Raw genomic sequence first — 114,322 nt, forward strand, 5'->3', positions numbered from 1 at the left:
TGCGTAGCAGGCCCATTTTTGAGGCCGCTGCGCGGCCTATCGGGAGCAAGTCGAATCGTCGCACCGCCCCTCCCACAGTGACAGCGTTAAGTCTTAACTGACAGGTATTAGGGAAAGCCCCCACATTTTTATATTCCGGGCATAAAAAAACGCCGCGTATCTTGCGATGCGCGGCGTCCTTTACATCAACATACCGTTAAGCTTGAACTACCGGAATGTTGGCGCTTGCTGCGATCTTGCGGAACTCGGCGATCTGGTCGAAGTTCAGGTAGCGATATACGTCACTGGCCATGGTGTCCAGTTTCGCTGCGTAACCCATGTACTCTTCGACGGTCGGCAGGCGACCCAGGGTGGAAGCCACTGCCGCCAGCTCAGCCGAAGCCAGGTAGACGTTCGCGCCGTCACCCAGACGGTTCGGGAAGTTACGGGTCGAGGTCGACACCACGGTCGAGTTCGGCTCTACGCGTGCCTGGTTACCCATGCACAGCGAGCAGCCTGGCATTTCCATACGTGCGCCAGCCTTGCCGTAGATGCCGTAGTAGCCTTCTTCGGTCAGTTGGTGAGCGTCCATCTTGGTCGGCGGCGACAGCCACAGACGGGTTGGCAGCTGACCCTTGACCTGTTCCAGCAGCTTACCGGCAGCGCGGAAGTGACCGATGTTGGTCATGCACGAACCGATGAACACTTCGTCGATCTTCTCGCCGGCAACGCTCGACAGCAGACGGGCATCGTCCGGGTCGTTCGGTGCACAGAGGATAGGCTCGTTGATGTCGTTCAGGTCGATCTCGATGACTTCGGCGTATTCCGCGTCGGCATCGGCTTCCATCAGTTCAGGGTTGGCGACCCAGGCTTCCATCGCTTGGGCGCGACGTTCCAGGGTGCGCGCATCGCCGTAGCCTTCGCCGATCATCCAACGCAGCAGGGTGATGTTGGAGTTCAGGTACTCGGTGATGGACTCTTTCGACAGCTTGATGGTGCAACCGGCAGCCGAACGTTCGGCCGAGGCGTCGGACAGCTCGAAAGCCTGTTCCAGCGTCAGGTCGTTCAGGCCTTCGATCTCCAGGATGCGGCCGGAGAAGGCGTTCTTCTTGCCTTTCTTCTCGACGGTCAGCAGGCCGGACTGGATGGCGTAGTAAGGAATGGCATGAACCAGGTCACGCAGGGTGATGCCAGGTTTCATTTTGCCTTTGAAGCGCACCAGGATCGATTCCGGCATGTCCAGCGGCATGACGCCGGTGGCGGCGGCGAACGCAACCAGGCCGGAACCGGCCGGGAACGAGATGCCCATCGGGAAGCGGGTGTGGGAGTCACCACCGGTACCGACGGTATCCGGCAGCAGCATGCGGTTCAGCCAGCTGTGGATGATGCCGTCGCCAGGGCGCAGCGATACGCCGCCACGGGTCATGATGAAGTCAGGCAGGGTGTGGTGGGTGGTCACGTCGATCGGCTTTGGATAGGCCGCGGTGTGGCAGAAGGACTGCATCACCAGATCGGTCGAGAAGCCCAGGCACGCCAGGTCTTTGAGTTCGTCACGGGTCATTGGACCGGTGGTGTCCTGGGAACCCACGGTGGTCATCTTCGGCTCGCAGTAGGTGCCTGGACGAACGCCTTTGCCTTCCGGCAGGCCGCAGGCCTTGCCGACCATCTTCTGTGCCAGGGTGTAGCCTTTGCCGGTATCGACAGGCGCTTCAGGCAGCTTGAACAGGTCGGTAGGGCCGAGGCCCAGTTCGGCACGGGCCTTTTCAGTGAGGCCACGACCGATGATCAGCGGGATACGGCCGCCGGCGCGGACTTCGTCCAGCAGCACCGGGGTCTTCATTTCGAAGGTGGCCAGGACTTCGTCGGTACCGTGCTTGCAGACTTTGCCGGCATGCGGGTACAGGTCGATCACGTCGCCCATGTTCAGGTTGGACACGTCGAACTCGATCGGCAATGCGCCAGCATCTTCCATGGTGTTGTAGAAGATCGGGGCGATCTTGCTGCCGAAGCAGAAGCCGCCGGCACGCTTGTTCGGTACGTAAGGCACGTCGTCGCCGAAGAACCACAGTACGGAGTTGGTTGCCGATTTACGCGACGAACCGGTGCCGACCACGTCGCCCACGTAGGCGATCGGGAAGCCTTGGCCGCGCATTTCTTCGATCTGCTTCATCGGGCCGGTCTTGCCTTGCTCGTCCGGTACGATGCCTTCGCGGGCCATTTTCAGCATGGCCAGGGCGTGCAGCGGGATATCAGGGCGGGACCAGGCATCCGGGGCAGGGGACAGGTCGTCGGTGTTGGTTTCGCCGGTGACCTTGAACACGCGCAGGCTGATCTTGTCGGCCAGGGTCGGACGGTTCTTGAACCATTCGCCGTCGGCCCAGGACTGGATCACGGCCTTGGCATGCACGTTGCCGTTCTTGGCTTTTTCGGACACGTCGTGGAACGCATCGAACATCAGCAGGGTGTGCTTGAGCTGGTCGGCCGCGACAGGTGCCAGGGTGGCATCGTCCAGCAGTTCGACCAGGGTCACGATGTTGTAGCCGCCTTGCATGGTGCCCAGCAGTTCAACAGCGCGTTGCTTGCTGATCAGGGGGGAAGTGGCTTCGCCCTTGGCCAGGGCAGACAGGAAACCGGCCTTGACGTAGGCAGCTTCGTCAACGCCTGGTGGAATGCGGTTGGTGATCAGGTCAACGAGGAATTCTTCTTCGCCAGCCGGAGGATTTTTCAGCAGCTCGACCAGGCCTGCGGTTTGTTCGGCGTTAAGCGGCTGGGGAACGATACCCAGTGCTGCGCGCTCTTCGATATGTTTGCGGTAGGCTTCAAGCACAGTTATTACCCTCATCAGTGGTCCCACGGGACGCTCATCCAGAAATGAACGGCACGCATGCGCTCAGGGGCTTTTTGGGCCGCAAAGCCAGCGCTGCCGGCATTCCTCACAGAAGCTGCTTTCAAAGTTTTACGCCTGCAGAACGGAGCTGATGAGGGTTGGCGCGGGCTTTGACCTACCGGGTCATAACACGCGCCAACACCGTTCTGAAGGAACGACTGTGCTCGTGACGCTTTGAAAACAGCTTCCAGCGGATATTATTGGCGCCTTACAAGGCCGGATGATTCTACGGCAAAAAAAATCTAAAGGTAAGTTGCCTGACCAAGTTTGCAGGGTGATCAACCTTAGACAAAGGGCTAACATGGCCCATTGTTCCGCTGAGCCGGGTGCCGTTGCCCATGTCCAATTCAACCATCAAGACCCCGTGCGTCGGCCTGTGCTCCACGGTTTACGGCGATCTCGTGTGCCGTGGCTGCAAGCGCTTCCACCATGAAGTGGTGCAGTGGAATGGCTATGACGAAGAGGCAAAACGTGCGGTCTGGCTGCGGCTGGAGCAGTTGTTGGTGCAGGTCATGGCCGGCAAGCTGGAAGTGTTCGACCCCAAGACGCTGCGCAGCCAACTGGAGCGGCGCAAGATTCGCTTCGTGCCGCACCAGTCCGAGTATTGCTGGGCCTACCAGTTGATTGCCCGGGGTGCGCGGGTGATTTCCAACCTGGAGGCTTACGGCATGGTGCTGCTGCCGGAATTCCGCGATTGGACGTTGCCGCAGCTGCGCGATGCCATTGATCGTGAGTTTTTCATCCTGTCCGAAGCCCACTACCAGCGCTACATCGCCCCGGATTTCCTGAGGGATGAGTCACTACATCTGTGAGAGGGGGCTTGCTCCCGATGGCGCCGGGTCAGTCAGCTCATAGGTAACTGAACCACCGCTATCGGGAGCAAGCCCCCTCCCACAATTGCACTTGATTGACTGGGGGAGCAGGTCAGGCTTTGTTGGCCAGTTCTTCCAACTGATCCATCAGGGTGCCGGGCTTGAGCACCAGCACATCGCTTTCCACGGCGTCGAGTATCACTTCCGCCGTGTTGCCGATCAGCGCTCCGGAAATCCCGGTGCGCGCCACGGTGCCGATGATCGTCACCGCCGCTTGCAACTTATGCGCCTCGAAGGGGATCAGCACATCCGCCGGCCCTTCTTCGATATGCAGGTGGGCATCGTCCACATCGAACTCGGCCTGAAACGCCTTGCATTGTTCGCGATAACGCGCCTCGATGGTTTCCTTGAGCTGAAATGTCGGGTCCGCCGCCGACAACATCGGCGACGGATGGGCGCTGATCACATGCAACTGCGCCTTGGCCAGGCTGGCGATATCAAAGCCGTGGTCGATGATCGTATTGTGCAGGGCGCGGTGCTCGCCGTCGTTATTGCCCACGTCGATGGCAGCCAGAATCACCCGCCCGGCCCACGGGGTTGCAGTCTTGACCAGCAGCACCGGCGTCGGGCAATAACGCAGCAGCTTCCAGTCGGCCGGGGTGAGCAAGGCTTTTTTCAGCGGGCTGTCGGGGAAATGTTGCTTGATCACCAGGCCGCAGCCTTCGGCCTGCTGCACGTCGATGATGGTTTCATGCAGGCTGTCATTCCACGCCTGCTCGGTGGTCACGCTATAGCCGTCTTCCTGTAAACCGGATTTGAGCAGGCTCAGCAGCGCCGAGTGCTCGTGTTTCTTGTCGCACACCAGTAAATGCAGGTGCGCGCCGGTGACCCCGGCGATCAGCTTGGCGCGCTTGAGGGCCAGGCTTTCCGAATGTTCGGGTTCGATGACCACCAAAATGCTGCGGATGGCTTGCATAATCGGGATCTCCAGTAAGAGGGGGCATGTAACCACTATAGTTGCTGCCCGTCAGGCGGTATGTTGATACACATCAAGGCCCGTGACTGGTGGTCTGCGGCGTGGTCGGTATAATCGGCGGCCTTTTGTGATCCTTTTGCCCGTGAGCCCGATGAACCTGCCCGAAATCCACGAATTCCTCGGCTGCCGCACCCCCGACGCCTGGGTCCAGGCCGCATTGGCCGATCAGGAAACCCTGCTGATCGACCACAAGAACTGCGAGTTCAAAGCCGCCAGTACCGCCTTGAGCCTGATCGCCAAGTACCACGGCCATGTGGACTTGATCAATATGATGTCGCGCCTGGCCCGCGAAGAGCTGGTGCATCACGAACAAGTCATGCGCCTGATGAAAAAGCGCAAGGTCGAACTGCGCCAACTGCACGCCGGCCGTTATGCCTCGGCGTTGCGTAAAGTGGTGCGCAGCCACGAGCCGGTCAAACTGGTGGACACCCTGGTGGTCGGTGCCTTTATCGAAGCGCGCAGTTGCGAGCGTTTCGAAGCACTGGTGCCGCATTTGGACGAAGAACTCGGCAAGTTCTACTTCGGCTTGCTGAAAAGCGAAGCTCGGCACTTTCAAGGTTATTTGAAGCTGGCGTATCAGTATGGCGACGCCAAGGATATTGCCCAGGTGATCGAACGGGTGAGGGCAGCCGAGCAGGAACTGATCGAGTCACCCGACGTCGAGTTCCGCTTTCACAGTGGCGTGCCAGCCTGAAGCGACCGCCGTGCCGATCAGCGCGGCGACGCCCGCCAACAGCAGGATCACCGTTTGCGTGCCCCAGGGCGCGGCCAGTAGCGCAATCGCCAGGCCCGCCAAGGGTTGCGCCAGATTGTTGAGCAGTGTGATCACGCCGACTGTCTTGCCGAAATCCTGGACCGGAATGACCCGCTGACGGGTGCTGCGCAGGTAGACGTTGAACATCTTGTCGAAACCGGTGACCAGCAGAAAGCCCACGGCGTACAGCCATACGCTTGGGCTGACGGCCATGATCATTGCCCCGATGCCGATCATCGAATACGACAGACCGCCCAGTACCCTAAACGGCAGGTCGGCCCGCGCCAGGTAAAACAGAATGCCGATCGTCACCAACGCCCCGAATGCTTGCAGCAACGCATACGCATCCTTGCCGGCGTCGAACTGGCCGGTGACCAGCGCCGCCGAGGTGGCGAGCGTCACGCCGATGATCAGGTTCACGCCCACCGCCAGGGTAATGATCCGCCTTAATTCCACCCGGTTGCGGATATGCCCGAACGCGATGCGCAACGGTTGCAGCCAGATATCCGGATGTTGCTCGAAGGTTTGCAGGTCTACCGCGCTGGTGCGCCGCCAGATCCGCATGGCCAGGTCCGCCAGCCAGAACAACCCGGCAACCCCCAGCACCACCCAATGCCAGGCCCAGATTTCCAGGAGCAGCGCGGCCGCCAATGGGCCCAGCACCAGGCCGCTCTGGTCGGCGATCTGTGAATAGGAGAGGGTCTTGGCGTAGGTGTAGTGTTTGAAAATATGCGGCATCAGCACTTCCCGCGCCATGATGCCCTGGGTGGTCAATACCCCGCATAACGCCGACAGCAGCACGATCCAGTAGATACCGTCGAATAACGCGTACAGCCCTACTGTGACGGCACAGGCCAGCGCCCGGTAGACCTGGCTGATATGCAGGATGCGCACGGCAGGGAACTTGTCGCACAGGGCACCGCATACCGGGAAGGCCAGGTAACGCGGTAACGATTCGACAAAAAATGCAAAGCCCGCCCAGGCCACGCTCTGGGTGGTCTGAAATACGATCAGGGGCACGATGAACAATAGAATCTGGTCTGCCAGCCGCGACAGGAACAGCGAAACGAAGAACGCCAGGTAATCCTTGCGCATACAACTCCCTGTGGATGGCGTTAAAGATTGCAGGCTATTTGTTAAAAACTCTTAAAAGCATGAAGCTTCGTTGGGGCGTCATGGCCAGATGCTTCAGTCGAACAGCTTGCCACCTATAATGGCTGCACTTCAATCGGCGTTTGTACACTGAGAATTTATGGAAAACCTGGGGCTGGGCAAAGTTCTGCTCGTTGAGGACGATGAAAAACTGGCGGGGCTGATTGCGCATTTTCTGGCGCAGCACGGTTTCGAGGTGCGGGTGGTGCACCGGGGCGATAAAGCCCTGGCGGCGTTCCTGGACTTCAAGCCGAAGATCGTCGTGCTCGACCTGATGCTGCCGGGCCAGAGCGGCCTGTATGTGTGTCGTGAGATTCGTAACGTGTCTGACACGCCGATCGTGATCCTCACCGCCAAGGAAGATGACCTGGACCACATCCTGGGCCTGGAGTCCGGCGCTGATGACTATGTGATCAAGCCGATCAAGCCGCCGGTTTTGCTCGCACGCCTGCGTGCCCTGCAACGCCGACAAGTGCCCGAGCCCACCGTTCGCGGCTCCCTCGAATTCGGCCACCTGTCGATTGACCGTAGTTGCCGGGTGGTCAGCCTGGGAGGGGAAACCATCGACCTGACGACCATGGAGTTCGAATTGCTGTGGTTGCTGGCCAGCAATTCGGGAAAGATCCTCTCGCGCGATGACATCCTCAACCGCATGCGCGGTATTGCCTTCGACGGCCTCAACCGCAGCGTCGACGTCTACATCAGTAAATTACGCAGCAAACTCAACGATAACCCCCGTGAACCGGTGTGCATCAAGACCATCTGGGGCAAAGGCTACCTGTTCAATCCTTTCGCGTGGGAGGTTTAGATGCTGCGGCTGTTTCTGCGCCTGTATGTGATCCTGGCGCTGGGTCTGGCGGGGGCGATCTGGCTGGTCAACTACACCTTCGATGAGTTGACGCCTGAAACCAACGAAGTCTACAACCGCGAAGCGTTGCGCGGCCCGGCTTATGCCTTGGTGGAGCAACTGCGCACGCTGCAAGGGCCGGCGCGCGAAGCTCGGCTGGCCGAGTTGCAACCGCATTACGGTTTGCGGCTCAAGCTGGTCCAGAGCGACACACTGGCGTTGAACGAGCGCGAAAAAAATCTGCTGCGCGCCGGCCAGCTGGTGGTTCGCGGCGACTTCATGGAGTTCATCTCCAGCATCGACGGTGGCCCGCAGCTGTTGGAAATCAAGCTGCCGGAAGAACCCAAGTGGCTGTACCTGTGGGCCTACGGTTTTCTTGGCCTGTGCCTGGCCGTGGTGCTGTATTTCTGGGTGCGCCCGCACTGGCGTGACCTGGAGCATATCCGCTTGGCCGCGCAACGCTTTGGCGATAACGAGCTTGGCTCGCGCATCCTGCTGCCGCGCCGGTCCACCGTGCGCGAACTGGCCGGGCACTTCAACCAGATGGCCGAGCGTATCGAAAGCCTGATCGCCAACCAGCGCGAACTGACCAACGCCGTGTCCCACGAGTTGCGTACGCCGATTGCGCGCTTATCGTTCGAGCTCGATCAACTCAAGCAACAGGCCGACCCGCGCCAGAGCCGTGAGTTGATCAATGACATGTACGCCGACCTGGGCGAGTTGGAGGAGATGGTCTCCGAATTGCTCACCTACGCCAGCCTGGAGCGTGGCGCTACGCAGGTCACCCGGGAAAGCATCGAGGCCCATAGCTGGCTCGACAGTGTCATCGGCAGCGTGGCCCTCGAAGCGGAAGCGGCCGGTGTGCAGCTGTCGTTGCGTACCTGTGAAGTCGACGTTATCCAGATCGAACCGCGCTTCATGGCGCGGGCGGTGATCAACCTGCTGCGCAACGCCATCCGTTATGCCGAGCGCCGCGTGGAGGTGTCGCTGGTCAAGTTCGGCACGGGTTACGAAGTACGGGTCAGCGATGACGGGCCCGGCGTACCGCTGGAGGGCCGGGCGAAGATCTTCGAACCCTTCATGCGCCTGGACTCCAGCCGCGACCGCCGCACCGGTGGCTTCGGCCTCGGCCTGGCGTTGGTGCAGCGGGTCAGCCAATGGCATGGCGGCCAGGTCGAAGTGCTGGACTCGGAGTGGGGCGGGGCGTTGTTTCGGATGACGTGGGCGTATGCCGAGTAGCAGTCTCTTGTAGGAGCGAGCAAGCTCGCTCCTGCGTTCTAATTGTATGGTCGGATCAGAAGGTGTATTCCACCATCCCCATCACCGACGTCTGCAACCGTCGCTCCACAATCGGGCTCTTGCCCGCCTCATCCGCCAGGTACTGCACGTCCAGCAAGGTCGAGAACCGGGTGTTTTCGCTGATCGGCAGGCTCCACGCCAGGTTCATGCCATTGCTGATGTTGCCGGCTCCGGCCTTGTATTCCTTGAAGCGGCTTTGCGCCGCCTGACCCGTGGTCACACCGTACCAGGTCTGCAGGTAGTTACGGTCACCAAAGTGGCTGCTCAGGGTGGCGTCGACGGAACCAAAGCGGCCTTTGTAGAGATTGGTGCCCAAGCTCAACTCCAGGTGGGTGAAGGCCTTGCCGGTATCCTTGTGGTCATTTTCCTTGAGGGCGTGTTCCAGCGTCGCGCCGACAATCACGCCGCCGAGTTTATAGCTGGCGCTCACCCCCAGTTGCGGGCGTGACTTGATCTCGCCCATGCCTTTGAGGCGTTTGGAGCCGGCATGCAGGGTTTCATTTTTGTCCTTGCGTGAACCGCTGGCACCGACATATGCGCTGAAGCTTGCCGCGTCGCCTTCGTAGCGCCATCCCAGGCCCTTGCCGGTGTCGAGGAAAATCCCCCAGGGGCTGACAATTTTGCCGCCCAGTTCCGGCCCGGTCCGGCGTTCGTCACTCCCGCTGTAGCGGGGCGCGTTGCTGACGCCGAGCTTGAGGCTGTATTGCCAGTCTTCGGCAATGGCGCTGTCGGCGGCGGCGAACAGGCATACCGAGGTGAGGGACAGGCAAAGGTGATTTGAGCGCATTGAGGCGTTCTTCCTTGGTTAGAGATTCAGAGGTTTGTGTGGTGCTTGGGTGCGTTTGAAGGAGTAACCCGAAGCGCTGAGGCCATTGACCTGACGGCTGACGGTGTCGCCCAGGCCATAGCCATTACCGGCCAGTACCGCGTGGGCGTTGTCGACGGGCAATAGGATGTAGTCGGTCAGCGGCTCGCCATGCAGTTGGCCGCGCAATACCAGGAAACCTTCTTCCAGGCGTACGCTGATGCCGCTCAGCGGCGCGTTCGGCTCATGGGTGTTGAGCACGTGATAGGTGCCGATGGTGTCGGCCCAGGCCAGGGGCAGCGGCGGCGGGTCGACGCGCTCACCGATGGCGATGCGTTGGCCATGGCTGCGGGCAGTGAGCATCTGGCGGCCTTGTACGGTCACCACATCCAGCTGCACGCGGCCCAATTCGCCGAGATCCTTGAGCCAGAACCCGAGGACTTTTTTCTGTGCGCGCAACCAGCCGTGCTCGTCACGTACCAATTCAAAGTCAAAACCGGCCAGTTCGCCGGACAGCCGATTTTTATCGTCCTTGAGGCGCAGCACGCCCCAGGCCGTCGCATAAAACCCGGCCAGGCGTTTACGGTCCACGGCCGCCGGCACCTGGCGCAGCTTCAACCCGTGGCTGGGGGGCTGGCAGTCGCCGCTGCACACTGGCGTGCCGGTTTGTGCCTGGAGCATCAAGCGCAGCGCGTCGGTGGACAGCGACACCACCATGTCCTCGGCATTGCTGTCATTGGCCATGATGATCACCGCCAACTGCTGATCAGGCAGCACGCTCAATTGGGCGGCAAAATCATCGCCACCGCCGCTGTGCTGATAGGTCCGAATGCCGGGGCCGACCGGCTCATCCCCACAAGGCGCCAGAAACCAGCCCAGGCCCATCTGGCAATCGAAGTCCAGGGCGTTGCCGGTGTTTTGCTGGGTGAACATCGCCTCGATGGACGCGTTACTCAGCACTTGTCTGCCTTTATAGGTGCCTTGGGCGAACAGCATCTGCACGTAGTGGCTGAGGTCTTTCGGGCTGGCCCACAGCCCGGTGGCCGCGAGGTCACGCACCTGCGCATCGGTGCTGGCCTGGCCGTCTTCGTAGCCCATGGCGCGATAACCCAGCTGTGCGCCGGTGCCGACGAAGCTGGACTGGTCCATCGCCAACGGCTTGAGCAGGCTGCTTTGTAGCTGAGCCTCGAAGCTTTTGCCGGTGCTGCGCTCAATGGCCGCGCCGACCAAGGCGTAGCCGAGGTTGGAATAGGCCACCTGAGAGCCCGGCGGGCTGCTCAGCCACACACCCGACACACGCATGGGCATCTGGCCCATCGCATAGGTACTGCGCAGGTCGCGCAGGTGCTCGCTGGGCAGGCCGGACTGGTGGCTGAGCAAGCGACGCAAGGTGATATCGCGGTCAGCCGCAGTCTGGTCGGTATGAAAACGCGAACGCACGTAAAACTCGCGCAGGGTTTGCTGGATCGGCGCATCCAGCGCCAGACGTTGCTGCTCCACCAATTGCAACGCCGCCGTGGTGGTCAGCAGTTTGGAGATGCCCCCGGCGCGAAATGCCGTGTTACGTGTAACCGGTACGCCGCGCGCCTTGTCCGCCATGCCGAAGCCACGGGTCCAGAGCAATTCCTGGCCATTGACCAACGCAATCGACAATCCCGCCACGTTATCTCGGGCCATGTCCTGGGGAATTCGGGTTTGCAGGTAACGGATGATTGCACCGTAATCACCCTTTTGAATCGGCGGCGGAGCAGGGGGTTGCCCATGGCAACCGATACTGCTCAGCAGGCAACCCAGCAGAGGAATACTGCGCAATGTGCGAAACATGAAGAACACCCGAATGGTGGTTTGGATGCTCAAATGCTAGGGCGGTGGCGGCCGATAATCTTTGACAGCTTTGTCGAGAAACTGTCAAAGACTGTTAAAGATCAGGCGCCAGGAAATCTCAAGGCAGAATCAGGGAAGCCCCTTGCTGAAAAAGGGAAGTTTTCCGGCATTTCCAGAGGATATTCAGACTTTAATCTCAGCGCTCTTGTGAAATCAGGAGCGACACCCGCCATGGACGCTACACGCTGGAGCCACCCGTTCAAGGATCAAAGCCACCCGTTGTCGCAGTTGACCCAACTGGCCCATGCCGGCGCGGGTTATTACCCCATAGGACGCAATGCCCTGTGGCATGGCGGCGTGCATTTTGACAGCGGCACCGCAGCCCTGCTGGACCAGTCGGCGGTCTACTGTCTGGCAGACGGTGAGGTCGTGGCTTACCGCATCGATGAGCATTCACCCAGTACTACTTACGTGGATGACGACCAGTGCGTGGCAAAACCGTTCTCGCGCAACTTTGTGCTGGTGCGCCATCGTCTTGCGCCGCCGACCATCGCAGGTCACTCACAGACGCCTCCCAGACTGACCTTCTACAGCCTGTATATGCACCTGCAGGAGGGGATGTTCTATCGCGACGGCTCAACGCACGCTCGACCCGCCTTCTGGCCTGAAGAGGCAACGGATGGCGCGGTTGTGCTGCAAGCGCCTGTCGCAATCAAGGCCGCCGATCTGGTCGGGCACATCGGGCTGTATCACTGCGCGGATACAAAGCGCCCGGAAAGCAAACTGCATCTGGAAGTGTTCAGTGGTGATGACGTCGAAGGCTTTATCGACGCCAGCCGGGCTTGGGCGCAACAGTTGCCTGCCGACGAACAGACTTGGCTCAAGCTGGTGGCAGGCACTGTCGTCGTCCCCCATCAAGAGGGCTTTGGCGTTGCGCAATGCCCCGTTCCCGGTACTGCCGGCGTGGCCAGTGGTGCTGACTTGCTACTGCCCAAAGTGTTGCTCGACAGCTTGCCGCCCGAGAGCAAAATCAGCAGCGCCCTGGGTAGGAAATGCACATGGTATCGCCTGGATGGGTTGCTCATGGATGCCGACAACCATCCGCTTGATGGCTGGGTCTGCGAAGAGGTGGGGGTGACACCCTGGGTCAGTCCGTGGTCGTGGGAGGGCTACTCCATTGTCTACAGCCTCGACTCTTCCCTTGGCACGCTTGCCGCGCTGTGGCGTGACCTGGGACGGTTCAGCGAGGCTCAACTTGCGCGGTTTGCTCGCGTGGCGGACGAGGGCAACAGAAGCCGCATAAAAAGCCGTCTCTACGACATCATCGACCGCAATCGCGATGGACGGGTCACCGCTGCCGAGCTGCAGGCAGCCATTTGCCGGCCGGCTCACGCACAGTCGATTTCACGGTTGATCATTCATACCGAAAGCGAATGGTCCCGGCCGAACAAGTGGGATGGGTTGGACGAGTTGCTAGGCCACAGTGGCGCAACACCGCACTTGAACTGGTTGGCGGAGAAACAACGGATCAATGCGCTGTGTTGGTGGGAAGAGGTGGCGCCGAAGCTTGGCCTGCCTGCGAATGGGGCGGTGTTTCACTTTCATCCGGTGGGGTTGGTGGGGCAGTTCTGCGCGGCTAATCCATTGGCAATTACTCCGGCACAACTAAAGCAAATATTTCCCTTGGCCGACGATGCCGATATTGAGGTAGTACTCAATGAAATAAACGGTCGATTGGCCGAGTTCAAGTTGGACACCCGGCTTAGGCAACGGCACTTTTTCGCCCAGATCAAGGGCGAGGTGGGGGCGTCTATGAAAGGGGTGACCGAAAGCTGGGAGTATTCTCCGGCGGTGCTTAAATCATTTAGTGCCTATTATCGAGCGCATCCTTTGGAGGCAGAGCAGGATGGGCATTTGAAGGGCGCGAGTGGGCGAATTGTCCGCAGGGCGAATCAGAAAGAAATAGGTCGCAAGCACTTTCAACGATTGAATGGGAACAGGATAGGGCATCCAAGTGATGGGTATGATTTTCGTGGAAGGGGGCTTATACAAATCACCGGTTATGAAAAATATAAGGGTTATATGCGTGATTTTAATAAATATTGGTCTGGTGATTCGCCTGATACAGTTCGGTGTCCGGAACTTATTAATTCGACGTTAAACTCAATCAGAAGCGCAGTGTGGTTTTGGCTCTACAAGGCTCCTTACTCCGAGATCCACGGGCGTGGAGTTCTCGATGTGAATGATGTCACTCGCATTGTAAATGGCGGGGCAACGGGGTTGACGGAGAGAAAGTCTGCTTACATTTTGGCTGAAAGGGTGCTCAATTGAATACTAGAATCGGTGTAAGTGGATTTTTACTTTGCCTTTTGTATTGTCCGTCGCCGGTTCAAGGCGAGGAAAATAGCTTGTGTGCATTAGCTGAAACGAAGATTGCGTCATGTGAAACGACAAAAGGAAAGCTTGTGTCGATTTGCTCCGGGAACAACAAGGTTGACGTTTATTATCGATTTGGTGAGCTTTTGGGAACGGAGTTGGAGGTTAAATTCAGGCAGGGGAGGAAGTTGTACAGGTGGCTGGACTTAAATACATATATTACTTTTTTTGGTTTTGAGAATGGTGGTTATTTGTATGTTTTTGGTGTTCCGCAAGAAACCCTTGGTGCGCGAGCTTTTTTGAACGTGCGGATGGCAGGAAGTGCTTTTACGTATGAAGATACGTTTACATGTAACTCTAATTCTTTTGGTGATAAAACGCTCGCGAGTCAGGTGATAACTGATGTTGCAGACGATGTGGTTAGGACGAAAGAAGGGCTCTTATTTCCGCCTCATTAAAGTGGCCTACGATTGGGCGAGCCACTACAACCCCAACCGCTCATGCCACTGAGCAATCGACTCCTCAGGATACTCATCAAACTGCAAATCCCCCTTGCGCACCGTTACCTCCACCCACGGTGCCTTGGACCCCAGCATCAAGTGCGTATGTTCCGGCGGCACTGGCAGTGGTGTGTCGATGGCTGACGCGAACGGGTGGATCAGCTCTGGCCATTCCGGGCTGAACAGCCATAGGGCGCTGCCGCATTGCGAACAGAAATGCCGCTCGGCGGTGCTGGCGTGGGCACGGCTGGCGCCTTCTGGTTTGAGCTTGGCGTGGTAGATCGAAATCTGCTTGCGCCCCTGTACCTTGAGACTCTTGGCGTCGCCACCGAGGTTGATCGCGTAGCCACCGCCGCCCTGGGTCTTGCGGCAGATCGAGCAATAGCAACGCTGGTAGGGGTAAGGGTGGGCGCTGTTCAAACTGAAGGTGACAGCGCCGCAATGGCAGGATCCTTCTAGCTGCATGGGAGTCTCCTTGGCAAGGTGACTGTTCAGCTTAGGCGGTTTTCGGCATCAAGGTAGCGATCAATGCGCGAATGGTCCCAGGCAACGCGTCCAGTTCCCGCACCAGGATACTGCGCTCGCGAATGGCCCACGGCTCCTGGAGCTTGACCGCCACCAGTTGCATGGTGCGGCTGTGCCGCACGGCGGCGGATTCGGGGATGATGCCAATGCCCACGCCGGCCTCGACCATTCGGCAGATCGCCTCGAAGCTCGAGACCTGAATACGCAGCGACAGCTGTTTGCCGAGCCGGTCGACGTGTTCGCGCAGAAAGCTCAGCAACGTGCTGCCCTCATGCAAGCCAATGTGCTGATAGGCGAGGGTCTGTTCCAGCGTCACTGACGCTTGACCGGCTAACGGGTGATCGACGGGTACCATCAACACCAGTTCATCGGTGCTGAAATGCAATACCTGCAAGCCTGCCGCTTCCACGGGGCCGGCAATGATGCCCATATCGCTGGTGCCATCCAGCACGCCGCGCACGATATCCCGGGACAGGCGCTCTTGCAGGTCGACCGTGACGCCGGGGCGCTGCGACAGGAACCCCGCCAGCACCTCCGGCAGAAACTCGGTGACCGCCGTGGTATTGGCGAAGATGCGGATATGCCCGGCCGAATCCGCGCCGTATTGGGTGAATTCGCTTTTCAGGTAGTCCACCTGGCGCATGATCAGCCGCGCATGGTGCAGCAGGCGTGCGCCCGCCGGGGTGATTTCCACGCCACGGCTGTCGCGGTACAGCAGGCGCGTGTCGAGCTGGCTTTCCAGGGCCTTGATCCGCGCACTGGCAGCGGCCGGCGAGAGGAACGCACGCTTGGCGCCCTGGGTCAGGCTGGGGGATTCAGCGATATGGATAAACAGGCGCAGGTCGGCCAGGTCGAAGTGCATGCAAAACTCCGGGAGCAGAATGGCGGCGTTCAGCATAACCGAACGCTGGTTTATTGAAATGCAAATTCTCAGAACGGATGAGGGCTTGCATGATCCGGGGCAGACACCCACTGCCCGAGGACCTGGACCCCATGAGTGCCACTGATTGGATCGGCCGAAGTGAAACCACGCACGACCTCCTGAGCCACAACCTGCTCAAGCGTATTGCCGCGACGTTCGGTGAAGAGGTGCCGAGCGATGGCGAAGCGATTGCGCCGTTGTGGCAGTGGTGCTTTTTTCAGGATCCACTGCCGGAAGCGGCACTGGGCACTGATGGCCACCCGGCCCGTGGCGGGTTCCTGCCGCCGGCGGATAACCGCAATCGCATGTGGGCCGGTGGCCGCATTGAATTTGTGCAGGCGTTGCGGGCCGGTGCGGCAGCCACTCGCGTGTCCACGATCACTGCCGTAGAAGAGAAGGCCGGCCGCACCGGCTCGCTGCTGTTTGTCACCGTGCGTCATGACTATTCCCAGGACGGTCGCCTGGCGATCCGCGAAGAACAGGACATCGTCTACCGCGAACCCACGCCACCCAAGCAGGGCGGCGGTGAGGCACTGCCCCTCAGCGAGTGGCGTGAAGCCGTCGAGCCGACCCCCACTTTGTTGTTTCGCTACAGCGCCGTGACCTTCAACGGCCACCGCATTCACTACGACTACCCCTATGTCACCGGCACCGAGGGTTATCCGGGGTTGGTGGTGCATGGGCCATTGATCGCCACCCTGAGCCTGCGTGCCTTTTGTCGTGCCCACCCTGAAGCCCGGTTGCGCCGTTTTGCCTACCGTGGCGTGCGCCCGTTGATTGCACCGCAACCGTTTGAAGTGGGCGGTCGTATCACCTCGGACGGTGTTGCCGAACTGTGGGCCGGTAACGCCGGTGGCCTGGCGCAACAAGCCCAAGTGCACTTCGAATAACCCCAGAACAACAGGCGGAGAGCCGTTACATGACCCCTAATGACCTTGAAGAACTCAACGCTATCCGCGACGGCGTGCGTGCGTTGTGCGCTGAATTCGATGCCGCTTACTGGCGCAAGATCGACGAAGAAAAAGGCTTTCCCGAGGCGTTCGTCAAGGCCCTGACCGATGCCGGCTGGTTGTCGGCGATGATCCCGCAGGAGTACGGCGGCTCCGGCCTGGGCCTGGCCGAAGCCTCGGTGATCCTGGAGGAAGTGAACCGTTGCGGCGGCAATTCCGGCACGGTGCACGGCCAGATGTACAACATGTTCACCTTGTTGCGTCACGGCAGCGAGGCGCAGAAGCGTTTCTACCTGCCCAAGCTCGCCAGTGGCGAATTGCGCTTGCAGTCCATGGGCGTCACCGAGCCCAGTACCGGCACCGACACCACCAAGATCAAGACCACCGCGATCAAACGCGGCGACAAGTACGTGATCAACGGCCAGAAGGTGTGGATCTCGCGTATCCAGCATTCCGACCTGATGATCCTGCTGGCGCGCACCACGCCACTGGCCGAGGTGACGAAAAAATCCGAAGGCATGTCGATCTTCCTGGTGGACCTGCGCGAAGCGATCGGCAATGGCCTGACCGTGCAGCCCATCGCCAATATGGTCAACCACGAAACCAATGAGCTGTTCTTCGACAACCTGGAACTGCCGCTCGACAGCCTGATCGGCGAGGAGGGCAAGGGTTTCAAATACATTCTCGATGGCCTGAATGCCGAGCGCACGTTGATTGCCGCCGAGTGCATTGGTGACGGCCGCTGGTTTATCGAAAAAGCCAGCGCCTATGCCCGCGACCGCGTGGTATTTGGCCGACCCATCGGGCAGAACCAGGGCGTGCAATTCCCGATTGCCGAAGCCCATATCGAAATCGAAGCCGCTGACTTGATGCGCTGGCGCGCCTGCGAGGAATACGACCGCGGCGCCAATGCCGGGGCCAGCGCGAACATGGCCAAGTACCTGGCGGCCAAGGCGTCCTGGGAAGCTGCCAACGCGTGCCTGCAAACCCACGGCGGTTTTGGTTTTGCCTGCGAATACGACGTGGAGCGCAAATTCCGCGAGACCCGCCTGTACCAGGTGGCGCCGATCTCCACCAACCTGATCCTGTCCTACGTGGCCGAGCATCTGCTCGAACTGCCCCGCAGCTTCTGAGGCTTTTGACCATGAGCCATACCCTAGCCTTGTGTCGGTTCCTTGCGCAGCTGGATTACGAGCAGCTGCCGGAAACGCTGCTGGCGCGCACCGAAGAGCTTTATCTGGATTGGCTGGGCTCGGCCCTGGCCAGCCAGGGCATGCATCCGATCCCGTTGTTTGAACGCTATGCACAAAAGATGGGGCCCGGCAGCGGCCCGGCGCAGGTGATCGTCAATGGTGGCAGCAGCAGTGCGTACTTTGCCGCCCTGGTCAACGCCGCCGCCTCGCACCTGGTCGAGCAGGATGACCTGCACAACAGCTCGGTGCTGCATCCGGCCACCGTTGTGTTTCCGGCTGCCCTGGCCGCCGCGCAGGACCTCGGTAAATCCGGGCGTGAGCTGCTGCTGGCGTCGGTCGCCGGTTACGAGGCCGGGATCCGCATCGGCGAATTCATGGGCCGTTCCCACTACCGAATCTTTCATACCACGGCCACCGTCGGCACGCTCGCCGCTGCGGTGGCGGTGGGCAAATTGCTGGGTTTCAACCAGGAGCAGTTCGTCAACCTGCTCGGCAGTGCCGGCACCCAGGCCGCCGGTTTGTGGGAGTTCCTGCGCGATGCCGCAGACTCAAAGCAACTGCATACGGCCAAGGCCGCGGCGGATGGTTTGCTCGCCGCTTACCTGACAGCGGATGGGTTGACCGGCGCGCGCAATATCCTGGAAGGCGATCAGGGCTTGGCGGCCGGCATGTCCCAGGATGCGCAGCCGAGCCGCTTGTCGGCCGGCCTCGGGAACCGCTGGGCGTTGCTGGAGACGTCGTTCAAGTTCCACGCGTCGTGCCGTCACACCCATCCTGCCGCAGACGCGTTGTTGCACCTGATGCAGCGTGAGGGTTTGAGCGCCGCCGATATGGCCCACGTGCAAACCCGTGTCCATCAAGGCGCAATTGACGTACTGGGGCGCGTGAAAGTGCCTGCCACCGTGCATCAGGCCAAGTTTTCCATGGGCACGGTACTGGGCCTGATCGCGGTGCATGGCAAGGCCGGGCTGACCGAGTTCCACGAACTGGCGTTGAGCGATCCGGCGGTGGCCAGCGTGCACGACAAGGTCAGCATGACCCTCGACCCCGAGGTCGACGACGCCTACCCGCAACGCTGGCTGGGCCGCGTTACGGTCACCACCACCGATGGCCGCACCCTGCACGGCGCGATTGACGAGCCCAAAGGCGACCCGGGCAACACCTTGAGCCGCGTCGAACTGGCCGACAAATTCCGCCGGCTCTGTCAATTCAGCGGCGCACGCACACCGGCACAGGCCGATGCCCTGATCGAAAAAGTCTGGAACCTGCGCAGCGCAGCGTCCATGGCCCACTGGCTCTGAGGAACTGCCATGACTCATCAACGACCGCTGGACGGCATCACCGTCGTCAGCCTGGAACACGCGATTGCCGCCCCGTTTTGTACCCGTCAGTTGGCCGACCTGGGCGCTCGGGTGATCAAGATCGAGCGCCCCGGCGCCGGTGACTTTGCCCGTGGCTATGACGAGCGGGTGCGCGGCCTGGCCTCGCACTTCGTGTGGACCAACCGCTCCAAGGAAAGCCTGACCCTGGACCTCAAGCAGGATGAGGCAGGATCTATCCTCGAAACCTTGCTGGCCGATGCCGATGTGCTGGTGCAGAACCTGGCACCCGGCGCGGCGGCACGCATGGGCTTGTCGTTCGAGGCGCTGCATGAGCGTTTTCCGCGGCTGATCGTCTGCGATATTTCCGGTTATGGCGAAGGCGGGCCTTACGAAAAGAAGAAGGCTTATGACCTGCTGATCCAGAGCGAAGGCGGCTTTCTGTCGGTGACCGGTGGCCCGGGTGACGAGCAGATGGCCAAGGCCGGTTGTTCGATTGCCGACATCTCCGCCGGCATGTACGCCTACAGCGCCATCCTCTCGGCGCTGTTGTTGCGTGGCACGACGGGGCAGGGCAGTCGCATCGACGTGAGCATGTTGGAAAGCCTGGTGGAGTGGATGGGCTACCCGATGTATTACGCCTTCGATGGCGCCCCGCAACCACCGCGTGCCGGTGCGGCGCACTCGACGATCTACCCCTATGGGCCGTTCCCGACCGGCGACGGCGGCACGGTGATGCTCGGTTTGCAGAACGAACGCGAATGGGCGGCGTTCTGCGACAAGGTGCTGCTCACCCCTGAGCTTGCGACGGATGAGCGTTTCAGCGCGAACTTCAAGCGTTCGGCCAATCGTGAGGTGCTGCGCGCGATCATCGTCGACCGCTTCGCGCAGCTGGATACCGAAGCCGTGATCCAACGGCTGGAGCATGCGCAGATCGCCAGTGCCCGGGTCAACGATATGCAAGGCGTGTGGGACCACCCGCAACTCAAGGCGCGGGACCGCTGGCGTGAAGTCGCAAGCCCCGCTGGCCCGTTGCCGGCGTTGTTGCCACCGGCACGCAATACCGCGTTTTCGCCACGTATGGACGGGGTGCCGGCGCTGGGGCAGCACAGCCAGGCCATCCTCCATCAGATCGGTTACTCGGCTGATGCCATCGACCGCCTGCGCACGCGTGGCGTTATCTGAAAAGGAATGTCAGTGATGTCCCAATCTTTAGTTCGTTCAGCCCTGTTTGTCCCCGGCAGCCGCCCGGAACGTTTCGCCAAAGCCCTGGCCAGTGGGGCCGATGCGGTGATCGTGGATTTTGAAGATGCCGTGGAAGAACCGCTCAAGCGCCAGGCACGGGATAACCTCGCGGCGTTTTTGACCGCCCAGCCTGATGCCCGGGTGTGGGTGCGCATCAATGCGCCTGAGCATGCCGAGCATTTTGCGGATGTGGCCTTTTGCAAAGCCCATGCGAATGTGGCCGGCGTGCTGTTGCCGAAGGTGGAGAGTGCCGCCCAGGTGGCCGTGGTGGCCGCCGCCGGTAAAGTGATCTGGCCGATTATCGAAAGCGCACGGGGCTTGCTGGCCATCGCCGAGATCGCCCATGCGCCGCAGGTGGAGCGTCTGTCATTTGGTGGCCTGGATCTGGCCCTGGACTTGAACCTGAGCAGCCAGTCGGCGGCGGCACGGTTTGCGCTGGATCAGGCGCGCCTGTCGCTGATCGTGCATTCCCGCGCCGCCGGCCTGGTTGCGCCGCTGGATGGCGTACATCCGGCAATCGACGATCCCGAGGGCCTGCACCGTTCGATCCGCCATGCTTATGAAATGGGCTTTGCCGGAGCGCTGTGCATCCATCCCAAGCAGGTCGCGGTGATCCATGCCGCCCTGGCGCCCAGCGCCGAAGACCTGGCCTGGGCCAGGCGCGTCGTGGAGGCCGGAGCCCATGGGGCAGGGGCCTATCAGATCGACGGGCAGATGGTGGATGCGCCGGTATTGCTCAGAGCCCAACGATTGCTGGCAGCCCGGACCTGACTGCAAAAACTGGATTGAACGTGGGAGGGGGCTTGCTCCCGATGACAGTGGATCAGTACCTGATGTGTTGACTGACACGCCGCTATCGGGAGCAAGCCCCCTCCCACAGGCGTGTCGATTGTTTATGCGGTTGGCGTTCAGTTTGGCAGAACGCAGGTATCTGGAATTCTAAATTCACTAAACGCTTTACATCAGGCACCTTGCCTCACAACACAACAATAAGAAGGTGATTTTCCATGCTCAAGCTATCCCGGGCGCTGCTGTGCGCCGCCACCTTGTTTGCCGCAGGCCTGGCCCAGGCGGCGGACCCGATTGTGATCAAGTTCGCTCACGTGGTCGCCGAGAACACCCCCAAAGGTCAAGGCGCGCTGCTGTTCAAGAAGCTCGCCGAAGAGCGTCTGCCGGGGCAGGTCAAGGTCGAGGTATACCCCAACTCGTCGTTGTTCGGTGATGGCAAGGAGATGGAAGCCCTGTTGCTGGGCGACGTGCAGATGCTCGCACCTTCGCTGGCCAAGTTCGAGCAATACACCAAACAGGTGCAGATCTACGACTTGCCGTTCCTGTTCAACGACCTGGCGGCCGTCGACCGTTTCCAGGCGGCCCAGGGCAAGGAGCTGCTGACCTCGATGCAGGGCAAGAACATTCTCGGCCTGGCCTATTGGCACAACGGTCTCAAGCAATTGTCCGCCAACAAGGCATTGCATGAGCCCAAGGACGCCCGTGGCCTGAAGTTCCGTGTGCAGGCTTCCAGCGTGCTGGAAGAACAGTTCAAGGCGATCCGTGCCAACCCGCGCAAGATGAGCTTTGCCGAGGTCTACCAGGGCCTGCAGACCGGCACGGTCAACGGTACGGAGAACACCTGGTCGAACTACGAAAGCCAGAAGGTCAATGAGGTGCAGAAGTACTTCACCGAGTCCAACCATGGCCTGATCGACTACATGGTGATCACCAACGCCAAATTCTGGAATGGCCTGCCGCCAGACGTGCGCAGCACCCTGGAGCAGATCATGGCCGAGGTCACCGTCGAGGTGAACAAGCAGGCCGAAGCGCTGAACCAGTCGGCCAAGCAGAAAATCATCGACGCCAAAACCAGCGAAATCATCGAGCTGACGCCCGAGCAACGTGCGCTCTGGCGCGAAGCCATGCGCCCGGTATGGCAGAAGTTCGAAGGGGAGATCGGGGCTGACCTGATCAAGGCGGCGGATGCCGCCAACCAGTAACACCCCGAGCCTTGCACTTACCTATCTCTGCCTCGCGAGGTTTTGCCATGCAAACGCTAAGGCGCGTCTGGGAGCACCTGGAGGAAGGCTTCATTGCCTTCCTGCTGGCCGCCATGACCCTGGTGACATTCGTTTACGTGATGCTCAACAACATCTACACGCTGTTCTTCGCCCTGGCCGACAAGTGGGCTGTAAGCAGCCCGTTTTTCAATGCCCTGGGTGACCATACCATGACCTGGGCGCAGGACATGACCTGGAGCGTGGCACTGACCAAGGCCATGTTCGGCTGGCTGATCTTCTTCGGTATTTCCTATGGTGTGCGGACCGCCGGGCATTTGGGTGTGGACGCTCTGGTCAAGCTGACCCGGCGCCGCGTGCAACGCCTGCTGGGCATGCTGGCGTGCCTGTGCTGCCTGGCCTACGCCGGGTTGTTCATGGTCGCCAGCTACAAATGGGTCAGCGCGGTGATGACGGCCCATATCGGCGCCGAAGACCTCGACCAGTACGGCGTCGATGTCGGTGACATCGTAGTGATCGTGCCCATCGGGTTTGCGCTGGTGTTTATTCGCTACCTGGAAATCTTCTACCGCCTGTTCACCCACCGTCAGGTCGGGTTGGGGCTGGCCGACGAGGCCGGTGAGGCCAGCAAGTTGGCCGGCAGCCATGAGGAGCGTCACTGATGGCCGTGCTCTGTCTGTTTTTGCTGTTGTTCGTGTTCATGTTCCTTGGCGTGCCGATCGCGATTTCCCTGGGACTGTCCGGTGCGGTGTCGATCCTGATGTTCAGCCAGGACTCGGTGAGCTCGCTGGCAATCAAGCTGTTTGAAACCTCTGATGCCTACACCTTCCTGGCGATTCCGTTCTTCCTGCTGTCCGGTGCGTTCATGACCACTGGTGGCGTGGCGCAACGGCTGATCGACTTCGCCAACGCGTGTGTCGGCCATATCCGTGGCGGCCTGGCGATTGCGGCGGTATTGGCGTGCATGCTGTTTGCGGCATTGTCAGGCTCCTCGCCGGCCACGGTGGCGGCGGTGGGCTCGATTGCCGTGGCCGGCATGGTGCGCTCCGGGTACCCCAAGGAGTTTGGCGCAGGGATCATTTGCAACGCCGGCACCCTGGGCATCCTGATTCCGCCTTCGATTGTGATGGTGGTGTACTCGGCGGCCACTGAAACATCGGTGGGCAAACTGTTCATGGCCGGGGTGGTGCCTGGGTTGTTGCTGGGCTTGATGCTGATGGTCACGATTTATATCGTTGCGCGCATCAAGAAACTGCCGGCGCAGCCGCGCGCGACTTTGCGTGAATGGCTGACCTGTGCGCGCCGGGCGTTCTGGGGCTTGCTGTTGCTGGTGATCATCCTCGGCGGCATCTACAGCGGCATGTTCACCCCGACCGAAGCGGCCGCCGTGGCGGCGGTGTATTCGGCGTTCGTGGCGTTGTTCGTGTACAGGGACATGAAGCTGCGCGACTGCCCCAAGGTGCTGCTGGAGTCCGGGCGCCTGGCAATCATGCTGATGTTTATCATCGCCAACGCCATGCTCTTCGCCCACGTGCTGACCACCGAGCAGATCCCGCAGGAAATCACCGCCTGGGTGATCTCTGAAGGGCTGACGCCGATTGGCTTCCTGATCATGGTCAACATTGTGCTGCTGGTGGCCGGCAGCTTTATGGAGCCGTCGGCTATTGTGTTGATCCTGGCGCCGATCTTCTTCCCGATTGCGATGAAGCTGGGCATTGACCCGATTCACCTGGGGATCGTGATGGTGGTCAACATGGAAATCGGGCTGGTGCACCCGCCGGTGGGGCTGAACCTGTTCGTGACGTCGGCGGTGACCGGGTTGACGCTGGGGCAGACCATTCGTGCAGCGATGCCGTGGTTGATGATCCTGTTGGTATTCCTGATCATGGTCACCTACTTGCCGTTTATTTCCCTGGCACTGCCGCACTGGCTGGGCATGTAGCGCGATCAAGCGGTGTGGGAGAGGGCAAGCCGCTCCCACACCCAGGCGCTATTGGTCCATGGCACTCAAGATCGCATGGGCCACCTTGACCCGTTCGGCATTCGGGTAGTTCTTGTTCGCCAGGATCACCACGCCGATGTCCTTGCTCGGTACGTACGCCACATACGCGCCGAAACCACGGGTAGAGCCGGTCTTGTTGAACAGCACGTCGGCCGGTTGCACGCGCGGCGTACCCAGCCATTGGACCTTGTGCGGCTCCATGGCCATCGGCGTGGAGTTGCCGTCAATCAGCGCTTGCAGGGTGATGGGGTAGGGGTAGGACTCCCAACCCAGGCCCTGGGTCATGCCGTTGACCGTGTAATAACCGGTCTGGGTAGTGGCGATGGCCTGCTGCAACGGCTTGCCCAGGGTCTGCGGGTGCAGGTTGGCAATCACGTAGCGGGCCAGGTCCTGGCTGCTGGTCTTGATGCCGTAGGCTTCGCTGTCCAGGGCGCCGGGGCCGACGCGTACGGGTTTCTGGGCGCTGTCATAGCCTTGGGCGTAGTCGCCGGATCGGTCAGCGGGGACGCCGACGTAGGTGTTCTTCAAGCCCAGCTTGGGCAGCAGGGTTTTCTCCATGGCGGCATTGAAGGGTTGACCCAGGCTTTGGGCCGTAAGGTAGCCGAACAGGCCGATGCTCGGGTTGGAATAGAGCCGTTGGGTGCCGGGGGCGTAGGTGGGTTTCCAGTGTTGGAAGTAGTTGAGCATGGTCGCGGCGCTGTCGGCGGCGTCGGGAAACTGCAGGGGCAGGCCGCCTGCGGTGTAGGTCGCCAATTGCAGCAAGCTGATACCGTCGAAGGCACTGCCGGCCAGTGCGCTCAGGTGCTCGCTGGCCTTGTCCGACAGCTTGAGCTTGCCGGTGGCCTGGGCATACCCGCCCAGGGTGGCGGTAAAGGTTTTACTGATCGAGCCGACTTCAAACAAGGTGTCTTCGGTCACGGGCTTCTGGGTTTCCCTGGACGCCATGCCGTAGTTAAAGTATTGCACCTGGCCCTTGTTGACCACTGCGACCGACAGGCCGGCAATGCCTTGTTGTTGCATCAAGGGTTGAACGCTGCTGTCCACGACCTGGCGCATATCGGTGGCCGCCATGCAGCTGCCGGCGCCGAGCAGCAAAGCGCAAATCAGAAGTTTTGGTAGAGGGGTATTCATGGTGACTCGCTTCCCTGTAGGTGATGTGCTGACGATGGGGGCCTGCGCAGGCGTGGCAAATCTAGGTGGATTCCGGCTTTGCGGCAAACGATGATATCTTGCAGCTGGCATTAGAAAAATTAAGGTCAAGGCATGCTTCGCTCTCATCTACCGCTGAATGCCCTGCGCGCATTCGAGGCTTCCGCCCGCCACCTGAGTTTTACCCGCGCAGCTATCGAGCTGTGCGTGACCCAGGCCGCGGTCAGCCATCAAGTGAAGAGCCTGGAGGCGCAACTCAATGTCACCTTGTTCAAGCGCCTGCCACGGGGCCTGATGCTCACCCGCGAGGGTGAAACCCTATTGCCGGTGCTGCGCGAATCGTTTGATCGCATCGCCCATACCTTGGGCCAGTTCGAAGGCGGGCATTACCGTGAGGTGCTCACCGTGGGTGCCGTCGGTACCTTTGCCGTGGGGTGGCTGTTACCGCGTCTGCCGGATTTTCAAAGCCGTCACCCGTTTATCGACCTGCGCCTGTCCACTAACAACAACCGCGTCGACGTCGCCGCCGAAGGGCTCGACTACGCCATCCGTTTCGGTGCAGGCGCCTGGCATGGCACCGACGCCTGCCAATTGCTGGCGGCACCGCTGAACGTACTCTGTGTGCCGCACATTGCCGAGCAGTTGCAGGTGCCCGCAGACCTGTTGAAACACACCTTGCTGCGCTCCTACCGGGCCGATGAGTGGACCCACTGGTTCCAGGCGGCCGGGTTGCCCGCCGATACAGTGGTGCCGCGCAGCATCATGTTCGATTCATCCTTGGCCATGATGGAGGCGGCGCTGCAAGGCATTGGCGTGGCACTGGCCCCGGCGATGATGTTTTCGCGGCAGCTGGAAAGCGACGTGATCCGCAAACCGTTCGACATTGGCATCACCACCGGCAGCTATTGGCTGACCCGCCTGCAATCGCGAGCCGAAACCCCGGCCATGCTGGCATTCAAGGGCTGGCTGAAAGAGGCGGCTGGGCAGGGCTGACAGTTTTATCTTTGAAACAAAATGAAACATTCGTCACGGGCTACCCTCTACCGTAGCCCCTACCGAGTGCCTTCATGAAAAGTCCGCGCCCCTCCGACCGTATGCCCCACCTCACGCAATTGCGCAACCTGAAGATGGCCCGTTCCGCCCACGCTTATGTGCGTGGCAGTACGGTGCAATTTTATGAGTGGCTGCACAGCCAACCCGGTCGACGCTTGCCTCATGGCCCGGCTATCTGGATCTGCGGCGATTGCCACGCGGGCAACCTGGGCCCGACCGGGGATATCAAGGGGCGCATCGACATGCATATTCGCGACCTCGACCAGACTGTGATCGGTAACCCGGCCCACGACCTGGTGCGCCTGGCCCTGTCCCTGGCGACCGCCGCTCGCGGCTCCGACCTGCCGGGCGTGACGACCGCCCGCATGCTCGAAGAAATGATGGTGGGCTACGAACAAGCCTTCAAGGACAAACCCGACGAAGCGCCGCCGCGCCCGTCCCAGGTCAAGGCCGGCATGCGCAGCGCAGTTGAGCGCACCTGGAAGAACCTGGCGCGTGAACGTATCGAAAATGCACGGCCGAGCATCCCGTTGGGCAAGCACTTCTGGTCGCTGTCGCGTGCGGAAAAGAGTGCCCTGCAAAGCGTCTGTGCTTCCGATGAGATCCAGCAACTGGTGACGTCACTCAAAGGCCGCCCCAAAGACGCCAAGGTCGAGCTGCTGGATTCGGCCTATTGGGTCAAGGGGTGCAGTTCCCTGGGCTTGCTGCGTTATGCGGCGTTGTTGGGAGTGGGCGACAAGGACGAGCAGGAATACTGCCTGATCGATATCAAGGAAGCGGTCGGCGCCGCCGCCCCCCGTGCGCCGCGGGCGAAGATGCCCAGGGACAACGGTCGCCGCGTGGTGGAGGGCGCTCGTCAGCTGTCACCGGGCTTGGGTGAGCGCATGGTCGCCACGCGGTTTCTGGATCACGGCTTCTTCATCCGCGAATTGCTGCCCCAGGACATGAAGCTGGAACTGGACGAGTTGAGCGAGACGGATGCCATGCACGCCGCCGGTTACCTGGCCCGCGTCGTCGGGATCGCCCATGCCCGGCAAATGGACCGCGACACACGCAAGGCGTGGATGTCGGCATTGCAGGAGAACCGTTCCAGGCAGTTGGATGCGCCTTCCTGGTTATGGACCAGCGTGGTGCAACTGGTGGGCAGCCATGAGCAGGGCTATCTCAACCATTGCCGCAGGTATGCGCTGGAGCACTGACCACGGCAGCGGCGACATCCAAATGCGACGCAGGGTCAGGTGTGGCGAGCAAGCTTGCTTGCGCTGGGGGGCGAAGCGCCCCCATAAAGCGGGAGACTGCTGCGCAGTCAACGGGAGCAAGCTCCCTCGCCACACAAGCCCGTCCCACAGGACTCATCACATTCAGGCCAGGTATTTGCGGAACCAGCCGAGGGTGCGTTCCCACGCCAGGTTCGCGGCCGCTTCGTCGTAACGTGGCGTTGAGTCATTGTGGAAGCCGTGGTTGGCGCCTTTGTAGAGGTACGCCTCATAAGTCGTCCCGGCCGCCTTCAATGCCTTTTCATACGCCGGCCACCCCTCATTGATCCGCGTGTCCAGCTCGGCGTAATGCAGCATGACCGGCGCCTTGATGCGCGGCACGTCCTTGGCCTCCGGTTGGCGCCCATAGAACGAGACCGCCGCACCCAACTCCGGATAGGCCACCGCCGCTGCATTGGTCACGCCACCGCCGTAACAGAAACCGGTTATCCCGACTTTGCCGGTGCTGGCGTCGTGGTGCATCAACCACTCGATGGCGGCGAAGAAGTCGTTCATCAGCTTTTCGGGATCGACTTTCTGCTGCAGCTCCACGCCTTTTTCATCGTTGCCCGGGTAGCCGCCCACCGATGTCAGGCCATCCGGCGCCAGGGCGATAAAGCCGGCCTTGGCCAGGCGCCTGGCGACGTCTTCGATGTACGGGTTGAGGCCACGGTTTTCATGCACCACCACCACGGCCGCCACCTTGCCATTGGTTTTGGCCGGGCGCACCAGGTAACCGCGCACGGTGCCGTTGCCTTTGGGCGAAGGGTAGGTGATGTAATCGGCGACGATATCCGGGTCGGTGAATTTCACTTGCTCGGCCAGGGCATAGTCGGGGCTCAGGGCCGCCAGCAACGCGGAGGCGGTGAGGCCACCGAAGGTGAACAGCGCGGCGCGGTCGAGAAACTCACGACGGTTGAGCTTGCCGTGGGCATAGCCGTCGTAGAGTTCCAGCAGTTCGGGGGCGAAGTCTTTCGCGGTGAGACGCGTCATCGGGGCAGTCCTCGGGAGCGGTGGCGTTCACTGTAGACCAGGATCAACCTTCGCGGCCATGGGCGGCGGCGGCCAATTGCCCGGTGTCGACGCGCACGAACACCGAGTCGCCGATGGCCGTGAGGACGTCGCCGGCGTACACCTCGCAGACCACGCGGCTTTTACGCCCGACCTCGCCCTCGACCCGTGCACGCAGGGTCAGTGTCACGCCCATGGGCGTCGGTTTGATGAATTTGATCCCGAGGTTGCCGGTCACGCAGTCGATGCGCGGCAAGGTGCCGGGTTCACGCTGCTCGGCGCGGTAGTGGTAGGCCATGGCGGTCCAGTTGGAATGGCAGTCCACCAACATGGCGATCAGGCCGCCGTAGACCAGGTCCGGCCAGCCGGTGTATTGGGGCTGGGGTTGATGTTCGGCGATCAGGTGGACGCCATCGGCATCCCACCGGCTCTTGATGTGCAAGCCATGCGGGTTGCTGCCACCGCAGCCGTAGCAAATGCCTTGCGGCGCGGTGATGTCCTGCAGAGAAGGGGGCAGCATGCAAAATCCTTATTGTTCTGGGCGACTACTCTGTTTAACAGCCCACGGGCAGAATGGGAACCAGGCGTCCTTACTTCTTGCGGAGCGTTGCATGAACCGTCGAACTTTCCCCGCTGTGCTGCTGGTGCTTGCCCTCATTGGTTGCTCCAGTGCCCAGGCCGTGGAGTACAAGGACGTCAACCGCACGGCGAGCCAGATCAGCTTTACCTTCCAGCAGTTCGGGCAGCGGGTGTATGGCACCTTCAGCGATTTCGAAGGGACGCTGACATTCGACACGCAGAGGCCCGAGGCTGCCCATGCGTTGCTCAAGATCCAGCTGGCCAGCATCGACGCCGGCAGCCCGGATGCCAACACCCAACTGCAGCAACCTGCCTGGTTCGACACCGCGACCTACCCGGTGGGCGTGTATGAATCCAGCGGTGCCGTCGCCTTGGGCGAGAACCGCTACAAGATCAGCGGCCACCTGACGATCAAAGGCATCACGCAGCCGGTGGTGATCGATGTGCTGCTCAAGGAGCAGGGCGGCATCGGTGTATTCGACGGCGAGTTCGTGCTCAATCGCGCAGACTATCGGATCGGCGAGGGTGAGTGGGCGGGCAACAGCGTGGTGTCCAACGACATCCACATCAAATTCAAGATGGTCGCCCCTCAACGTTAACGTGCGAAATGCTTGGCCCCGGCCACGCAGCCGATCACGGCCAGGGTCACCAGCAGCATGCCAAGGCTGACCTGTTCATGCAGCAGGCCCGCCGCCAGCGCCAGGCCGAAGAACGGTTGCAGCAACTGCAACTGGCCGACGGCGGCGATACCGCCCTGGGCCAGGCCGCGATACCAGAACACAAAACCGATCAACATGCTGAACAGCGACACGTAGCCCAGGCTCAGCCAGGCGGGCAACGGGATGCCGCTGAAACTGTGCGGCGCCAGGATCACGCTCAACGGTGCCACCACCGGCAATGACACCACCAGCGCCCAGCAGATCACCTGCCAGCCGCCCAGGCTGCGCGACAACCGGGCGCCCTCGGCATAACCCAGCCCGCACACCAGTACCGCCAGCAGCATCAGCAAATCGCCCGCAGGCGCGGCGCTCAAGCCTTGAGCGAAGGCATAGCCCATCACCAGCGCGCTGCCCAGGATTGAAAACAGCCAGAACACCGGCCTTGGCCGCTCACCGCCACGCAATACGCCGAATACCGCCGTGGCCAGGGGCAGCAGGCCGATAAACACGATTGAATGCGCCGACGTCACGTATTGCAGCGCGAGGGCAGTCAGCAGGGGGAAACCGATGACCACGCCCAGGGCGACGATCACCAGGGGCATGTATTGCCCGCGCGAGGGGCGTTTCTCCTTGAACAACCGCAGTAGCAACAGGCCGAGCAAGCCGGCGAGGGTGGCGCGGATCAGGGTCAGAAATACCGGGTCAAACGCCATCACGGCCAGGCGTGTGGCGGGCAATGAGCCGCTGAAAATCACCACGCCGATAAAGCCGTTGATCCAACCTTGGGTGCTGCTATCGAGGGTGCTGAACCGCGAGGTACGTTCCATGGAAGATGCCCGAAGAAAGAAAAGTTGCGTGTCCGGCATCCTAGAAGTGAAGATTGAGACAATCAAAAAATTGTCATGGATACACCGCCTATGCCGCGCGCCCGCTACAAGTCGCTGGTCGACCGCTTCGCCGCCGATATCCGCAGCGGGAAAATGCCGCCTGGCACGCGGTTGCCGACTCACCGGCAGTTGGCCGCCGAGCATGGCCTGGCCCTGGTCACCGCCAGTCGCGTGTATGCCGAGCTGGAGGCCATGGGCCTGGTCAGCGGTGAGACCGGCCGTGGCACGTTTGTCAGGGAGATTGCGTTGCCGCCGGGGCAGGGCAGTGGCCAGATGATCGTCGCTACGGGCATGCTCGACCTCAACTTCAACTACCCCGCGTTGCCTGGCCAGGCCGACCTGTTGCGCACGGCGTTGCGCCAACTGGCCCTGTCGGGTGACCTCGAAGCCCTGTTGCGCTATCAGCCCCACGCCGGTCGCCTGCACGAGCGCGCAGCGGTGGCGCGACACTTGTTGAGTCGGGGGCTGGCGGTGGACGCTGAACAGGTGCTGGTGGTCAGCGGCGCCCAACACGGCTTGGCGGTAAGCCTGATGGCATTGCTCAAGCCCGGGGAGGTGATCGCCGTGGATGCGCTCACGTATTCGGGCTTCAAGGTGCTGGCCGAGACCCTGCACCTGGAGGTCGTCGCGATTCCGGTCGGTGCCGAGGGGCCGGACCTTGAGTTCCTGCAGCGCCTGTGTCGCCAGCGACCAGTGCGCGCCGTGTATAGCATTCCGACCTTGCACAACCCTTTGGGCTGGGTGTTGAACCTGGCGCAGCGCGAGCAACTGGTCGAGATTGCCCGTCGGCACAATCTGATGATTATCGAAGATGCGGCCTACGCATTTCTCGCCGACGACGCGCCACTGCCCCTGGCGAGCCTGGCGCCGGAGCGCACGGTGTATGTCGGTGGCTTTTCCAAGAGTGTGGCCACGGGACTGCGCGTCGGTTTCATCGCTGCGCCGCTTGCCTGGGTGAAAGGGTTGGAGCGCAGGATCATGGCCACCACCTGGAACGTGCCGGGGGTGATGAGTGCGATTGCCGTGGCCTGGATCGAAGACGGCACCGTGGCGCGGCTGGAGGCGCAAAAACGCGAGGATGCCCGGATGCGGCAGGCTTTGGCGGCGCAGGTACTGACGGGTGTTGACTACATCAGTCACCCCTCGTCGTACTTTCTATGGTTGCCGCTGGGGGAGGATGCCCGCGCTGACCAGATCGCCATGACCTTGCAGCGCGAGCAGATTTCCGTGTCCACCGCCGAGCCGTTTGCGGTCTCGGCCTACGTGCCCCACGCGTTGCGGCTGGCGCTCGGCTCGGTGGAAATACCGGCGTTGCGCGAGGCGTTGCTCAAGGTGCGCAAGGTGGTGGCATGGTGAGTCAGTACTTGTAGGCTTGACGCCCGATCAGCAGCCACTTGCCTTGCTGTTTCTGCCAGACCTGGAAGTTGTCGATATCGGTGGGCACTTCGACGCCGCTGTTCACCGCCAAGGCGTGAAAGTGGTTGCGCACCAAGGCGGTGTCGCCGTCGAGCGTGATGGTCTGGTTCTGCATCTCCAGGGTCTTGAATGCGCTAGTGTGGTTTTCCAGGTCGGCGATGAATTGCGCCTTGTTCTGGACCTTGCCGCTGGAGTGGCCGTAGGTGAGCTTGTCGGACGTCAACGCGTGCAGTTGCTTGAGGTCCAGGTGGAGCATGGCTTGGGTCAGTTGGTCGACGGCCTGCGCCACCTCTTTTTCGGCGGGGGCGGGCGCAGCTGAGACCGCAGCGGAAAACAGGCACAGAAAACCGATCAGCACTTTGATGTTGGGCATGGGTGTTTCCTTATTGTTGTCAGGGGGTACGAACACTTAAGTCGTCGTACAACCATGCCGTATTTTTAATCTGCAAGGAAAGTGAATTTTTTGAATGCCTTTGAAATATTGGCATAGGTCACGCTTTAAATAGCGTGCGACATCATATGACGTCTCAACACTTGCTCAGTTTCTTTCTGGAATTTGCCCCACTTCCTGCCTTTGTGGCACATGGCTATGCTAGCGCCACACTGATCAAATCCACCAGGAAGCCAGCCATGCTACCGAACCCAAACTACCAGGCCGTTCAACCCTCCGTCGGTGCCGGGAGGCCGTTTGCGAAGCCGGCGTCGGTCAAGATCGACATGATCGCTATCGCTCGGGGTTGAAGCGTTGATGATTACCCAAGGCGTGGAAGTATTGATTGACTACGGCCTCCACTTGGCGCCGGGGCTGTTGCTGTTCGGGTTGTGGTTTGCGCTGACGCCCAGCACCTTGTCCGCAATGCGCATCCTGATCCTGCTGGCGGCGTTCGTATTGATGCGCGACGTGATGACGCCGCTGGGCATGTGGTCACTCGGCAGGGAGGCGCAGATCGCCTTCACCCACAATACGTTCGTATTGGCCATGCTGGGTGGTTTATCGGCGTTGCTGATCCTGTTGCTGGCGCGGATCGCTCCGCAGTTGTGGCAGATGGTGCGCTGGTCCATCGGCAATCCGGCTGTTGGCCTGGCCGTGGGACTGTTGGTGGGCTGCCTGATCGGTGTGCCGCTACGGGTTCATCAAGGTATCGACGCGTCCGCGATCCATGGCTATTGGGTGTGGCTGCCGGGCATGCTGGTATTGGCTTACGGCGCCAACGCGCTGGAAGAGGTGTTGTTTCGCGGGTTCCTGCAGGGTTACCTGGAGCAGCAGCTCACGCCGTTGCGTGCCGCCTTGATCAGCGGCGTGGCCTTTGCCGCCTGCCATACGTTCCTGGCCTTGAGTGTGACCCAACTGGGTGCGACGGTGTTGCTGTTCACCCTGATCGAAGGGCTGGCCTGCGCCTGGGTGCGGATGCGTTATGGCGTGTTGCCAGCCACGCTGACCCATGGCACGGCCATTTTGTTGATAGCCGTGCCGTTGGTTTGAAATGCAGTCGAAAGTGGGAGCGGGGCAAGCCCCCTCCCACAGGTTATCCGTCGTCGACTCAATCGCTTAACTGACAGGCATTAGGGCTTGCCCGATATCAGTCTGCCGCCAAGGGCGGAGTACGCGGGGGAATCACGCGTTTGCTGCCGGTGGCTTCAAACGCCGAAGCGAAGCGCAGTAGTTGCGAGTCGTCATAGGCACGCCCGGCAAAGGTCAGCCCCACCGGCATGCCGATGTCCGCCATCACGCCCATCGGCACGGTGACGGTGGGCACACCCAGGTGGCGAATGGCGAGGTTGCCATTGGCGACCCAAACCCCGTTGCTCCAGGCGATATCGGCACTGGTTTCGTTCACATCGGCATCTGCCGGGCCCACGTCGGCCACGGTCGGGAACAGCACGGCGTCCAGCCCCAGGTTGTCCATCCAGTCTTCCAGGTCAAGCCGCCGGGTTTGCTCCAGGCCACGCAGGCCGTCGGGCACTGTGCTGATCTCATTCCACGGTGTGATGCCACGTTTGGCCATGCGCACGTACTCGTCCATGCCGGCGGCCAGGTCGTCTTCACGGTTGGGCAGGGTGCCCGGGTCGTGCGGGAAGATCTGCGGGCCGTCGACATCGCCCAGGCAATTGAGGGTCGGGTCGCCATTGGCACGCAGGAAGTCATCGAAGGCCCAGGCCGACAGCTCCCACAGTTCGTCGTGCAGGAATTCCTTGGACACCAGGCCGCGGGTAAACACGGTCGGCGCGCCGGGGCGGTCGCCTTCGCAGTTGGACACCAGCGGGAAATCCACCTCGATCACCTCGGCGCCGGCGGCTTCCAGCGCCTGGCGGGCAGCCTGCCACAGGTCGATCACGCTGGCACGGGTGTTGATCTTCTGCCCGGTCGGCCCGCCGATCCCGGGTTTTTCGCTGGTGCCGGCCTCGGGGTCGGCGTTGATGTACATGCGCGGTACGCCGAAGCGTTTACCTGCGAGCGACTCACGAGGCGCTGCCAGTTCAGCGTAGGAAACCGGGCGCACCGAGGCCACGCTCGGGATCGGTACCCAGGGTTGCAGGCGCCACAGGTCGCCACGGGTGTCGGGGTCTTCGGCAACCACCACATCGAGCACTTCCAGCAGGTCGGCCATGGTGCGTGCATACGGCACCACCACGTCCATGGTCGGCGTCAACGGCCAGTTGCCGCGCACCGAAATCACCCCACGGGACGGGGTGTAGGCACACAGGCCATTGTTGGACGCCGGACCGCGCCCGCTCGACCAGGTTTCTTCGGCCAGGCCGAATGCGGCAAAGCTGGCGGCTGTCGCGGTGCCTGCGCCGTTGGAGGAGCCGGAAGCAAAGGGCGCGGTGAGGTAGTCGGCGTTGTACGGGCTCTCTGCGCGGCCATAAACGCCGCGTTGCATGCCGCCATTGGCCATCGGCGGCATGTTGGTCTTGCCCAGGCAGATGGCGCCGCCGGCCCGCAGGCGCTCGATGGTAAAGGCGTCGCGATGGGCCGTCAGCTTGGCGAAGGCCGGGCTGCCCGAGGCGGCCGTCAGGCCCTTGACCAGGTAGCTGTCTTTGGCGGTGTAGGGGATGCCATCCAGTGGTCCCAAGGTTTCGCCCTTGGCCCGACGCGCATCGGACGCCTTGGCTTCTTCAAGGGCCTGGGGGTTGCGCACGACCACGGCGTTCAAGGCGGTGGCCGTCTGCGGGCCGTCATAGGCATCGATCCGCGCCAGGTAGGCCTTGACCAGTTCAACGGCAGTGGTCTGGCTGGTTTCAAGCGCCGCGCGCAATTGGGCAATGGAGACTTCGGTAACTTGCATCACGTTTTTTTCGCCGCCTTCAGGTGGGAGGTATGGCGGCAGTCTACGGACAGATATTTCACAAAACCAGCGCCGCATAATCCGCGTAGGCGGCACGCATTACTTGCCATGTAGCCGCGTCAGCGGGAATCAGATGTTCGATCCGCAGCGAAGTCAGGGTGATGTCCTGGGGCATGCCAAACGTGGTGAAGGTCGACAGGAAGTTCAGTTCGCCCCGCTTCGAACGGATACGCGTCAGCACCAACGGCGGCATCGACCCGGGCAGTTCGGTGCCGGCCGGTGTCGGTAAACCCGCCAATAACGTAGCCAATCCGGGATTACCCAGTGCTTCGCGGGTTGCCCGTTGCCAGGCCAGGCTGCGGATTTCTTCGGCGTTGATCAGGTGATCGCCTAGGCCACCTGTCTGCAGCAGCGTGGTGAGCAGGTTGATGCCATCGGCCGCATCCGGCGGGATACCCACCAGTTCAAACAACACGCCGGTACTCGCGTTCGCCGCCAACACTTCCCACTGGCTGCCCAGCAGAATCGCTGGTGCAGGGTTGTTGGCATGCAACACATGGCTGACCGCCTCGCGAATCGCCGCCATGTCGGGCGATGCCAACGAGGTGGCGGCGTAGCGGGGGGCATAACCGGCGGCGAGGAATACACGGTTGCACAGCTCCAACGGGGCTTCCAACGCCGTCAGCAGATTATGCAAGGTGCCCGGGCTCGGCTTGGCGCGGCCGGTTTCGATGCAACTGAGGTGACGCTGCGAGACGCCCGTGATCAAGGCCAGGTCCAGTTGGCTCAGGTGGGCGTGGCGGCGCAGTTGGCGTAACAGTTCGCCGGCGCTGACGGTGATGTCCATGGCGTGGTCATGACCTCCGAGGTCATTGCGAGGGCCGCCACCTTATCACTAGGGTGGGCCTCGTTCACTGCAAGGAAGAGTCCATGTCCAGAAGACCTTATATCGCCCTGGCCGCTCTGCTCGGGTTTTCGCTGTACAGCCTGGCGGTGATGCTCACTGCCGAGCAATCGTTGCTGGCGTTCGGCTGGGAACTGATGACGCGGCCGGACACGGCGCAGGTCGTGATCGACCTGTACCTGATGGCGGCGCTGGCATGTGTGTGGATGTATCGGGATACGCGGGCCCGGGGGCGCTCGGTTATTGGCGTGCTGCCGTATTTTTTGCTGACGGCGGTGTTCGTCTCGGTGGGGCCGTTGTTGTACATCGTTGTGAACGCCTACCGGGATGAATGAGCGTACGCGCCGGTACGGTCCACCAGGCGAATGCTGTCGCGCCCACCCCGCTTGGTTTCATAGAGTGCGCTGTCACCCAGTTCAATCAACACCGCGAGGCTGTGCGGCGGTTGGTCGAACAGGTTGGCGCCGATACTCAACGTGATCGGCGCGGGCGTGGTGAAGGACTGCGAGGCGAATTGGTGGAACTGGGCACGCAGGCGGCTGCCCAGTTCCACGATCCGCTCGGTCGAGGTGTCGTTGAGCAGGATCACGAACTCATCGCCGCCCAGGCGGGCGGCCAGCGAGCCGTCGGGGGCCACGGTGCGAATCATCTCGCTCAAGGTGATCAGCAAGCGGTCGCCGGCGGTATGGCCGTAGAGGTCATTGACCAGTTTGAAGTTATCGATGTCGATCAGCAGCAGCGCGCCCGGTTGTGCCGCTGAAACCTGGGTGAGCAGGGGCGGCGCGTGCAGGTCGAGGGCGCGGCGGTTGTAGAGGGCGGTCAACGGGTCGCGGGCGGCCAGGTGGGCAATCTGTTGTTCGCGGCGGTAGCGTTCGGAACCGGTCATCGACAAGGCAATCAGCATGATCGCCATGGCGCCCTCCACCAGGGAGACCTGGATGATCTCGCCCTTGAACGCCGTCAGGTCGATCAAGGTGCCGGGGATCAGCACCGACAGGGCCTTGGCCACATAGAACGCGCCATGGATCAGCAGCACGTAACGCAGTTGCACCGCGCCGATGCTGAGGGATTTGCCATGGGGCCGCAGCAGGAAACTGGCGCACAAGGTGGGCAGTGCCACCAGCAATGACTGCACCGCCAGCATGATTTTGGACCATAGCAGGTCGGCCGGGAGCATCAGCAGCCCAAACCATATGGCCGGCATCAGTAGCCAAAACGCTGACAGCCGCCGCTGGGTGAAGCGTGCCACGCCCAACAGGAATAAAAAGTGCGCGCTGACCAGCAAACCGTTGGCGAACCAGATGCCGATCATCCAGAAGCCGCTGCTGCGCAGCAGGGCGAGGATGGAGCCGAAGCTGATGATGGCGAAGCCGGCGCTCCAGAACAGCAGCGAGGGTTCGCGCACGCTGCGCCATTCAACGGCCAGGTACAGGGCGGCAGCGGCTGCCAGGGCGACGGTGAGTGCCAGAATGGTCGGGGGATCGAGCGTCATTGGGTGCCGGGTCTGCCTGGGTGTGCGCTAAAAGCCAGGATTGTAAGCGCACACGCAGGTTTCTCAGAGCATTCATCGTGCTGGCGTACGGCCAGCCGATGATCGGCGGGTCAGGCGCCTTTGGTCGATGGCAGCAATATCGTCAGGATCCCCACCAGCGGCAGGAACGAGCACAGTTTGTAGACGTACTCGATGCCGTGGCTGTCGGCGAGCAAGCCGAGCAGTGCCGCGCCGATGCCGCTGAAGCCGAACATCAGGCCGAAGAAGATCCCGGCGATCATGCCCACATTGCCCGGCACCAGTTCCTGGGCATAAACCACGATGGCCGAAAAGGCCGAGGCGATGATAAACCCGATCACCACGCTCAAGACCGCCGTCCAGAACAGGTCGACATAGGGCAGGGCCAGGGTGAAGGGGGCCGCGCCGAGGATGGAGAACCAGATGACTTTCTTGCGCCCGATCTTGTCGCCGATCGGGCCGCCCGCGAAGGTGCCGACGGCCACGGCGCCGAGGAACAGGAACAGGTACATCTGGGAACTGGCGACCGACAGCTGGAATTTTTCGATCAGGTAGAACGTGAAGTAGCTGGTCAGGCTGGTCATGTACCAGTATTTGGAGAACACCAGCAGGGCCAGTACCACCAGGGCGAAAGTCACGCGGCCTTTGGACAAACCATGGGTTGCCTGGGTGCCTTGCTTGAGCTTGAACAGGTTGAGGTGGTTGCGGTACCAGCGGCTCAAGCCATACAGCACCAGGATCGCGAAGACCGCGAACAGGCCGAACCAGGCGATGTGCGTCTGGCCGTAGGGAATGATGATGGCCGCCGCGAGCAACGGGCCGAATGCGCTGCCGGTGTTGCCGCCGACCTGGAAGGTCGATTGCGCCAGGCCATAGCGGCCGCCCGAGGCCAGGCGTGCCACCCGCGAGGTTTCCGGGTGGAAGGTCGACGAGCCGACGCCGACCAACCCCGCTGCCAGCAGGATCGCCGGGAAGGAACCGACGAACGCCAGCATCAGAATGCCGATCAAGGTGCAGACCATGCCCGCCGGCAACAGCCAAGGCTTGGGATGGCGGTCGGTGTGGTAACCGATCCAGGGCTGCAGCAAGGACGCGGTCAGTTGAAAGGTCAGGGTGATCAGGCCCACTTGGGTGAAGCTCAGCCCATAGTTGGCTTTGAGCATCGGGTAGATCGAGGGCAGCACGGCCTGGATCAAGTCATTGATCAGGTGCGCCAGGGCGCAGGCACCGAGGACGCGCATGACCAGAGGGCTTATCTGGGGCGCAGGGGTTGCAGCGGCGGGTGACGCGGTCAGTGTCGACATGCAGGCATTCCATACAAGGCAGCGTTCCAGGGCTGCCAGTACTTGAGCTGGCTGCCCATTTCAAATTGTTTCGGCGTTCATGCTAGATTCGGCGTAAATGCCTGTCTCGCGAAAATCGGGAGGCAACTATCGCAAAAAGGGCGAAATGATCAAACCATTGGATGAATTTTTGCAGGAGATCGATGAGGGCGACTGGGCGGTGATCAGTTCCGCCACCGATTATCCTGAAAACTGGGTGATCCCGGATCACAGCCACGAAAAGCACCAACTACTCTACGCCATCGAAGGCGTGATGGTGGTGCACTCGGCGCAGAACCAGTGGACGGTGCCGTCCAATCGCGGCTTCTGGATGCCCAGCGGGCAAGTGCATTCGCTGCGTTGCGTGGGCACGCTGAAAATGCGCAGCGTGTTCGTGCGCCCGGATGCCTTCCCGAATTTGCCCACCGAGACCAAGGCGGTGAGCATTTCACCGCTGCTCAGTGAACTGATCAAGGCATCGGTGAGTTTGAAGCCGCCTTATGCCGAAGACTCGCGCGATGCGCGGATCATGCACCTGATCCTCGACGAACTGGCGATTCTGCCGGCGTTGCCGCTGTCGTTGCCCCAGCCCGCCGACTCACGCATCAACCGTATCTGCCAGGCGTTGCAACAGGATGCCGGTGATGCCTCGACGGTGGCGGACTGGAGCGACCGACTGGGCCTGGACCAGAAGACCATCCAGCGCCTGTTCCGCAAGGAAACCGGCCTGACGTTCGGCCAGTGGCGCCAGCAGGCGCGGTTACTGCTGGCGCTGGAGCGCATTGCGGTGGGGGAGAAGATCATCGATGTGGCGATCGAGCTGGGCTACGACAGCCCGAGCGCCTTTACCAATATGTTCAAGAAACAGTTCGGCAAGACGCCGAGTCAGTTTTTCCGCTAGGGCGGCCGACCACGGTTGTCAACGAGGCGCGCCGTGCGGCCAGGCAAGCCAGCAGCGCGGCGATACCCAACGACGCCGCGCTCAGCTCAAAGGTCGCTTGATAGCCCCAGTGATCGAACGCCAGGCCGCCGACCGTGGCACCGGCAGTAATCGCCAATTGAATGATTGCGACCATCAAGCCGCCGCCAGCCTCCGCGTCATCGGGCAGCTCGCGCGACAGCCAGGTCCACCAACCCACCGGCGCAGCAGTGGCCACCAGGCCCCAGAAACCCAGCAATGCCGTGGTGGCGACTGGCGAACTGCCCATTACCAACAACGCCACGGCGATCACGGCCATCAACAGCGGGATGGCGATAAGCGCCGGGTAAAGAGCGTTTTTCAGGCACCGTTCTATCAGGAACGTCCCCACAAGGCCGGTGAGGCCGAGCACCAGCAGCATCAATGACAGTGTGGACACACTCACTTGAGTCACGTTTTCCAGGAACGGGCGCAGGTAAGTGAACAGCATGAACTGGCCCATGAAAAATACACTGACTGCGAGCATGCCCAGAGCCACCGAAGCCTTTCTGAGTAAGCGCAGCACGTTGCCGGAATGGGGTGCGGTCTGCATCTTTATCGATGGCAGGCTCACCAGCAGCCATACGCCCGCCAACATGGCGACCGGTACGACGCAAAAGAATGCGCCGCGCCATCCGATCAATCCGCCGAGAAAGCTACCCAGCGGTGCTGCAATGACGGTTGCCAATGCGTTGCCGCCATTGACGATAGCCAAGGCGCGCGGCACCTGGGCCGATGGCACCAGGCGCATGGCAGTGGCGGCCGACAGTGACCAGAAGCCGCCTATGGCCACGCCGATCAGCACGCGGCCGAGCATGAACACCCGATAGTCCGGCGCCAGTGCCACCACGGTTCCAGACAGGATCATCAGTAAGGTCAACCCCAGCAACAGGCGTTTGCGATCAACCCGTGCCGCGACAGCCGCAATGACCAGACTGGTGAGCAAGGCGAACAGTCCGGATACCGAAATGCCCTGGCCGGCCTGACCCTCGGAGATCTGCAGGTCGGCCGCCAACGGCGTCAGCAAGCTCACGGGCATGAATTCAGAGGCGACCAACGCGAACGCCGCCAGAGACATCGCGAACACCGCAGCCCAACCGTGTGTATGAGTGTTAGGGGAGGTCACTTCAAGTTGCCTTTGAAGAAGGCGGTGAGCTTGACGAACGGGATCAGATTGACTCGGTCGTACAGATCCACATGGCCGGCCCCCGGGATGATCACCAATTCCTTGGGCTCGGCGGCACGCTGATAGGCGTCCTCGCTGAATTCGCGAGAGTGGGCATCAGCGCCGGCGATCAATAACAGTGGGCGTGGGGAGATCGTCTCGATGTCGTTGAACGGATAGAAGTTCATGAACTTCACGTTGCTGGTCAGTGTCGGCTGCGTGGTGGTTTGCGCCGACGCGCCGGCCGGGGTGAATTCGCCGCGCGGGGTGCGGTAGAAATCGTAGAACTCATCGCCTACCGCATCGCCGCTGAGGGCGTGCGGAGTGCCGCCGGTGTAGACGCTGTCGCCACCCTGAAATTCCACGTAGCGCTGGTTGGCAGCCTGACGCAGCAGTTGTCGACGTTGCTCCAGCGTTACGCCGTGTTTGAGTCCGTTGCGGTTGGCCGCCCCCATGTCGTACATGCTCACGGTGGCGATGGCCTTGAAGCGTGGGTCGATTTTCGCCGCGGCAATGGCGAAGCTGCCACTGCCGCAGATGCCGATCACACCGATGCGTTCGCGATCAACCAGCGGGCGTGTGCCGAGGAAATCCACCGCGGCGCTGAAGTCTTCAATGTAGAGGTCAGGCAGCACCGCGTTACGCGGCGAGCCTGCGCTTTCACCCCAGAACGACAGGTCCAGAGACAGGGTGACGAAGCCTTGTTCGGCCATTTTGGTCGCGTAGAGATTCGCGCTCTGTTCTTTGACGGCGCCCATGGGGTGGCCGACGACGATGGCTGCGTTCTTGGAGGCCGGCGCAAGGTTTTTTGGCACGAATAGATTAGCCACGACCGGCATGCCATATAGGTTGTTGAAGGTGACTTTTTCGACGGTCACCTTGTCGCTTTTGTAGAAGTTGTCAGCACCGTTGATCATATCGGCTCCCAGTGAAGAAAAAGACGTCAGCAGCACGCTCAGGGCGAGCAAAAGGCTTTTCATGGCGTGATCCGTGAGAAGGTTGGTCCGTGCATTTTCCTGATGTGGCCTGTGGTTCTGTAGTGCGTTTCACTGGATTACTTGCCTGATCCTCTGAGTCTTGGCGTTTGCTGGGGACGTTCATGGGGCGTCCGGGGTAAAGTTCGATGAAGAGAGAAAAGAGCCTTTTATGAAGAACAACCCAACGCCTTTGGATAGCTTGATCCAAGCCATCGGTTCGCAGGTTTGCACGCCGGGTGACCGCCCCATGGCGATCCCGGGCCTGGGCTTTTATCGGCGGGAGCAGCCGGCGGCGCCGGTGGTCTGCATGGTCGAGCCCAGCATTGTGTTGGTCGCCCAAGGTGCGAAGCAGTTGTGGGTGGGCGGGCTGGGTTACGCCTACGACACCTCGCGATTTCTGGTGACCTCGCTGGACATTCCGGCCAACTCCGAGGTGCTGGCCGCCAGCCCGGCTCAACCTTGCCTGGGCCTGACCTTCAAGCTGGACCTGCAGATCCTGGCTGAACTGATCGCCCAGGGTGAGTTGCCGCCAACCCGAGAACGGGCAGCGCTGAAGGGCGTGGGTATCGGTACTGTTACCGAGGGCATGCTCCAGGCGTTCGCGCGGCTGGTGGCTCTGCTGGATGAGCCCGAGGCGATCCCGGTGCTTGCCCCGTTGATTCAGCGCGAAATCCACTACCGCTTGCTCAAGAGTGATCAGGCCGGGCGCCTGCGCAAGATCTGTGCGGTGGACGGTCAGGGCTATCGGATCGCCAAGGCGATTGACTGGCTGAAGCTTAATTACGACGAACCGCTACGGGTGGATGAGTTGGCCGCCCGCGTGCAAATGAGCCCGGCCACTTTTCATCATCACTTTCGCCAACTCACCGCAATGAGCCCGTTGCAGTATCAAAAATGGCTGCGTTTGAACGAGGCGCGGCGCTTGATGTTGAACGAACATCAGGACGTGTCCAGCGCCGCCTTCAAAGTCGGGTATGAAAGCCCGTCACAATTCAGTCGAGAGTACAGCCGGCTGTTCGGCGTGCCTCCCAAGCGCGATGTGGCCGTGTTGCGAGGCAAGCGTGTTGTTACTGTTCGGCCGCCGTTAAGTTAGCGAAGAAGATACAGCCGATCAGCCGCGCAAACAGGCTCAGGGTTTCCGACAGGTTGGGGTCGTCAAACAGCATCGCCCGTGAATCCAGGGCGCATAGCGCGCCGAACAGGCGGCCGTCCGGCAGGAAGATAGGTGCGCCGGCGTAGCTTTCAATGGCGTACTGCTTGACTACCGGGCGGGTTGAAAAACGGCCGTCCTGGCTGACTTGCGGGATGAACAGTGCGTGGGGGTTGATGCAGAACTCACTGCACAGAGTGGTTTCCAGATCGAGCACGTCATCCACATGGATGCCCATGTTGGCGGTGTCGTACACGGAGCAGACTATCCACTCCACGTCGGTGAATTTGGCAATGCCGGCGAAGCGCATGTTGGTCAAGCGAGTCACCAATTGCAGGATGCTGGTGGTGGCCTCGATTTCCGCGATGGCGGCACGCTCCTCCGGGCTGAGAAACGAGTGGGTCGGGTTGACGCTGGGGATCATGGTTGAACACTCCGATGGCGTGGCGGCAGGCGCCGCCACGCCAGCCGCTTAGTTGATACGTGGGTGCTGCTCGACCAGGCTCTTGCGCTTGGCTTCCAGCTCGGCAATCTCGGCGTCAATCGCTTCGATCTTCTGTTCGATACTGTCGTGGTGCTCCTGCAGCAACTCCTTGGCCTCTTCAATATCCGAGGCCGCCGGTGCGGCGCCGCGCAGGGGGCGGTTGGCGGTTTCCTTCATGGTCAGGCCGGTGATCAGGCCGATCACGGCAAACGCCATCAGGTAGTACGCGGGCATGTACAGGTCATCGGTGCTTTCCACCAGCCAGGCCGTGGCGGTAGGGGTGAGACCGGCGATCAGTACCGAGACGTTGAAGGCACTCGCCAGCGCGCTGTAGCGAATATGGGTGGGGAACATGGCCGGCAGGGTCGAGGCCATCACGCCGATGTAGAAGTTCAGCACGACGGCCAGGATCAACAGGCCGCCGAAGATCAGGCCGATCTTGCCGCTGGTGATCAGCATGAACGCTGGAATGGCCAACAACAGCAGGCCGATGCTACCGGCGATGATGAAAGGCTTGCGGCCAATCTTGTCGCTGATAAAGCCAATGAATGGCTGTACGAACAGCATGCCGACCATGATCGCGATGATGATCAGCACGCCGCTGTTTTCTTTGTAGTGCAGGTTGTGCGACAGGTAGCTGGGCATGTAGGTGAGCAGCATGTAGTAGGTCACGTTGGTGGCCGCGACGATACCGATGCAGGTCAGCAGGCTGCGCCAGTGCTTGGTGGCGACCTCCTTGAACGACACTTTGGGGCCGTGGGTCAGGCCCTGGCGATCACCTTGCTCGAGTTTGTCCATGTGCTGCTGGAAGGCCGGGGTTTCTTCCAGCGCATGGCGCAGGTACAGGCCGATGATGCCCAGGGGCAGGGCGAGGAAGAACGGCAGGCGCCAGCCCCAGGCTTCGAACTGTTCCTCGCCCAGCACGCTGGAAATCAACACCACCACGCCCGCGCCGAGCACGAAGCCGGCGATGGAGCCGAAGTCCAGCCAACTGCCGAGGAAGCCGCGCTTGCGGTCCGGGGCATATTCGGCGACGAAGATCGAGGCGCCGGTGTATTCGCCGCCCACCGAAAACCCCTGGGCCATCTTGCAGAGCAGCAACAGGATCGGTGCCCAGATGCCAATGGAGGCGTAACCTGGGATCAAGCCGATGGCAAAGGTACTCAGGGACATGATCACGATGGTGGCGGCGAGGACTTTCTGCCGCCCGTATTTGTCGCCCAATGCGCCGAAGAACAGGCCGCCCAGAGGACGGATCAGGAAGGGGACGGAGAAGGTAGCCAGTGCGGCGATCATTTGTACGCTGGGCGAGGCGTCGGGGAAGAACACTTTGCCCAGTACATAGGCGACGAAACCGTAGACGCCGAAGTCGAACCACTCCATGGCGTTACCCAGGGCCGCGGCGGTGATTGCCTTGCGCACCTTGGTATCGTCGACGATGGTGATGTCTTTCAATCCGATGGGTTTGACGCTTTTCTTGCGTAATTTCATGCGGGCCACTCTAAATCTGAACAGGGGAGGTGCCATCGTTGCGATGGCACCGCTCTGTCAGTTCAGATACAAGCGCATACGAAATAATTCACCACTGATTGGTTTTTTTTGCAGTGGGGATGGCCAGGCGTGCTCTTCGCGGAGTAATCAGCAGCGTCATCCTACAACTACGCCTGCCCGATTCTTCCGATCCCTGCGAGGACCTCAACAAAGCTGAATCTTTCAGATTGACAGCGCTCGGGCTGCTCGATATAAAAGTCATATGTTGTACGACGACATATGACGTTACGTGTGTCTTACTAAAAACAATAAAAAGTGATGCCATGAACTTGAACGAGCCCCTCAACGCCCAGCGCGTGGGCCAGGCGGTAGGCAACTATCGCTGGACCATCTGCGCGATGCTGTTCTTCGCGACTACCGTCAACTACCTCGACCGCCAGGTGCTCAGCCTGCTGGCGCCACAACTGTCGACGCAATTTGGCTGGAGCAATACCGACTACGCCAACATTGCTGCGGTGTTCCAGTTCGTCTATGCGATTTCCATGCTGTTCGCCGGACGGTTTGTCGACAGGATCGGCACCAAGGCGGCGTATGTCGTGGCGATCGGGATCTGGTCCACCGGCGCAATCATGCATGCGTTCGCGGTGCCGATGGGCGAGGGGATCGCGGCGCTCAGTGGGGCCATTGGCCTTGCGGTGATCCCGGTGTCGATTGCCGGCTTCATGCTGTCCCGCGCCGTCCTGGCCATTGGCGAAGCAGGTAACTTCCCCATCGCGATCAAGGCCACCGCCGAGTACTTCCCGAAGAAAGAACGCTCCCTGGCCACCGGCATCTTCAACTCGGGGGCCAACGTGGGGGCGATCCTGGCGCCGATCTGTGTGCCGTTGATTGCCGGGCTGTGGGGGTGGGAAGCGGCGTTCATCGTCATCGGCATGCTGGGGTTTGTGTGGGTCGCGGTGTGGGGCGTGCTTTACCAGAAACCGGAGGAGCAGAAGCGCCTTTCGGCCGAAGAACTGGCCTACATCCGCAGTGACCAGACCCTACAACCCTTTACCCCTGCACCTGCCGGCGCGCCGCAGAAAAAAGTCTCCTGGTTCAAGTTGCTGACCTACCGCCAGACCTGGGCATTCGCTTTTGGCAAGTTCATGACCGACGGCGTGTGGTGGTTCTTTCTGTTCTGGCTGCCGACTTACCTGTCGGCGCAGTACGGCATGAAAGGCGCGGATATCGTGATGCCGTTGGCGGTGCTGTACAGCATGACCATGGTCGGCAGTATCGGCGGCGGCTGGTTCCCCAGTTACTTCATGGCGCGTGGCGATGCACCTTACGACGGCCGGATGAAAGCCATGCTGGTGATCGCACTGTTCCCGCTGGTGGTGTTGCTGGCGCAGCCTTTGGGTTACCTGAGCTTCTGGGTGCCGGTGCTGCTGATCGGTATCGGCGCCTCGGCGCACCAGGCGTGGTCGTGCAATATCTTCACCACCGTGTCCGACATGTTCCCGCAGAAAACCGTGGCGTCCGTGGTGGGGATCGGCGGCATGGCCGGCGGTCTGGGCGGCGTGGTCATGACCAAGATCGGCGGCTGGGTGTTCGACTACTACAAGTCCGTCAATGATATTCACACCGGCTACATGATCATGTTTGCGATCTGTGCGCTGGCGTACCTGGTGGCGTGGAGCGTGATGAAAGCGCTGGTGCCACGCCACAAGGAAATCACCAACCTATAAGCGGTGCGGGGCTTGGGTGACAGGCCCCGATCTACAGATCACGCGCCCAGGTCTGGCTGACCAGGGGCTTGCCGAAGCTTTGGGTGGGTTCTTCTTTGATCAACTCGAAACCGGCTTTCTGGTAGAGCCTGCAGGCGTCGGTCAGCGCACTCATGGTCCAGAGCACCATGCGTTGGTAGCCGGCATGCCGGGCAAAGCGCAGGCATTCGTCCACCAGGCGCTGGCCGATGCCCATGCCCCGCGCACTGGCGTCCACGTAGAGCATGCGCAGTTTGGCCGTGGTCTCGTCATGACGTATCACGAATACCGAGCCCACCACCTCACCGTCCTTTTCCGCGATCCAGCAGCGCTCGCAACTGGGGTCAAATTCGCGCAGGTACTTGGCGACAATTTCCGCCACCAAGGCTTCGAACTCCCAGTTCCAGTGGTACTCGCGGGCATACAGCGCCGCTTGCTGTTGCACCACCAGGCCCATGTCGCCGGGTTGCGGATCGCGCAGCAGGTAGCTCGGTGCGCGACCTTGCAGCAACGTCTGGATGCGCTGCATGGCTGCGGTCAGTTGCTGTTGTTGCAGTTCGGGCAGGCCTTGCAGCAAGGCGATGACTTCCAATTGAGTTTTCTGTTCCAGGGGCGCGAGCACGGAGCGGCCAAGGTCGCTGAGATGCAGTTGCACCGCACGCGCATCAGTAACCGAACGCACTTTCTCGACCAGGCCCTTCTTCTCGAATCCTTTGATCAGCCGGCTCAGGTAACCGGCATCCAGGCCCAGCATCTGGCACAGGTCGGCGCTGGTCAGATCGCCACGTGACGACAGCTCGTACATCACACGGATTTCGGTCAGGGAGAAGTCGCTTTGCAGCAGGTGTTCCTGCAGCACACCGATCTGGTGCGTATAGAAACGATTGAAACCACGGATGATGCCGGCGCGTTCGGAAAGGGTGGTGGACATGATGGCGCTCAAATGGTTGCCTGAGGCAACAATATGGTTGCCTCGGGCAAGCATGTCAAACCCTTTGCCTACGGATTGCGCGTCACCCGCCAAACGGTGTTGGCCAAGTCATCGGCGATGATCAGGGCGCCTTTCGGGTCCACCGTCACGCCCACCGGGCGCCCCCGGGTCTTGCCGTCGTCGCCGCGAAAGCCGGTGGCGAAGTCGACGGGTTCGCCGGCTGGCTTGCCGTTGCTGAACGGCACGAAGATCACCTTGTAGCCCACCGGGTTGTCGCGGTTCCAACTGCCGTGTTCGCCGACGAACACGCCGTCGGCGAACTTCTCACCCATTGCGGGGATGGAGAAATCCACACCCAACGCCGCAACGTGGGAGCCCAGGCTGTAATCGGGTTTGATCGCCGCTGCCACTTTCGCCGGGTTCTGCGGCTGTGCGCGGCTGTCGATGTTCTGGCCCCAGTAGCTGTAGGGCCACCCGTAGAAGGCACCCTCGTGCACCGAAGTGAGGTAATCCGGCACCAGGTCGGGGCCGAGTTCATCGCGCTCGTTGACCACCGTCCACAGTTGGCCGGTGCCCGGCTGCACCTTCAGCGCCGTCGGGTTGCGCAGGCCGGTGGCATAGGGTTTGTGCGCGCCGGTGGCGGCATCGATCTGCCAGACCATCGCCCGGTCGATCTCCACTTCCATGCCACGCTCGGTAATGTTGCTGTTGGAGCCGATGCCCACGTAGAGCTGGCGCCCGTCGGCGCTCACGGCCAGGGACTTGGTCCAGTGGTGGTTGATCTGCGCCGGCAGGTCAGTGACTTTGACGGGTGGCGCGCTGGCTTTGGTCTGGCCATCGGTGTAGTCAAAGCGCACCAGCGCGTCCTGGTTAGCCACGTAGAGTTTGCCGTCGGCGAAGGCCAGGCCATAGGGGGCGTTGAGATTGTCGGCAAACACGGTTTTCAGCTCATAAGTGCCGTCACCATCGGTATCGCGCAACAGGGTCAGGCGGTTGCCGCCTTTGACCTGGGTATTGCCCTGGGCCTTGATCACACTGGCAATCACGTCTTTGGGCTTGAGCTTGGCCGCGCTGCCGCCACGGCCTTCGGCGACCAGAATGTCGCCGTTGGGCAGGACCAGGGTTTGACGCGGGATGGCCAGGCCGGTGGCGATGGCGGTGACACTGTAGCCTTCGGGCACTTTGGGTTTTTGCGAACCCCAGGGCGTGGGTTCGGCAATTTTCATGCTCGGCAACAGGCTGCTTTGCTGCTCCGGCAGCTTGGGGTCAGGGCCGTGAGGTTGCGGTCTATCGGCTTCGCCGCCACAAGCACTGAGCAACAGCGCTGCGCTTAACAGGGTCAGGGTGTGGGCAGTCTTCATTGGGCACCTCCCGAGCGCAGGCCGGTCCAGGTGGCGGCCAGCGTCAGCAGCGTCACGATCACCGACAGGACCAGCCCGGCAGGCATGGCGGCGTAGGCGTCTTTGGCGTGCTGGAACGCGTTGATCAGGCCCAGCACCCAGGTTGCCACGAGCAATAGCACGTAGACGGTCGGTTGCCCGGCTTTGTGTTCGGCACGCAGCAGGTTGATCAGTGCGCACAACAGCGCAAGACCACAAAACACCAGCGCGCCGGCGATCAGCCATGAGGCGAAGTTGGCCCATTGAATCTGGTAGGTCTGGGTGTAGGCGATATCACTGAGCAGGGCACCCAGAAACAACGGCACGGTACCGGCGAGCAGCGCCGTGTGCAGCGGCCCGGGGGCGTAGCGATAGGCGGGTAGGGTGGTCATGGGATGGCGGCTCCTTGTTATACAACGCCCCTGGAATCGGGGCAGCGCATAGGAAAGGAGCCCTGCGTTTGTCAGATAGTTCAGTGTATTTCGTATCGAAAGAATGACGGCACAGTGCCCGCGCTAGGACTTGAAGCGCCCGACCAGCCCGTTCAGTTCTGCCGACAGGTTCGACAACCGCCCCGAATCATCCTGCGCCGAGTGGGCCAGGGTCTCGACTAAACGTGCCTCGTCATAGATCTGCTGGATATGCCGGTTGATCTCCTCCGCCACGCTGTGTTGCTCTTCGGCGGCGGCGGAAATCTGCAGGTTCTGGTCGCGGATCTCATTGACCGACAACTGAATGCCTTCAAAGCTGTCGCGCGCGCTCTCGATGGACGACACACTGGCCCGGGACAGGTCCAGGCAACTGCTCATCTTCTGCGTGACTTCCTCGGTCTTGCTGCCGAGGGTACCGAGCAGGCTTTCTATCTCGCCGGTGGAGTCGGACGTGCGCTTGGCCAGCGCGCGCACTTCATCCGCCACCACCGCAAACCCCCGGCCTTGATCACCGGCCCGGGCGGCTTCGATGGCGGCGTTGAGGGCCAGCAGGTTGGTCTGTTCGGCAATGGCGCGGATGGTGCCGAGGATCTGGTTGATGCTGCGGCTGCCGGCTTCGAGTTCGACCATCGCCTGGGACGACTCGGTCAAGCGGCGACCCAGGCGGTTGACGTTATCGGTGGTCACCTCGATCTGCTGCTTGCCTTCGGCCACCCGGCGATGGCCGTTCTCGGCGGATTCCGCCGCGCCACTGCATGAGCGTGCGACTTCGTTGGCCGTGGCAACCATTTCGTTGAACGCCGTGGACACCAACTCCACGGCTTCACGCTGGCGCCCGGCCGCTTCGTTCATGTTATGCGCCACTTCGCTGTTGACCTTGGACGCGTCGTGCAAGTTGGTCGAAGCCGCACCGATATGCTGGATCAGTTGCCGGATCGCGGCGAGAAACTTGTTGAACCAGCCGGCCAGCTCGGCGGTTTCATCCTTGCCCTGCACCTGCAACTCATGGCGCAGGTCACCTTCGCCCTGGGCGATCGACTGCAAGCCGGTGCTCACCTGGCCAATGGGCTTGACGATCACCTTGGAAAACGCCGCGGCAATCAGCCCGAAGATCAGCACCAGCACCGCCACGATCACGGCGGTCAGGTAGGTCATGCGCGTGGCGGCTGCCATCACTTCGTTGTATTCGATCAAGCCCACATAACGCCAGCCGAGGCCCGGGGAGGTCCAGACGTTGGCCATGTAACGCACGCCGTCGATCACCACCTCGGTGGAACCCTGGGGCGTATCGGCCAGCTGCGCATAAGGGGCGCCGAGGTCCTTGAGCGGCTTGAAGTTGTGCGCCGCATTGCGTGGGTCGACCAGCACCACGCCGTCCTCGATCAGCATCACATAGCCGCTTTCACCCAGCTTGATGCTCTTGAGCAATTCGGTGAGGTTCTTCAGCGACACACTGACCACGAACACCCCCTTGGGCTTGCCGGTGTTATCCAGCAACGCCCGTGCGGTGCCCACCAAGGCGACGTCATCTTTGTCGTAATAGTAAGCCGGGGTGCGCACGGTCTTGCCGGGGCTGGCCATCGCCGCCTTGTACCAGGGGCGAGCGCGTGGATCGTATTTGGCCAGTTGCGGGTCATCCGGCCATTTGGCGTAGGTGCCGTCTTCCAGGCCGATGGACAGGATTGCCGCCGAGGGATGCGTCGAACCGAAACGCGCAAACTGCTCAATCACCTGCTGGGCCTGCGCCGGCATCGGCTGGCTGGGGGCATTGGCGGCCTGGTAGTCTTTCAGAGTGTTTACGGAAGTGTATACAGGATCGGCGGCCATTTGATCGACGTTCTGCACCGTGCCATCGAAGAACTGCCGAATGTTGCCGTCGATCTGGCGGATCTCACGGGTGCTGCCATCAATGAACTGCTCGACCGCCTGAGTGCGCGTATTCATCACGGAGATCACCGCAACCAGGCTCACCGGGATAAAAGCGACGGATACGAAAGCAAGCACCAGCTTATTTTTTATTTTCATCGAGACGACCATCAGCGGGGAGGGCGGCCAAATCACCCTTTCCCAAACTGCGGGTAGGCGATTTGATATCACTGTCTGTTTCGGCTCGATGTGGATAAAGCTTTAGCGGTATTTTGTGTACAACAAGGAATAATTTTGTTCTGAAAAATCGCCTCGATAAGCGCTGTGCAAAGCAGCGATGCACCGATGCACTTGCGTCCGACTCCGACCGACCTTGTCAGCAGCGAGCCAATAACTGAGTCGTCTCGGCGATCCTGGCGTAATCCATTGCCAGGTTACTCAGCGACAGAGCATGCACGTCCTCGGCCGGCCAGAGGTGGCCGCGCAAGTCGGTTTGATCAAAGGTGTAGCAAGCATCCTCGACGACGATGACATCGAAGCCCAGGTTACCGCCGGATCGCGCGGTGGCTTCGACAGAGTTGTTGGTAATTACGCCAGCGATCACCAATTGCTGGATCGAGCGCATGTGCAGCCAACGCTCCAGGCCGGTTGCAGTGAAGGCATCGGGTACGTTTTTTTCCACGACATGCTCATGTTGGAGCGGCGCCAGCGCGGCCTGGAATTCGCAGCCCGGCTGGCCGGGCCAGAACACCGAGCCAGAGGTGCGGGAAATATGCCGGACATGCACGACGGGGCGCCGGGACTGCCGCCAAGCGCTGAGCAGGTGCTGCATGTGCAATTCGGCGTGCGGGTTATTGCGTCGCCCAAGCTTGGCGTCATTCATGCCCTGTTGCATGTCGATGATCATCAATGCCGCGTTTGTCGCTAACGGTTCCATGGCATATCCCTTCAATGGAGTGGAGCGAAACATATCAGCGATTGCGCAAATCCAGACAGGGATTTGTTCGAAAGCACCCGGCATTGTCTTTACACTGCGATCGCCATCCCGAGTTGAGATCCTATGCCTGCCCACATTCGCCTCGCGCATCGAGAGGACGCGCCTTTGTTACCCGCCATTGAGCGGTCTGCTGCCCAGGTGTTCCGTGAGATCGACGGGTTGGGCGGGTTAGCGGACAGCGCCACCCTGACGGTCGAGCGCCATCAGCAACTGATCGCTTTATCGACCTGTTGGGTGGTGGTCGACGCCAACGATCAGCTTCAAGGCTTCCTCAGCGCAGAACCCCAGGATGGCGTTTTACATATCCATGAGATGTCAGTTGCGCAAGCCGTCCAGGGCCAGGGCTGGGGGCGCAAGCTGCTGGAGACCGCCAAGGACTATGCCCAATCAAATGCATTGCGTGCGGTGACGCTGACGACGTTCAAGCACGTGCCGTGGAACGCTCCGTTCTACACACGGCTGGGGTTCAAACCCGAAACGGACCCGCGTCTGGCGCAAATCCTGGCGGATGAATATGCCCACGGGTTTGAGCCTGGCAGCCGCTGCGCGATGTCGTGGAGCATCAGCCTTGGTTGAGCGTATTCACATAAGCATGAAACATGTCCGCCATACCGTCCGCGTAAACCGCAATCTCTGCCGGCGTACGCGGGCTGCCTGAAAAGTCCTTGCCCACCGAACTGAGGGTGGTGAGGATCAGGTCGCACGCCAGGGCGCGGGATTCGTCGCGTACCTCGGGCAGCAGTTCCAGCATGAAACGCTGGAACGCCTGGCGACCTGCCGCGCGCACTTGCACGGCTTCAGGCGCATCCCGATACAGTGGCGCTGCGTCGTGCAGAGCCCCGCGCATCTGCGCTTCCTCGCATTCGGAGTGGATGAAGGCATGCACCAGGGTCCGTAGACGCGTCAACGGTGGCTCGTCGGCAGCGTCGAGGATGTCACACAGCATTTGCGTGGTCTGTTGCCACTCATCACTTTGCAGTCGAAACAGAATCGACGCCTTGTTGGGAAAGTACTGATACACCGAGCCCACACTCACACCGGCCTTTTCCGCCACCCGCGCGGTGGTGAAACGGGTGGCACCTTCTTTGGCCAAAACCTGAGTAGCGGCCTGCAGGATAGCCGCCACCAGTTCGGTGGAACGGGCCTGTTGCGGTTGCTTGCGCGAGGAAATACGCGGGGTCTGGCGGGTGGTCATGGAGAGCTCCGGCTGCTGGGCCAATGCGAATAGCGAAGACGATGAATCACTCGCATACTTTTAATGCGACGAATTAGTCGCATCCTAGCCCCAACCTGACGGAAAGCAACCATGACGACCCTCACCACCGCGCCATTGGCGCCGCTGGTCGAACGCCTCTACACCCAAGCCAGTGCGGCCACCAGCCCGATCATCGACAGCGTCCCCCGCGAAGAGCGCGACCGCCTGATGCACAGTAAAACCGAATACCTGGCGCTCTACACAATGCTCAAGGACCTGTGGCTGCCGGTCTCCCGCGACACCGGCAACCTGCTTTACATGCTCGCCCGCAGCAGCCGGGCACGGGCCATCGTCGAGTTCGGCACCTCGTTCGGCCTGTCCACACTGTTCCTGGCTGCCGCCTTGCGCGACAACGGCGGCGGAGTGCTGGTCGGCAGCGAATTCGAAGCGTCGAAGATCGCCCTGGCACGCGAGCATTTCATCGAAGGCGGGCTGAGCGACCTGATCGAAATCCGTGAAGGCGATGCGCTGGTCACCCTGGCCACCGGGCTGCCGGAAACCGTCGACCTGTTGCTGCTCGACGGCGCCAAGTCGTTGTATGGCGATGTGCTGGGCCTGGTGGAAAAACACCTGCGGCCCGGTGCCCTGGTGGTGGCCGACAACACTGACTATTGCCCGGAGTATTTGGCGCATGTGCGTTCGGCGGATAACGGTTACCTGTCCGTGCCCTTTGCCGATGACATCGAACTGTCGATCCGCCTGCGCTGACACTCCGCGCTGGCTGAACGCCAGCCGCACGGCACGAAGATCATCCCGGTGGTGGGGTCCATCCACCGGCTTGGCCCACCGATCAGCAGTTGATTGGCAAAACCCTGAAACTTCCTGGCGAAAATCCTCATAATAGCGGCCATTTTGTTTAGCTCGTTATTCTGGTGTGCCCGCATGGAAATTAAGGTCAACTTTCTCGACAACCTTCGGCTTGAAGCCAAGTTCGATGACTTCACGGTGATTGCCGATCAGCCGATCCGCTACAAAGGCGACGGTTCGGCACCGGGGCCATTCGATTACTTCCTGGCTTCGTCAGCGTTGTGCGCGGCGTACTTCGTCAAGCTTTATTGCCAGACGCGCAATATTCCGACTGAGAATATTCGCCTGTCGCAGAACAATATTGTCGACCCGGAAAACCGCTACAACCAGATCTTCAAGATCCAGGTCGAGTTGCCGGCGGATATTTCCGACAAAGACCGCCAGGGCATCCTGCGTTCCATCGACCGTTGCACCGTGAAAAAAGTCGTACAGGCCGGCCCTGAATTCGTCATCGAAGAAGTGGACAACCTCGATGCCGATGCCCAGGCGTTGCTGATGCCCAACTCGACTTCCTCGACCGGCACCTACATTGCGGGCAAGGACCTGCCGCTGGAACAGACCATTGCCAACATGTCCGGCATTCTGGCCGGCCTGGGCATGAAGATTGAAATCGCCTCGTGGCGCAATATCGTGCCTAACGTGTGGTCGTTGCATATCCGCGATGCGCATTCGCCGATGTGCTTCACCAACGGCAAGGGTGCGACCAAAGAGGGCGCCTTGGCGTCGGCGTTGGGCGAGTTCATCGAGCGGCTCAACTGCAACTTCTTCTACAACGATCAGTTCTGGGGTGAGGAACTGGCCAACGCGCCCTTCGTGCATTACCCGGATGAGCGCTGGTTCCAGCCGGGCCCCAAGGATGAGCTGCCGCCGGAAATCCTCGACGCCTACTGCCTGAAGATCTACAACCGCGATGGCGAGCTGCGCGGTTCGCATCTGTTCGACACCAACTCGGGGAATGAAGAACGCGGCATTGTTTCGCTGCCTTTCGTGCGCCAGTCCGACGGTGAAGTGGTGTACTTTCCGTCCAACTTGATCGAGAACCTCTACCTCAGCAACGGCATGAGCGCGGGCAACACCTTGGCTGAAGCGCAGGTTCAGTGTCTGTCGGAAATCTTCGAGCGGGCGGTGAAGCGCGAAATCATTGAAGGCGAATTTGCGTTGCCGGATGTGCCTGCCGAGGTACTGGCCAAATACCCGAGCATTCTGGCGGGTATTCAAGGCCTTGAAGCCCAAGGCTTCCCGGTATTGGTCAAGGACGCGTCCTTGGGCGGTGAATTCCCAGTGATGTGTGTGACCTTGATGAACCCCCGCACCGGTGGCGTATTCGCCTCATTCGGCGCGCACCCTAGCCTGGAAGTGGCGCTGGAACGCAGCCTGACCGAACTGCTGCAGGGCCGTAGCTTCGAGGGCTTGAACGACCTGCCGCAGCCAACGTTCGAAGGCCACGCGGTGACCGAGCCGAACAACTTCGTCGAACACTTCATCGATTCCAGTGGCGTGGTTTCGTGGCGCTTCTTCAGTGCCCAGTCGGATTATGAATTCGTCGAGTGGGACTTCTCGGGCCATGGCGAAGACTCCAACGCCCAGGAAGCCGCGACCCTGTTCGGGATTCTCGAAGGCATGGGCAAAGAGTCCTATATGGCGGTGTACGAACACCTCGGTGCCACCGCGTGCCGCATCCTGGTGCCGGACTATTCGGAAATTTACCCGGTGGATGACCTGATCTGGGACAACACCAACAAGGCGCTGTTTTTCCGCGAGGACATCCTCAACCTGCACCGTCTCAGCGATGATGAGCTGAAGGGGCTGGCCGAGCGCCTGGTGGAAAGCGAACTGGATGACTACACCGACATCACCACCTTGATCGGCATCGAGTTCGACGACAACACCGCGTGGGGGCAACTGACCATCCTGGAGTTGAAGCTGCTGATTTATCTCGCCTTGCTGCAATATGAAGAGGCGAAAGAGTGCGTGGAGATGTTCTTGCAGTACAACGACAACACTGTCGACCGCGGGCTGTTTTACCAGGCGGTGAATGCGGTGCTGGAGATGCATCTGGATGAAGATCTGGAGCTGGAGGACTACGAGGCCAACTTCCGCCGGATGTTCGGTAATGAGCGTATGGACGCAGTGATTGGCTCGGTCAACGGCAAGCTGCGGTTCTACGGCTTGACGCCGACCAGCATGAAGCTGGAAGGCTTGGACCGGCATCTGCGCTTGATCGACAGCTACAAGAAACTGCACGCGGCGCGGGCCAACATCACCTCAGCCTGACGCCTTGTAGTGAGCGGGCTTGTCCTAATGCCAGTCAGTTAAGGCTTAACGCGGTCATTGTGGGAGGGGCGGTGCGACGATTCGACTTGCTCCCGATAGGCCGCGCAGCGGCCTCAATAATGGGCCTGCTACGCAGTCCATCGGGAGCAAACCCCCTCCCACAGGTTATCCATCGTCTGCTCTATCGCTTAACTGACAGGCATTAGGGCTTGCCCCCCAGCGCGGGGCAAGCCCGCTCACTACAGCCACTAGGTGTGTTTAGATGTATGACAGGGCACGGGCCAGGTCTGCGCGTAGATCTTCCACCTCTTCGACCCCCACCGACAACCTTACCAACCCATCGCCAATCCCCAGCTGCGCCCGCGTAGCGGCCGGGATGCTCGCGTGGGTCATGATTGCCGGGTGTTCGATCAGGCTTTCCACGCCGCCCAGGCTTTCCGCCAGGGCGAAGATCCTGACGTTTTCCAGAAAGCGTGTGGCGCCGGCCAGGTTGCTGTTCAAGTCGACTGAAATCATCCCGCCAAACCCGTGCATCTGCCGGCGGGCCAGCTCGTGCTGTGGATGAGACGCCAGCCCTGGGTAATACACCCGTGACACTTGCGGCTGTTGTTCCAGCCAGGTGGCCAGTTCCAGGGCGTTGCTGCAATGGCGTTCCATGCGCAGCGCCAGGGTTTTCACGCCGCGCAGGGTCAGGAAGGCATCGAACGGACCGGCGATGGCGCCGACCGAGTTCTGCAGGAAGCCCAGGCGCTGCGCCAATTCCGGATTGTGACCCACAACGGCGATGCCACCGATCACGTCGGAATGGCCGTTCAGGTACTTGGTGGTGGAGTGCACCACAATGTCGAAACCCAGCTCCAGCGGGCGCTGAATCCATGGGCTGGCGAAGGTGTTATCGGCGACGCAGATAATCCCGCGATCCCGGCAGATACGCGCGATTGCACTGAGGTCGGTGAGGCTCAGCAGCGGGTTGCTCGGCGTTTCGACCCAGACCATGCGCGTGTTCGCCTGCAACGCCGCCTCAAACGCCGCGACATTGCTCAAGTCGACGTAGCTGAAGGTGTGCCCGGCACTGCGCTGGCGCACTTTGTCGAACAGGCGAAAGGTGCCACCGTACAAATCGTTGCCGGAGACGATATGCGCGCCGGCATCGAGCAGTTCCAGCACGGTGGAGATCGCCGCCAACCCCGAGGCGAAGGCAAACGCCTGGCTGCCACCTTCGAGGTCGGCGACGCAGCGTTCCAGGGCAAAACGCGTGGGGTTATGCGAGCGCCCGTAATCGAACCCCTGGTGCACGCCGGGGCTGCTTTGCCGGTACGTGGAGTTGGCGTAGATCGGCGGCATCAACGCGCCCGTGGTCGGGTCTGGAGATTGCCCGGCATGGATCACGCGGGTGGCGAAAGCGCTTTTATCGGACTGACTCATGCAAGGGATCTCCGTAGGTGGTTGAGCAGGTCGACGCGGGTAATCAAGCCGTGGAAGCCTGAGGCGTCGGCGATGATGGCGACCAGGCCGCGATCGAGTTCGGCCTGCAACTCAACCAGGCTGGCACTCGGCGACAAGGTGTGCAGGGTGTTGGTCATGGCGCTGGCCACGATCATGGTGAACTCCGCAGCGTCATGATGTAGCGCCAGTAAAATATCGGACTCGTCGATCACCCCGACCAGTTGCTGGCCATCCACCAGCACCGGCAACTGCGAGACATCGGCCAGGCGCATGCGCTGGAAGGCGGTGAGCAAGGTGTCATCGGGGCTGACGCTGATCACCCGGTCGTCTTCGAAGCGCCGGGCGATCAGGTCGCGCAGGTCGCCATAATGCTTGTATTGCAACAGGCCGGCGTCCTGCATCCATTGGTCGTTATAGACTTTCGACAGATAGCGTGTGCCGGTGTCGCACACAAACGTGACCACGCGCTTGGGCACAGTCTGCTCGCGGCAATAGCGCAGGGCGGCGGCGAGCAGGGTGCCGGTCGACGACCCGCCGAGAATCCCTTCGGCCTTGAGCAGTTGACGGGCGTGGTCGAAGCTCTCTTCATCACTGATGGAATAGGCATGGCGCACGCTGGAAAGGTCGGCAATCGACGGCACAAAGTCTTCGCCGATGCCTTCCACGGCCCAGGAACCAGGGGTTTTCAACTGGCCGCTGCGGCTGTATTCGGCCATCACCGAGCCCACCGGGTCGGCCAGCACTATTTCCAGCTCCGGCTGCACGCGTTGGAAGAAACGGGTCAGGCCGGTGAGGGTACCGGCCGAGCCGACGCCCACTACGATCGCGTCGACGTCGTGCTGGGTCTGTGCCCAGATCTCCGGCGCGGTGCTGGTTTCGTGGGCCATGGGGTTGGCGGGGTTGTTGAATTGGTCGGCGAAAAACGAGCCGGGAATGTCCTTGGCCAGGCGTGCGGCCACGTCCTGGTAGTACTCGGGGTGGCCCTTGCCGACGTCGGAGCGGGTGATATGCACTTCGGCTCCCATGGCCTTGAGGTGCAGCACCTTTTCGGTGGACATCTTGTCGGGCACCACCAGCACCACGCGGTAGCCCTTGGCCCGGCCCACCAGCGCCAGGCCCAGGCCGGTGTTGCCGGCGGTGGCTTCGACGATGGTGCCTCCGGGGCGCAGGCGGCCGTCACGCTCGGCGGCGTCGATCATGGCCAGGCCGATGCGGTCCTTGATCGAGCCGCCGGGGTTCTGCGATTCCAGTTTGAGAAATAGCGTGCAGAGGCCAGTGTCAAAGCGGCTGACCCGGACCAACGGTGTGTTGCCGATCAGTTCGAGTACGGCGGGGCGGGGTTGTACGGGCATGGGGTCACCTGGGGGCTGAAGGGGCCTAGGGGTCAACGTCCGGCTACGGCAGCCTCGATGGCGGCGACGTCGATCTTGGTCATGCTCATCATGGCGTCAAAGGCGCGCTTGGCGGTGGCCGGGTCGGGATGGCTGATCGCTGCGCTCAACACTCGCGGGGTGATCTGCCACGACACGCCCCACTTGTCCTTGCACCAGCCACAGGCGCTGGCCTGGCCACCGTTATCGATAATGGCGTGCCAATAACGGTCGGTTTCAGCCTGGTCGTCCGTCGCCACCTGGAACGAAAACGCTTCAGTCTGCGGGAACACCGGGCCGCCATTGAGGCCCAGGCAGGCAACGCCCATCACCGTGAATTCGACGGTCAACACGTCGCCTTGCTTGCCCGAAGGGTAGTCGCCCGGCGCAAGGTGCACGGCGTCGACGCGGCTGTCGGGAAAGGTCGCGGCATAGAAGGCCGCCGCCTCCTGGGCGGTACCGTTGTACCAGAGGCACAGGGTGTTTTTATGCTTCATCTCAACGCTCCACTGGGTTGATGGGTGCGTGGAGTTTAGACGACGCCAGCCATCACAGCTGTCGTTCGACCGCCGCCTTGTCGATCACTGACCAGACGTGCGCAAATCTGCCGTTGTCGACTTCGTAAAATACGTTCTCATCAAAGACCACCTGTTTGCCGTTGATCGGCAATCCGAAAAACTCTCCACGAGGGTGGACGTTGAAGTTAAGCCGGCTGGCAATCCTGGGCGGGTCGACCACCAGCAGTTGGATGCGAAACACCAGGTCGGGAATTTCGCGAAAGTCGCGCTCCAGCATGGCGCGATAACCCGCGAGCCCCACGGCGGTGGCGTTGTAGGTGACGTCAGGCGCGACGAAATCACCCAGGTGCGCCCAATCCTGGCGGTTGAGGCAGTCGATGTAGCCGTTGTAGAGATCGGTGAGTTCGGTTTTGGTCATCGAATGTTTTCTCTTAAAGGGGGCTTTCCTGTTGCGGGCCAGGACGCTACTTGAGACAACGCATGAATGACATCCGCCGCCATCTTTTCAGCACTGCTCAACCCATCGACTCTGACAATCGGAACGGTTTGCTTCGACAACCACCGTTCGTGCCGCGCCCTGTTGCGGCCGGAAAAGGTCGGGTCGTCGTACCGCGAAGCCCATTCCTTGAAGGCCACATGGATCTCATGCATGTCGCCACCTGGCTCGAGTCTATCGCCATAGCGCTGTTTTTCACGTGCGGTCAGGCGTTCAAGGCGAACGGAGGTTGGCGTTGCAACAAACACAATCAGGTCGGCGTTTTTGATCAGTGCATCTCCCCACTCCGCACAAGAACCGGTGAGTACCCAATTGTCATCACCGAAGCGTTGCTGAATCAGCGCCACGCGCTCCTCGGGCGCACGTTTGGTTGTAAACGGTGGGTTAGTGGGTAGCCAATAAAAGTCATCGACATCGAAGTGACGAAGGCTGAGTGAAGAGGCGAGGGCATGACCCAGTGTTGTCACGCCTGCACACGACGCGCCTGTGATGTGGATCCGCACTTTTTCCTCCATACAACGTTGTTTTTGAGGTCAGCAAGAAGCGTTTGGACGTTTATGTACGGGCCTCTAGCAAACATCATGTTTGCCTTTGCTCAAGCTCGCTGGGCGTCTGACCCGCTTCGTCCCGAAGTGCAAGCCGATGGGTTTCTTTAACCATCCAGGTCAAAAAATCGCGGAGCAGGCGCGCAAATGCTTTTGGCTCAGCGCAAGGACTCTTCGCCTCAGACAAGAAAAAACAGACCTGCATTCTCATGTCGGGATAGTGATGCACAAACAGCTCGACGTACTCTTCCAACGTTTGTGGCCACATCAGGTCCTGTTCGACGCAAAGTACTTGAGTCGAGCGGATGAGTTTGCGTGAGACCTCTCGTTGCAAGCGAAGTGATTGCGCCGGCGTGGTCGTCTGCTCAATAGCTTCGGCATAGCGTGCCAACACGGTCTCAAAGTCACCATTGACGGCAATGGCGATGTCACGCGACGGCTTGAACCGATCAAAGCGGTTGCTCAGGTCATTTCCCCACAAGCAACGGCAGTGGTGCTTGAGCCAGTACCCCCAGCTCAACCGATTATCAGCCGCCAGTACTTCAGAGCGACTGCCGATGTCGAAATCGATTTTGATGACTTCAGCATGCTGACTTTCCAGCCTGCGCTTTTTCGATTCGAGTATTTCCAGATCCTGTGATGTAGCGGCGCTTTGCAGCACAAGGGTCAGGTCAAGGTCAGAACCGCCCGGAATGGCGTCGCCTCGAGCAACACTGCCGTAGATATAGATTCCATCCAGCAGGGGGCTCGACTGCGTTAGCGTCGTGCAAACGTCCCGCAATAAATCCTGGAATTGTGGCTGCATCTCGACGTTGGACGGGGTGAGGATATAGCCGTCTTCATCAATGCCACGAGAGTCAAATCGTTCCATGAAGCCGTCCGTGAGGTGGAGTGAAAATAGGGGCGGACTGAAATTGTGGTTTGAACCTGGCTTTATTCCTTCAAGCCCGGCGTGTCATTTCAAACGAAAAATCCTAAGCGCCTACTGATAGGTCGTCTATTGTTGAGCACTTCGGACCATGACTGTCATCAGTGTTTCGTCGTCAGGGGACATATTGAGACGTCAGACTACCTCAAGCTCTCGATGTCCAAACAAGGCATTCATCAATGATTCGCAAAGCGTTCCCCTCCGACGCAAGGACGATTTTTATCGCCGGGCCGGGTGCGTTGAGGAAACCGGGAGCGAGCGCGATCTGCAGAGGGACGGGACAGCACTGGTCGAGGTGAGATACGGGTTGTCCTTGACCCCACCCCGGTTGTGAGCCCCGACGACATCATCCTGCCCGGCGTGCGGTCAACAGCACCGTCGCCGCAGCCGACAACAACCCTGCGCAGCAACGATTGAATATCCGCTTGCCCCGTGGCTCGGCAAACCAGCGGCGCATGTGCAGGCCCATGTAGGCATAAGCGCTGATGGCGATCCACTCCAGTGCGAGGAACAGTGCACCCAGTAGCGCGAACTGTGGCGTGATCGGTTGGCCGGGTACTACAAACTGCGGAAGGAAGGCGGTGAAGATCAGGATGGCTTTCGGGTTGCCTGCCGCCACCAGAAACTCCTGGCGTGCCAACCCCCACAAACCCACCTTGGCCGTACTCGCCTGCGCCTCTGCCTGGGGATTGGCACGCCACAACTGAAACGCCAGATAAAACAGGTACGCCGCCCCCAGAATCTTGATCCCGTAGAACAACAACTCCGAAGTTTGCAGCACCACCGCCAAGCCTGCAGAGGCGAGGGCGATCATGCCGGCGAAAGCCAGCAGGCGGCCGATGCCCGCGAGGCAGGAGGTGCGGTAGCCGTAGCGTGTGGCGTTGCTCACGGACAGCAGGTTGTTGGGGCCTGGGGCCATGTTCAGGGCGAAGCAGGCGGGGAGGAAGAGGGTGAGGGTGGTGAGGTCCATGTGCACTCCAGTCGACTCGGGCAGAGGTGGTCACTAGGGTACGAGAGGGACGGGGGCCGTAACAACTGAACAACACAATTGCGCAGGGCTTGGCTTGATAAACAGATAGAGTTCGCTGTTCAGGGCGCGAGTTGTCTGCGCTGTAAAACGGAAAATCGACTCATGGATCATATTACCTATCGTACGGCCACGCCTGATGACGTTTCGTTGTGTATCCAAATCCGCGGGCTGACGAGAGAAAATGCATTTTCAGAAGAAGCGCTGTGTGCACTGGGCATCACGGTCGAGTCCTGGAGTGCAGACATCGTTGCCGGCAGTTCTATCGGCGTTGTCGCCTGTGTGAACGGCAGGATAGTCGGGTATTGCTTTGGTGAGCGGAGCACCGGCGAAGTCACGGTGCTCGCCCTCCTTGGGGAATACGAAGGGCAAGGGATCGGCAAGTCCTTGCTGGGACAAGTGACCGCTGAACTCCATCACGCAGGCTTTGAACGTTTGTTTCTGGCGTGTGCCAGCGACCCGAATGTACGCTCGTATGGTTTCTATCGGCACTTGGGCTGGACGTGGACAGGAGAGTGCGATGAAGAGGGTGATCACATTCTCGAGTTTGCGATTGCCGAGGGTGGCTTGAAATAGCCGGATGTTTTCCGGCTATCGAGCTTTACAGATGATCCGCATCCACCACGGCCTTGGCGAACGCTTCGGGCGCTTCCTGGGGCAAGTTGTGACCGATGCCGCCATTGACCTGACGGAACTGGTACTTGCCGGTGAAACGCTTGGCGTAGTCCTCCGGTTGCGGGTGCGGTGCGCCGTTGGCGTCGCCTTCCAGGGTGATGGTCGGCACGCCAATGGATGGCGAGGCGGCGAGTTGCTGCTCCAGTGCCGCGTACTGCGCCTCTCCCTGCACCAGCCCCAGACGCCAGCGGTAATTGAAGACGGTGATGGCGACGTGGTCGGGGTTGTCCAGGCCCTTGGCGCTGCGGTTGAAGGTGGCGTCGTCGAACTGCCATTGCGGAGAGGCGGTTTGCCAGATCAGCTTGGCGAAGTCGTGGGTGTTTTTCTGATAGCCCGCCGCGCCGCGCTCGGTGGCGAAGTAGAACTGGTACCACCATTGCAACTCGGCCTTGGGTGGCAACGGGTTCTTGCCGGCGGCCTGGTTGCCGATCAGGTAGCCGCTGACCGACACCAGCGCCTTGACCCGCTCCGGCCACAGCGCCGAGACGATATCCGCCGAGCGTGCGCCCCAGTCATAACCCCCAAGCACCGCTTGCTGGATCTTCAGGGCATCCATGAAGTCGATCACATCCTGGGCCAATGCGGCGGGTTCGCCGTTGCGCAGGGTTTTATCCGACAGAAAACGCGTGTCGCCATAACCACGGGCGTAGGGGATCAGTACGCGATAACCCTTGGCTGCGAGCAGTGGAGCGACGTTGGCGTAGCTGTCGATATCGTAGGGCCAGCCGTGCAGCAGGATCACCGCCTGGCCGTTGGCCGGGCCGACTTCGGCGTAGGCCACCTCCAGCAGGCCTGCCTTGATGTGCTTGAGGGCACCGAAGCTGGACTGGCTGACGGCGTGTGGGATATTGGTCTCAGGCATTTCGGCATTGGCCACGCCCACGGCGCCGAGTGGCGACAGGGCCAGGGCCAGGAACAGAGAGCGGCGGTTCAACTGAGTGTGCATGGCGAGCCTCCTACGGCTTGATGTGTGCCTGGCTCTCAGTTGAACGCCGGGTGGTATCTGGCGTGTGTCAGCAATGCGCCTCGGTTCAGGGGTTATGTATCGCAGTGGTCGCCATACACACTGCGATACAAAGACTCAGAAATCGAACTGCACACCCACGGTGCCTGATCGTCCGTTGACGGCATTGCTGTCGAGATTGCGGGTGTAACCCAACTCGCCGTAAACGCTGACATCCTGGGCGACTTTCAGCGTTGCGCCGACTTTGAGCTCCATCGTGGTGGATTTCTGCTCGGTATCGATGTCGGTCACGCCGTTGAACCTCACGGTATTCGTGCCGGCGCTGGTATGCCAAACGTTGGCCCGCACATAGGGTTGCAGCGGCATGCCACGCACCTGGTAGTCACCCCGCAGCCGCGCGCCAAGGCGGGTGGTGACGTTGGTATCGCTGTGGAACGTGATTGCGGAGGGGCCGTCATTTTGACTATCCAGTGAGCTGCGCCCCACGATGAACTGACCCTGGGGTTCAAGTTCCCAATGTGGGCTGATGGAAAACGGCCAGCCGACTTCGGCCGAGGCCGTCACGTCGCGCCCCTTGACCTTCATCTTGATGCCCCGATCAGACTCGCTATGCCCGTCGATCCAGGACTTCATCAGCACCAGGTCGAGGTAGGCACGGTTGGCCCCAATCAACGTCCAATAGACGCCCAGGCTCTTGTTGCGCAAGGTGACGTCGCCGGCATTGTTGTCCTCAAAGCCGTCATTGAAGCCTTTGATACTGCCTTGCAAACGACCCTGGCCAACGAACAGGCCGGCGCGTTGGGTCTGGCCGGTGTCGTGAGCGTGGGCATAGAGATCGGTGCCCAGTTGGTAGCCGCTCCGCGAGCTGTTCAATTTGGGGTTCACCGCCCCGGTAAAACCCTGGCGACCATTGCTGCCATACACCCGGGCCCAGCCGGTAGGGAATACACCGGTCTGTCGCGGTTGGGCCTGGTCACCCTGGCGCTCGTGATAGGTGCCGAGCATGCCTTGCACCATTTGTTGCACGGCGGGATACAACACGGAATAGACGGGCACTTCCTCGCGGTAGAGCGGGATCGGCTTGACGACGGGATTAATCGGGGCCGCCGGGTCTACGGGCGTGACGACAGGGTTCGGCGGCAGCGGCGGGGTGCCCGGTACCGGCTCCGGTAGCGGGGTGACGATGACCGGGTCAGGCGGCGGCGTGACAGGGACGGTGTTGCGCAGGTAGTAATTCTGCTCCGTGCCTGGGGTGACGCCGCCCTTGAACAGGTAGTAATTGAAGGCGCCTGCGGATACCCCGGAGGAGGTAAAGGCAGTGCCAGCGCCGGTCGCGCCGTTGACCGCCTGCACCACCAGAATACCGTCTTGCAAGGTCGCAGCGCCTTTGCCGCCGAGGTTGGTGACGCTGAGGCTGGTGGTGCCGCTGAGGGTGCCCTGGCTCACCACCAGCTTGTCACTGGGCGAACCGTCGCCGTCCAATCTGCTATTGAGCGCGAGCCGGCCACCGGTGCCGTTATAGTTACCATTGACGGTCAGACTGTGGGTGGCCGTGGGGTTGCCGGTCATGTCGATCAGCCCGCCGTTGTTCAGTGTGGCCAGTTGACCGCTGGTAAAAGGGCTGATGACACCCGTGTCCACCAACAGCTTGCTTGAGCCGTCGACTGTCATCGTGCCAGTTCCGCTGCCGCTGTCTCCCAGCACGAAGGTGCCGCCCAATTTCAGGCTGGAGTTGTTGTCCAGACGCACCGTCTCCCAGTTGCTAAAGCGTTCCGGTTGGCCAGCCTGAGTGTTATCCAGGGTCAGCGTATCGTTACCGGGGCCACCATCGAGTTGCGACGTGGACAACACCGTGCTCTCGCTCAGGTTCTGGAGCAGCGCGGTGTCGTTATCGGCCCCCAACAGGATCGCGCCATGAATGAGCCCGGCGTCGCGCCAGATGAAGGTGTCGTCACCCGTGCCGGCGAGAATCTGGCCCATGATCTCTCCGCCAGTGACCTGGATGAAGTCGTCGCCACCGCTGGTGCTGATATTGCCGCCGACATGGGCAGTGCCTGAAATCAGGATGGTGTCTTTGTCGAAGCCGGTGACTACGCTGCCGTCCACATCCCCACCGCTCATATCGAACAGGTTTTTTTCGAGGCGCATGTCCACCCGGCCGATACGGCCACCGGTCATCGTCGCGCGGTCGCCGCTGAGAAACGCTCCTTTGATCCAGCCACCACTTATGTTGAACTCATCGCTGCCGTCTCCCTGGTCCACTGAATCGACGATGCCGCCGCTCATAAAGAGCTTATCCGTACCGGCACCTTGGAAGATTGCCCGCGCCTGACCACCACTGATCTGCATCACATCGGCGCCCGCGCCTTGCGTCACGTCACCGTTGATGGTGCCCTTGTTCAGCCGGAAGATATTGGCGCCATCGCCCATATCCACTGAGGCATTGACCTGTGTGCCGGTTGCATCCAGTTGCACCAGATCGCCGCCTGACCCCAAGCGGATATTGCCGCTGATTACCGCAGTACCACTGGGAAACAGCACCTGGTTATCGCCCGTCAAGGCGGTAATGCCAGGGGTGGTGCCGCTGGTGCAGGTTAAAATCTGGCCTGAAGGCCCGGGGCTCGTGGTACAGGCCCCTTGGGAAAGAAGGGGCCAGGTGGCGAGCATCGCTGATGTAGCAATGCCCAGGTAAAGCCTGGGTGAAGTTGGTGTGCGCATGATCCGCCCTCGCTCAAGAGGCTCGTTGTCCTGGTACCTGGGCAATGCAGGTAGGGTTCAGGCCATGGCAACGTGAAGCGCGATACGGATCAGGGAATACGGGTTACCTGTTCGAAAACACCGGCCAATGCAAAGGGTTGGCATGGCTTTCTCGACTGCACCTCAACTTGTGCAGCACTTTGCGCACCTTAGTCGCAGTTCGCCAGGGTCACCACTGTCAGAAATAACAGGTACAGACGAGTGCCCGGCTAGACAAACACGATCTCATAAGGCTCGCGCATCCGTTCGAGCAGCACCTGGGCCATCATCGGGGCGAGACCAATTTGCGGGTCGCCGGCCAACTGGCTGGCGTAGGCGTGCGCGGCGTGCAGCTTGCGCGCCACGCTCCAGCTGTCCAGGCGCACCTTGCGTGCGCGCTGCCAGGGAATCACCACGCCTTCCCGCGCCGGCCAATGCCAGGCCCAGATGGGTAGCTCATACAGCTGCGCGCCTACCAGGCTGCACGCCTTGGCACTGGCCCGGCCGACGGCATCGTGGTCTGCATTGCCGTCGTGGCGCCAGGTGGTCAAGACCACGTCGCCGGGTTGCAGGTAGCGGGCGATGAACTGGCTCATCGGTTGTTCGCGTGCAGGCAGCGCATTGTCGAGGAAACCACCGCGAATCCACTTCAGGCTGTGCAACGGCATACCCAGGCGGCGCAGGGCTTCGACGCTTTCCTGTGGCCGCACCACGCTCAGGCGCCTGGGCGGCCAGACGTTCGAGCCAGGATGGCTGGCACTGCCATCGGTGATGGAGATCAATTGCAGCGGATGCTCGCGGCTGCTGAGCAGTTGCAGCAAACCGCCACAGGCCAGGACTTCATCGCCAGGGTGGGGCGCAATCACCACCACGCGGGCGCCGGGCGGCACCAGTGAGGTCAGAGAGAGGATGGGTATTTGCGCCAGTTGCGGCGCGCTGTTCCAGATTTGCGCGGGGCCGCGACGGCCTTCGCTTAACGAGGCAGGCTTCATGGGGGTGTCACATCCTTGTCGGTTGATGCGGGGTCGTGCCCGGTTGACGGGACGACTCCTTTTTATTCACCTCAGGCTCCTGCCTGTAGTGAGTGCGCGGCGTTCCAACCCTGGAACGCTGTGCAAGGCGTTATGAGCATAGACAAGGATCTAGCGCTTTTACATGTCGGCCAGGCGTTTTTTTACGCAAGCTGCACCAGGCTTTTCAGGTAGTCACCGAACCCGCCCTGGGCGCGACAATCCAGGCGTGCGCTGGTGATCACCTGCGGCGAATGGCTCCAGGCGATGGAGGCGCCGCAGCGTTCCAGGTTGCGCACCAACTGCACATCCTCATGGCACGCCAGCGGCTCGAAACCACCGGCCTGTACGTAGGCACCGGCACTCACGCCCAGGTTGGCGCCGTGGATATGCCGATGGCCGTCACGGGCCTCATACGCCTGGTGATAGCGAATCTGCGCCGCCGGGTCGAAACCGTCGCTCCAGGCATCCACCGTGACCGTGCCGCACACCGCATCCACGCCCAGCGCCAGTTGCGCCACCAACCAATCGGGGGTGACGCGGCTGTCGGCGTCGGTGCAGGCAATCCATCGCGCGCCCTGGTTGAGCAAGTGTCGCGCGCCCACACCGCGCGCCTGTCCCACATTGCGCGCCTGCACCTGCAGGCTGTGTACCTGGTACGCCTGGGCAATCGACGCGCTGGCGTCGCTGCAACTGTCCAGCACCACGAGGATGTGTACGGCCTCGCCGAGCAAGCCTGGGTGACTGGCCGCGATCATCGCCGCCTTCAAGCACTCGCCCAACAACTTTTCTTCGTTATGGACCGGGATCAAAATGCCGATCATCGCAGGCCCTCATGGCTTGCGACCGAGGTGCCATCGCGGCTCCACAGGTCGAGTAGAAAATCCTCTTCGTGATGCTGCACCACCGGATGCATGCCCAGTCGCTGCTGGAGCAGGGCGTGTACCTGTTCGGCGGTCTGCGGGCAACCCTCGATAAGCGGTCGCCAGTGGCAGGCCAGCAGTTGGCCGTTGGGGGCCAGTGAGGCGAGGGCGAAGTCAATCAGGCGGCGCAGATCAGCGGCGTCCAGGTAGTAGCCCAATTCGCTGAGCACGATCAATTCGAACTGGCCGGTAGGCCATTGTTCGGGCAGGCGGCGTTGCTGCACCTGGGCATGGGGAAACGCCGAGAGACGCGTCTTGGCCAGGCCCACAGCCGTCGCTGCGGTGTCGCAACACACCAGTTGATCGCAGCGCGTGGCCAGTTCGGCGCTCAGTTCGCCGTTGGCACAGCCGGGTTCGAAGATCGATGTGTAGTGCGCTCGTGTGAGCACGGCCAGGGTCAGGGCACGCTTGCGCTGTTCATACCAGCGTTGACGAAAGGCCCAGGGGTCGTCGTTGCCGGCAAACAGTTGGTCGAAATACGGGGTGGCCACGCTCATACAAACACCACTTCAAAAGGTTGCAGCAAGCGCTCCACCACATAGGGCGCCAGCACCGGGGCCAAGCCCGCCTGCGGGTCGCCCTCCAGCTGGCTGGCAAAGGCGTGGATGGCGTGACGCTTGCGGGCGACCGCCTGGGGCGTCATCGGTATCTTGCGGGCGCGGTGCCAGGGCACCTGACTGTCTTCGGGAGTGGCCCAGTGCCAGGTCCACACCGGCAATTCGTACAAGGTTGCGCCCACGGCCTGGGCCGCTTGCGCGCTGGCACGGCCGACCGCTTCATGATCGCAATGACCGTCCTCACGCCAGGTGGTGAACACCACGTCGGTGGCCTTGAGGTAGCGCTGGATGAACGTGGCCAATTGCGCTTCCCGCGCCGCGACCTGGCTGTCGGCAAAACCTGCCCGCAGCCATTTCAAACTGTGTAGCGGCAGGCCGAGGCGGTGCAGGGCCTGGGCCGACTCCTGTGGGCGCACCACGCTCAGGCGTTCCACCGGCCAGCGGCGCGAGCCCGGATGACTGGCGCTGCCGTCAGTGACGGAAATCAACTGAATGGGCCGCTCCAACGTCGCGAGGACCTGCATCAGGCCGCCACACCCGAGCACTTCATCATCCGGGTGAGGCGCAATGATTACGGCGCGATGGCCTTCGGGCACCAACTGTTCGACGCTGACCACCGGCAACTCGGCCAGGCGCGTCGATGCCTGCCATTGATGCAACGGCGTGCCTTGGCCGACGATCGGATTGGGTCTCATAACTGCCACCTTCCTGTGGGTTCGCCTGCGACCTGTTCACCCAGGGCGGCCAGGTCGCGTTCGGCGTGACTTTGACGCACATACACCGGCAGATCTGCGATCAACTGGGCGAAGTGCGGGTCCATGCAATAAGGCCCCGCGCCCACGGCCCGGCCGACGTGGTGGATCACCTGTTCAACGGTGTCCTCAATGCAGGCGCGTGTCTGTTGAGCCAGCAGCCGCGCATCGGCGTTCGGCTGCCGGTCGATCTGTTCGGCACTGGCGCGCAGTACACACGCGGCGCTGTTCAAGGCACTGTCGACCGCGCCGAGATGGGCGAGGGCGTGAGGTTCGGGGCGTTTTGCACACTGCTCACGCAGCACCTCACCCAGGCGTTGTGCAGCGCCATACCAACAGGCGGCGATCCCGATCCCGCCTTGCCAGAAACCCGGGCGCGACAGGTAATCGCCCGGGCCACCGACCGCAAGGCCGCGGGCCTCGTTGAAGACGATTTCGACACTGCCGGTAGCCGCCATGCCGACGGCATCCCAGCCTTCGTCGGTCACGGTGATGCCGGGTTGATCCATGGCCACCGCGACCAATTGCTGGCGATCTTGCTCATCCCAGGCCGTCAGCAACCCGTGGCTGACCACCGCCGCCCCGGAGCACCAAGCCTTGCGCCCGTCGATCAGCAACCGGTGCCCGTCACGCCGCACCCGCACCTTCGCGGTGGGCGGCTCGGCGGCCCACATGCCCCAGGTGCTGCCCAAGGGCGGCGCGGGGCTGTGCAGCTCGGCGATGATCGCCAAGGCATCGGTATGCCCTTCGAACAACTTGCACAGGCGCAAATCATGCCCAGCCACTTGGGCCAGGCGGCTGAAGCGCGCCAATGTCGCGCCGCTGCCGGGCAACGGCAGCTGGTCCAGGCCTTCCTCCTGCAGCGCCCTCAGCGCCCGGCCGAGGGCCTGCGTATCCGCATAGCCCTGATAGCCTTGAAGGAAATGATGCAACGCCATGTCACACCTCGTCGTCGCGCTGCAGTTCGAACAGCAGCAGTGAACGCCCCGTCACCGCGTACTCGTGGTCGAAATCAAAGCGCTCCTGGCCACGTACTGCGGGTTGATTGGTGTCGAGCAGGCAGGTCCAGCATTCACCTTCAGGCACCGGCGGCAGACGGAAATTGACCATGTCGTGGTGCGCGTTGACCACCAGCAGCAAGGTGGCGTCGGCCCCGGCGCGGCGAATCCCGGTTTCCTGGGCGCGGCCATCCATCAACATGCCCAGGCAACGGCCGTGGCTTTCCTGCCATTGTTCGGTGCTCATCTCATTGCCGTCCGGCGCCAGCCATGTGACGTCTTTCACCCCGATATCTTCGTTGTAGTCGCCCACCAGGAAGCGGCCCCGACGCAGGATAGGGTAGGCCAGACGCAACTTGATCAGGCGTTTGACGAATTTGAGCAGCGCCTTGCCGTCATCGTCTAGGTCCCAGTTGACCCAGCCGATCTCGCTGTCCTGGCAATACGCGTTGTTGTTGCCGTGTTGGGTGCGCGCAAACTCGTCGCCGGCCACAATCATGGGCGTGCCCTGGGCCAGCAGCAGGGTGGCGAAGAAGTTACGCATCTGGCGCAGGCGCAGCGCGTTGATTTCCGGATCATCGGTGGGGCCTTCGACGCCATGGTTCCATGACAGGTTGTTGTTGCTGCCGTCCTGGTTGTTTTCGTCGTTGGCTTCGTTGTGCTTGTCGTTATAGGAGACCAGATCGTGCAGGGTGAAACCGTCGTGGGCGGTGATGAAGTTCACCGAGCTGTACGGCCGGCGGCCCCGATGGTTGAACATCTCACCGGAGGCGGTCATGCGCCCGGCGAAATCCGCCAGTTGGCCATCGTCGCCTTTCCAGAAGGCGCGCACGGTATCGCGGAAGCGGTCGTTCCATTCCACCCAGCCCGGTGGGAAGTTGCCGACTTGATAACCACCTGGGCCGCAGTCCCATGGCTCGGCAATCAGTTTCAGCTGGCGCAGCACCGGATCCTGACGGCAGGCGACCAGGAAGCTGTGGCGCTCGTCGAAGCCGTCACGGTAGCGCCCCAGGATCGTCGCAAGATCGAAGCGGAAGCCGTCGACGTGCATCTCGTTGGCCCAGTAACGCAAGGAGTCAGTGACCATTTGCAGGACGCACGGATGGCTCAGGTCCAGGGTGTTGCCGGTACCGGAGTCGTTGATGTAGAAGCGCTTGTCGTCGGGCATCAGCCGGTAGTAGGAGGCGTTGTCGATACCGCGCATGGACAGGGTCGGGCCGCGTTCGTTGCCTTCGGCGGTGTGGTTGTAGACCACGTCGAGGATTACTTCCAGCTTCTGCTCGTGCAGGTGCGCGACCATCTCCTTGAATTCTGCGATCTTGCCGCTGGCCAGGTAACGCGGGTCGGGGGCAAAGAACGCGATGCTGTTGTAGCCCCAATAGTTGGTCATGCCTTTTTGCAGCAGGTGTTGGTCGTTGACGAACGCATGCACAGGCAGCAACTCGACCGACGATACGCCCAATTGGCGGATGTGCTTGAGCACATCGTCGTTCATTAACCCGGCGCAGGTGCCGCGTACCGAGTCGCCCACCGAAGGGTGACGCATGCTGATGCCGCGCAGGTGGGTCTCGTAGATGATCGTACGGTCCCATGGCACTCGCACCGGTTGGTCGTTGCCCCAGGTGTGTGCCGGGTCAATCACCTTGCACTTGGGCACGAAGGGCGCGCTGTCGCGTTCGTCGAAACTGAGGTCGTCGTCCGGATGGCCGATGGTGTAGCCGAACAGCGCCTCGGACCATTTGAGTTCGCCCACCAGCTGTTTGGCGTAGGGGTCGATCAGCAATTTGTTGTGGTTGAAGCGATGGCCGTTGGCCGGGTCATAGGGGCCGTACACCCGGTAGCCATAGATCAACCCGGGGTGGGCGTCGGGCAGGTAGCCGTGGAAGATCTCGTCGGTGTATTCGGGCAGTTCGATACGCTCAAGCTCGACCTCACCAGCGTCATCGAACAGGCACAGTTCGACCTTGGTGGCATTCGCCGAGAACAGCGCGAAGTTGACGCCCAGACCGTCCCAGGTGGCGCCCAGAGGGAAGGGCAAGCCTTCACGGATTCGCGACGGCTCATTGCCCGACGTCGATGGGGTCTTTTGGGGTTTGCTCATTCGATGTTGCTCCTGCAAGGGTCTTTTTCCGGGCCGAACGAAACCGCGCTGACGAGGGTTCAGCTGAGAAGTTTGAAAAGTGAGTGCACCTCCTGCCGGCGAGACCGGCAGAAGGCTTATGGCGTCACAGGGGTTACGGCTTGGGCTTTTTCGGCGCCGCCGGTTTCTTGGCCGGTGGCGGTGCCGGTTTGCTCGCCGCCGCCGGTTTGGCTTTTGCCGCAGGCGGCTTGGCGGCGGCCTTGGGCTTGGCGGCAGGTTTAGGTTTGCTCGGGGTCAGTGCTTCGGCTTCCGCCAACTTGCGCGCCATCTCCCAGTGGCGTGCGTCCTCGCCGTGAGGTTTGCCCTCAGACTCCCAGATCTGATGCGCCAGTTCGCGAATTCGTTTGTCGTCAGTACTCATCACAATGTTCCTCGCAGAGAGTTTTCAGCTTTCTTGATCATCAGGATTGATAAAGACATTGACCGGGAATCCCCCCAGGGCAGTGCTGATCAGCAGCTCCTCGTTGGTTGTGACTGCGCCTGTATGAAAAAGTCCCTTCCAGTTTTGTGTTGCGCCGGTAAACGGTAATTTCACCCGCGTATCGCCCCAAACCCGCGCAGGAATATGCGGCCGTTCACTGTTTTCAAGCAGGCGATGGGGCCAGCGTGGCACCACCACCAGTACGCGTTTGCCCTGCTGTTCGCGGTAGAATGCGACCACGTGTTCGGCGTAGGTGCCCTCGACCTCCAAGGGCGTGTAGCTGCCCCGGCTGAACACTTCGGGGTGGGCCTTGCGCAAGGCCAGTACCTGGGCGATCACCGCTTGTTTGATACGCCCATCGCGCCAGTTGGACAAGCCTTCTTCGATGCCCGGTGGTGCCTGCAACGCGCGTTGCCGTGCGCTGAAATCCACCGGACGGCGGTTGTCCGGGTCCACCAGGCTGAAGTCCCAGAACTCATCGCCCTGGTACAGGTCCGGCACCCCCGGCACGGTAAGGCGAAGCAAGGTTTGCGCCAGACCATTCAAGGCGCCGGCCGGTGCGATGGCCTCGGCGGCTTGCGCCAGCGCAGTGCGTAATGGCTGGCCTTCAGGGCTGAGCAACAGGCGCGACAGGAACGTTTCAACCGCTTTCTCATAGGCTTCGTTCGGTGCGCTCCAACTGCTCTGCAACTTGGCCTCGCGCAGGGCCTTCTGTTGCCATTGCCAGAGTCGTTGCTGGTAGCCCTCGAGGTCAGGGTTGGCGTCCAGCGGCCAACTGCCGAGCAGTACTTGATAAAGGATCAGTTCATCGCCGGCCGAGGGGCCATTGCCATCCTCGCGTAATGGCGTCGCCAGGTGGCGCCAGTGCTGCACTTGTTCGGCGTACCACGGTGCGCACTCGCTGATCACCGCCAGGCGCGCACGGCTGTCTTCACCGCGTTTATGGTCATGCGTGGCGGTGGCCAGCAGGTTATCCGGAAAGCTCTGCAAGCGTTGTTGGTTGGCGGTATGAAAGTCGGCCAGGGAGGCGCTGAACTGCTCAGTGCTGAAGCCCACATCGTTACGCGACAGCAACACCGCCGAACGATAAAACGCAGTGTCCTCCACGGCCTTGGCCGCGGCCGGCGAGGTCAACTGCTGGAAGCGCACGCAGGCATGCTTGAGTATCTTGCGCTCGCGGCCGCGCGGGCAATTGCGCCAGGGCTGGCCGCCCAACCAGGTTTCCAGGTGTTCGAGCACCGGCCAGTCGCCTTCACTCAGGATCTCGCGGGCGCCGCTCATGGCGTGCTGGAAGACACGCTCATCGTCGGCGCTGCGGCCCTGGGCGCTGATATAAGTGCGGTACACCGGGAAGTGCACGATCAGCGCCTGCAACGCACGGCGGATCGCGCCCAGTGTCAGGTCACGCGTCATCACATCGTCGCGGGCCACTTGCAACAGTGCCTGGGCGACGCTTTCAAAGTCGCCGGCCAACGAGCCGTTGAGGATTTGCTGGCGCGCCAGCCACGCCTCTTCGATGAATGCCGAGGGGCGTTCGCTATGGTGCGTCCATAATTGCGCCAGCGGCTCAAAGCCTTGCGGGTCATGTTGCAGCAGTGACAGCTGGTTCATGAATTCATAGCCGGTGGTTCCGTCCACCTGCCAGTCCTGGCGCAGGGTTTCGCCTTCGCCCAGAATCTTTTCCACGAAGATCGGCACGTGCCGCCCGGGCGCCAGCGCATCCACTCGACGACGCAACTTGCGGCAGTAGCCCCGTGGGTCGGCCAGGCCGTCGACATGGTCAATGCGCAAGCCGTCCACCAGGCCCTGGCTGATCAGTTCGAAGATCTTGGCGTGGGTGGCCTCGAATACGGCGCTGCGCTCGACGCGCAGGCCACCCAGTTCGTTCACGTCGAAGAAGCGTCGCCAGTTGATGTCGTCGGCGGCGGTACGCCAGCTGGCCAGGCGGTAAGTCTGTTGTTCCAGTAACTGGTGCAGTTGCTCGAAGCCCTCAGGCGTACGGCTGTCGAACGCCTTGAGCCGCTGTTCGATGGCCGGCGACACTTCGCTCGCGCGCTCGGCAAGCGCCTGCTTGAGCGCGGCCGCTTCGCGGTAGGCATCGTCCTGATAGGCGAGGGCGCTGAAACGGTCGGCCAGTGGCTTGAGCGATTCATCGTGGCCGAGAATCACGCCATAGTCTTTCGGGCAGATCGGAAAGCGATGTTCGTAATGCTCGACGTAGAAAGCGCCGTGTTCAGTATCGAAATGCAGGGTCAGCGTGCCGCTTTGCAAGGCTTCGCCGTAGTCGCTGCCCAGGAACGGCATCAACAGTTGGCCCTTGAGCAGCTGGTCGGGGGAGTGCCACTGGATATCGAAGAATTCGCTGTAGGGGCTCAGGCGGCCCCACTCCAGCAAGTCCAGCCACCAGGGGTTGTCGGCACCGCCGACGGCCATGTGGTTGGAGACGATATCCAGGATCAACCCCATCCCGTGCTCACGCAAGGTGGCCACGAGGCGGTGCAGGGCAGGCTCGCCGCCCAGCTCCGGGTTGATGCGGGTGGGGTCGACGACATCGTACCCGTGCATGGAGCCGGCCCGGGCGCAGAGCAGTGGTGAGGCGTATAGATGGCTGATGCCCAGCCGGGCGAAATACGGCACCAGCGGCACCGCATCATCGAGGGTGAAACCTTTATGAAATTGCAGGCGTTGGGTGGCGCGTAAAGGGAATGCTTTCATCGGTCACGCTCGTGGGCCTGGTTACGGGCTACGGCCAGCAGTTCTAGGCGGCGGGCGGCACCGGCATTGTCGAGTAGGCTTGACGCCTCGCCGGGCAGGCGGCGGCGCCAATTGGGGTGGGTGTCGGTAGTGCCGGGCAGGTTGGCCTGCTCTTCCAGGCCCAGCGCGTCCTCCAGGGGCAGCAGCACCAACGGTGCACGGGTGTGGCCCAGGTAGCGCACGCTGGCGTCGATCATATGGTCGGTCTCATTGCGGATCTCATCGACGAAATTCTGCGGGTCCTGGCTCAACGCCTGACGCAACGCCTGGCGTTCACGCAGGCGGTGTTCGCTCCATTGCTCCACGGTGGGGGCATCGATCAGGCCCAGTTGGATATTCCATTCGATATCGCGGCTGTGCCACCAGCCGTTGAGGGTCGGCAAATCATGGGTGCTGGTGGTGGCCAGGGCGTTATCCGGCCAGTCGAGAATCGGTTTGAATTGGCCATCGTGATTCTGTTCGAACAACAGCACGCGCATGCCAAGGATCGAGCGGCCGCTGAGTTTTTCCCGCAGGCCGTCGGGCACTGTGCCCAGGTCTTCACCCAGCACAATGGCCTGGTGGCGATGGGACTCCAGGGCCAACAGGCGCAGCATGTCATCCACCGGGTAATACAGGTACGCCCCGTCACGTGGCGATGCGCCGTTGGGGATCACCCACAGGCGTTGCAGGCCCATCACATGGTCGATACGCAGGCCGCCGGCATGTGCGAAGTTGGCCCGCAACATCTCGATAAAGGCCCGAAAACCGTTGCGCTTGAGGCCCTCCGGGGAGAATGCGGAGATGCCCCAGCCTTGGCCCGCGCGGTTAAGGATGTCCGGTGGTGCTCCCACGGTGAGGTCGGCCAGCAGTTCATCCTGGCGGCTCCACGCCTGGCTGCCGCCGCCGTCGGCGCCGACGGCCAGGTCAGCGATCAGGCCAACGCCCATGCCGCTGCCCCGGGCGGCTTGCTGTGCCCGTTGCAGGCTGCGGGCGATCAGCCATTGGCAGAAGGCGAAGTAGCCGATCTCGTCGCGGTGTTCCTCGGCGAACTGGGCCAGGGCCGGGCTCTGCGGGGTACGCCAGTCTTGTGGCCAGTGGCGCCAGTCGAGGTCTTCGCCGGCAGCGGCGCGCTGGGCTTGCACGGCTTCGAAGCGGCAGTGGTTTTCCAGGGCTTCACCGCCGGTCTGGCGGAAACTGAGGAAGTCGGCGTGTTGCGGGTGCTCGCCCTGGCGGAAATCTTCATACAGCGTGCGCAGCAAGCGTTGCTTGGCCTTGGCGGCGGCGGGCCAGTCGATCAGCGGCAGTTGTTCAAGGGCATGCAGTTCCTCTTCCAACCCGGCGGCGGCAATCGCGTTGCGTACTTCACGCTCGCCCAGGATGCACGCCGGGGAGGCATACAGGCTGTTGAGAAACAGGCGGCTGGACGGTGAATAAGGGCTGTAGCGCTCGGTGTCGGCGCTGAACATGGCGTGCATCGGGCTGATCGCCAGGGCGTCGGCACCGCGTTCGGCGGCGGAACGGACCAGGTGCTCCAGGGCCAGGGTGTCGCCAAAACCGCCGTCACCGAGGCGCCGCAGGCCATACAGTTGGGCGCTCAGGCCCCAGGCGCGGGCGGGACGGCTGTCGACCGCCTCGGCCACGCTGTAGCAGTGGTCGGGAGCCACGGCCAGGGTGAAAGTCTGGTCGGCGATATGCACACAGTGGTAGCCCAGGGCAATGATGCCAGGCAGCACGGCATCACCGTCGAGGCGAAACTCCAGGGTTTCACCCTGTTCCAGGCTGACCCGGCAGGGCGTGTCCGGCGCGAAGTAGCGCGCCAGGTCCAAGGGCTCACCGGAGTCGATGGTCATGAGGGGCGGCAGGTGCTTGTCTTGTTGCACCTGCTCAAGTTCCAGCAGGCTGGCGTCGATCTCGGCGTCGGTGTCGGCCGGGTGGCCCAGGCCTTTGAGCACCGCGCGCAGGGCGTCGGGTTTCACATGTTGCGGGCGGCCGTTGGCGTCGATCCAATCGACGGCCAGGCCCGCGCGGCTGGCGAGGATTTCCAGGTTCGCTTCGCTCAAGGGTGATCTCCAACAGGGGTTAGGAAGACGCGTGCGCTGAAGGGCGCCAGCAGCGCGCCCTGATTGGCCGGCGTTTGGAAAAGACAGGCGTGCGGCGCTGCGTGTTCGAGGGGCTCGGCGCTCAGGTTGAGGTCGATTTGCAACAGGCTGCCGTTGCCCAGCCGCCAGCGGGCGCTGACGGCGCCGTCGGCCAGCACCCGCGCCCCGAGAGCCACGCAGCCGGGCAAGTTGGGCACGATATGTTGGTGACGCAGGCTCAGCAGTTGCCGGTAGAGCTGGGTGTGTTCGTTCTCGCTAAACGAAGGGATCGAACGCTGGAAGGTTGTCAGGGCATTGGGATCGGGGATCCGCTCACGCTGTTCAGGGTCATTGAAGGCGGCGAAGTCGGCAAACTCATTGCGTCGGCCTTCGCGTACCGCCTCAGCCAGTTCGCCGTGATGATCGGTGAAAAACAGGAAGGGTTGTTCGGCCGCCACCTCATCGCCCATGAACACCAAAGGAATCATCGGCGACAGCAGCAATAACGTAGTGGCGGCTTTCAGGGCCTGGGGTGAACACAACTGATGCAGGCGTTCACCCAAGGCGCGATTGCCGATCTGGTCATGGTTCTGCAAGAACAGTACGAAGGCACTCGGCGGCAGATGCCCGCTGGGCTCACCGCGAGGGACGCCGTGGCGGTTGGCCTGCCCCTGGTAGATAAAACCTTCGCTCAGGCAGCGAGCCAACTGGGCCGTGGTGTCTGCGGCAAAGTCGCGGTAATAGGCATCGGTCTCGCCGGTCAGCAGCACATGCAGGGCATTGTGGCCGTCGTCGTTCCATTGCGCATCGAAATCCTGTTCCAGCAGGTTGGCCTGGTTGTGCTCGTTTTCCAGCACCAGCCACACCTGGCGGCCCAGGTCGACCTGTTCGCGCACACGCTGCGCCAACGCGTGCAGGAACCCGGGGTTGTCGATGGCGTGCACGGCGTCCAGGCGCAAGCCGTCGAAGCGATATTCCAGCAGCCACATCAGCGCGTTATCGAGGAAGAAGTCGCGTACTTCCCGGCGATCGAAATCGATCCCGGCGCCCCAGGGCGTGTGCACGTCTTCTTGAAAGAACGCCTTGGCGTATTGGCCCAGATAGTTACCGTCGGGCCCGAAGTGGTTGTAGACCACATCGAGAATCACCGCCAGACCGTGTCCATGGGCGCTGTCGATCAGGTGCTTGAGTTGTTCGGGCGTGCCGTAGGAGGCCTGCGGTGCATAGGGCAGCACCCCGTCGTAGCCCCAATTGCGCTCGCCGGGAAACTGCGCCAAGGGCATCAGTTCGATCGCGGTGAAGCCCAGTTCAGCCAGGCGTGGCAGGTGTTTTTCAACGGCGGCGTAGCCCCCCAGTGCGCCGACATGCAGCTCGTAGATCACCGCTTCATGCCAGGGCCGGCCTTGCCAGTGGCTGTTCTGCCAGGGGTAAGCGAGCGGGTCGACGACGCGGCTCCAACCGTGGACATCCGAGACCTGGGCCCTGGACGCCGGGTCGGGGACATCGGTTTCACCGTCGATGTTGTAGCGGTAGCAAGTGCCCGCCGGGCACTTGACCTCTACTTCGAACCAGCCATCTGCCTGGGGCAGCATGGCAATGGATTTTCCGTCTTTGAATTCAACGCTGACATAAAACGCGTCTGGCGCCCACAAGGCAAAACGCGTGTGTTGCGCGTCCAGCATGATTGCACCGTGGGGCCAGGTTTCCAGAGTCCATGACGGCATCTGTGAAGACCTCCCTTGATTACTTGGCCGATTTCCCTAAAGCCTTGGCCACCAGTTGTTCGTAGAGTTCGGCGTAGGGTTCCACGGCCTGGCACCAGTTGAACGGTTGAGTCATGGCGCGGCTGCGCATCGCATTGAGCAAACCGGGGAAGGCAAATACCTTGAAGGCGCGGGTGAGGGCGGCTTTATAGCTGTCCACCGTGGATTCATTGAACAGGAAGCCGGTCACGCCATCTTCGATAGTGTCGGCCAGGCCGCCGGTATTGCGCGCCACCGGCAGCGAGCCGAAGCGCTGCGCGTACATCTGGCTCAAGCCGCAGGGTTCGTAGCGCGATGGCATCAACAGGAAATCGCTGCCGGCGAACATGCGGCGGGCGTCGGTTTCGTTGAAGCCGATCCGCACGCCCACTTGACCAGGAAAGCGCAGGGCCAGCTCGCGCATGGCCTGTTCTTCTTCCGGCTCGCCACGCCCGATAATGGCGATCTGGCCGCCGTTTTCGACGATAAAGCTGGCCACCGCCTCGGTGAGGTCCAGGCCTTTCTGATAGACCAGACGCGAGACCACGGCGAACAACGGGCCGGTGGAGTCGTGCAGGCCGAACAGTGCGCGCACGTGGGCGGCGTTGATGGCCTTGCCGTTCCAGTCACCGATATTGAAGTTGTGGACCAGGTGGGTGTCGGTGGACGTTTCCCAGCTTTCATCAATGCCGTTGGGAATACCGCTGAGCAGACCCTGTTGGGTCTTGCTGGCTAAAAAGCCATCCAGGCCGCAGCCGAATTCGGGGGTGGTGATTTCCTGGGCGTAGGTGGCACTCACCGTGGTGATATGGCTGGAATAGGCCATGCCCGCCTTGAGGAACGACATCTTGCCGTAGAACTCCATGCCTTCCTGTTGCAGGGCATGCGGCGGAATCCCCAGCTCCGGGGTGGACGCCAGGCTGACGACGCCCTGATACGCCAGGTTGTGAATGGTGAACAGGGTCGGCGTGCGTGACCCGCGCCAGTGCATGTAGGCCGGGGCCAGGCCCGCCGGCCAGTCGTGGGCGTGCACCAGGTCCGGGCACCAGTGGATCTGCGCGAGGTTGGCGGCGATGTCGGCGGCGGCCAGGCCCAGGCGGGCGAAGCGGATATGGTTGTCCGGCCAGTCGCGGCCGTTATTGGCGCCGTAGGGCGTGCCTTCACGCTCGTAGAGTTCGGGGCAGATCAGCACGTAGATGACCAGCCCATCCTTGAGGTCCATGCGTCCGATCTTGCACGGCGGCAGCGCGGCGTGACCGCCCAGCTCGCCAATGATATGAATCGGGTTGTCGCTCTCCATCACTTGCGGATAACCCGGGATCAACACTCGCACATCGTGCAGATGCGCCATGGCGCGGGGCAGGGCGGCAGACACATCGCCCAGGCCGCCGGTCTTCACCAGGTCGGCGAATTCGGAGGTGACGAAGAGGACTTTTTTACGATTGGGGTTGTGACTCACGACCGGCCGCACCGTGTTGATGTCAACTAAAGAGCTCGCCCCGCCAACTGGCTGACTAACACGTTCTCCCTGAATACTTGAAACGGCACTGATCATAGTTCTCTCCACGTGTAGGGTCGGTTAGTGGCCCGCTGCCACTAGCTCGATGACCGCATCCTGCGGCCACGCGCACAAGTGCAATACAATTCTGGCAAGGCTTATGCCAGTTGCACGGTTGGCAGAAATAGATTGGATGGGCGGGCATCGGGGTGTTAATCCAGTGTGCTCGCCCTACCTTAAAACTTGACCAGTGGCCGAGTTGGAAAGTTTAGATTTTTTGCGGGGTTTTTGTTTTGGAACGGACCCATCGGTCATGAGTCTAGGACAGATCCCAGAGCCTGTAGGCTTTCTAAGGAAATTTTGTAGGACAAAAAACTTCTAACCCCAAAACCGCAGGTTGTAGTGAGCGGGCTTGCCCCGCGCTGGAGTGCGAAGCGCTCCCATTCATTTTCCGTCGGCAGTACCGGGGGAAGGCCACCAAAATGCCCCACCCCAGTGCAAACCCGCTCCCAGCATTGGTGCAGGGTGCGTCAGCCCAGCACGCGAATGGGCGTACCGGCCGCCCACGCTTGAACATCCTCGATCATCTGCTGGTAGAACTGCCGGTAATTCTGCTCGCTCACATAACCGATATGGGGCGTGGCCAATACGTTGGGCAGGCGGCGGAAGGGGTGGTCCGCCGGTAGTGGCTCTTCGCCGTATACGTCCAGGGCGGCCCCGGCCAAGCGGCCACTTTCCAGCGCGGCCACCAGCGCCTGTTCATCCACAATCGGCCCGCGTGCGGTGTTCACCAGGCGTGCCGTCGGCTTCATCCAGCCCAGCGCCTGGGCGTCGACCAGCCCGCGGCTGCGCTCGCTGAGTACCAAGTGCACGCTGAGGATGTCGGCTTGTTCAAACAGCGCCTGTTTGCTGACCCAGGTTACACCGCATTGCGCGGCCCGTTCCGGGGTCAGGTTTTCACTCCAGGCGATCACGTGCATACCGAACACCTGGGCAAACTGCGCGACTTTCTGGCCAATGCTGCCCAGGCCGAGAATGCCCAGGGTCTTGCCATACAAGTCGCCGCCCAGGCCGACTTGCCAGCCGCCGGCACGCAACGAGTTGGCTTCGGCCAGCAGGTTGCGGGTGGCGGCCATGATCAAGGCCCAGGTCAATTCCGGCGCTGCCTGTTTATAGCTGTCGGTGCCGCACACCTGAATGCCCAGGGCCTGGGCGGCGGCAATGTCGATAGCGGCATTGCGCATGCCGCCGGTCACCAGCAGCTTGAGATCAGGCAGGCCCTGCAGCAGCGCCTTATCGAAGGTGGAGCGCTCACGCATCACGCAGATCACCTCGAAGCCTTTCAAGCGTTCGATCATCGTCGCGGTGTCTGCCGGGTAGTCGTGCAGGAAGTGCACTTGGCCAACTGGCGCCAGCCCTGACCAATCCACCACGCCACTGGCCACCTGCTGCCAATCATCAATGACTGCTATCTGTAATGACATTCACCCGTGCCTCGATCAAATGGGATTAAAGGGCGTTCAAACCCTGCAACAGTGCCGCGTGAAACTGGGCCGGCTCCTCCATTTGCGGTGCGTGCCCCAGCCCGGGGAACTCCACCAGGGTCGCATGGGGGATCAACTGGGCCACCTGCTTGCCCAACACGGCGTAGTTGCCGATCTTCGCCTTGACCTCAGGTGGCGCAAGGTCCTTGCCGATTGCCGTGGTATCGGCGGTGCCGATCAGCAGCAGGGTCGGCATCTGCAAGTCCTTGAACTCGTAGTACACCGGCTGGGTGAAGATCATGTCGTAAATCAGCGCCGAGTTCCATGCGACCTGGGTATGCCCCGGGCCCTGGTTGAGGCCGGCGAGCATATCCACCCAGCGTTCGTATTCGGGCTTCCAGCGGCCGACGTAGTAGGTCTCCTGTTCATACTTGCGGATGCCCTCGGCGCTGAGTTTCAACTCTCGCTCGTACCATTGGTCCACGCTGCGATAAGGCACGCCCTGCGCTTTCCAATCTTCCAGGCCAATGGGATTGACCAAGGCCAGCTGTTCGGTTTGTGCCGGGTAGAGCAGTGCATAACGGGTTGCCAGCATGCCGCCGGTGGAATGGCCGAGGATCGTGGCCTTTTGAATGCCGAGCTTTTCCAGCAACTGATGGGTGTTGATTGCCAATTGCTGGAAGCTGTACTGGTAGTGATCGGGCTTGCTGGAGGTACAGAAACCGATCTGGTCCGGCGCAATCACCCGGTAGCCGGCGTCGCTCAGGGCTTTGATCGAACCTTCCCAGGTGGCGCCGCAGAAGTTCTTGCCATGCATCAGCACCACGCTGCGGCCGTTGGCGTGGCCTTTGGGGGGTACGTCCATATAGCCCATTTGCAGGTGTTTGCCTTGGGACTGGAAGTCAAAGTGTTGTACCGGATACGGGTATTCGAAGCCTTGCAACTCAGGCCCGTAGGTAGCGGCAAACGCCGGGGCGGTACCCAGGGCGAACAGGCCGGACAGGCAGGCAGCGCGGACGAAAGACATGGGACGTGCTCCGAATAGGATGCCCGGATGCTGTTTGGAGGGGATTAAGTGGGGATTAACACCCAGTGCAACGTCAGCGCCGCGAGCACGGCGTAGCGCAGGCTTTTGGCCAGTGTTACCAGGAGCAGGAAGCGCCACAGCGGCTCGCGCATGACGCCTGCGACCAGGGTCAGCGGGTCACCGATAATCGGCACCCAACTGAGCAGCAGCGTCCAGTGCCCCCAGCGCTCGTAGTGGCGGCGTGCCTTGTCCAGCTGTTTTGTGCTGACGGGAAACCAGCGCCGGGCCTTGAAGTGTTCAACCCAGCGCCCCAGCCACCAGTTCACCAGCGAGCCCAGTACGTTGCCCAAGGTGGCAATGCCCAGCAGCAGCCAGAGGCTGTAGTGCCCGCTGAGCAGCAGCCCGACCAACACCGCTTCGGACTGCAACGGCAGCAGGGTGGCGGCACCGAAGGCCGCCACGAATAAGCCCAGGTAACCTGCGATCATCGTGCCGGGTAGTCAGCCACCACCACATCACTGCCGTCCCGGGTCAGGCCGATCACTTGATAGGCCTCGCTGTGACTGTCGACTTCCATGCCGGGTGAGCCCAGCGGCATGCCGGGCGCGGCAATGCCGAGCAGATCGTCGCGTTTGCGCAAGGCCAGCACCTGTTCGGCGGGCACGTGGCCTTCGACGAACTTGCCGTCGATCACGGCGGTATGGCACGAGCCCAGGCGCGGTGCCACGCCCAGGCGCTGTTTGACGGCGCTCATATCCGCCTCGACATGGTCGTTGACCTTGAAGCCGTTGCTTTGCAGATGGCTGATCCACTTTTTGCAGCAACCGCAATTTGCGTCGCGGTGCACATCGATCGGGATCAGGTCGGCCGCCTTGGCCAGGGTGCTGGTGAACAGGGCTGAAAGCAGGGCCAAGCGCAATGGGTTTTTCATTCGGGTGTCGTCCAATACCGGGCAGTAAGCCGGGCATTCTCCCTGCTTTTTTGTTTGGGGCGCTGTTGTAATGTTTCTAAATTATACGAAGGGCGGGTTTTCCAACCTGCATTTAAGCCGGTCGAGGGCCGTAGCCGAAAGCTGGACCATACGCTCACGCAAGCTGGTCAACTGCAACTCGGTTTCATAGGTCAGCACGCGCTTGAACAACGTGCCGCCTTGATGAGGCACCAGAAAATAGTGAATGGAGCCGTCAACGGCCAGAGACGTGAACACGGTCTTGAATTCGCTGGGCGGCCGGGCGATCTGCACGCGATAACTCATGGGCACCCGTACGCCCATGAGATCGATAATTTCCGTGAAGCGCGTGCCGGCCGGCAGTGAACCGCTGGTGCCGGTCTCGGCGCTGAGTGAGGTCGGGTGCCATTCGTGCCAGCGATCCGGCTGGGTCACGTAATCGTAGACAAGGTCGATGGGGGCCTGAATAAAACGTTCCTGACTGACCTGCTCCAAGCGGATCGAATGCTCAACAACGTGCATCACACACCTCCTGTGTGGCGGGAATTTGCACTAGGAACTGTCAGAATAGTCCCACTCCCGAGCATTGCACGGGAGTGTTCCGGTGTTTTTTTCAGCGCACCTTGAAGCGACTCATCAACGCAATCACTCGGCCATTAGCGTCCAGCAGGCTCTGGGTATTGCTTTGCGTGGCATGCCCGCTATGCACCAGCTCTTCGACCATTTGTCGGATCTGCACCATGCTGCGGTTGATCTCCTCGGTCACTGCGCTTTGCTGCTCGGCGGCCGTGGCGATCTGGGTGCTGAGGTTATTGATATGGCTGACCGAGCCGGCCATCTCATCCAGGCCGGTGTTGACCCGCGCCGTGGCGTCCGCTGCCGACTGGCAACTGGCCTGGGTGTTTTCCATGGCGGCCACCGACGAACTCACGCCGCTGGTCAAGCGTGCCAGCATCTCGTTGATCTGCGACGTGCTGGCCTGGGTGCGCGCCGCCAGCGCACGTACCTCATCGGCGACTACCGCAAACCCACGGCCTTGCTCACCCGCGCGGGCCGCTTCGATGGCCGCGTTGAGCGCCAGCAGGTTGGTTTGGCCGGCAATCGCGCCGATCACCCCCAGGGTCTCGGTGATGCGCGCGGCGTCCTGGCGCATGTTCTCCACGGTATGGGTTGCGCTGGCGACTTCGTCGATCAGAGCGCTGACGCTACTGGACGCTTCGCCCACGACCACACGGGAGTGATCGGCGTGCTCGTTGGCACGCTGGGTGAACGAGGCGGTTTCAGCGGCGCTTTGCGCGACGGTGTCGGCGGTGGAACTCATTTCGGTGATCGCCGTGACGGTCTGGTCGGTCTCGCTGGCATGCCGCATCAGGATCTGGTTGGTGTGCGCCGAGGTTTGCTGCAACTGCTCAAGGCTCGACGACATCGCGCCGGTGGCCTGGGTCACTTCGCCGATCATGTTTTGCAGGTAGACGATAAAGCGGTTCACCGAATGACCGATGGCGCCCAGTTCGTCTTCGGCGCGGATGGTGATCCGCCGCGTCAGGTCGGCATCCCCGGTGGACAGCGCGTCGATGTTGGTTTTCAGCGTCTTCATGCGCTGTACCAGCTTGCGAATGGCATAGACGGCCAATATCACCAGCAGCAACACCATCGGAATTTGCAGCAGGGCCAGGCTGCTGAGCACGTCATCGCGTTGCGCCGTAATCAGCGAAGTCGGCAGTGCGGTGGCGAGGAACCAGGGCGTGCCCTCGATGGCGCGGAAGTAGAAGGTACTGGCCACGCCCTGGTTGTCGAACTCGCTGCGTTGCAGCGTCTGGTCGCGGTGGGCGAGGGCCTGGCTGACCTGGGCGGCGAACGCCGAGGTGCCGGCCAGTTCGCTGATGTTTTTCAAGACCACCGGGCCGCTGATGCGCGAGCTGTTGCTGATGATCTTGCCGTCGCCCTCGACGATCAGCATCTGCCCGCCGATGTCTTTTTCCTTGTTGGCCACCAGCTCATTGAAGAAACCCAGCGTCACGTCGATGGTGGCCACGCCATAGGCGGCACCGTCACGCTGGATCGCCATGGCGCAGTTGGTGCGCGGCTCCTGGCTGGCGTCGTCCTTGTAGGCGGCGGCCCAGGCACACTGGCCACGGGGGGAGGCGAGGCCGCCCTTGTACCAGCTCTGGTCGTAATAGTTGGGTGCGGCGTCACTGTTCCAGAAGGTGTTGACCGCCAACTTGCCCGAGGCGTCGCGGTGCCAGAACGTGCTGTGTTTATTGCGCCCCGGAGTACGCTGGTTGGGCAACGGCCAGATCCCGCCACCAAACACTTTCAGCTCACCATATTGGTCCACCAGGCCAGGCAGCACCTTATCAATGGCGTCGCTGTCGAGCAGGGGAATGGTTTGGGTGATGGTGCGTTGCTGGGCCTGAACCTTGTTCAGCTCGCCCTGGATCTGTTCGGCGACTTCACTGATGCGGTTGAGCACGACCTGTTCTTCGGTATGGCGCAGCTTGGGCGCGACCAACTGGCCGATACCCACGACGGTCAATACAAATAACACCAGGACGAACAGCACCAGAAACAGGGTATAGCGGGCTTGGATGGAGCGCAGTGCAGGCATGGGACCGTCCTTACGAAGCGTTTATTGTCGACGCGGCTTTGTTGGAGCTTCGTAGGGCTATCGGCTTGGAATGACGGAGCTTTAGGTACTATCGTGCAAGAAAGTAGCAGCGCCGGCTGGCGGCGCTGCCGAGTGATGCGGATCAGATATCCAGCATGGCCATGACTTCTTCAGGGTAGCGCAAACCTGCGGTTGCATCGGCCGGGAAAATCGCATTCAACGCGGCGCGCTCAGCCTCGCTCAGCACGATCGAAACCGCCGCGACGTTCTCCTCCAGGTACTTGCGTTGCTTGGTGCCCGGAATCGGCACGATGAAATCACCCTGCGCCAGCACCCACGCCAATGCCAGCTGCCCGGCGGTCACACCTTTGTCCGCCGCCAGGGTTTGCACCTGTTTGACCAGCAGCAGGTTTTTCGCAAAGTTCTCGCCCTGGAAACGTGGGTTGAAGCGACGGTAGTCATCGGCGGCGAAGTCGTCCGGGCTTTTCAGTGCGCCGGTGAGGAAACCGCGCCCGAGCGGGCTGTACGGTACAAAGGCGATGCCCAGCCGTTGGCAGGCGGCGAGGCAGCCGTTGTCTTCCTGGTCTCGGCTCCACAGCGAATATTCGCTTTGCAGGGCCGTGATGGGGTGCACCTTATGGGCGCGCTCCAGGGTGGCGGCGCTAGCTTCGCTCAGGCCCAGGTAACGGACTTTGCCCTGTTTGACCAACTCGGCCATGGCGCCGACGGTTTCTTCGATGGCCACATCCGGGTCGATACGGTGCTGGTAGTACAGGTCCAGGGTTTCAATGCCCAGCCGCTTCAGGGTGCCGTCGATGGCGTTGCGAATGTAGTCGGGGCGGCCATTCACGCCGCGCAGTGCCGGGTTGGCCGGGTCGCGCACGATGCCGAACTTGCTGGCCAGGAATACCTGGTCGCGCTTGCCGGCGATGGCGTTGCCGATCAGTTGTTCATTGGTATGCGGGCCGTACATGTCGGCGGTATCGAGGAAGTTGACCCCCAGTTCCAGGGCGCGGTGCAGGGTGGCGATGGCTTCCCGGGTGTCAGTGCCGGTCGTGTAGAAATCGGTCATGCCCATGCAGCCGAGGCCGATGGCGCTGACTGTGGGACCGTTTTGGCCGAGTTGACGAGTGTGCATGGGTTCAGCTCCTGTGTGGGGAAGGTCGCCATTGTTATCCTCGACAAAACTTAGATAAACCGGCTAAAAGCACTATCAGTATTCGTAAAATCTAAACAATCCAGGAGAAACCGGCCCTTGGACCGTTTTAATGCAATGCGCGTGTTTACCCGGATCGTCGAACTGGGCGGGTTTGCCAAGGCAGCTGACAGCCTGCAACTGCCACGGGCATCGGTGACCATCCTGATCAAGCAGTTGGAAGCCCACTTGGGGGTGCAACTGTTGCAGCGCACCACGCGCCAGGTCAGCCCGACGTTGGACGGCGCCGCGTATTACCAACGCTGTGTGCAGTTGCTGGCGGACCTGGAGGAAACCGAGGCGGTGTTTTCCACGCGCCGCCAGAACCCGCGCGGAACCTTGAGCATCGATATGCCGTCAGGTATCGGGCGCTTTATCGTGATCCCGGCGTTGCCGAGCTTTACCGCCCGTTACCCGCAGATCGACCTGGAGATCGGCCTCAACGACCGCCCGGTGGACCTGATCCGCGAGGGCGTGGATTGCGTGCTGCGCGGTGGCCCGGCCCTGGATGAATCGCTGGTGGCGCGGCCTTTGGTGATGCTCGATCAAATGACCTTGGCCAGCCCGGATTACCTGGCGCGCATGGGCGTCCCTCAGTGCATCGACGACCTGGCCGGGCATCGGATGGTCGAGTACATCTCCAGCGCCAGCGGCAAACGGTTTGGCCTGGAGTTCCAGATCGGCGATGCACTGCGTCCGATCAACCTGGCCAAGACCGTTGCGGTCAACAGCGCTGACGGTTATTTCGCCGCCTGCGAGGCGGGTTATGGCTTGATCCAGGCGCCGCACTATCATGCAATGGCGCGCCTGGCGCAGGGCACATTGGTGGAAGTGTTGCCCCAGTTGGTGGTGCCGCCGATGGCCTTGACGGCGCTGTACCCACCGCACCGCCAGTTGTCGCTGCGGGTGCGGGTGTTTGTCGATTGGCTGGTGGAACTGTGCGCTCGACCGGGCAATGGCCTGCGGCGTTAGGCTTGTGCCCGGCGATAGGCGCCCGGTTGCTGCCCGGTGACTTTATGGAAGGCCCGGGTAAAGGCGGCGACCGACTGGTAACCCACCGCCAGTGACACGTCGGCCACAGTCTGGTCCTGCTTGAACAACTGGCAGGCATGGCGCATGCGCATCATCAGCAGCACTTGCCCGGGCGACTGCCCGCACAATTCGTTGAAACGCTTGAAGAACGCCGAGCGCGACAACCCGGTGCAGGCCGCCATGCTTTCCAGGGTCCAGGGATCGGCCGGGCGGGCGATCAATTGTTCCAGCAACTGTGCAAACGCCGGTTGCCGACCCAGCGCGGCCAGGCCGCCGAGATCGGTGTTGTCGATGACTTGCTGGCGCAGCACATACAGGAACAACAAGTGGCAAAGACGCTCAAGCAAGGTGGGAGAGGGTGCGGGGGTACGCTGGCACTCTTGCAGGATCAGTTCGAACAGATTGCGTGCGGCGGTCAGTGACGGGTCACCGGCGCGCAGAATGATCCAGGCGGGCAGGGTATCGACAATCATGGCCGACAAGCCGGACTGGAAATGAAAGAAACCGCAGACCAGCCCCACGCCGTCGTTGGCGGTGCTGTCCAGGGGCAGCATCGGGCGCCGTGGACATTCCCGGGCGCCGGCGGCCGTGGCTTCACCCGAGAGCCGATAGGCCAGGTCACGCAAGAGAAACACGGCGTCGCCATTATTCAAGCGCTGGGGCACGGGATCGTCTTCGATATGCAGCCAGCATTCACCCTGCACAATCAGATGGAAACTGGCGCTGGCCAGGCCATGCGTACTGGCATGCCAGTCGCCGCAATAGCGGCCGACATGGAACAGGCTGGTATCGAGTTCGAGGCTGTCTAATAACCAATCGACAAGGGCACTGGACGAATTCATCTAAAGGAAAGACTCAAGAGCAAGTAATCGCTACTTTAGCCTATTGAGTCGATTTTTTATAACCAACAGACTGGTTACACGAACCCATCAGGAGACCACTCCATGTCCCGTGTACCCTTGTTGACCCCGGAAACCGCGCCGGAAGCCGCCAAGCCTTTCCTTGAAAATGCACAGAAAGCCTCGGGGTTCATCCCTAATCTGCTTGCCGTATTGGCCAACGCACCGGCGGCCCTGGAAACCTACGTCACGGTGTCCGGCCTCAACGCCAAGGCGGAACTGAGCCTGGCCGACCGTGAAGTGGTGCAATTGATTGCGGCCACCACCCACGGTTGCGATTTTTGCGTCGCCGGCCATACCGCCGTGGCGCGCAACAAAGCCAAGTTGCCTGAAGAACTGATCGACGCGCTGCGCCAGCGCGGTGAGCTGCCCAACGCCCGCTATGAGACACTCGCCGCGTTTACCCGTGAAGTGATCGCCACCCGTGGCGATGTCAGCGACGCCGGTTTTGAGGCATTTCTCGCCGCCGGTTATACGCAAGGTCAGGCGCTGGAGGTTATTTTGGGCGTCAGCCTGGCAACCCTGTGCAACTTCGCTAACGTGTTTGCGCGTACCCCGCTGAACCCTGAGTTGGCGCAATACCGTTGGGAACAACCGGCCAGCTGAATCGGCGATGGTCCACCTGCTGTAAAAAGGAGATACATAAATGCTTGACCCAATCTTGAGCCGTTGGCTCGATGTTCAAGCGCAGGCCCTGGATGTGGGCAGTTGCGATCCGCAGGAAGTGTTGCCACGCCTGGCACAAGCCGACGTATTACGTATCGGCGTGCCGAAGCACCTCGGCGGCCTGGGCGGTGATGTGGCCGGTGCGGTGGAAGCGATCGCCAATGTCGCCAGCCACTCCCTGGCGGCGGCGTTTGTCTGCTGGGGCCAGCGCTCCTTTATCGAATATTTGCTGCAAAGCCCGAATGAACGGCTGCGTGACCAACTGATGCCGGACTTGCTCAGCGGCAAGCTGGCCGGGGCCACGGGGCTGTCGAATGCGATGAAGTTTTTGTCCGGAATAGAGGCGTTGCAGATCAGCGCCGAACCGACCGCCGACGGCTGGACCCTCAACGGTCGCCTGCATTGGGTGACCAACCTGCGCAAGAACGGTTTTGTCGCGGCGGCGGCGATCGAGGACGCTCAGGGTGGAGCGCCGTTTATCCTGGCGATCCCGGATTCCGTGGCGGGTTTGCAGCGCTCCCGCGACCTGGACCTGCTGGGCCTGCAATCGAGCAATACGGCCGCCCTGGGCCTGGAAGGCGTCGCGCTGAGTCGTGACTGGTTGTTGCATGAGGATGCGCGCAAGTTCCTGCCGGCAGTACGCCCGGCGTTCCTGGGGCTGCAATGTGGCATGTCGATAGGCCTGGCCCGCCGCTCCCTGGCAGAGGTGGCCAACCATTTGGGCGCCAGCCGCACCGTATTGCGCGATGAATTGGAAGCGCTGCGCGTAACCCTGGATCATCTGGTCACCGAGCTCAAGAATGGCTTGCTCGCCGGACGTTTCGCCGCAGAGCCGGTGCCGCTGTTCAAGCTGCGCATCGCCCTGGCCGAAACCGCCGGCAGTGCCGTGCAACTTGAGTTGCAGGCGAGCGGCGGCAAGGCTTACCTCACCGCCCACGGCAGCGGCTTCGCCCGGCGCTGGCGAGAGTCGGCCTTTGTGCCGATCGTGACTCCAAGCCTGGTGCAACTGCGCACCGAGCTGCAGCGCCAGGCCAGCCTGTGAGCCGGGCGGTACTGAGCGCCCAGGGCATTTGCCTGGGGTACACCGCCGGCCCGGTGCTGCAAGGCTTTGACTTGCATTTGCAAGCCGGTGAAGTGGTGTCGATCCTGGGCCCCAGCGGGGTCGGCAAGTCGAGCCTGCTGCGGGTGCTCGCCGGTTTGCAGGCGCCCCAGGGCGGTACTGTCACCGTGCTGGGTGAACCGTTGAGCGGCCCGCACCCGCGCGTGGCGGTCGCCTTTCAAGACCCCAGCTTGTTGCCTTGGCTGAACCTGGAAAAGAATGTCGCCTTTGGCCTGGATTTCGACCGCCAACCGCGCTTGAACCACGAACAGCGCCGTCAGCGGGTCGACCATGCGATCGCCGCCGTCGGCCTGCAGCACGCACGCCAGCAGTTTCCGGCACAGCTGTCCGGCGGTATGGCCCAACGTACGGCGCTGGCCCGCTGCCTGGCGCGGCAACCGCAGGTGCTATTGCTGGATGAGCCATTCGGTGCCCTGGACGAAGTGACCCGCGCCGATATGCAGCACCTTTTGCTCAAGGTCAACCGCGAGCAAGGCTCGGCGGCGGTATTGATCACCCATGATATTGACGAAGCGCTGCTGTTGTCCGACCGCATCCTGCTACTGGGCAACCGCCCGGCGCGCACGTTGGGCGAATGGCACATCGACCTGCCGCAACCTCGGGAAGAGCAGGTGGAGGCCATCGGTGCGCTGCGTATCGACATTCTGAAAACCTTACGGCAGGCGAGCCGCCCTCAACCCAACCCCCTTGATCAACAGGAGCTTAACCATGTGTCTGGATGACCTGACCCACTCGCGCCGTGACTTTCTCAAACTCTCGGCGGTGCTCAGCGCCGCCGGTGCCTTGCCCCTGCTGAGCAGCCTGCAAGCGCGCGCCGCCAGCGAGCCGGACGCGCCGGTACGCATCGGCTACCTGCCGATCACCGATGCGACGCCGCTGTTGGTCGCGCATAACAACGGCCTGTTCGAGGCCGAAGGCATCAAGGCCGAGCGCCCGGTGCTGTTGCGCAGTTGGGCCCAGGTGATCGAGGCGTTCATTTCCGGGCAGGTCAACGTGATTCATCTGTTGTCGCCGATGACCGTCTGGGCGCGTTACGGCAGCCAAGTGCCGGCCAAGGTGGTGGCGTGGAACCACGTCGGCGGCTCCGGGTTGACCGTGGCCCCCGGGATTACCGATGTGAAGCAATTGGGCGGCAAGTCGGTGGCGATTCCCTTCTGGTATTCGATCCACAACGTGGTGGTGCAGCAGTTGTTCCGCGACAACGGCCTGACCCCTGTGGCTCGCGCCGCGGGCACTGCCATCGCGGCCAACGAGGTCAACCTGATCGTGCTGCCCCCTTCAGACATGCCGCCGGCCCTGGCCAGCAAGCGCATCGACGGCTACATCGTTGCCGAACCGTTCAATGCCCTGGCCGAAAACCTCAAGGTGGGCCGCGTGCAGCGTTTTACCGGCGATGTGTGGCGCAACCACGCGTGCTGCGTAGTGTTCATGCACGAGCATGACCTGGCCAACCGTCCCGAGTGGTCGCAGAAGGTGGTGAACGCTATCGTCAAGGCCCAGGTGTGGACCCGTGACAATCGCGAAGCGGCGGTGAAATTGCTCTCCAAGGACGGCCCGAACCGCTACACGCCCCATGCCGAGCCGGTGTTGAGTAAAGTCCTGGCACCGCTGGCCGGCGACCGCGCCGCCTACCTGGCCGACGGTGCAATCCGGCATGCCGACTGGGACGAACACCGTATCGACTTTCAACCTTACCCGTTTCCCAGCTACACCGAAGAACTGGTGCGCCGCCTGAAGGACACCCTGATCGAGGGCGACAAGAAATTCCTCGCCGACCTCGACCCGGCGTTGGTCGCCAAGGACCTGGTGGATGACCGCTTCGTGCGTAACGCCATCGAGGCGGTCGGCGGCATGCAGACGTTCGGTTTGCCGGACGGGTTTGAACGGCACGAGGAGATCGGCGTTTGAACAACCGCGTAATCCCGGGCTGGCTGCTCGGGTTGATGGGCTTGGCAGGTTTGCTGGGGCTGTGGTGGCTGGGGGTCAAGGTGTTTGGCGAGGCGGACGGTTTGTCGGCGCGCTTCTCGCTGGCGGCCACCGCCGGCAGCTTGTGGGAACTGCTAGGGCGTGGTGAGTTGTACCTGCACGTTGCGGTGAGCCTCAAACGCATCTTCGTCGGCTTGTTCCTGGCGTTGTTGGCAGGGGTGCCGCTGGGGTTGCTGGTGGGCAGTTCGCGTAATCTGGAGGCCGCGACGACGCCTGCGTTTCAGTTTCTGCGGATGATTTCACCGCTGTCCTGGATGCCTATCGTGGTGATGCTGATGGGCGTCGGCGACCAGCCGATCTACTTCTTGCTGGCCTTTGCCGCCGTGTGGCCGATCATGCTCAATACCGCCGCCGGCGTGCGCCAGTTGGACCCGCGCTGGCTACAGTTGAGCAAGAGCTTGAGCGCCACGCGCTGGGAGACGTTGCGCCGGGTGATCATTCCCGGTGTGGTAGGGCATGTGCTGACGGGCGTGCGCCTGGCCATCGGGATACTGTGGATCGTGCTGGTGCCGTGCGAAATGCTCGGGGTCAGTGCCGGGTTGGGCTACTACATTCTCGATACCCGCGATCGGTTGGCGTATTCGGAGTTGATGGCCATGGTGGTGCTGATCGGGCTGCTGGGCTTTGCACTGGATGCGTTGGCGCGCTGGCTGCATCAGCGGTGGGTGCATGCGCGTTGATACGGTTCATTGGGTATTTTGGCCCGTGGCGAGGGAGCTTGCTCCCGCTGGGCTGCGAAGCGGCCCCCAGCTTTTGGTTTGAAAAGACTGGGCCTGCTACGCAGTCCAACGGGAGCAAGCTCCCTCGCCACGGGGTTGTTCGCTGCGTCTAGGGTTTCATGTAGATCTGCAAGTCGCCAGGCACATCCCCCGGTTTCAAGGGCTTCATGGGGTCGGGCAGCTGACGGGTGTCTTTGAGGCCGATGGACTTCGCGATGCCCGGGTTGTCGAATACGCCGATACCGATGGCGCCTGTCAGCTCGGCCAGGCCCGGAACGCCCTCGGCGGTGTTCATGTGAGAGGCGCCCACCAGGGCAATCCATTTTTCGGTGCCCGAGTTGGCCTGGATGACCTCCGAGGCGTGGTAGTTGAACTCCTGAAGCCGTTGTACAGAGCCGGAACCTGTTGTGGTGGCGCCATAGAGCGCCTTTACGTCCTTGTGCCGCGTCAAATAATAGTGGTCCAGAGGCAAGACCTCGATGCCCTTGCTTTCAAATAGTTTTTTAAGCTCCTCGAATGTCGGGCTGGTGCGCGGCATCTGTTTGCCGAGCATGCCGATGCCGTCGTCCACCAGGCCGTAGGGAGGCAAATCGATCAGGCCTTCGAAATACACCTTTTTTACTTTTTGGCTGACAAGCGTATCAATCTGCTGTGCCAGCAATTTGAAACTGGCCATCTGATCATGCTTCTCCCCAAACACGATCCCATCCGCAGCTTGCAAGGAACGGGTAATCAGCTCGGGTATTTCGACCTCTCCCGCCAGGGACGGCAGCGTCGGGCGCGGCACTGGGTTGAGAGCTATCTCGTCATAAAATTCGAACATGTCATCCACGAATTTTTTGAAGGTTTCATCTTTTCCATCACCTCGAATGAAATGGCCGACCTCCAGTTTGCCTTTCGTGGCTTCCGAGTAGCTGCCTTCGGGCAACGCCTTGCGGGTAATTTTGGGTCGTTGACGCAGACCACTGTGATGGTAGGGGTGAACGCGGTGTGTGCCTGGGGTGTGGGTGTTGGGGCTGGGCGCCAATGTCTGCAGGGCCGAGAAGTCCTCAAGGGGGGAGCCGTAGGGCTGCATCCTGTCTGCATCGAAGGCATACCATTTACCGTTGAGCAACACGGCACTGCCTTCGACGGTGTGCTCGCCCAATTTAAAGGTCCCGTTGGCGGCTGACTCAAAGTGTTTGCAGGCTTCCAGCAAATCCACGCGGGTGGCGGTGCCGCGCAGTTTTTTAATGCCCTGCGCGGCAGTGCTCAGCCCGCAAGTCAGTAGTTTTCCAGCCCCCACCCAGAGATCGCCGGTGCCGCTCAGAGGGTTGAGTTCACCCAGGGTGGCGGTGCCGAAGATTTTGCCGACCTTGAGCACTTTGCTGACGGCGGAGCCGGTACTTTTCAAGGCTTTGAGTACCTTGCCGCCAGCCCCGAGGCCGGCCGTGACAAGCGCAAAAATATCCAGCGTCAAGTCGAAGGCGCCTGCACCGTAGTGACCGGCGCGGAAGTTGACGATGGCTGACCTGAGCGGCACAAGGTCCAGCAGAAAATCGGCGACGGCTGCTTGCTGCCCTCGCTCTACGTCATAGGAGGTAAGCCCCCGCGCCTGTTGCTCGAGGCCGAGGGCCGCGACGTAAACCTCGGCGATGTGCTGGCTGCGTTCGCTGGAGAAGCTTTTGGGGACACCGGGGCTAATCCTGACGTCCTGTAGCGTTTGCGCATTTTTGCCTTGCGGCTGCACCCGTTCGGCCTGGAACAGGGTGCTGCCGTTTCGGCTACTTTTGAGGTCGTTGAGGTTGGGCCGCTTTGTCAGCAAGCCCTTTTCCGGGTCCAGCGCATAAAGATGGGTTTCTTTATTGCGCGTGACTTTCAGCAGCAGGCGGTTTTTTTGCTCGATCAGTTCAGGGGTATCGAGAAAGCCCGTGCCGATTTTGTAAGTCCCTTCCTTGTAAAACTCGAGCTTTCCTTGTTCAAGATTTTCCCGATCCTCCAGCGGCAGGTTGGCGATCAGGTATTTGACGAGTGTCTGGTGGAGTTGCTTTTGCGCGTCCAGCGCGAAGTTGAATGCCTGCAGGATGTTTGCGTCTGCGCTCCGGCTGAACGTATTGAAGCGCTTAAGCGGCACGGCTTTATCAAAGGTTTGCCATTCTTCGCCAAGGGGCAGTGTGTGTCCCTCCATGATGATGTCGAGCATTGAGCGTGCACCCGGGTTGAACTCGCGGTGCTTGATCGACAGTACTCGTTTCTCGAAGACGTCATCCGCCACATCCGGGAAATGCGCCTTTAGCGCGGCCAGGGCCATGGCCTTGCGACTGGGCAGTGCGTCACCCAGTCGGCTGGAGGCAATATGCAGGGCGTCCTGTTGAGCGTTGAAGGCAGTTTGCGCACCGGCTATTTCTTCGCTGTCGTAGTGATCGTCATAGCGCTTGGGAAGGTGACCATTGCACACCGCCCAATCGATCAGCGCGTTCAGCAGCGTCGTCTCGGTGGGTGGAATCTGCGAGGCTTCGGCATCGATCATGACCTGGGCATAGGTTTTGTGGCGGACCGAGCCGGGAGCTTGGGCTTCCTGTGTAGCCACATTGATGCAAAGGTTGGCCCACGCCTGGCTGCCATAGACCACCTGAGGGGGAATGTCCTTGACCAGAAATTCGGGCGCCCGGGTTGCCAATAGCAGACGGGCCGCCAACCGGCCCCGGCCTTTTGCGGTCCTGCCTTGCTGTTCCAGATGGTGGGCCAGTTCATTGATCACTTCTGCGGCGGATTTGCCCCAATGGCGCTCGCTTGCAAGGTCGAAATTGGCCACTCTGTTGCGATGGGGCGTGTTGATCGATTCGGGGTCGAGACCAATATGGATCGCCGCCAGCACATAGTCCGCCACACTGGTATCGGTCTCGATGCCGTCAAGTCGGGTCCGTATGGCGTTGCCCAATACCCGCGCCTGGGGCGTCTTGAGCAGAGTTTCGAAAGCCTTGTCCAGGTCGGTTAGTGCCTCAGTGGACAACGGCTGTAGGTTCATCAGGTAGTCCAGCGCTCCGGCGCGCCCCAGCCGAGTGAAGCCGGGCAGGTTGGGCGTATTGTCGGTGACCAGGGTTTCAATGGCGCGTTGCTGTTCGATACTCGGTGGAACGGCCCAGGACAAGGCACCGCCGAGATTGCCCAAGGGCGGCAAGGTCGGGCGGCTATCGATCGGAAGACGCTCCGTTGGAAAAGACGTCTGGCCTGTAATGGATTGCGGCAATGCAGGTGGGGAGAGCGGCGAAGGGCTTATGAGCATTGGCTTTAACACCTGTGTTCGTACCGGAAAGATGCACCTTCCCTAGGTCGATCCCTAGTGTCAGGCACTCTTCTGAGGTGTTGAAAACAGGTGTTTGGGTTCCAGCGCCAGGCGGTTGAGAGTGTAAGAGCCGATCTCACGGAGCCAAACGTTTACATCGTCTGTAACATAGGCGCTGGCCGACTCACCGATCCATCCCCGTTAACGGATAGGTCGCGGCGTTACAAAGTAGACATACTCTCTAGGTTCAGGAACCCGTCATGACCCAAAAGCAACGTTTGAAATATTCCATTCTGATTTCCCTGATCGTACTGGCGACCATGCTTGGCCTGTCTCACCTGCAGAACACTGGAGTTATCAGCGAGAAAACCTTCCAGTACATCGCCATTGCCGTGGCAGTGATCGTGGTGGTCATCAACGGCATCATGCGGCGCAAGGTCAAGCCTGGCTTCTGATCTCGCGGCGGGATTCAAGCGCGGCCGTCGAGCACTTTGGCAGCCTCTTCATGCAGGCTGTAGCTTTTGTCGGCATTGAGGGTGAGCACGCCCTCGCTGCACAGGCGCTTGAGCACCTCGCGCACGCTGAGAAACGACAGCGGAATGCCCAGCTCGAGCAAATGGCTGTGCACGCCACGTACCCCCAGGGTGCGCTGGTTGTCTGCGGCAGTGAGCAGGGCGTCGATGACTTTCAGCCGGATCAGGCTGGTGCGCAGCCCGAAGCATTTGAGCAAATGGCGAATGCGCTGGTTGCCTTGCTGTTCAGTGGCTTTGCCAAGCGCTTGGGGGCCGGCGCTGAAATGGGCATCGGCAGCCGGTGAGTGTCCGTCCGTGGGCAGTTGCGAGTTGTACATGCAAAAAACTCCTTATCAGAGCCTGATCAGGAAAAATGATGGCGCTCTTAGCCAATAAGACGAACGAGCGACGTAAATCATGAAGCGGCAGATGTAGAAAATTTGTCGGTATCACGTTTGTCACAGGTCAAACGCTGCAAATCACCCATGCCGTGGCTAAATTGTTCCCGGCGGGATGCGTCCTTAGGGTGGGGAGGTTTCCCGCGTGTTGTTCAATTTGACTGTGGAGCTTGCGTGATTATTTCCAACGGGTGGGTGAGGGTGTGCCTGGCAGGGGCATTGCTGGGGTCGAGTCTTGCCGTATCGGCACGCGAGCCGCTGGCGCAGGCATCCGCAGAAATCCGCCGCACCACATACGGCGTGCCGCACATTCGTGCCAATGACGAGCGGGGCCTGGGCTACGGCATCGGCTATGCCTATGCCCAGGACAACCTGTGTCTGTTGGCCAACGAAGTGGTCACCGTGAACGGCGAGCGCGCCAGGTTCTTTGGCCCGGAGCAGGCGACGCTGGAGGAGCGTAACAACCTTGCCAGCGATATCTTTTTCACCTGGCTCAACACCCCTGAGGCGGTTGGCGCTTTCTGGAAGGCGCAGAGCCCGCAGATGCGCCAGCGCATGGAAGGTTATGTCGCGGGCTACAACCGCTATCTGAAAGAGCAGGGCGCACCCGCTCAGTGCCAGGCTGACTGGGTTCGACCGCTGGTGGTGGAGGATCTGGTCAAGCTGACACGCCGGCTGCTGGTGGAAGGCGGCGTCGGCCAATTCGCCGAAGCCCTGGTCGGCGCCGCGCCGCCTCAAGCCACGGCGCGTGTGCAACCTGGCACAAAAGCCTTTGAGCTGGCCGCGGCCCATCAACAGCGCTTCAACCTTGAACGGGGCAGCAATGCGGTGGCGGTTGGCCGCGACCGTTCGTTCAATGGCCGTGGGATGCTGTTGGCCAACCCGCATTTCCCTTGGGTGGGCGGCATGCGCTTTTATGAGATGCACCTGACCATTCCAGGCCAACTGGATGTGATGGGGGCGGCGCTGCCAGGCTTGCCGGTGATCAATATCGGCTTCAACCAGCATGTGGCCTGGACACATACGGTCGACACCTCCAAGCATTTCACCCTGTATCGGCTGACGCTCGACCCCAAGGACTCCACGCGTTACCTGCTCGACGGCAAATCCATCCCCCTGGATAAAACCACGCTGACGGTGCAAGTCAAGCAACCCGGCGGTGGCCTCAAACCGCAGACGCATACGGTCTATAGCTCGCAGTTCGGCCCCGTGGTGCTATGGCCCGGCAAGCTGGACTGGGACAGCCGCTACGCGTTCAGCTTGCGCGACGCCAACCTGGGCAATGACCGCGTGTTGCAGCAGTGGTACGCGATGAACCGCGCCGCCAGCCTCCAGGAACTGCAGACCTCGGTGCATAGCCTGCAAGGTATTCCGTGGGTCAACACCCTGGCCGCCGACGACCAGGGCCAGAGCCTGTACATGAACCTGTCGGTGGTGCCCAACGTCAGCGCCGCCAAACTCACACAGTGCAGCGACCCACGGGCCGGCCTGCAAATGATCCTGCTCGATGGCGCCCATAGCGCCTGCGCCTGGGACATCGACCCGCGCGCGGCCCAGCCCGGCATCTTCCCCGCCGACCAATTGCCGCAATTGCAACGCAGTGACTACGTGCAGCATTCCAATGACTCGGCGTGGCTGGTCAATCCCAAGTCGCCATTGACCGGGTTCTCACCGGTGATCAGCCAGGACAACATCGGCCTCGGCCCGCGTGCGCGTTTCGCTGTGCAGCGCCTGCAATCCCTGGAAAAACAGCCGATCAGCGTGAATGACCTGCAAAATATGGTCATGGACAACGAGGTGTACCTCGCCAGCCAAGTGATGCCCGACCTGCTCGAATTCTGCGCCAAACACCTCGGCGCCGACGCCACGGCCTTGCAGCCACTGTGCGCCAGCCTGAAAAACTGGGACCAGCACGCCAACCTCGACAGCGGCCTGGGCCTGGTGCACTTCATCAACCTGGTAGACCACCTGCAGCAAATCCCCGATGCCTGGCGCGTTGCCTTCGACCCAGCCCAGCCGCTGACCACGCCGCGTGGCCTGGCCATCGACCGAGCCCCCGTGGCCAAGGTCTTGCGCGAAGCCATGCTCGCGTCGGCGGCAGCCGTGAGCAAACTTGGCCTGAGCCGCTGGGGCGACATCCAAGTCAGCGGCCAAATCCCGATGCACGGCGGCCCGCAACACCTGGGCATCTATAACGCCATGCAAACCGTGCCCCGCGCCGACGGCAAACGCGAAGTCATCAGCGGCACCAGCTACCTGCAAATCGTCACCTTCGACGACAAAGGCCCCCAAGCCCTCGGCCTGCTGGCGTTCTCCGAATCCAGCAACCCCACCTCGCCACATGCCAAGGACCAGACCCAAGCCTTCTCCGATAAAAAACTGCGCCCACTGCCATTCACCGACGCCCAGATCAAGGTCGACCCGCAGTACCAGGAGCAACGCATCCAGGAGTAAGACAGCCCCGCAACCCCTTGATGCCAATACGAAATATTTTTGAAATCAAGGGGTTGCAGGCAAAAGCAAATGAGTACATAATGGCGCCCATCGAACGCAACGAGGCATTAAAAACCTCAATGTATTCAATGAGTTAGAGTAGAGGCAGGGTTTTATAGCCCACTCAAGTTTATATGCGGTGAATGCCAGTGGTAAGGGCATTGATCGTTTGAGGCCGAGTAGCAAAATGGTTATGCAGCGGATTGCAAATCCGCCTACGCCGGTTCGATTCCGACCTCGGCCTCCACTCTCGAAAGCCCCGCAGCCATTAGGCTGCGGGGCTTTTTTTGTGCCTGCCAATTTTGCTAGGCCAGGCAATTGGGACAATTATCTGCGCGGTTCTGGCCCCACACCTACTTCGAGCCTCGCCATTGCACGAGGCCTTTTGCTTTGCGCCGTTCGTCCAGTGCCCGGCACTCGCTACAACCTGCCGACTCCCATCTTTAAGCGCGGATATCCTGTGCGTTAGAACGGAGAGCCAGCATGGAAATCAACGAGAACGCCCCGGACAATCAGACAGGGCACGATTCGAAGCGCGATGAGGATGGTATTCCATTGCCTCCAGACGATGACGCGCCTCTTGAAGAGGACATGTCGGATGTAGACGCTGCTGATTCAGTGGCGAGCGAGCATCCCGACAACTGAAAATGTGTAATGCGTCGAGCCCGGCCACCGCGCCGGGTTTTTAATTGCCTCGAATTTACCTGTAGTCAGGACAGCCCCAGGGAGGGCTGGGACGCTTGCGTGCGACTATTCGAATCTCGCCTTTTCTATATCACCGTGCTTGCGCTGTAGGTAAATCGTATAGGGCAAGAGGAATGTCTGTAGCTGAATGTACAGACCCTTTTGGCAGCTGGTTACGGCCGTGAGCGCCTGCGTTTTATGCGGCAGGCGTGTCTTCTGTTCCTGCTTCACGCAGAGGTGGAAGCAGGAAGTGCGCCTTTCATTTTGTGCTTTGTGAGCCTTGAAAGAGGACGTTCAATGAAAGTGAAACTTGCATAAGAAACCGCACCGATCCCCAATACAATCAGTGCAAACGTCATCCAGTCACTCAGGTTAAAGGCTAACTGAAATTGAATCAGCAGGCACATTACAAGCACATGGCACAGATAGGTGGAATAGGACCAGTCGCCTAGCTGCCGAAGGAAACCAATGCGCGAGAAGTGTCGCTCTTGAGATACGGCAGCGATTAAAATGACGGCGCAGGGCAGGCCAGATCGGAATGGGTCATGGTTGACTGGCCCGTAGTCGGTTATTTTCCATAGAGCGATAGCTGTCATTAGCGCTGCAAGTGTTGTCGGTATCTTCTGAATAATTCCTTTCTGATAGGCGTAGGCGATGAAGATGCCGAATAAGAACTCATAGACGATTTTGTTCGTAAAAAAAACAAAGTCGCCACCCAGTTCGGGTATGGCTTTTCCAAGCAGAAATACGCCAAGGACGATGGCGGGTATTCTGAACTTCGCAGGAGCGAAGAGTGTAAAAAAGAAGATTGCATAAAATGCCATTTCGTAATTTAAAGTCCAGCCGACCGTAATGATTGGGAATAGCCCAATCCCGGACGGATTCTGCGCTGGAATAAAGAACAAGCTTTTAATCAAGAATATAGGGTCGTATAAGGTCAGAGGCACAATGCCTGGTGCAAACATCAGCAAGGCAGCCGTGATAAGCGTGAATAGCCAATAGGCGGGTGCGATCCTTACGATTCTGTGAAGGGCAAACACCATGGGTGTCTGATTTTTTCCTGAAGCGGACAGATAAATGACAAAGCCGCTAATCACGAAAAATAAATCAACGCCGATAGCGCCGTACTTGAATAACGCAACTGAAACAGTATCGGTAAGTTTGAAGTTGTGCGCGATTTGCATGTAGTGATGAAGGACAACAAGCCATGCAGCCAAAGCTCTGAGTGTCTGTATTGAATTGAGCATTCGTTGGATCATCTGCGCAAAAAGAACGCAGTATACCCGAAAAATCTTTCAAGGCTCGCCGCGCTGGATACACAGTATGGACCTGTTTTATGTGAGATCACCGCGCACTAATGCCGGCTCTCTTTCATTAATGCTCGACAGATCGGTTGATGAGCGCGCTCGTATGCCTGTGACGCCTTCCTCGTTGTCCGCAGTGATCATCAAAACCGCTATACCGCCTGAGCCGTCTTCAGCCTTCAGCAACCGACGTCGATAGGCATCAATCGCCCAAAGCAACCCGATTACGCGAATGTAAAAATTTTTTTCACCCCTCTTGAAATTTTTTTCGGCGCACATAAATTTTCAGCACGCGACGCCGAATGCGGGTCGCGCACTTAATCACTTGGATTTAATCAGGAGATTTCGAGATGGCTACTACCCTTTCGCTGGCCCCTTTGTTCCGTCAATCCGTGGGCTTCGATCGCTTCAATGACCTGTTTGAGTCGGCGCTGCGCAGCGAGGCTCCAAACACCTATCCGCCTCACAACGTGGAAAAGCACGGTGACGACGAATATCGCATTGTCATTGCCGTAGCCGGACTCACTGAAGCGGATCTGGATATCCAGGTCGAGAAGGGCGTCTTGACAGTCGTGGGTGACAAGCGGGAAACCGACAAAGAAGTCACCTATCTGCATCAGGGCATCGCGCAACGGGCATTCCGGTTGTCGTTCCGCCTGGCAGATCACATTGAGGTGCGTGGCGCTTCGATGAACAACGGGCTGTTAAGCATCGACTTGCTGCGTGTGGTGCCTGAAGAGGCCAAGCCTAAACGCATCACGATCGGTGGCGGGAAAGAACCCGAACTACGTCAGGTAAGCTTGCAGTAAGTCAGTGGTAATAAAAAAAGGCGCTCTCAGGAGCGCCTTTTTTTGCTCCGGCGTAACGGTGAGCAACAGATTCTTGCGACCGAGTGCGTCAGACAGCGGGCCGATCAGCAATTGCGAGAGGGAGATGCCGATCGCAAATACGCTGACAGACAATGTAGCGTAATGAATTGCTTGCCTGATCAGCGAAACGTGCGCGGGCTCAGCTGTTGTTGTAGCCCATCCGGAGCACTTGATCAAAGCGTCCACCCCAGCCCCAAGGCCTTGTGCAATGAAGCAAAGTCCTTCAACAACTGCGCATCCCCCGAGATCCGGCTCTCCTGGGCCTGATACCGCGTGCGCTCTGCATCCAGCCAGTCCAGCGTGCTCGCAGTTCCCGCCCGATAACGCTGACGAGTCAGATCGGCCGCACGCACTGCCGAAGACTCCACATTGCGCAACAGCAGCACGTTCTGGCGTTGATGCCCATACCGCGCCAAGGCCACATCCGCATCGCGCAGCGCGCCCAACACCACGCTCTTGTACTGCGCGAGCGCTTCGTCACGTCCGGCTTCGGCACCTCTGACGCTGGCGCTGACGCGGCCGAAATCCAGAGCGTTCCAGGTGATGCGCGGCAGTATCAGCCAACTCCCGTTGTCTTTGCGCACCAAGTGCCCCGCATCACCGGCGGAGAAAGACAAGTCGCCCATCAGGCTCAGTTTGGGGAACCAGTCTGCGGTTTTCTCGCCGATTTGGGCGTAGCTCGACGCCAGTTTGCGTTCGGCCATGCGAATGTCGGGGCGGGCCTTCAACAGGGTGGCCGGGTCGGCGATGGGGACGGCGGCAGGGAGGGCGGGCAGGGCGCGGGTGGTGCTGAGTTGGCTGTCGAGTTCGCCAGGCTCCAGGCCGCAGAGCAGGTCGAGTTGGTCGAGGGATTCGGCGATGGACGCTTGCAGCGGCAGGCGCTGAGCTTGAGTGTTTTCGGCTTGGGTCAATACTTGCTCAAGCTGCAATTGAGAGGCCACGCCGCGGTCGCGGCGTTGCTGAGTAAGGTTCAAGGCCTGGTTTTCGATCTCGACACTCGCGTCTACCAGCGCCAGGCGTGCCTGCTGGTCGCGCAGGTCGGTATAGGCCTGGACGATCTCGGCCGCGAGTTGTACCTGGGCATCGGCCAACTGCGCCTGCGCCGAGTCAGCCTCTGCCTGTGCGGCTTCGACGGCGCGACGGGTGCCACCGAACAGGTCGGCCTCCCAACTGGCATCGAAGCCTGCAAGGTACAGGCTCAATGGGCCGCGACCGCCGCCACCAGTGCCGCCGAGCGCCGAGGTGTCGGGAGAGCGCAACCTGAGCATTGCCGCGTCGCCGGTGACCTTGGGCATTGCGTCGGCGCGGGCGCCGCTGAGGCTGGCGCGGGCCTGTTTTACGCGGGCTTGGGCGGTGGCGATGTCGGGGCTGTTTTGCAGGGCTTGTTCGATCAACCCGTTGAGTCGCGAATCGCCCAGTGTCCGCCACCATTGGGCGACGGCAGGTGCGTTTGACGCATGGTTGCCGGCATGGGGCAGACGCCCGGCCGCCAGGGTTTTTGGCGCAACGGTGGGGGCACCTGGATAGTCCGGGCCGACGGTGCAGGCAGACAGCAGGCCGACGGTGAGAAGCAGGGGAAAGCAGCGAGCAATCATCGGGGTACCGTGCGCTTTTTCAGGATGAATATCAGGGGCAGGCACGCCAGCATCGCGAGTCCCAGTACATAGAATGAATCGTTATAGGCCATCACCGAAGCCTGCCGGGCAATATCATTGGCCAACTGGGCCAGTGCCTGCAGCGGTGCGCTGGATGGATCGCCGGTTTGCGCCAGGTAGCTGGCGGTATGACTTGCCATGTCGGCCTGGGCCAATTGACTGTTGGCTTGGATGCCCTCACGCAGCATGTCGTCATGAAAGTGACTGCGTCGGTCCATCAGCACGCCGAGCAAGGCCAACCCGAGGGTGCCGCCCAAGTTGCGCGACATGTTGTAGAGCCCGGCGGCATCGCCGGCGTCGCGTGTGTCGACTGAGCGCATCGACAGTTGGCTGAGGGGCATCATCACTAGAATCTGCCCAAAGCCGCGTAACAGCTGTGACCAGACGAAATCGTGGCCGACGCTGTCAGCGGTGAGCGTGGTGTCCACAAAACAACTGGCCCAATACAGCAACAGACCAGCGCCGACCATCCAGCGCAAGTCGTAGCGACCGAGCATGCGCGGCAGTATGGGCATCAGCATAAATGCCGGAATCCCTGACAGCAGCATGATTGCGCCCGACTGCTGGGCGTTGTAGCCGGACAGAACGCCAAGGAACTGCGGCACCAGATACGCCGTGCCATAGAGCCCGGCCCCCACGGCGGTGGCGATCAACAGCACGCTGCCGAAACTTTTGTTAAGCACTAGTTGCAGGCGCAGGATCGGTTTACGCGACCTGAACTGCCCGATGGCAATCAGGAAGAAACCCACCGCCGTAGCGATGCTCAGCCAGGTGATCAACAACGAGTCGAACCAATGCTCGCGCTGGCCCTCCTCAAGCACCACGGTGAGTGAACTGAGGCCCATGGCCAGGCCCAGGATGCCCAGCCAGTCGGCGCTGATGAAGTGTTGCAGGTTCATGCGCTCGGTCGGCAGGCCGGTGATCAGCAGGGTGATCAACGCGATGCTGATGGGCAGGTTGAGAAAGAAGCACCAGCGCCAGTTGATGTTTTCCGTGAGCCAGCCGCCGATCACCGGGCCGAGCAAGGGGCCGAGGATCACGGTCATGCCGAACATCGTGGTGCCGATTGCCAATTGGTGCGGCGGTAGCCGCGTGCGCACGATGGTCTGCGCGGTGGGAATCATCGCACCACCGGCGAAGCCCTGGCCGATGCGCCCGGCGATCATCGCGCCGAGGCTCGCCGACAGGCCGCAGAACATTGAAAACGCGGTGAACATCAAAGCGGTGCCGATCAGGAACCGGCGCAGGCCGAATACTCGTGTCAGCCAGGCGGCGAGGGGGATCATGACGATTTCAGACATCAGGTAACCGGTAGCGATCCAGGTACCTTCGGTGCCGGTGGCCCCGATCTGTCCCTGAATCTGCGGTAATGCCGAGTTGGTGATCGATACGTCCAGCGTCGCCAGCAAGGCGCCCAACGCGCCAGCAGCGACGGCGATCCAGTCCGTCAGCGAGGCGTTGCGCGGTTTCTCGGTGGCTACCTCGGCGATCAGGGCGTCAGCCATGATTGGCGTCCGCGCCGTGGGTGCGGGTGTCTACTTCCACCGTTGCCGACAGGCCGGGCATCAGTGCGATGCGTACATCTTCCGGTATATCCAGGGCGATACGCACCGGCACACGCTGTACGATTTTGGTGAAGTTGCCGGTGGCATTCGACGGCGGTAACAACGCAAATTGTGCGCCGGTGCCAGGCGAGAGACTGTCGATATGCCCCTCCAGCTTACGACCCGGCAGTGCATCCACGTGCACGCTGACGCTTTGGCCTGGGCGCATGTCGCCGATTTGGGTTTCCTTGTAGTTGGCGGTGAGGTAGATCGCACTGATGGGCACCACTGTCAGCAAACGGGTGCCGGGTTGTACGTACTGGCCGACGCGCACGCCACGATCGGCCACCCGGCCATCCAGAGGGCTGCGGATCACCGCGTCATCCACATCCAACTGGCTCTGCGCCTCGCTGGCCTTGGCCACGCCAAGTTGTGCCTGGGCCTGTTTGAGTTGGGCTTGCAGGGTGCCGTAACGCGTTTCGCTGGAGCGCAATGCGGCCTGTTTGGCGGCCACGGTGCTGCGCGCCTGCGCCAGTTGGTTATTGAGTTGGGCCAGACGCTCCTGCGGCTCGGCGCCGGAGCGGGCCAACGGGGCGTAGCGCGCTACTTCAGTCTGCGCGTGGCGGGCGTCGGCCTGGGCACCTTGCAACTGGGCGCGGGCTTCGGCGATGGTCGAGTCCTGCTGCACCAGGTCGGCCTGGGCCTTGGCGTAGTCGGCCTGACGCGCGGTTCGTCGCTGACCGCCTGATACTTGCGTGCGTCCAGGCGGACCAGCACGTCGCCGCGCTTGATGTTCTGGTTGTCGCTCACCAGGACTTGCGCGACATAGCCGCTGATCTTGGGGGCTACGCTGATACTGTCGGCCTGCAAATAAGCATCGTCGGTGGTCTCGATAAATCGCCCGGAAAGCCACCACCACGCGGCCCAGCCCAGGCCGACCAGCAACGCGAGGGTCGCGATGCTCAGGAGGATGCGTCGGGCCTTGCCACGCTGGCCATTGACGGTGTCATCAGGAATGACCTGAGGAGAGGGAGGTGCGGCAGACATTGAGGTCACTCCAGATTTATATCAGCTGGAATAAATTCTATTCTTCGCGAATTTTTGTCAACTGGTATATTTTGCTCCGGTAGAGAAAAGGAACGGCACATGGCACGACATAAACCCGCCGCTGAGGGTGGCTATCAGCGTGGTGAAGAAACTCGCGCACGTATCATCGAGGCGGCGATCGTGGTGTTTGGCGAGCGTGGCTACGACCGCGCCTCCACCCGCGACATCGCCACGGCAGCCGGCGTCAACGCCCCGGCGATCCAGTACTATTTCGATGGCAAGGAGGGGGTGTACCTGGAGTGCGTCGAGCATTTGATTACGTTGCTCTGGGGCAAAATGGGCCCCTGCGTGGACGCCGCAGAGTGCGCGCTGGGCGATGCGAAGGCTCAAGACAGCACCTTGATCGAAGTGTCGCTGGGCATCCTGGCGACCGTGGTCTCGACGATCCAGGACAGCCCCCAGGCCACGGCCTGGCGCGCCTTTCTCGATCGGCATCAGGCGGGTCTATGCCCTGAAAGCGCGACCATGGCGTTTGAAGATCGCTTCAAGGCGCGTATTGGCCGGGTCATCCGCCAACTGATCGCGCGCCTGGCCGGTTTTCCCGTGGAAGATGAACGCACGGTGATTCACTCCATGGCGCTGTTCACCCAAGGGCTGGCATTTCGGGTACAGAAACCCAAGCTGCTCGAGGCGCTGAAGTGGACGCAAGTGAATCAGAAGGAGATGGAACTGGTGCGGGATGTGGTGTTGATGCAGGCGCGGTTTACGTTGGAGGGGTTGGTCAGGCAGCGTGATTTCTCATCCAGTTCCGTTCCATAGCGTTGAGGCCGGTGATCTTTTGCGGTGTGGCCGTACGGTACCGAAAAACCTGATTCTCTCGAGAGAACCTAAGTGTATTCCTCGCTCCGTTCTTAGCTGTACGGGGCGTTCCGTTCGAGAACCCTTTACTGTCGCAGACATAACAACCGCCAGGATGCCGCGCCATGTTCATGTCTACCAGCCTGCTGTCTGCCTTCGTGCTGTTCGCTTTCGTGTCCTCGATCACCCCGGGCCCCAACAACACCATGTTGCTGGCGTCGGGGGTGAACTTCGGGTTTCGCCGTTCGATGCCCCATGCCTTGGGGATCAGCATCGGCTTCATGGTGCTGGTGATTTCGGTCGGGCTGGGCCTGGGCGAGGTGTTCAAGCTGTTTCCGTGGGCCTACACGGTGTTGCGCTATATGGGCGCGACCTACTTGCTGTATCTGGCGTGGAAGATTGCGACTTCCGCGGGGATGTCCGACAGCAGTGATGAGCAGGGCAAGCCCATGACGTTCCTGGCGGCAGCGGCGTTTCAATGGGTCAACCCCAAGGCATGGATCATGGCGTTGGGCGCGATCACCACCTATACGCCGGCCGAGGGTTATATCACCAACGTGCTGGTGATCGCCCTGGTGTTTGCCGTGGTCAACTTGCCCAGCGTGTGTGTCTGGGTGGGCTGTGGCAGCGGCTTGCGCAATGTGTTGCGCGAGCCGCGATGGTTGCGGTTGTTCAACGGGTTGATGGCTGCGCTGCTGGTGGTGTCGTTGTATCCGATGCTCGCGGGCAGTTGATCGGCTTTAAACCGGGGATATGGTCGCCAGCATGCCGATACCGATGGTCAGCACCAGAAAGCCGAACAGGAAAAGTGCCATCTTGGTCATAACGCCTCCGAAGGGAAGGGGATGGCAGGAACCTGCCTGCCATGCTCGACAAGGGTGTCGGGAGTGAGGCTATTGTCCGCTCGGGGCCGATTTCGATACAGCGGCAGATGCGAAAGAAAAAACCGTATCAGATCACTCTGGGTGTGCAGCGGCGCGGGCTTGCAAAGGGGCCGTGTTTATAAAGATCAGCCCTGCATTCCACGTTTTCGCCGCTTTGACGCACCAATCCTCTAAGATGTCGCCCACAGCACTCAACAATAACAGTGGGCCGACCCTCGATGGAAAGACGCCAGTTCAGCGGTGGTATGAAAGGCAAGAACCTGCGCTACCTCAATGACTCTCCCCAACAGCCGTCGTCGCTCAAGCGCGTCGGCTTTTTGTTGCTTGAACATTTCTCCCTGCCCGCATTCACCCAGGCCCTCGATACGCTGATCACCGCCAACCTGTTGCGGCCCGAGCTGTTTACGACGCGTACTTTCGGCTTCAGCGATGCCGAGGTGATCAGCGACCTGGGCCTGGTGATCCGCCCCGATGCGCCCCTGCACGCGGCGGTATTGCAGGAGCTGGATCTATTGGTGGTGTGTGGTGGTTTTCGCACCGAACTCAAGGCGGGCGATGAGTTGATACAACTGCTGCGTACCGCCGACGAACTCGGTATCGGCCTCGCCGGCCTGTGGAATGGCGCCTGGTTCCTCGGGCGGGCCGGCCTGCTGGACGGGTACCGCTGCGCCATTCACCCGGAACATCGCCCGGCACTGGCGGAGGTGTCCAAGGCCGCCCAGGTCACCAGCGAGCCCTACGTGATCGACCGCGACCGCCTGACGGCTTCCAGCCCATCGGGAGCCTTCCATATGGCGCTCGACTGGATCAAGGAGCTGCATGGCAAGGCGCTGGTCGAAGGGATCGAAGACATCCTGGCCTTTGAAGAGTCGCGTTATCGCCGGATCAAACCCACCGAGAACGTCTGCGTCAGCGCGCCGTTGCGCGAGGTGGTGAAACTGATGGACGCCAACCTGGAAGAACCCCTCGAACTCGACCAACTGGCCGTGTACGCCGGCCGTTCGCGGCGTCAGCTGGAGCGTTTGTTCAAGGAGCAGTTGGGCACCACGCCGCAACGCTATTACATGGAATTGCGCGTGACCGAGGCGCGGCGGTTGCTGCAGCACACCGAGTTGTCCCAAGTCGATGTGCTGGTTGCGTGCGGGTTTGTGTCGCCGAGCCATTTCAGCAAGTGCTACAGCGCCTACTTCGGCTATCGGCCGTCGAAAGAGAAGCGACTGGTCAAGTAACCCGCGCCAACGCCGCTCAGTGTGGGAGATGTCGAGCTTTAGCGAGGCTTCGATAGGGGCGGCACAATCGATAGAGACGTCACCTGACACACCGCCTTAGCAGCCTCGCTGAAGCTCGACTTTTAGAAACGCTCCAACCGATAGGCTCCCTGAGCCGGTAACCCAGGGTTCAGTGGTTCAGGTTTGAGCAGTTGCACGACCATTTCCGCCGTAACGGCCGCCTGCGTCAGCCCCAGATGCTGATGGCCGAACGCAAGCAGCACCTTGCCATCAGCGACGCGATCAATGATCGGCAAAGAGTCGGGCAAAGACGGCCGAAAGCCCATCCAGGGCGTGGCGTCTTGCGTACTCAGGTCCTGGCGAAACAAGCCCTGGCTCAAGCGATGCAATTGCCAGGCGCGCTGCATATTCGGCGGGCGCAGCAGCCCGGCGAATTCCACCGTGCCTGCCAGGCGCAAGCCGCCGAGCATGGGCGTCATGATGAACTTGCGCTCAAAGGAGGTGACGGCGAACGGCAGGCGGTCTTGTTCATGAGGCAGCATCAGGTGATAGCCGCGCTCGGTGTCCAGCGGGACTTTTTTACCGGTCAGCGCAGCGGTGAGCCGGGCCGAATGCGCACCGCAGGCAATCAGTACCTGGCGCGCCGTCAGCGCGCCCTGGTCCGTCATCAACGAGACGCCATCGGCCTCGACACGCCCATCCACGACGCTCTGCTTGAGAAATTGCACACCCTGGGCCTTGGCGGCCTTGACCAGCTCGCCGACCACGTGAAAAGGGTCGAGAAAGTGGCCGGTGCCTGGAAAAAACAGCGCACCCTGGATGCTATCGCTCAATTGCGGCGCCGCCTGGCGCACCGCATCGCCTGACCAGACCGCCACCGCCACGTTTTGCTGCTGCATGCGCTCGCGCAACGCCTCAATGGCCGCATGCGACTCGGCGCGTTCATACACCAGCAA

The 114,322-nt window shown here is 61.2% G+C and carries 100 protein-coding genes, 1 tRNA gene and 4 pseudogenes (1 of these 105 cut by a window edge); 42 read left to right on the top strand and 63 right to left on the bottom strand.

What is annotated here, in order from left to right; translation table 11 throughout:
- Window positions 1–196: 196 nt before the first annotated feature.
- The gene (acnB, locus tag DK870_RS02830; protein ID WP_060752641.1) at window positions 197–2,806 is read right to left on the bottom strand and encodes a bifunctional aconitate hydratase 2/2-methylisocitrate dehydratase; all 2,610 of its coding nucleotides are present in this window, start codon (window positions 2,804–2,806) and stop codon (window positions 197–199) included.
- A 398-nt stretch (window positions 2,807–3,204) separates the two neighbouring features.
- Here acnB and DK870_RS02835 point away from each other — a divergent pair, with 398 nt between their 5' ends.
- On the top strand, window positions 3,205–3,678 hold the full coding sequence (locus DK870_RS02835; protein WP_104993960.1) for a DUF1289 domain-containing protein: 474 nt from the start codon (window positions 3,205–3,207) through the stop codon (window positions 3,676–3,678).
- A gap of 112 nt (window positions 3,679–3,790) precedes the next feature.
- On the opposite strand, the gene DK870_RS02840 is transcribed toward DK870_RS02835, so the two are convergent.
- Window positions 3,791–4,654, bottom strand: a complete 864-nt coding sequence (locus DK870_RS02840) for a universal stress protein (protein WP_104993959.1) — start codon at window positions 4,652–4,654, stop codon at window positions 3,791–3,793.
- A 151-nt stretch (window positions 4,655–4,805) separates the two neighbouring features.
- Between DK870_RS02840 and DK870_RS02845 the strand changes: the two genes are divergently transcribed.
- Window positions 4,806–5,408 carry a tRNA-(ms[2]io[6]A)-hydroxylase gene (locus tag DK870_RS02845; RefSeq protein WP_060752643.1) on the top strand — a complete coding sequence of 201 codons (603 nt, stop codon included), beginning with the start codon at window positions 4,806–4,808 and terminating at the stop codon, window positions 5,406–5,408.
- Here the strand turns inward: DK870_RS02845 and DK870_RS02850 are convergent.
- A complete protein-coding gene (locus DK870_RS02850; protein ID WP_161547844.1) occupies window positions 5,364–6,563 on the bottom strand; it encodes an MFS transporter in 1,200 nt (399 codons plus the stop codon). The two genes, DK870_RS02845 and DK870_RS02850, sit on opposite strands and share 45 nt — an antisense overlap.
- A 157-nt stretch (window positions 6,564–6,720) precedes the next feature.
- Between DK870_RS02850 and DK870_RS02855 the strand changes: the two genes are divergently transcribed.
- Window positions 6,721–7,428, top strand: coding sequence for a winged helix-turn-helix domain-containing protein (locus tag DK870_RS02855; protein WP_161547845.1), 708 nt, complete (start codon window positions 6,721–6,723; stop codon window positions 7,426–7,428).
- Window positions 7,429–8,706, top strand: coding sequence for an ATP-binding protein (locus DK870_RS02860; protein WP_060752646.1), 1,278 nt, complete (start codon window positions 7,429–7,431; stop codon window positions 8,704–8,706).
- Window positions 8,707–8,761: 55 nt separating this feature from the next.
- Here DK870_RS02860 and DK870_RS02865 read toward each other — a convergent pair whose 3' ends face one another.
- Window positions 8,762–9,553: a MipA/OmpV family protein gene (locus DK870_RS02865; RefSeq protein ID WP_060752647.1), complete on the bottom strand. Its 792-nt coding sequence runs from the start codon at window positions 9,551–9,553 to the stop codon at window positions 8,762–8,764.
- Between the two features lie 18 nt (window positions 9,554–9,571).
- Window positions 9,572–11,395: a serine hydrolase gene (locus tag DK870_RS02870; RefSeq protein WP_161547846.1), complete on the bottom strand. Its 1,824-nt coding sequence runs from the start codon at window positions 11,393–11,395 to the stop codon at window positions 9,572–9,574.
- On the opposite strand from DK870_RS02870, the gene DK870_RS02875 reads away from it, so the two are divergent.
- Both DK870_RS02875 and DK870_RS02880 read left to right on the top strand, forming a co-directional pair.
- Window positions 11,333–13,726, top strand: a complete 2,394-nt coding sequence (locus DK870_RS02875) for a hypothetical protein (protein WP_161547847.1) — start codon at window positions 11,333–11,335, stop codon at window positions 13,724–13,726. The genes DK870_RS02870 and DK870_RS02875 overlap by 63 nt on opposite strands.
- The gene (locus tag DK870_RS02880) at window positions 13,723–14,229 is read left to right on the top strand and encodes a hypothetical protein (protein ID WP_161547848.1); all 507 of its coding nucleotides are present in this window, start codon (window positions 13,723–13,725) and stop codon (window positions 14,227–14,229) included. The genes DK870_RS02875 and DK870_RS02880 overlap by 4 nt, the downstream gene beginning before the upstream one ends.
- Before the next feature lie 24 nt (window positions 14,230–14,253).
- Here DK870_RS02880 and DK870_RS02885 read toward each other — a convergent pair whose 3' ends face one another.
- Window positions 14,254–14,736 (bottom strand): GFA family protein, encoded by a 483-nt coding sequence (locus DK870_RS02885; protein ID WP_161547849.1) that lies wholly within the window; start codon window positions 14,734–14,736, stop codon window positions 14,254–14,256.
- A 31-nt stretch (window positions 14,737–14,767) separates the two neighbouring features.
- Window positions 14,768–15,658 (bottom strand): LysR family transcriptional regulator, encoded by an 891-nt coding sequence (locus DK870_RS02890; protein ID WP_060752651.1) that lies wholly within the window; start codon window positions 15,656–15,658, stop codon window positions 14,768–14,770.
- Window positions 15,659–15,789: 131 nt separating this feature from the next.
- On the opposite strand from DK870_RS02890, the gene DK870_RS02895 reads away from it, so the two are divergent.
- From DK870_RS02895 to dctM, 8 genes are all read left to right on the top strand, one after another.
- On the top strand, window positions 15,790–16,608 hold the full coding sequence (locus tag DK870_RS02895) for a MaoC family dehydratase N-terminal domain-containing protein (protein ID WP_161547850.1): 819 nt from the start codon (window positions 15,790–15,792) through the stop codon (window positions 16,606–16,608).
- A gap of 29 nt (window positions 16,609–16,637) precedes the next feature.
- Window positions 16,638–17,801, top strand: a complete 1,164-nt coding sequence (locus tag DK870_RS02900; protein WP_161547851.1) for an acyl-CoA dehydrogenase family protein — start codon at window positions 16,638–16,640, stop codon at window positions 17,799–17,801.
- 11 nt (window positions 17,802–17,812) lie between these two features.
- Window positions 17,813–19,162 (top strand): MmgE/PrpD family protein, encoded by a 1,350-nt coding sequence (locus DK870_RS02905; protein ID WP_161547852.1) that lies wholly within the window; start codon window positions 17,813–17,815, stop codon window positions 19,160–19,162.
- A 9-nt stretch (window positions 19,163–19,171) separates the two neighbouring features.
- Window positions 19,172–20,365, top strand: coding sequence for a CaiB/BaiF CoA-transferase family protein (locus DK870_RS02910; protein WP_060752655.1), 1,194 nt, complete (start codon window positions 19,172–19,174; stop codon window positions 20,363–20,365).
- Between the two features lie 15 nt (window positions 20,366–20,380).
- Window positions 20,381–21,196: a CoA ester lyase gene (locus DK870_RS02915; protein ID WP_060752656.1), complete on the top strand. Its 816-nt coding sequence runs from the start codon at window positions 20,381–20,383 to the stop codon at window positions 21,194–21,196.
- Window positions 21,197–21,432: 236 nt separating this feature from the next.
- Window positions 21,433–22,416 carry a C4-dicarboxylate TRAP substrate-binding protein DctP gene (gene dctP, locus DK870_RS02920; RefSeq protein ID WP_060752657.1) on the top strand — a complete coding sequence of 328 codons (984 nt, stop codon included), beginning with the start codon at window positions 21,433–21,435 and terminating at the stop codon, window positions 22,414–22,416.
- Between the two features lie 47 nt (window positions 22,417–22,463).
- Complete coding sequence (locus tag DK870_RS02925; protein WP_060752658.1) at window positions 22,464–23,096, top strand: TRAP transporter small permease; 633 nt, start codon at window positions 22,464–22,466, stop codon at window positions 23,094–23,096.
- The gene (dctM, locus tag DK870_RS02930) at window positions 23,096–24,376 is read left to right on the top strand and encodes a C4-dicarboxylate TRAP transporter large permease protein DctM (protein ID WP_060752659.1); all 1,281 of its coding nucleotides are present in this window, start codon (window positions 23,096–23,098) and stop codon (window positions 24,374–24,376) included. The genes DK870_RS02925 and dctM overlap by 1 nt, the downstream gene beginning before the upstream one ends.
- Window positions 24,377–24,424: 48 nt before the next feature.
- Here the strand turns inward: dctM and ampC are convergent, their stop codons facing one another.
- Window positions 24,425–25,567, bottom strand: coding sequence for a class C beta-lactamase (ampC, locus tag DK870_RS02935; protein WP_161547853.1), 1,143 nt, complete (start codon window positions 25,565–25,567; stop codon window positions 24,425–24,427).
- Window positions 25,568–25,699: 132 nt separating this feature from the next.
- Here ampC and DK870_RS02940 point away from each other — a divergent pair, with 132 nt between their 5' ends.
- The gene (locus tag DK870_RS02940; RefSeq protein WP_161547854.1) at window positions 25,700–26,578 is read left to right on the top strand and encodes a LysR family transcriptional regulator; all 879 of its coding nucleotides are present in this window, start codon (window positions 25,700–25,702) and stop codon (window positions 26,576–26,578) included.
- Between the two features lie 74 nt (window positions 26,579–26,652).
- Window positions 26,653–27,837, top strand: a complete 1,185-nt coding sequence (locus DK870_RS02945; RefSeq protein ID WP_161547855.1) for a DUF2252 family protein — start codon at window positions 26,653–26,655, stop codon at window positions 27,835–27,837.
- Between the two features lie 162 nt (window positions 27,838–27,999).
- On the opposite strand, the gene yghX is transcribed toward DK870_RS02945, so the two are convergent.
- Together yghX and DK870_RS02955 are read right to left on the bottom strand one after the other, a co-directional pair.
- Complete coding sequence (gene yghX / locus DK870_RS02950) at window positions 28,000–28,887, bottom strand: YghX family hydrolase (RefSeq protein ID WP_161547856.1); 888 nt, start codon at window positions 28,885–28,887, stop codon at window positions 28,000–28,002.
- A 43-nt stretch (window positions 28,888–28,930) separates the two neighbouring features.
- Window positions 28,931–29,425, bottom strand: a complete 495-nt coding sequence (locus DK870_RS02955) for a PaaI family thioesterase (RefSeq protein ID WP_090370729.1) — start codon at window positions 29,423–29,425, stop codon at window positions 28,931–28,933.
- Between the two features lie 91 nt (window positions 29,426–29,516).
- On the opposite strand from DK870_RS02955, the gene DK870_RS02960 reads away from it, so the two are divergent.
- Window positions 29,517–30,083 carry a YceI family protein gene (locus DK870_RS02960; RefSeq protein ID WP_060752665.1) on the top strand — a complete coding sequence of 189 codons (567 nt, stop codon included), beginning with the start codon at window positions 29,517–29,519 and terminating at the stop codon, window positions 30,081–30,083.
- Here the strand turns inward: DK870_RS02960 and DK870_RS02965 are convergent.
- Complete coding sequence (locus DK870_RS02965) at window positions 30,080–30,970, bottom strand: DMT family transporter (RefSeq protein WP_104993941.1); 891 nt, start codon at window positions 30,968–30,970, stop codon at window positions 30,080–30,082. The genes DK870_RS02960 and DK870_RS02965 overlap by 4 nt on opposite strands.
- Before the next feature lie 90 nt (window positions 30,971–31,060).
- Between DK870_RS02965 and DK870_RS02970 the strand changes: the two genes are divergently transcribed.
- Window positions 31,061–32,386, top strand: coding sequence for a PLP-dependent aminotransferase family protein (locus DK870_RS02970; RefSeq protein WP_104993940.1), 1,326 nt, complete (start codon window positions 31,061–31,063; stop codon window positions 32,384–32,386).
- Window position 32,387: 1 nt separating this feature from the next.
- On the opposite strand, the gene DK870_RS02975 is transcribed toward DK870_RS02970, so the two are convergent.
- Window positions 32,388–32,819, bottom strand: coding sequence for a nuclear transport factor 2 family protein (locus DK870_RS02975; protein WP_060752668.1), 432 nt, complete (start codon window positions 32,817–32,819; stop codon window positions 32,388–32,390).
- 375 nt (window positions 32,820–33,194) lie between these two features.
- Here DK870_RS02975 and DK870_RS02980 point away from each other — a divergent pair, with 375 nt between their 5' ends.
- Window positions 33,195–33,929: a CPBP family intramembrane glutamic endopeptidase gene (locus tag DK870_RS02980; protein ID WP_104993939.1), complete on the top strand. Its 735-nt coding sequence runs from the start codon at window positions 33,195–33,197 to the stop codon at window positions 33,927–33,929.
- A 97-nt stretch (window positions 33,930–34,026) separates the two neighbouring features.
- Here the strand turns inward: DK870_RS02980 and DK870_RS02985 are convergent, their stop codons facing one another.
- Both DK870_RS02985 and DK870_RS02990 read right to left on the bottom strand, forming a co-directional pair.
- Window positions 34,027–35,736 (bottom strand): amidase, encoded by a 1,710-nt coding sequence (locus DK870_RS02985; RefSeq protein ID WP_161547857.1) that lies wholly within the window; start codon window positions 35,734–35,736, stop codon window positions 34,027–34,029.
- A gap of 55 nt (window positions 35,737–35,791) precedes the next feature.
- Window positions 35,792–36,580, bottom strand: coding sequence for a helix-turn-helix domain-containing protein (locus tag DK870_RS02990; protein ID WP_161547858.1), 789 nt, complete (start codon window positions 36,578–36,580; stop codon window positions 35,792–35,794).
- A gap of 83 nt (window positions 36,581–36,663) precedes the next feature.
- On the opposite strand from DK870_RS02990, the gene DK870_RS02995 reads away from it, so the two are divergent.
- The gene (locus DK870_RS02995) at window positions 36,664–36,972 is read left to right on the top strand and encodes a DUF2834 domain-containing protein (protein WP_161547859.1); all 309 of its coding nucleotides are present in this window, start codon (window positions 36,664–36,666) and stop codon (window positions 36,970–36,972) included.
- On the opposite strand, the gene DK870_RS03000 is transcribed toward DK870_RS02995, so the two are convergent.
- Together DK870_RS03000 and DK870_RS03005 are read right to left on the bottom strand one after the other, a co-directional pair.
- Window positions 36,957–38,129 carry a GGDEF domain-containing protein gene (locus DK870_RS03000; RefSeq protein ID WP_161547860.1) on the bottom strand — a complete coding sequence of 391 codons (1,173 nt, stop codon included), beginning with the start codon at window positions 38,127–38,129 and terminating at the stop codon, window positions 36,957–36,959. The two genes, DK870_RS02995 and DK870_RS03000, sit on opposite strands and share 16 nt — an antisense overlap.
- Window positions 38,130–38,239: 110 nt before the next feature.
- On the bottom strand, window positions 38,240–39,451 hold the full coding sequence (locus DK870_RS03005) for an MFS transporter (RefSeq protein ID WP_060752674.1): 1,212 nt from the start codon (window positions 39,449–39,451) through the stop codon (window positions 38,240–38,242).
- Between the two features lie 97 nt (window positions 39,452–39,548).
- Between DK870_RS03005 and DK870_RS03010 the strand changes: the two genes are divergently transcribed.
- Window positions 39,549–40,370, top strand: a complete 822-nt coding sequence (locus DK870_RS03010; protein WP_161547861.1) for a helix-turn-helix domain-containing protein — start codon at window positions 39,549–39,551, stop codon at window positions 40,368–40,370.
- Here DK870_RS03010 and DK870_RS03015 read toward each other — a convergent pair.
- Both DK870_RS03015 and DK870_RS03020 read right to left on the bottom strand, forming a co-directional pair.
- Entirely contained in the window at window positions 40,327–41,505 is a 1,179-nt protein-coding gene (locus tag DK870_RS03015) for an MFS transporter (protein WP_161548162.1), read from the bottom strand. The genes DK870_RS03010 and DK870_RS03015 overlap by 44 nt on opposite strands.
- 44 nt (window positions 41,506–41,549) lie before the next feature.
- On the bottom strand, window positions 41,550–42,572 hold the full coding sequence (locus tag DK870_RS03020; protein WP_060752677.1) for an alpha/beta hydrolase: 1,023 nt from the start codon (window positions 42,570–42,572) through the stop codon (window positions 41,550–41,552).
- Window positions 42,573–42,738: 166 nt separating this feature from the next.
- Between DK870_RS03020 and DK870_RS03025 the strand changes: the two genes are divergently transcribed.
- Window positions 42,739–43,662 (top strand): AraC family transcriptional regulator, encoded by a 924-nt coding sequence (locus DK870_RS03025; protein ID WP_090370756.1) that lies wholly within the window; start codon window positions 42,739–42,741, stop codon window positions 43,660–43,662.
- On the opposite strand, the gene DK870_RS03030 is transcribed toward DK870_RS03025, so the two are convergent.
- Window positions 43,637–44,143, bottom strand: a complete 507-nt coding sequence (locus tag DK870_RS03030) for a GAF domain-containing protein (RefSeq protein ID WP_060752679.1) — start codon at window positions 44,141–44,143, stop codon at window positions 43,637–43,639. The genes DK870_RS03025 and DK870_RS03030 overlap by 26 nt on opposite strands.
- 48 nt (window positions 44,144–44,191) lie before the next feature.
- Window positions 44,192–45,694 (bottom strand): glycine betaine/L-proline transporter ProP, encoded by a 1,503-nt coding sequence (proP, locus tag DK870_RS03035; RefSeq protein ID WP_060752680.1) that lies wholly within the window; start codon window positions 45,692–45,694, stop codon window positions 44,192–44,194.
- 323 nt (window positions 45,695–46,017) lie between these two features.
- On the opposite strand from proP, the gene DK870_RS03040 reads away from it, so the two are divergent.
- Entirely contained in the window at window positions 46,018–47,421 is a 1,404-nt protein-coding gene (locus tag DK870_RS03040) for an MFS transporter (RefSeq protein ID WP_161547862.1), read from the top strand.
- A 31-nt stretch (window positions 47,422–47,452) separates the two neighbouring features.
- Here DK870_RS03040 and DK870_RS03045 read toward each other — a convergent pair whose 3' ends face one another.
- The 6 genes and pseudogenes from DK870_RS03045 to DK870_RS03065 all read right to left on the bottom strand — a co-directional run bounded on the left by DK870_RS03045 (window position 47,453) and on the right by DK870_RS03065 (window position 52,983).
- Window positions 47,453–48,370, bottom strand: a complete 918-nt coding sequence (locus DK870_RS03045) for a bifunctional helix-turn-helix transcriptional regulator/GNAT family N-acetyltransferase (RefSeq protein ID WP_161547863.1) — start codon at window positions 48,368–48,370, stop codon at window positions 47,453–47,455.
- A 68-nt stretch (window positions 48,371–48,438) separates the two neighbouring features.
- A complete protein-coding gene (locus DK870_RS03050; RefSeq protein WP_161547864.1) occupies window positions 48,439–49,731 on the bottom strand; it encodes a sorbosone dehydrogenase family protein in 1,293 nt (430 codons plus the stop codon).
- Window positions 49,728–50,141, bottom strand: coding sequence for a DUF2231 domain-containing protein (locus DK870_RS03055; RefSeq protein WP_161547865.1), 414 nt, complete (start codon window positions 50,139–50,141; stop codon window positions 49,728–49,730). Before DK870_RS03055 ends, DK870_RS03050 begins: the two co-directional genes overlap by 4 nt.
- A gap of 123 nt (window positions 50,142–50,264) precedes the next feature.
- A complete protein-coding gene (locus DK870_RS29910; protein WP_372241657.1) occupies window positions 50,265–51,032 on the bottom strand; it encodes a methyl-accepting chemotaxis protein in 768 nt (255 codons plus the stop codon).
- An 87-nt stretch (window positions 51,033–51,119) separates the two neighbouring features.
- A pseudogene (locus DK870_RS29915) lies at window positions 51,120–52,217 on the bottom strand (cache domain-containing protein); the annotation flags it as partial.
- A gap of 205 nt (window positions 52,218–52,422) precedes the next feature.
- Complete coding sequence (locus DK870_RS03065; RefSeq protein ID WP_161547867.1) at window positions 52,423–52,983, bottom strand: cysteine hydrolase family protein; 561 nt, start codon at window positions 52,981–52,983, stop codon at window positions 52,423–52,425.
- Between the two features lie 123 nt (window positions 52,984–53,106).
- Between DK870_RS03065 and DK870_RS03070 the strand changes: the two genes are divergently transcribed.
- On the top strand, window positions 53,107–53,619 hold the full coding sequence (locus DK870_RS03070) for a GNAT family N-acetyltransferase (RefSeq protein WP_161547868.1): 513 nt from the start codon (window positions 53,107–53,109) through the stop codon (window positions 53,617–53,619).
- On the opposite strand, the gene DK870_RS03075 is transcribed toward DK870_RS03070, so the two are convergent.
- Window positions 53,606–54,238 (bottom strand): TetR family transcriptional regulator, encoded by a 633-nt coding sequence (locus tag DK870_RS03075; RefSeq protein WP_060752688.1) that lies wholly within the window; start codon window positions 54,236–54,238, stop codon window positions 53,606–53,608. The two genes, DK870_RS03070 and DK870_RS03075, sit on opposite strands and share 14 nt — an antisense overlap.
- 111 nt (window positions 54,239–54,349) lie before the next feature.
- Between DK870_RS03075 and DK870_RS03080 the strand changes: the two genes are divergently transcribed.
- Together DK870_RS03080 and DK870_RS03085 are read left to right on the top strand one after the other, a co-directional pair.
- Complete coding sequence (locus DK870_RS03080; RefSeq protein ID WP_161547869.1) at window positions 54,350–55,006, top strand: O-methyltransferase; 657 nt, start codon at window positions 54,350–54,352, stop codon at window positions 55,004–55,006.
- A 174-nt stretch (window positions 55,007–55,180) separates the two neighbouring features.
- Window positions 55,181–57,379 carry an OsmC domain/YcaO domain-containing protein gene (locus tag DK870_RS03085; protein ID WP_161547870.1) on the top strand — a complete coding sequence of 733 codons (2,199 nt, stop codon included), beginning with the start codon at window positions 55,181–55,183 and terminating at the stop codon, window positions 57,377–57,379.
- Between the two features lie 258 nt (window positions 57,380–57,637).
- Here DK870_RS03085 and DK870_RS03090 read toward each other — a convergent pair whose 3' ends face one another.
- The 6 genes from DK870_RS03090 to DK870_RS03115 form a co-directional block, all read right to left on the bottom strand.
- Window positions 57,638–58,804 carry a cystathionine gamma-synthase gene (locus DK870_RS03090; protein ID WP_161547871.1) on the bottom strand — a complete coding sequence of 389 codons (1,167 nt, stop codon included), beginning with the start codon at window positions 58,802–58,804 and terminating at the stop codon, window positions 57,638–57,640.
- On the bottom strand, window positions 58,801–60,177 hold the full coding sequence (locus tag DK870_RS03095; RefSeq protein ID WP_161547872.1) for a cystathionine beta-synthase: 1,377 nt from the start codon (window positions 60,175–60,177) through the stop codon (window positions 58,801–58,803). Before DK870_RS03095 ends, DK870_RS03090 begins: the two co-directional genes overlap by 4 nt.
- A 32-nt stretch (window positions 60,178–60,209) precedes the next feature.
- Entirely contained in the window at window positions 60,210–60,692 is a 483-nt protein-coding gene (locus DK870_RS03100) for a VOC family protein (RefSeq protein WP_060752693.1), read from the bottom strand.
- 52 nt (window positions 60,693–60,744) lie between these two features.
- A complete protein-coding gene (locus tag DK870_RS03105; RefSeq protein WP_161547873.1) occupies window positions 60,745–61,131 on the bottom strand; it encodes an ester cyclase in 387 nt (128 codons plus the stop codon).
- The gene (locus DK870_RS03110; RefSeq protein ID WP_161547874.1) at window positions 61,128–61,712 is read right to left on the bottom strand and encodes an AAA family ATPase; all 585 of its coding nucleotides are present in this window, start codon (window positions 61,710–61,712) and stop codon (window positions 61,128–61,130) included. Before DK870_RS03110 ends, DK870_RS03105 begins: the two co-directional genes overlap by 4 nt.
- Before the next feature lie 76 nt (window positions 61,713–61,788).
- Window positions 61,789–62,625, bottom strand: coding sequence for a nucleotidyltransferase domain-containing protein (locus tag DK870_RS03115; protein ID WP_161547875.1), 837 nt, complete (start codon window positions 62,623–62,625; stop codon window positions 61,789–61,791).
- A gap of 274 nt (window positions 62,626–62,899) precedes the next feature.
- Here DK870_RS03115 and DK870_RS29530 point away from each other — a divergent pair.
- A pseudogene (locus DK870_RS29530) lies at window positions 62,900–63,016 on the top strand (GNAT family N-acetyltransferase); the annotation flags it as partial.
- A 12-nt stretch (window positions 63,017–63,028) separates the two neighbouring features.
- Here DK870_RS29530 and DK870_RS03120 read toward each other — a convergent pair.
- Complete coding sequence (locus DK870_RS03120) at window positions 63,029–63,652, bottom strand: LysE family translocator (protein ID WP_060752697.1); 624 nt, start codon at window positions 63,650–63,652, stop codon at window positions 63,029–63,031.
- A 162-nt stretch (window positions 63,653–63,814) separates the two neighbouring features.
- Here DK870_RS03120 and DK870_RS03125 point away from each other — a divergent pair, with 162 nt between their 5' ends.
- On the top strand, window positions 63,815–64,285 hold the full coding sequence (locus DK870_RS03125) for a GNAT family N-acetyltransferase (RefSeq protein WP_161547876.1): 471 nt from the start codon (window positions 63,815–63,817) through the stop codon (window positions 64,283–64,285).
- 25 nt (window positions 64,286–64,310) lie between these two features.
- On the opposite strand, the gene DK870_RS03130 is transcribed toward DK870_RS03125, so the two are convergent.
- The 21 genes and pseudogenes from DK870_RS03130 to DK870_RS03225 form a co-directional block, all read right to left on the bottom strand.
- Entirely contained in the window at window positions 64,311–65,330 is a 1,020-nt protein-coding gene (locus DK870_RS03130) for an alpha/beta fold hydrolase (protein WP_161547877.1), read from the bottom strand.
- 135 nt (window positions 65,331–65,465) lie between these two features.
- Entirely contained in the window at window positions 65,466–68,066 is a 2,601-nt protein-coding gene (locus DK870_RS03135) for an autotransporter outer membrane beta-barrel domain-containing protein (protein ID WP_161547878.1), read from the bottom strand.
- Between the two features lie 248 nt (window positions 68,067–68,314).
- A complete protein-coding gene (locus DK870_RS03140; protein ID WP_161547879.1) occupies window positions 68,315–69,076 on the bottom strand; it encodes a PIG-L deacetylase family protein in 762 nt (253 codons plus the stop codon).
- A 182-nt stretch (window positions 69,077–69,258) separates the two neighbouring features.
- Window positions 69,259–69,918, bottom strand: coding sequence for a glycosyltransferase family 2 protein (locus tag DK870_RS03145; protein ID WP_161547880.1), 660 nt, complete (start codon window positions 69,916–69,918; stop codon window positions 69,259–69,261).
- The gene (locus tag DK870_RS03150; RefSeq protein WP_161547881.1) at window positions 69,915–70,514 is read right to left on the bottom strand and encodes an SAM-dependent methyltransferase; all 600 of its coding nucleotides are present in this window, start codon (window positions 70,512–70,514) and stop codon (window positions 69,915–69,917) included. The genes DK870_RS03145 and DK870_RS03150 overlap by 4 nt, the downstream gene beginning before the upstream one ends.
- Window positions 70,511–71,269 (bottom strand): PIG-L deacetylase family protein, encoded by a 759-nt coding sequence (locus DK870_RS03155; protein ID WP_161547882.1) that lies wholly within the window; start codon window positions 71,267–71,269, stop codon window positions 70,511–70,513. Before DK870_RS03155 ends, DK870_RS03150 begins: the two co-directional genes overlap by 4 nt.
- A complete protein-coding gene (locus DK870_RS03160; protein ID WP_161547883.1) occupies window positions 71,266–72,264 on the bottom strand; it encodes an acyl-CoA dehydrogenase family protein in 999 nt (332 codons plus the stop codon). Before DK870_RS03160 ends, DK870_RS03155 begins: the two co-directional genes overlap by 4 nt.
- 1 nt (window position 72,265) lies before the next feature.
- Window positions 72,266–74,425, bottom strand: a complete 2,160-nt coding sequence (glgX, locus tag DK870_RS03165; RefSeq protein WP_161547884.1) for a glycogen debranching protein GlgX — start codon at window positions 74,423–74,425, stop codon at window positions 72,266–72,268.
- Between the two features lie 133 nt (window positions 74,426–74,558).
- Window positions 74,559–74,825, bottom strand: a complete 267-nt coding sequence (locus DK870_RS03170) for a DUF2934 domain-containing protein (protein ID WP_161547885.1) — start codon at window positions 74,823–74,825, stop codon at window positions 74,559–74,561.
- 24 nt (window positions 74,826–74,849) lie between these two features.
- Window positions 74,850–77,600: a malto-oligosyltrehalose synthase gene (locus DK870_RS03175; protein ID WP_161547886.1), complete on the bottom strand. Its 2,751-nt coding sequence runs from the start codon at window positions 77,598–77,600 to the stop codon at window positions 74,850–74,852.
- Entirely contained in the window at window positions 77,597–79,681 is a 2,085-nt protein-coding gene (malQ, locus tag DK870_RS03180; RefSeq protein WP_161547887.1) for a 4-alpha-glucanotransferase, read from the bottom strand. Before malQ ends, DK870_RS03175 begins: the two co-directional genes overlap by 4 nt.
- Window positions 79,678–81,423 (bottom strand): malto-oligosyltrehalose trehalohydrolase, encoded by a 1,746-nt coding sequence (treZ, locus tag DK870_RS03185; protein WP_161547888.1) that lies wholly within the window; start codon window positions 81,421–81,423, stop codon window positions 79,678–79,680. Before treZ ends, malQ begins: the two co-directional genes overlap by 4 nt.
- A 19-nt stretch (window positions 81,424–81,442) precedes the next feature.
- Window positions 81,443–82,996 (bottom strand): glycogen synthase GlgA, encoded by a 1,554-nt coding sequence (gene glgA, locus DK870_RS03190; RefSeq protein WP_161547889.1) that lies wholly within the window; start codon window positions 82,994–82,996, stop codon window positions 81,443–81,445.
- A gap of 473 nt (window positions 82,997–83,469) precedes the next feature.
- On the bottom strand, window positions 83,470–84,423 hold the full coding sequence (locus DK870_RS03195; protein ID WP_161547890.1) for a D-2-hydroxyacid dehydrogenase family protein: 954 nt from the start codon (window positions 84,421–84,423) through the stop codon (window positions 83,470–83,472).
- 25 nt (window positions 84,424–84,448) lie between these two features.
- Window positions 84,449–85,450 (bottom strand): alpha/beta fold hydrolase, encoded by a 1,002-nt coding sequence (locus DK870_RS03200; protein ID WP_161547891.1) that lies wholly within the window; start codon window positions 85,448–85,450, stop codon window positions 84,449–84,451.
- Between the two features lie 44 nt (window positions 85,451–85,494).
- The gene (locus tag DK870_RS03205; RefSeq protein ID WP_161547892.1) at window positions 85,495–85,938 is read right to left on the bottom strand and encodes a YqaA family protein; all 444 of its coding nucleotides are present in this window, start codon (window positions 85,936–85,938) and stop codon (window positions 85,495–85,497) included.
- Window positions 85,935–86,381: a DUF411 domain-containing protein gene (locus DK870_RS03210; protein WP_161547893.1), complete on the bottom strand. Its 447-nt coding sequence runs from the start codon at window positions 86,379–86,381 to the stop codon at window positions 85,935–85,937. The genes DK870_RS03205 and DK870_RS03210 overlap by 4 nt, the downstream gene beginning before the upstream one ends.
- Window positions 86,382–86,462: 81 nt before the next feature.
- On the bottom strand, window positions 86,463–86,921 hold the full coding sequence (locus tag DK870_RS03215) for an SRPBCC family protein (protein ID WP_161547894.1): 459 nt from the start codon (window positions 86,919–86,921) through the stop codon (window positions 86,463–86,465).
- A 91-nt stretch (window positions 86,922–87,012) separates the two neighbouring features.
- The gene (locus tag DK870_RS29920; protein WP_372241658.1) at window positions 87,013–87,858 is read right to left on the bottom strand and encodes a methyl-accepting chemotaxis protein; all 846 of its coding nucleotides are present in this window, start codon (window positions 87,856–87,858) and stop codon (window positions 87,013–87,015) included.
- A 15-nt stretch (window positions 87,859–87,873) separates the two neighbouring features.
- Window positions 87,874–89,007 (bottom strand): annotated as a pseudogene (locus DK870_RS29925) (cache domain-containing protein); the annotation flags it as partial.
- Window positions 89,008–89,149: 142 nt separating this feature from the next.
- The gene (locus DK870_RS03225) at window positions 89,150–90,145 is read right to left on the bottom strand and encodes an aldo/keto reductase (protein WP_161547896.1); all 996 of its coding nucleotides are present in this window, start codon (window positions 90,143–90,145) and stop codon (window positions 89,150–89,152) included.
- A 117-nt stretch (window positions 90,146–90,262) separates the two neighbouring features.
- Between DK870_RS03225 and DK870_RS03230 the strand changes: the two genes are divergently transcribed.
- Complete coding sequence (locus DK870_RS03230; protein ID WP_161547897.1) at window positions 90,263–91,174, top strand: LysR family transcriptional regulator; 912 nt, start codon at window positions 90,263–90,265, stop codon at window positions 91,172–91,174.
- Here the strand turns inward: DK870_RS03230 and DK870_RS03235 are convergent.
- A complete protein-coding gene (locus DK870_RS03235; RefSeq protein WP_090370827.1) occupies window positions 91,171–92,076 on the bottom strand; it encodes an AraC family transcriptional regulator in 906 nt (301 codons plus the stop codon). The genes DK870_RS03230 and DK870_RS03235 overlap by 4 nt on opposite strands.
- A gap of 102 nt (window positions 92,077–92,178) precedes the next feature.
- Here DK870_RS03235 and DK870_RS03240 point away from each other — a divergent pair, with 102 nt between their 5' ends.
- Genes DK870_RS03240 through DK870_RS03260 form a run of 5 tightly spaced genes read left to right on the top strand, consistent with a single transcriptional unit; the run spans window position 92,179 to window position 96,585 of the window.
- Window positions 92,179–92,739, top strand: coding sequence for a carboxymuconolactone decarboxylase family protein (locus tag DK870_RS03240; RefSeq protein WP_161547898.1), 561 nt, complete (start codon window positions 92,179–92,181; stop codon window positions 92,737–92,739).
- A 40-nt stretch (window positions 92,740–92,779) separates the two neighbouring features.
- A complete protein-coding gene (locus DK870_RS03245; protein ID WP_090370831.1) occupies window positions 92,780–93,841 on the top strand; it encodes an acyl-CoA dehydrogenase family protein in 1,062 nt (353 codons plus the stop codon).
- Window positions 93,838–94,641, top strand: coding sequence for an ABC transporter ATP-binding protein (locus DK870_RS03250; RefSeq protein ID WP_161547899.1), 804 nt, complete (start codon window positions 93,838–93,840; stop codon window positions 94,639–94,641). Before DK870_RS03245 ends, DK870_RS03250 begins: the two co-directional genes overlap by 4 nt.
- Window positions 94,628–95,827 carry an ABC transporter substrate-binding protein gene (locus tag DK870_RS03255; RefSeq protein WP_161547900.1) on the top strand — a complete coding sequence of 400 codons (1,200 nt, stop codon included), beginning with the start codon at window positions 94,628–94,630 and terminating at the stop codon, window positions 95,825–95,827. The genes DK870_RS03250 and DK870_RS03255 overlap by 14 nt, the downstream gene beginning before the upstream one ends.
- 35 nt (window positions 95,828–95,862) lie before the next feature.
- A complete protein-coding gene (locus DK870_RS03260; RefSeq protein WP_161548163.1) occupies window positions 95,863–96,585 on the top strand; it encodes an ABC transporter permease in 723 nt (240 codons plus the stop codon).
- A gap of 148 nt (window positions 96,586–96,733) precedes the next feature.
- Here DK870_RS03260 and DK870_RS03265 read toward each other — a convergent pair whose 3' ends face one another.
- Window positions 96,734–99,544 (bottom strand): membrane-targeted effector domain-containing toxin, encoded by a 2,811-nt coding sequence (locus tag DK870_RS03265; protein ID WP_161547901.1) that lies wholly within the window; start codon window positions 99,542–99,544, stop codon window positions 96,734–96,736.
- Between the two features lie 605 nt (window positions 99,545–100,149).
- On the opposite strand from DK870_RS03265, the gene DK870_RS03270 reads away from it, so the two are divergent.
- Window positions 100,150–100,344, top strand: a complete 195-nt coding sequence (locus DK870_RS03270; protein ID WP_161547902.1) for a hypothetical protein — start codon at window positions 100,150–100,152, stop codon at window positions 100,342–100,344.
- A gap of 14 nt (window positions 100,345–100,358) precedes the next feature.
- Here the strand turns inward: DK870_RS03270 and DK870_RS03275 are convergent, their stop codons facing one another.
- Window positions 100,359–100,739: a fe2+ zn2+ uptake regulation protein gene (locus DK870_RS03275; RefSeq protein WP_161547903.1), complete on the bottom strand. Its 381-nt coding sequence runs from the start codon at window positions 100,737–100,739 to the stop codon at window positions 100,359–100,361.
- A 234-nt stretch (window positions 100,740–100,973) separates the two neighbouring features.
- On the opposite strand from DK870_RS03275, the gene DK870_RS03280 reads away from it, so the two are divergent.
- The 3 genes from DK870_RS03280 to DK870_RS29290 all read left to right on the top strand — a co-directional run bounded on the left by DK870_RS03280 (window position 100,974) and on the right by DK870_RS29290 (window position 103,937).
- Window positions 100,974–103,253 carry an acylase gene (locus tag DK870_RS03280; protein ID WP_161547904.1) on the top strand — a complete coding sequence of 760 codons (2,280 nt, stop codon included), beginning with the start codon at window positions 100,974–100,976 and terminating at the stop codon, window positions 103,251–103,253.
- A gap of 212 nt (window positions 103,254–103,465) precedes the next feature.
- Window positions 103,466–103,539, top strand: a tRNA-Cys gene (locus DK870_RS03285).
- A 236-nt stretch (window positions 103,540–103,775) separates the two neighbouring features.
- A complete protein-coding gene (locus DK870_RS29290; RefSeq protein ID WP_162843529.1) occupies window positions 103,776–103,937 on the top strand; it encodes a hypothetical protein in 162 nt (53 codons plus the stop codon).
- A gap of 266 nt (window positions 103,938–104,203) precedes the next feature.
- On the opposite strand, the gene DK870_RS03290 is transcribed toward DK870_RS29290, so the two are convergent.
- On the bottom strand, window positions 104,204–105,223 hold the full coding sequence (locus tag DK870_RS03290; RefSeq protein WP_161547905.1) for an acyltransferase: 1,020 nt from the start codon (window positions 105,221–105,223) through the stop codon (window positions 104,204–104,206).
- Between the two features lie 407 nt (window positions 105,224–105,630).
- Between DK870_RS03290 and DK870_RS03295 the strand changes: the two genes are divergently transcribed.
- A complete protein-coding gene (locus tag DK870_RS03295) occupies window positions 105,631–106,089 on the top strand; it encodes an Hsp20 family protein (RefSeq protein ID WP_060752735.1) in 459 nt (152 codons plus the stop codon).
- A gap of 233 nt (window positions 106,090–106,322) precedes the next feature.
- Here the strand turns inward: DK870_RS03295 and DK870_RS03300 are convergent, their stop codons facing one another.
- The 3 genes and pseudogenes from DK870_RS03300 to DK870_RS29930 all read right to left on the bottom strand — a co-directional run bounded on the left by DK870_RS03300 (window position 106,323) and on the right by DK870_RS29930 (window position 110,395).
- Window positions 106,323–107,744, bottom strand: a complete 1,422-nt coding sequence (locus tag DK870_RS03300) for an efflux transporter outer membrane subunit (protein WP_161547906.1) — start codon at window positions 107,742–107,744, stop codon at window positions 106,323–106,325.
- A complete protein-coding gene (locus DK870_RS03305; RefSeq protein ID WP_161547907.1) occupies window positions 107,741–109,309 on the bottom strand; it encodes a DHA2 family efflux MFS transporter permease subunit in 1,569 nt (522 codons plus the stop codon). Before DK870_RS03305 ends, DK870_RS03300 begins: the two co-directional genes overlap by 4 nt.
- A pseudogene (locus DK870_RS29930) lies at window positions 109,302–110,395 on the bottom strand (HlyD family secretion protein). Before DK870_RS29930 ends, DK870_RS03305 begins: the two are co-directional and overlap by 8 nt.
- 99 nt (window positions 110,396–110,494) lie before the next feature.
- Between DK870_RS29930 and DK870_RS03315 the strand changes: the two are divergent.
- From DK870_RS03315 to DK870_RS03325, 3 genes are all read left to right on the top strand, one after another.
- Window positions 110,495–111,214 carry a CerR family C-terminal domain-containing protein gene (locus DK870_RS03315; protein WP_060752739.1) on the top strand — a complete coding sequence of 240 codons (720 nt, stop codon included), beginning with the start codon at window positions 110,495–110,497 and terminating at the stop codon, window positions 111,212–111,214.
- A 164-nt stretch (window positions 111,215–111,378) separates the two neighbouring features.
- A complete protein-coding gene (locus DK870_RS03320) occupies window positions 111,379–111,987 on the top strand; it encodes a LysE family translocator (protein WP_060752740.1) in 609 nt (202 codons plus the stop codon).
- A 395-nt stretch (window positions 111,988–112,382) separates the two neighbouring features.
- A complete protein-coding gene (locus tag DK870_RS03325) occupies window positions 112,383–113,366 on the top strand; it encodes a GlxA family transcriptional regulator (RefSeq protein WP_060752741.1) in 984 nt (327 codons plus the stop codon).
- 122 nt (window positions 113,367–113,488) lie between these two features.
- Here the strand turns inward: DK870_RS03325 and DK870_RS03330 are convergent, their stop codons facing one another.
- A protein-coding gene (locus DK870_RS03330; RefSeq protein WP_161547908.1) for an FAD-binding oxidoreductase crosses the window boundary here: on the bottom strand, window positions 113,489–114,322 show its 3' portion. It continues 426 nt past the right edge of the window; 834 of the gene's 1,260 nt are visible here — the last part of the coding sequence; its start codon lies beyond the right edge, outside the window; it ends in the stop codon at window positions 113,489–113,491.

The organism is Pseudomonas sp. Q1 (assembly GCF_009935975.1).
GTDB lineage: Bacteria > Pseudomonadota > Gammaproteobacteria > Pseudomonadales > Pseudomonadaceae > Aquipseudomonas > Aquipseudomonas palleroniana.

Coding starts and splice junctions, on each gene's coding strand:
- DK870_RS02975 (WP_060752668.1), bottom strand. CDS start 32,819: ATGCCCAACATCAAAGTGCTGATCGGTTTTCTGTGCCTGTTTTCCGCT.
- DK870_RS02960 (WP_060752665.1), top strand. CDS start 29,517: ATGAACCGTCGAACTTTCCCCGCTGTGCTGCTGGTGCTTGCCCTCATT.
- DK870_RS02855 (WP_161547845.1), top strand. CDS start 6,721: ATGGAAAACCTGGGGCTGGGCAAAGTTCTGCTCGTTGAGGACGATGAA.
- DK870_RS03140 (WP_161547879.1), bottom strand. CDS start 69,076: ATGAAGCCTGCCTCGTTAAGCGAAGGCCGTCGCGGCCCCGCGCAAATC.
- DK870_RS03045 (WP_161547863.1), bottom strand. CDS start 48,370: ATGTCCACCACCCTTTCCGAACGCGCCGGCATCATCCGTGGTTTCAAT.
- DK870_RS03260 (WP_161548163.1), top strand. CDS start 95,863: ATGGGCTTGGCAGGTTTGCTGGGGCTGTGGTGGCTGGGGGTCAAGGTG.
- DK870_RS02925 (WP_060752658.1), top strand. CDS start 22,464: ATGCAAACGCTAAGGCGCGTCTGGGAGCACCTGGAGGAAGGCTTCATT.
- DK870_RS03020 (WP_060752677.1), bottom strand. CDS start 42,572: ATGAAAAGCCTTTTGCTCGCCCTGAGCGTGCTGCTGACGTCTTTTTCT.
- DK870_RS02940 (WP_161547854.1), top strand. CDS start 25,700: ATGCTTCGCTCTCATCTACCGCTGAATGCCCTGCGCGCATTCGAGGCT.
- DK870_RS02865 (WP_060752647.1), bottom strand. CDS start 9,553: ATGCGCTCAAATCACCTTTGCCTGTCCCTCACCTCGGTATGCCTGTTC.
- DK870_RS03000 (WP_161547860.1), bottom strand. CDS start 38,129: ATGACGCTCGATCCCCCGACCATTCTGGCACTCACCGTCGCCCTGGCA.
- glgA (WP_161547889.1), bottom strand. CDS start 82,996: ATGATCAGTGCCGTTTCAAGTATTCAGGGAGAACGTGTTAGTCAGCCA.
- DK870_RS02915 (WP_060752656.1), top strand. CDS start 20,381: ATGTCCCAATCTTTAGTTCGTTCAGCCCTGTTTGTCCCCGGCAGCCGC.
- DK870_RS03255 (WP_161547900.1), top strand. CDS start 94,628: ATGTGTCTGGATGACCTGACCCACTCGCGCCGTGACTTTCTCAAACTC.
- DK870_RS02875 (WP_161547847.1), top strand. CDS start 11,333: ATGGCAACCGATACTGCTCAGCAGGCAACCCAGCAGAGGAATACTGCG.
- DK870_RS03120 (WP_060752697.1), bottom strand. CDS start 63,652: ATGGACCTCACCACCCTCACCCTCTTCCTCCCCGCCTGCTTCGCCCTG.
- DK870_RS29290 (WP_162843529.1), top strand. CDS start 103,776: ATGGAAATCAACGAGAACGCCCCGGACAATCAGACAGGGCACGATTCG.
- DK870_RS02945 (WP_161547855.1), top strand. CDS start 26,653: ATGAAAAGTCCGCGCCCCTCCGACCGTATGCCCCACCTCACGCAATTG.
- DK870_RS03175 (WP_161547886.1), bottom strand. CDS start 77,600: ATGAAAGCATTCCCTTTACGCGCCACCCAACGCCTGCAATTTCATAAA.
- DK870_RS02870 (WP_161547846.1), bottom strand. CDS start 11,395: ATGTTTCGCACATTGCGCAGTATTCCTCTGCTGGGTTGCCTGCTGAGC.
- DK870_RS03025 (WP_090370756.1), top strand. CDS start 42,739: ATGAAGAACAACCCAACGCCTTTGGATAGCTTGATCCAAGCCATCGGT.
- DK870_RS03300 (WP_161547906.1), bottom strand. CDS start 107,744: ATGATTGCTCGCTGCTTTCCCCTGCTTCTCACCGTCGGCCTGCTGTCT.
- DK870_RS02970 (WP_104993940.1), top strand. CDS start 31,061: ATGCCGCGCGCCCGCTACAAGTCGCTGGTCGACCGCTTCGCCGCCGAT.
- DK870_RS03325 (WP_060752741.1), top strand. CDS start 112,383: ATGAAAGGCAAGAACCTGCGCTACCTCAATGACTCTCCCCAACAGCCG.
- DK870_RS03030 (WP_060752679.1), bottom strand. CDS start 44,143: ATGATCCCCAGCGTCAACCCGACCCACTCGTTTCTCAGCCCGGAGGAG.
- DK870_RS03235 (WP_090370827.1), bottom strand. CDS start 92,076: ATGAATTCGTCCAGTGCCCTTGTCGATTGGTTATTAGACAGCCTCGAA.
- DK870_RS03070 (WP_161547868.1), top strand. CDS start 53,107: ATGCCTGCCCACATTCGCCTCGCGCATCGAGAGGACGCGCCTTTGTTA.
- DK870_RS03080 (WP_161547869.1), top strand. CDS start 54,350: ATGACGACCCTCACCACCGCGCCATTGGCGCCGCTGGTCGAACGCCTC.
- DK870_RS03010 (WP_161547861.1), top strand. CDS start 39,549: ATGCCTGTCTCGCGAAAATCGGGAGGCAACTATCGCAAAAAGGGCGAA.
- DK870_RS03015 (WP_161548162.1), bottom strand. CDS start 41,505: ATGTCTCTGGCGGCGTTCGCGTTGGTCGCCTCTGAATTCATGCCCGTG.
- DK870_RS02910 (WP_060752655.1), top strand. CDS start 19,172: ATGACTCATCAACGACCGCTGGACGGCATCACCGTCGTCAGCCTGGAA.
- DK870_RS03160 (WP_161547883.1), bottom strand. CDS start 72,264: ATGGCGTTGCATCATTTCCTTCAAGGCTATCAGGGCTATGCGGATACG.
- DK870_RS02965 (WP_104993941.1), bottom strand. CDS start 30,970: ATGGAACGTACCTCGCGGTTCAGCACCCTCGATAGCAGCACCCAAGGT.
- DK870_RS03315 (WP_060752739.1), top strand. CDS start 110,495: ATGGCACGACATAAACCCGCCGCTGAGGGTGGCTATCAGCGTGGTGAA.
- DK870_RS03295 (WP_060752735.1), top strand. CDS start 105,631: ATGGCTACTACCCTTTCGCTGGCCCCTTTGTTCCGTCAATCCGTGGGC.
- DK870_RS03150 (WP_161547881.1), bottom strand. CDS start 70,514: ATGAGCGTGGCCACCCCGTATTTCGACCAACTGTTTGCCGGCAACGAC.
- DK870_RS03240 (WP_161547898.1), top strand. CDS start 92,179: ATGTCCCGTGTACCCTTGTTGACCCCGGAAACCGCGCCGGAAGCCGCC.
- DK870_RS03305 (WP_161547907.1), bottom strand. CDS start 109,309: ATGGCTGACGCCCTGATCGCCGAGGTAGCCACCGAGAAACCGCGCAAC.
- DK870_RS03225 (WP_161547896.1), bottom strand. CDS start 90,145: ATGCACACTCGTCAACTCGGCCAAAACGGTCCCACAGTCAGCGCCATC.
- DK870_RS02900 (WP_161547851.1), top strand. CDS start 16,638: ATGACCCCTAATGACCTTGAAGAACTCAACGCTATCCGCGACGGCGTG.
- DK870_RS03245 (WP_090370831.1), top strand. CDS start 92,780: ATGCTTGACCCAATCTTGAGCCGTTGGCTCGATGTTCAAGCGCAGGCC.
- proP (WP_060752680.1), bottom strand. CDS start 45,694: ATGAAATTACGCAAGAAAAGCGTCAAACCCATCGGATTGAAAGACATC.
- DK870_RS02995 (WP_161547859.1), top strand. CDS start 36,664: ATGTCCAGAAGACCTTATATCGCCCTGGCCGCTCTGCTCGGGTTTTCG.
- DK870_RS02955 (WP_090370729.1), bottom strand. CDS start 29,425: ATGCTGCCCCCTTCTCTGCAGGACATCACCGCGCCGCAAGGCATTTGC.
- DK870_RS03215 (WP_161547894.1), bottom strand. CDS start 86,921: ATGCACGTTGTTGAGCATTCGATCCGCTTGGAGCAGGTCAGTCAGGAA.
- DK870_RS03205 (WP_161547892.1), bottom strand. CDS start 85,938: ATGATCGCAGGTTACCTGGGCTTATTCGTGGCGGCCTTCGGTGCCGCC.
- DK870_RS03085 (WP_161547870.1), top strand. CDS start 55,181: ATGGAAATTAAGGTCAACTTTCTCGACAACCTTCGGCTTGAAGCCAAG.
- dctM (WP_060752659.1), top strand. CDS start 23,096: ATGGCCGTGCTCTGTCTGTTTTTGCTGTTGTTCGTGTTCATGTTCCTT.
- DK870_RS02885 (WP_161547849.1), bottom strand. CDS start 14,736: ATGCAGCTAGAAGGATCCTGCCATTGCGGCGCTGTCACCTTCAGTTTG.
- DK870_RS03195 (WP_161547890.1), bottom strand. CDS start 84,423: ATGTCATTACAGATAGCAGTCATTGATGATTGGCAGCAGGTGGCCAGT.
- glgX (WP_161547884.1), bottom strand. CDS start 74,425: ATGAGCAAACCCCAAAAGACCCCATCGACGTCGGGCAATGAGCCGTCG.
- DK870_RS03115 (WP_161547875.1), bottom strand. CDS start 62,625: ATGGAACGATTTGACTCTCGTGGCATTGATGAAGACGGCTATATCCTC.
- DK870_RS03100 (WP_060752693.1), bottom strand. CDS start 60,692: ATGAAGCATAAAAACACCCTGTGCCTCTGGTACAACGGTACCGCCCAG.
- DK870_RS03155 (WP_161547882.1), bottom strand. CDS start 71,269: ATGAGACCCAATCCGATCGTCGGCCAAGGCACGCCGTTGCATCAATGG.
- DK870_RS03200 (WP_161547891.1), bottom strand. CDS start 85,450: ATGTCTTTCGTCCGCGCTGCCTGCCTGTCCGGCCTGTTCGCCCTGGGT.
- DK870_RS02860 (WP_060752646.1), top strand. CDS start 7,429: ATGCTGCGGCTGTTTCTGCGCCTGTATGTGATCCTGGCGCTGGGTCTG.
- DK870_RS03170 (WP_161547885.1), bottom strand. CDS start 74,825: ATGAGTACTGACGACAAACGAATTCGCGAACTGGCGCATCAGATCTGG.
- DK870_RS02990 (WP_161547858.1), bottom strand. CDS start 36,580: ATGGACATCACCGTCAGCGCCGGCGAACTGTTACGCCAACTGCGCCGC.
- DK870_RS02905 (WP_161547852.1), top strand. CDS start 17,813: ATGAGCCATACCCTAGCCTTGTGTCGGTTCCTTGCGCAGCTGGATTAC.
- treZ (WP_161547888.1), bottom strand. CDS start 81,423: ATGCCGTCATGGACTCTGGAAACCTGGCCCCACGGTGCAATCATGCTG.
- ampC (WP_161547853.1), bottom strand. CDS start 25,567: ATGAATACCCCTCTACCAAAACTTCTGATTTGCGCTTTGCTGCTCGGC.
- DK870_RS03050 (WP_161547864.1), bottom strand. CDS start 49,731: ATGAAGACTGCCCACACCCTGACCCTGTTAAGCGCAGCGCTGTTGCTC.
- DK870_RS03275 (WP_161547903.1), bottom strand. CDS start 100,739: ATGTACAACTCGCAACTGCCCACGGACGGACACTCACCGGCTGCCGAT.
- DK870_RS03005 (WP_060752674.1), bottom strand. CDS start 39,451: ATGTCGACACTGACCGCGTCACCCGCCGCTGCAACCCCTGCGCCCCAG.
- DK870_RS02845 (WP_060752643.1), top strand. CDS start 4,806: ATGAACCTGCCCGAAATCCACGAATTCCTCGGCTGCCGCACCCCCGAC.
- DK870_RS02890 (WP_060752651.1), bottom strand. CDS start 15,658: ATGCACTTCGACCTGGCCGACCTGCGCCTGTTTATCCATATCGCTGAA.
- DK870_RS03135 (WP_161547878.1), bottom strand. CDS start 68,066: ATGCGCACACCAACTTCACCCAGGCTTTACCTGGGCATTGCTACATCA.
- DK870_RS03040 (WP_161547862.1), top strand. CDS start 46,018: ATGAACTTGAACGAGCCCCTCAACGCCCAGCGCGTGGGCCAGGCGGTA.
- DK870_RS03145 (WP_161547880.1), bottom strand. CDS start 69,918: ATGATCGGCATTTTGATCCCGGTCCATAACGAAGAAAAGTTGTTGGGC.
- DK870_RS02850 (WP_161547844.1), bottom strand. CDS start 6,563: ATGCGCAAGGATTACCTGGCGTTCTTCGTTTCGCTGTTCCTGTCGCGG.
- DK870_RS03130 (WP_161547877.1), bottom strand. CDS start 65,330: ATGCACACTCAGTTGAACCGCCGCTCTCTGTTCCTGGCCCTGGCCCTG.
- DK870_RS03065 (WP_161547867.1), bottom strand. CDS start 52,983: ATGGAACCGTTAGCGACAAACGCGGCATTGATGATCATCGACATGCAA.
- yghX (WP_161547856.1), bottom strand. CDS start 28,887: ATGACGCGTCTCACCGCGAAAGACTTCGCCCCCGAACTGCTGGAACTC.
- DK870_RS03090 (WP_161547871.1), bottom strand. CDS start 58,804: ATGAGTCAGTCCGATAAAAGCGCTTTCGCCACCCGCGTGATCCATGCC.
- DK870_RS03290 (WP_161547905.1), bottom strand. CDS start 105,223: ATGCTCAATTCAATACAGACACTCAGAGCTTTGGCTGCATGGCTTGTT.
- DK870_RS02840 (WP_104993959.1), bottom strand. CDS start 4,654: ATGCAAGCCATCCGCAGCATTTTGGTGGTCATCGAACCCGAACATTCG.
- DK870_RS03210 (WP_161547893.1), bottom strand. CDS start 86,381: ATGAAAAACCCATTGCGCTTGGCCCTGCTTTCAGCCCTGTTCACCAGC.
- DK870_RS03105 (WP_161547873.1), bottom strand. CDS start 61,131: ATGACCAAAACCGAACTCACCGATCTCTACAACGGCTACATCGACTGC.
- DK870_RS02835 (WP_104993960.1), top strand. CDS start 3,205: ATGTCCAATTCAACCATCAAGACCCCGTGCGTCGGCCTGTGCTCCACG.
- DK870_RS29910 (WP_372241657.1), bottom strand. CDS start 51,032: ATGAACGAAGCGGCCGGGCGCCAGCGTGAAGCCGTGGAGTTGGTGTCC.
- DK870_RS03270 (WP_161547902.1), top strand. CDS start 100,150: ATGACCCAAAAGCAACGTTTGAAATATTCCATTCTGATTTCCCTGATC.
- dctP (WP_060752657.1), top strand. CDS start 21,433: ATGCTCAAGCTATCCCGGGCGCTGCTGTGCGCCGCCACCTTGTTTGCC.
- DK870_RS03075 (WP_060752688.1), bottom strand. CDS start 54,238: ATGACCACCCGCCAGACCCCGCGTATTTCCTCGCGCAAGCAACCGCAA.
- DK870_RS03055 (WP_161547865.1), bottom strand. CDS start 50,141: ATGACCACCCTACCCGCCTATCGCTACGCCCCCGGGCCGCTGCACACG.
- DK870_RS29920 (WP_372241658.1), bottom strand. CDS start 87,858: ATGATCGGCGAAGTGACCCAGGCCACCGGCGCGATGTCGTCGAGCCTT.
- DK870_RS03095 (WP_161547872.1), bottom strand. CDS start 60,177: ATGCCCGTACAACCCCGCCCCGCCGTACTCGAACTGATCGGCAACACA.
- DK870_RS02895 (WP_161547850.1), top strand. CDS start 15,790: ATGAGTGCCACTGATTGGATCGGCCGAAGTGAAACCACGCACGACCTC.
- DK870_RS03320 (WP_060752740.1), top strand. CDS start 111,379: ATGTTCATGTCTACCAGCCTGCTGTCTGCCTTCGTGCTGTTCGCTTTC.
- DK870_RS03125 (WP_161547876.1), top strand. CDS start 63,815: ATGGATCATATTACCTATCGTACGGCCACGCCTGATGACGTTTCGTTG.
- DK870_RS02980 (WP_104993939.1), top strand. CDS start 33,195: ATGATTACCCAAGGCGTGGAAGTATTGATTGACTACGGCCTCCACTTG.